At 63.5% G+C, this 115343-nt stretch carries 103 protein-coding genes and 3 pseudogenes (2 of these 106 running past the window's edge); 55 read left to right on the top strand and 51 right to left on the bottom strand.

Annotation, left to right across the window (positions count from 1 at the left end):
* The 11 genes from lpxD to rpsB form a co-directional block, all read right to left on the bottom strand.
* A protein-coding gene (gene lpxD / locus PVA39_RS05945) for a UDP-3-O-(3-hydroxymyristoyl)glucosamine N-acyltransferase (RefSeq protein ID WP_274123211.1) crosses the window boundary here: on the bottom strand, positions 1-1028 show its 5' portion. The gene continues 34 nt to the left of window position 1, outside the view; 1028 of the gene's 1062 nt are visible here — the first part of the coding sequence; it begins with the start codon at positions 1026-1028; its stop codon lies beyond the left edge, outside the window.
* On the bottom strand, positions 1028-1492 hold the full coding sequence (locus PVA39_RS05940; RefSeq protein ID WP_225609398.1) for an OmpH family outer membrane protein: 465 nt from the start codon (positions 1490-1492) through the stop codon (positions 1028-1030). The genes lpxD and PVA39_RS05940 overlap by 1 nt, the downstream gene beginning before the upstream one ends.
* An 83-nt stretch (positions 1493-1575) precedes the next feature.
* On the bottom strand, positions 1576-3933 hold the full coding sequence (gene bamA, locus PVA39_RS05935) for an outer membrane protein assembly factor BamA (protein ID WP_093503870.1): 2358 nt from the start codon (positions 3931-3933) through the stop codon (positions 1576-1578).
* 73 nt (positions 3934-4006) lie between these two features.
* Complete coding sequence (gene rseP / locus PVA39_RS05930) at positions 4007-5359, bottom strand: RIP metalloprotease RseP (protein WP_274123209.1); 1353 nt, start codon at positions 5357-5359, stop codon at positions 4007-4009.
* Positions 5356-6549 carry a 1-deoxy-D-xylulose-5-phosphate reductoisomerase gene (gene ispC / locus PVA39_RS05925; protein ID WP_274123208.1) on the bottom strand — a complete coding sequence of 398 codons (1194 nt, stop codon included), beginning with the start codon at positions 6547-6549 and terminating at the stop codon, positions 5356-5358. Before ispC ends, rseP begins: the two co-directional genes overlap by 4 nt.
* A complete protein-coding gene (locus tag PVA39_RS05920; RefSeq protein WP_274123207.1) occupies positions 6546-7361 on the bottom strand; it encodes a phosphatidate cytidylyltransferase in 816 nt (271 codons plus the stop codon). The genes ispC and PVA39_RS05920 overlap by 4 nt, the downstream gene beginning before the upstream one ends.
* Positions 7361-8125, bottom strand: a complete 765-nt coding sequence (uppS, locus tag PVA39_RS05915) for a polyprenyl diphosphate synthase (RefSeq protein ID WP_093503878.1) — start codon at positions 8123-8125, stop codon at positions 7361-7363. Before uppS ends, PVA39_RS05920 begins: the two co-directional genes overlap by 1 nt.
* A gap of 16 nt (positions 8126-8141) precedes the next feature.
* Positions 8142-8699 carry a ribosome recycling factor gene (gene frr, locus PVA39_RS05910; protein ID WP_274123206.1) on the bottom strand — a complete coding sequence of 186 codons (558 nt, stop codon included), beginning with the start codon at positions 8697-8699 and terminating at the stop codon, positions 8142-8144.
* Positions 8696-9439 (bottom strand): UMP kinase, encoded by a 744-nt coding sequence (pyrH, locus tag PVA39_RS05905; protein WP_013792516.1) that lies wholly within the window; start codon positions 9437-9439, stop codon positions 8696-8698. The genes frr and pyrH overlap by 4 nt, the downstream gene beginning before the upstream one ends.
* Positions 9440-9624: 185 nt before the next feature.
* Positions 9625-10488 (bottom strand): translation elongation factor Ts, encoded by an 864-nt coding sequence (gene tsf, locus PVA39_RS05900; RefSeq protein WP_027903504.1) that lies wholly within the window; start codon positions 10486-10488, stop codon positions 9625-9627.
* A 128-nt stretch (positions 10489-10616) separates the two neighbouring features.
* Positions 10617-11360, bottom strand: a complete 744-nt coding sequence (gene rpsB, locus PVA39_RS05895; RefSeq protein ID WP_274123204.1) for a 30S ribosomal protein S2 — start codon at positions 11358-11360, stop codon at positions 10617-10619.
* Positions 11361-11654: 294 nt separating this feature from the next.
* On the opposite strand from rpsB, the gene map reads away from it, so the two are divergent.
* Both map and PVA39_RS05885 read left to right on the top strand, forming a co-directional pair.
* Positions 11655-12461, top strand: coding sequence for a type I methionyl aminopeptidase (gene map, locus PVA39_RS05890; RefSeq protein ID WP_256662697.1), 807 nt, complete (start codon positions 11655-11657; stop codon positions 12459-12461).
* A gap of 35 nt (positions 12462-12496) precedes the next feature.
* On the top strand, positions 12497-15190 hold the full coding sequence (locus PVA39_RS05885) for a [protein-PII] uridylyltransferase (RefSeq protein ID WP_274123203.1): 2694 nt from the start codon (positions 12497-12499) through the stop codon (positions 15188-15190).
* A 39-nt stretch (positions 15191-15229) separates the two neighbouring features.
* On the opposite strand, the gene PVA39_RS23375 is transcribed toward PVA39_RS05885, so the two are convergent.
* Both PVA39_RS23375 and PVA39_RS23370 read right to left on the bottom strand, forming a co-directional pair.
* Complete coding sequence (locus PVA39_RS23375) at positions 15230-15994, bottom strand: methyl-accepting chemotaxis protein (protein ID WP_372239524.1); 765 nt, start codon at positions 15992-15994, stop codon at positions 15230-15232.
* A gap of 90 nt (positions 15995-16084) precedes the next feature.
* Positions 16085-17092, bottom strand: a pseudogene (locus PVA39_RS23370) (HAMP domain-containing protein); the annotation flags it as partial.
* A gap of 342 nt (positions 17093-17434) precedes the next feature.
* Between PVA39_RS23370 and dapC the strand changes: the two are divergent.
* A complete protein-coding gene (gene dapC / locus PVA39_RS05875) occupies positions 17435-18631 on the top strand; it encodes a succinyldiaminopimelate transaminase (RefSeq protein WP_274123202.1) in 1197 nt (398 codons plus the stop codon).
* Between the two features lie 43 nt (positions 18632-18674).
* Here dapC and PVA39_RS05870 read toward each other — a convergent pair whose 3' ends face one another.
* The 3 genes from PVA39_RS05870 to PVA39_RS05860 all read right to left on the bottom strand — a co-directional run bounded on the left by PVA39_RS05870 (position 18675) and on the right by PVA39_RS05860 (position 22145).
* Entirely contained in the window at positions 18675-19631 is a 957-nt protein-coding gene (locus tag PVA39_RS05870; RefSeq protein WP_274123201.1) for a class I SAM-dependent methyltransferase, read from the bottom strand.
* Between the two features lie 17 nt (positions 19632-19648).
* The gene (locus PVA39_RS05865) at positions 19649-21025 is read right to left on the bottom strand and encodes an iron-containing redox enzyme family protein (protein WP_274123200.1); all 1377 of its coding nucleotides are present in this window, start codon (positions 21023-21025) and stop codon (positions 19649-19651) included.
* A 238-nt stretch (positions 21026-21263) separates the two neighbouring features.
* The gene (locus PVA39_RS05860; RefSeq protein ID WP_013792525.1) at positions 21264-22145 is read right to left on the bottom strand and encodes a manganese catalase family protein; all 882 of its coding nucleotides are present in this window, start codon (positions 22143-22145) and stop codon (positions 21264-21266) included.
* 299 nt (positions 22146-22444) lie between these two features.
* On the opposite strand from PVA39_RS05860, the gene PVA39_RS05855 reads away from it, so the two are divergent.
* Complete coding sequence (locus tag PVA39_RS05855) at positions 22445-22921, top strand: ferritin-like domain-containing protein (RefSeq protein WP_274123433.1); 477 nt, start codon at positions 22445-22447, stop codon at positions 22919-22921.
* Between the two features lie 77 nt (positions 22922-22998).
* Here PVA39_RS05855 and PVA39_RS05850 read toward each other — a convergent pair whose 3' ends face one another.
* Positions 22999-23232, bottom strand: coding sequence for a hypothetical protein (locus PVA39_RS05850; protein ID WP_274123199.1), 234 nt, complete (start codon positions 23230-23232; stop codon positions 22999-23001).
* Positions 23233-23684: 452 nt separating this feature from the next.
* On the opposite strand from PVA39_RS05850, the gene PVA39_RS05845 reads away from it, so the two are divergent.
* Positions 23685-24194, top strand: a complete 510-nt coding sequence (locus PVA39_RS05845; RefSeq protein ID WP_274123198.1) for a DUF4142 domain-containing protein — start codon at positions 23685-23687, stop codon at positions 24192-24194.
* A gap of 52 nt (positions 24195-24246) precedes the next feature.
* Positions 24247-24999: an OBAP family protein gene (locus PVA39_RS05840; protein ID WP_274123197.1), complete on the top strand. Its 753-nt coding sequence runs from the start codon at positions 24247-24249 to the stop codon at positions 24997-24999.
* Positions 25000-25200: 201 nt separating this feature from the next.
* On the opposite strand, the gene PVA39_RS05835 is transcribed toward PVA39_RS05840, so the two are convergent.
* Entirely contained in the window at positions 25201-27606 is a 2406-nt protein-coding gene (locus PVA39_RS05835; RefSeq protein ID WP_274123196.1) for a hybrid sensor histidine kinase/response regulator, read from the bottom strand.
* A gap of 281 nt (positions 27607-27887) precedes the next feature.
* A complete protein-coding gene (locus tag PVA39_RS05830; RefSeq protein WP_274123195.1) occupies positions 27888-28742 on the bottom strand; it encodes an ABC transporter substrate-binding protein in 855 nt (284 codons plus the stop codon).
* Positions 28743-28978: 236 nt separating this feature from the next.
* Here PVA39_RS05830 and PVA39_RS05825 point away from each other — a divergent pair, with 236 nt between their 5' ends.
* The 4 genes from PVA39_RS05825 (at position 28979) to PVA39_RS05810 (ending at position 32552) form a co-directional block, all read left to right on the top strand.
* On the top strand, positions 28979-29812 hold the full coding sequence (locus PVA39_RS05825) for a bifunctional hydroxymethylpyrimidine kinase/phosphomethylpyrimidine kinase (RefSeq protein ID WP_274123194.1): 834 nt from the start codon (positions 28979-28981) through the stop codon (positions 29810-29812).
* The gene (gene thiE, locus PVA39_RS05820; RefSeq protein WP_274123193.1) at positions 29812-30453 is read left to right on the top strand and encodes a thiamine phosphate synthase; all 642 of its coding nucleotides are present in this window, start codon (positions 29812-29814) and stop codon (positions 30451-30453) included. The genes PVA39_RS05825 and thiE overlap by 1 nt, the downstream gene beginning before the upstream one ends.
* A gap of 24 nt (positions 30454-30477) precedes the next feature.
* Positions 30478-31767 (top strand): glutamate-1-semialdehyde 2,1-aminomutase, encoded by a 1290-nt coding sequence (gene hemL / locus PVA39_RS05815; protein ID WP_274123192.1) that lies wholly within the window; start codon positions 30478-30480, stop codon positions 31765-31767.
* A gap of 236 nt (positions 31768-32003) precedes the next feature.
* Entirely contained in the window at positions 32004-32552 is a 549-nt protein-coding gene (locus tag PVA39_RS05810) for a tetratricopeptide repeat protein (RefSeq protein WP_093503907.1), read from the top strand.
* A gap of 19 nt (positions 32553-32571) precedes the next feature.
* Here the strand turns inward: PVA39_RS05810 and PVA39_RS05805 are convergent, their stop codons facing one another.
* Entirely contained in the window at positions 32572-32901 is a 330-nt protein-coding gene (locus PVA39_RS05805; RefSeq protein ID WP_274123191.1) for a DUF1820 family protein, read from the bottom strand.
* Positions 32902-33050: 149 nt separating this feature from the next.
* On the opposite strand from PVA39_RS05805, the gene miaB reads away from it, so the two are divergent.
* The 5 genes from miaB to lnt all read left to right on the top strand — a co-directional run bounded on the left by miaB (position 33051) and on the right by lnt (position 38418).
* Positions 33051-34385: a tRNA (N6-isopentenyl adenosine(37)-C2)-methylthiotransferase MiaB gene (miaB, locus tag PVA39_RS05800; protein WP_274123190.1), complete on the top strand. Its 1335-nt coding sequence runs from the start codon at positions 33051-33053 to the stop codon at positions 34383-34385.
* 131 nt (positions 34386-34516) lie between these two features.
* On the top strand, positions 34517-35536 hold the full coding sequence (locus PVA39_RS05795) for a PhoH family protein (RefSeq protein WP_274123189.1): 1020 nt from the start codon (positions 34517-34519) through the stop codon (positions 35534-35536).
* Positions 35533-35991: an rRNA maturation RNase YbeY gene (gene ybeY, locus PVA39_RS05790; RefSeq protein ID WP_274123188.1), complete on the top strand. Its 459-nt coding sequence runs from the start codon at positions 35533-35535 to the stop codon at positions 35989-35991. Before PVA39_RS05795 ends, ybeY begins: the two co-directional genes overlap by 4 nt.
* A 24-nt stretch (positions 35992-36015) precedes the next feature.
* Positions 36016-36852 carry an HlyC/CorC family transporter gene (locus tag PVA39_RS05785; protein ID WP_013792541.1) on the top strand — a complete coding sequence of 279 codons (837 nt, stop codon included), beginning with the start codon at positions 36016-36018 and terminating at the stop codon, positions 36850-36852.
* Positions 36853-36900: 48 nt separating this feature from the next.
* On the top strand, positions 36901-38418 hold the full coding sequence (gene lnt, locus PVA39_RS05780; protein WP_274123187.1) for an apolipoprotein N-acyltransferase: 1518 nt from the start codon (positions 36901-36903) through the stop codon (positions 38416-38418).
* Positions 38419-38634: 216 nt separating this feature from the next.
* Here the strand turns inward: lnt and PVA39_RS05775 are convergent, their stop codons facing one another.
* Together PVA39_RS05775 and PVA39_RS05770 are read right to left on the bottom strand one after the other, a co-directional pair.
* Positions 38635-39399 (bottom strand): YdcF family protein, encoded by a 765-nt coding sequence (locus PVA39_RS05775; protein ID WP_274123186.1) that lies wholly within the window; start codon positions 39397-39399, stop codon positions 38635-38637.
* A gap of 79 nt (positions 39400-39478) precedes the next feature.
* On the bottom strand, positions 39479-39787 hold the full coding sequence (locus tag PVA39_RS05770; protein WP_274123185.1) for a hypothetical protein: 309 nt from the start codon (positions 39785-39787) through the stop codon (positions 39479-39481).
* 178 nt (positions 39788-39965) lie between these two features.
* Between PVA39_RS05770 and leuS the strand changes: the two genes are divergently transcribed.
* From leuS to PVA39_RS05740, 6 genes are all read left to right on the top strand, one after another.
* Positions 39966-42572 (top strand): leucine--tRNA ligase, encoded by a 2607-nt coding sequence (leuS, locus tag PVA39_RS05765; protein WP_274123184.1) that lies wholly within the window; start codon positions 39966-39968, stop codon positions 42570-42572.
* 97 nt (positions 42573-42669) lie between these two features.
* Positions 42670-43275 (top strand): LPS-assembly lipoprotein LptE, encoded by a 606-nt coding sequence (locus PVA39_RS05760; protein ID WP_274123183.1) that lies wholly within the window; start codon positions 42670-42672, stop codon positions 43273-43275.
* Positions 43276-43471: 196 nt separating this feature from the next.
* Positions 43472-44506: a DNA polymerase III subunit delta gene (holA, locus tag PVA39_RS05755; protein WP_093503931.1), complete on the top strand. Its 1035-nt coding sequence runs from the start codon at positions 43472-43474 to the stop codon at positions 44504-44506.
* A gap of 87 nt (positions 44507-44593) precedes the next feature.
* On the top strand, positions 44594-44746 hold the full coding sequence (gene arfA, locus PVA39_RS05750) for an alternative ribosome rescue factor ArfA (RefSeq protein ID WP_075929904.1): 153 nt from the start codon (positions 44594-44596) through the stop codon (positions 44744-44746).
* 71 nt (positions 44747-44817) lie between these two features.
* A complete protein-coding gene (locus tag PVA39_RS05745) occupies positions 44818-46101 on the top strand; it encodes a lytic murein transglycosylase (protein WP_274123431.1) in 1284 nt (427 codons plus the stop codon).
* 159 nt (positions 46102-46260) lie between these two features.
* A complete protein-coding gene (locus PVA39_RS05740) occupies positions 46261-47412 on the top strand; it encodes an acyl-CoA dehydrogenase family protein (RefSeq protein ID WP_274123182.1) in 1152 nt (383 codons plus the stop codon).
* A gap of 227 nt (positions 47413-47639) precedes the next feature.
* On the opposite strand, the gene PVA39_RS05735 is transcribed toward PVA39_RS05740, so the two are convergent.
* The gene (locus tag PVA39_RS05735) at positions 47640-49280 is read right to left on the bottom strand and encodes a Na+/H+ antiporter (RefSeq protein ID WP_274123181.1); all 1641 of its coding nucleotides are present in this window, start codon (positions 49278-49280) and stop codon (positions 47640-47642) included.
* A gap of 173 nt (positions 49281-49453) precedes the next feature.
* On the opposite strand from PVA39_RS05735, the gene PVA39_RS05730 reads away from it, so the two are divergent.
* The 4 genes and pseudogenes from PVA39_RS05730 to PVA39_RS05715 all read left to right on the top strand — a co-directional run bounded on the left by PVA39_RS05730 (position 49454) and on the right by PVA39_RS05715 (position 52568).
* Positions 49454-49801, top strand: a complete 348-nt coding sequence (locus PVA39_RS05730; RefSeq protein WP_274123180.1) for an ArsC family reductase — start codon at positions 49454-49456, stop codon at positions 49799-49801.
* 39 nt (positions 49802-49840) lie between these two features.
* Complete coding sequence (gene dapD, locus PVA39_RS05725) at positions 49841-50875, top strand: 2,3,4,5-tetrahydropyridine-2,6-dicarboxylate N-succinyltransferase (protein WP_274123178.1); 1035 nt, start codon at positions 49841-49843, stop codon at positions 50873-50875.
* Between the two features lie 91 nt (positions 50876-50966).
* Positions 50967-52167 (top strand): annotated as a pseudogene (locus PVA39_RS05720) (aminotransferase class V-fold PLP-dependent enzyme).
* Complete coding sequence (locus PVA39_RS05715) at positions 52164-52568, top strand: SufE family protein (protein ID WP_274123177.1); 405 nt, start codon at positions 52164-52166, stop codon at positions 52566-52568. The pseudogene PVA39_RS05720 and the gene PVA39_RS05715 overlap by 4 nt, the downstream one beginning before the upstream one ends.
* On the opposite strand, the gene tcdA is transcribed toward PVA39_RS05715, so the two are convergent.
* Entirely contained in the window at positions 52565-53377 is an 813-nt protein-coding gene (gene tcdA / locus PVA39_RS05710) for a tRNA cyclic N6-threonylcarbamoyladenosine(37) synthase TcdA (RefSeq protein ID WP_274123176.1), read from the bottom strand. The genes PVA39_RS05715 and tcdA overlap by 4 nt on opposite strands.
* Before the next feature lie 217 nt (positions 53378-53594).
* On the opposite strand from tcdA, the gene PVA39_RS05705 reads away from it, so the two are divergent.
* The 11 genes from PVA39_RS05705 to PVA39_RS05655 all read left to right on the top strand — a co-directional run bounded on the left by PVA39_RS05705 (position 53595) and on the right by PVA39_RS05655 (position 65616).
* Positions 53595-56204, top strand: a complete 2610-nt coding sequence (locus PVA39_RS05705; protein ID WP_093503946.1) for a glycosyltransferase — start codon at positions 53595-53597, stop codon at positions 56202-56204.
* A 160-nt stretch (positions 56205-56364) separates the two neighbouring features.
* Positions 56365-57507 (top strand): succinyl-diaminopimelate desuccinylase, encoded by a 1143-nt coding sequence (gene dapE / locus PVA39_RS05700; protein WP_274123175.1) that lies wholly within the window; start codon positions 56365-56367, stop codon positions 57505-57507.
* Positions 57507-58316, top strand: coding sequence for a putative RNA methyltransferase (locus PVA39_RS05695; RefSeq protein WP_274123174.1), 810 nt, complete (start codon positions 57507-57509; stop codon positions 58314-58316). Before dapE ends, PVA39_RS05695 begins: the two co-directional genes overlap by 1 nt.
* 24 nt (positions 58317-58340) lie before the next feature.
* Positions 58341-58712: a hypothetical protein gene (locus PVA39_RS05690; protein WP_093503952.1), complete on the top strand. Its 372-nt coding sequence runs from the start codon at positions 58341-58343 to the stop codon at positions 58710-58712.
* Positions 58713-59250: 538 nt separating this feature from the next.
* The gene (locus PVA39_RS05685; RefSeq protein WP_274123173.1) at positions 59251-60369 is read left to right on the top strand and encodes a Re/Si-specific NAD(P)(+) transhydrogenase subunit alpha; all 1119 of its coding nucleotides are present in this window, start codon (positions 59251-59253) and stop codon (positions 60367-60369) included.
* Between the two features lie 52 nt (positions 60370-60421).
* The gene (locus tag PVA39_RS05680) at positions 60422-60733 is read left to right on the top strand and encodes an NAD(P) transhydrogenase subunit alpha (RefSeq protein ID WP_074881214.1); all 312 of its coding nucleotides are present in this window, start codon (positions 60422-60424) and stop codon (positions 60731-60733) included.
* Positions 60734-60736: 3 nt separating this feature from the next.
* Positions 60737-62173: an NAD(P)(+) transhydrogenase (Re/Si-specific) subunit beta gene (locus tag PVA39_RS05675; protein WP_274123171.1), complete on the top strand. Its 1437-nt coding sequence runs from the start codon at positions 60737-60739 to the stop codon at positions 62171-62173.
* Between the two features lie 388 nt (positions 62174-62561).
* Positions 62562-62774: a DUF1127 domain-containing protein gene (locus PVA39_RS05670; protein WP_093503958.1), complete on the top strand. Its 213-nt coding sequence runs from the start codon at positions 62562-62564 to the stop codon at positions 62772-62774.
* Between the two features lie 182 nt (positions 62775-62956).
* Positions 62957-63274, top strand: a complete 318-nt coding sequence (locus PVA39_RS05665) for a DUF2388 domain-containing protein (protein ID WP_274123169.1) — start codon at positions 62957-62959, stop codon at positions 63272-63274.
* 75 nt (positions 63275-63349) lie between these two features.
* Positions 63350-63670: a DUF2388 domain-containing protein gene (locus PVA39_RS05660; RefSeq protein WP_093503961.1), complete on the top strand. Its 321-nt coding sequence runs from the start codon at positions 63350-63352 to the stop codon at positions 63668-63670.
* On the top strand, positions 63667-65616 hold the full coding sequence (locus PVA39_RS05655; RefSeq protein WP_443200936.1) for a DUF7844 domain-containing protein: 1950 nt from the start codon (positions 63667-63669) through the stop codon (positions 65614-65616). The genes PVA39_RS05660 and PVA39_RS05655 overlap by 4 nt, the downstream gene beginning before the upstream one ends.
* 24 nt (positions 65617-65640) lie before the next feature.
* Here PVA39_RS05655 and PVA39_RS05650 read toward each other — a convergent pair whose 3' ends face one another.
* Complete coding sequence (locus PVA39_RS05650; protein WP_274123166.1) at positions 65641-67002, bottom strand: sensor histidine kinase; 1362 nt, start codon at positions 67000-67002, stop codon at positions 65641-65643.
* Positions 66999-67664, bottom strand: a complete 666-nt coding sequence (locus PVA39_RS05645) for a response regulator (protein WP_147175036.1) — start codon at positions 67662-67664, stop codon at positions 66999-67001. The genes PVA39_RS05650 and PVA39_RS05645 overlap by 4 nt, the downstream gene beginning before the upstream one ends.
* A 150-nt stretch (positions 67665-67814) precedes the next feature.
* Here PVA39_RS05645 and PVA39_RS05640 point away from each other — a divergent pair, with 150 nt between their 5' ends.
* From PVA39_RS05640 to PVA39_RS05630, 3 genes are read left to right on the top strand one after another with little or no spacing between them, the layout of a single operon-like run.
* A complete protein-coding gene (locus tag PVA39_RS05640; RefSeq protein ID WP_274123165.1) occupies positions 67815-68081 on the top strand; it encodes a PepSY domain-containing protein in 267 nt (88 codons plus the stop codon).
* Positions 68081-68620: a cytochrome b/b6 domain-containing protein gene (locus PVA39_RS05635; protein WP_093503970.1), complete on the top strand. Its 540-nt coding sequence runs from the start codon at positions 68081-68083 to the stop codon at positions 68618-68620. The genes PVA39_RS05640 and PVA39_RS05635 overlap by 1 nt, the downstream gene beginning before the upstream one ends.
* A gap of 10 nt (positions 68621-68630) precedes the next feature.
* A complete protein-coding gene (locus PVA39_RS05630) occupies positions 68631-70295 on the top strand; it encodes a phosphoethanolamine transferase (protein ID WP_274123164.1) in 1665 nt (554 codons plus the stop codon).
* Between the two features lie 231 nt (positions 70296-70526).
* Here PVA39_RS05630 and PVA39_RS05625 read toward each other — a convergent pair whose 3' ends face one another.
* The 8 genes and pseudogenes from PVA39_RS05625 to PVA39_RS05595 form a co-directional block, all read right to left on the bottom strand.
* Positions 70527-71639 (bottom strand): metallophosphoesterase, encoded by a 1113-nt coding sequence (locus tag PVA39_RS05625; RefSeq protein ID WP_274123163.1) that lies wholly within the window; start codon positions 71637-71639, stop codon positions 70527-70529.
* A gap of 261 nt (positions 71640-71900) precedes the next feature.
* A complete protein-coding gene (locus tag PVA39_RS05620; RefSeq protein WP_274123162.1) occupies positions 71901-72452 on the bottom strand; it encodes a nucleotidyltransferase family protein in 552 nt (183 codons plus the stop codon).
* A gap of 2 nt (positions 72453-72454) precedes the next feature.
* Positions 72455-73423: an XdhC family protein gene (locus PVA39_RS05615; RefSeq protein ID WP_274123161.1), complete on the bottom strand. Its 969-nt coding sequence runs from the start codon at positions 73421-73423 to the stop codon at positions 72455-72457.
* Positions 73424-73554: 131 nt separating this feature from the next.
* Positions 73555-73908 (bottom strand): hypothetical protein, encoded by a 354-nt coding sequence (locus tag PVA39_RS05610; RefSeq protein WP_274123160.1) that lies wholly within the window; start codon positions 73906-73908, stop codon positions 73555-73557.
* A gap of 93 nt (positions 73909-74001) precedes the next feature.
* A complete protein-coding gene (locus tag PVA39_RS05605; protein WP_093503982.1) occupies positions 74002-74391 on the bottom strand; it encodes a response regulator in 390 nt (129 codons plus the stop codon).
* A 141-nt stretch (positions 74392-74532) separates the two neighbouring features.
* Positions 74533-75399 carry a methyl-accepting chemotaxis protein gene (locus tag PVA39_RS23365; protein ID WP_443200943.1) on the bottom strand — a complete coding sequence of 289 codons (867 nt, stop codon included), beginning with the start codon at positions 75397-75399 and terminating at the stop codon, positions 74533-74535.
* Positions 75394-76374: pseudogene (locus PVA39_RS23360) on the bottom strand (nitrate- and nitrite sensing domain-containing protein); the annotation flags it as partial. The gene PVA39_RS23365 and the pseudogene PVA39_RS23360, both read right to left, overlap by 6 nt.
* 356 nt (positions 76375-76730) lie before the next feature.
* Positions 76731-77135 carry a GFA family protein gene (locus PVA39_RS05595; protein WP_274123158.1) on the bottom strand — a complete coding sequence of 135 codons (405 nt, stop codon included), beginning with the start codon at positions 77133-77135 and terminating at the stop codon, positions 76731-76733.
* 89 nt (positions 77136-77224) lie between these two features.
* Here PVA39_RS05595 and PVA39_RS05590 point away from each other — a divergent pair, with 89 nt between their 5' ends.
* The 3 genes from PVA39_RS05590 (at position 77225) to PVA39_RS05580 (ending at position 80602) form a co-directional block, all read left to right on the top strand.
* The gene (locus PVA39_RS05590; RefSeq protein WP_274123157.1) at positions 77225-78139 is read left to right on the top strand and encodes an AEC family transporter; all 915 of its coding nucleotides are present in this window, start codon (positions 77225-77227) and stop codon (positions 78137-78139) included.
* 294 nt (positions 78140-78433) lie between these two features.
* Entirely contained in the window at positions 78434-79738 is a 1305-nt protein-coding gene (locus PVA39_RS05585) for a CitMHS family transporter (RefSeq protein WP_274123155.1), read from the top strand.
* Between the two features lie 90 nt (positions 79739-79828).
* Entirely contained in the window at positions 79829-80602 is a 774-nt protein-coding gene (locus tag PVA39_RS05580) for a TerC family protein (RefSeq protein WP_093503990.1), read from the top strand.
* A 187-nt stretch (positions 80603-80789) separates the two neighbouring features.
* Here PVA39_RS05580 and PVA39_RS05575 read toward each other — a convergent pair whose 3' ends face one another.
* From PVA39_RS05575 to PVA39_RS05550, 6 genes are all read right to left on the bottom strand, one after another.
* A complete protein-coding gene (locus PVA39_RS05575; protein WP_274123154.1) occupies positions 80790-81899 on the bottom strand; it encodes a class II histone deacetylase in 1110 nt (369 codons plus the stop codon).
* On the bottom strand, positions 81896-83083 hold the full coding sequence (locus PVA39_RS05570; protein ID WP_274123153.1) for an MFS transporter: 1188 nt from the start codon (positions 83081-83083) through the stop codon (positions 81896-81898). The genes PVA39_RS05575 and PVA39_RS05570 overlap by 4 nt, the downstream gene beginning before the upstream one ends.
* 10 nt (positions 83084-83093) lie before the next feature.
* On the bottom strand, positions 83094-83966 hold the full coding sequence (locus PVA39_RS05565; RefSeq protein ID WP_274123152.1) for a transporter: 873 nt from the start codon (positions 83964-83966) through the stop codon (positions 83094-83096).
* Positions 83967-84051: 85 nt separating this feature from the next.
* Positions 84052-85032 carry a helix-turn-helix transcriptional regulator gene (locus PVA39_RS05560; RefSeq protein ID WP_274123151.1) on the bottom strand — a complete coding sequence of 327 codons (981 nt, stop codon included), beginning with the start codon at positions 85030-85032 and terminating at the stop codon, positions 84052-84054.
* Positions 85033-85263: 231 nt separating this feature from the next.
* Entirely contained in the window at positions 85264-85890 is a 627-nt protein-coding gene (gene prfH, locus PVA39_RS05555; protein ID WP_274123149.1) for a peptide chain release factor H, read from the bottom strand.
* Positions 85890-87026, bottom strand: a complete 1137-nt coding sequence (locus tag PVA39_RS05550; protein WP_274123148.1) for an RNA ligase RtcB family protein — start codon at positions 87024-87026, stop codon at positions 85890-85892. The genes prfH and PVA39_RS05550 overlap by 1 nt, the downstream gene beginning before the upstream one ends.
* Before the next feature lie 397 nt (positions 87027-87423).
* On the opposite strand from PVA39_RS05550, the gene PVA39_RS05545 reads away from it, so the two are divergent.
* From PVA39_RS05545 to PVA39_RS05530, 5 genes are all read left to right on the top strand, one after another.
* On the top strand, positions 87424-89067 hold the full coding sequence (locus PVA39_RS05545; protein WP_093503996.1) for a Na/Pi cotransporter family protein: 1644 nt from the start codon (positions 87424-87426) through the stop codon (positions 89065-89067).
* Between the two features lie 8 nt (positions 89068-89075).
* The gene (locus PVA39_RS05540) at positions 89076-90458 is read left to right on the top strand and encodes a M16 family metallopeptidase (RefSeq protein WP_274123147.1); all 1383 of its coding nucleotides are present in this window, start codon (positions 89076-89078) and stop codon (positions 90456-90458) included.
* 275 nt (positions 90459-90733) lie between these two features.
* A complete protein-coding gene (locus PVA39_RS05535; RefSeq protein WP_274123146.1) occupies positions 90734-91084 on the top strand; it encodes an ArsR/SmtB family transcription factor in 351 nt (116 codons plus the stop codon).
* Between the two features lie 38 nt (positions 91085-91122).
* On the top strand, positions 91123-91260 hold the full coding sequence (locus tag PVA39_RS23295) for an FAD-dependent oxidoreductase (protein WP_337993274.1): 138 nt from the start codon (positions 91123-91125) through the stop codon (positions 91258-91260).
* An 18-nt stretch (positions 91261-91278) separates the two neighbouring features.
* On the top strand, positions 91279-92211 hold the full coding sequence (locus tag PVA39_RS05530) for a flavin-containing monooxygenase (RefSeq protein ID WP_337993275.1): 933 nt from the start codon (positions 91279-91281) through the stop codon (positions 92209-92211).
* Between the two features lie 330 nt (positions 92212-92541).
* Here PVA39_RS05530 and PVA39_RS05525 read toward each other — a convergent pair whose 3' ends face one another.
* Positions 92542-93717: an L-rhamnonate dehydratase gene (locus PVA39_RS05525; RefSeq protein ID WP_274123144.1), complete on the bottom strand. Its 1176-nt coding sequence runs from the start codon at positions 93715-93717 to the stop codon at positions 92542-92544.
* 554 nt (positions 93718-94271) lie between these two features.
* Here PVA39_RS05525 and PVA39_RS05520 point away from each other — a divergent pair.
* Positions 94272-95174, top strand: a complete 903-nt coding sequence (locus tag PVA39_RS05520) for a hypothetical protein (RefSeq protein WP_274123143.1) — start codon at positions 94272-94274, stop codon at positions 95172-95174.
* Positions 95175-95270: 96 nt separating this feature from the next.
* Here the strand turns inward: PVA39_RS05520 and PVA39_RS05515 are convergent, their stop codons facing one another.
* From PVA39_RS05515 to PVA39_RS05475, 9 genes are all read right to left on the bottom strand, one after another.
* Entirely contained in the window at positions 95271-96230 is a 960-nt protein-coding gene (locus tag PVA39_RS05515; protein WP_274123142.1) for an amidohydrolase family protein, read from the bottom strand.
* Between the two features lies 1 nt (position 96231).
* On the bottom strand, positions 96232-97242 hold the full coding sequence (locus PVA39_RS05510; RefSeq protein ID WP_274123141.1) for a TRAP transporter substrate-binding protein: 1011 nt from the start codon (positions 97240-97242) through the stop codon (positions 96232-96234).
* Positions 97243-97269: 27 nt separating this feature from the next.
* On the bottom strand, positions 97270-98196 hold the full coding sequence (locus PVA39_RS05505; RefSeq protein ID WP_274123140.1) for a YncE family protein: 927 nt from the start codon (positions 98194-98196) through the stop codon (positions 97270-97272).
* Between the two features lie 49 nt (positions 98197-98245).
* Complete coding sequence (locus PVA39_RS05500; protein WP_274123138.1) at positions 98246-99232, bottom strand: TRAP transporter substrate-binding protein; 987 nt, start codon at positions 99230-99232, stop codon at positions 98246-98248.
* 33 nt (positions 99233-99265) lie between these two features.
* Complete coding sequence (locus PVA39_RS05495) at positions 99266-100546, bottom strand: TRAP transporter large permease subunit (RefSeq protein WP_274123137.1); 1281 nt, start codon at positions 100544-100546, stop codon at positions 99266-99268.
* Positions 100543-101070: a TRAP transporter small permease gene (locus tag PVA39_RS05490; protein WP_274123136.1), complete on the bottom strand. Its 528-nt coding sequence runs from the start codon at positions 101068-101070 to the stop codon at positions 100543-100545. Before PVA39_RS05490 ends, PVA39_RS05495 begins: the two co-directional genes overlap by 4 nt.
* 103 nt (positions 101071-101173) lie before the next feature.
* A complete protein-coding gene (locus tag PVA39_RS05485; RefSeq protein ID WP_274123135.1) occupies positions 101174-102190 on the bottom strand; it encodes a 4-hydroxythreonine-4-phosphate dehydrogenase PdxA in 1017 nt (338 codons plus the stop codon).
* Positions 102187-103146 (bottom strand): amidohydrolase family protein, encoded by a 960-nt coding sequence (locus PVA39_RS05480; RefSeq protein WP_274123134.1) that lies wholly within the window; start codon positions 103144-103146, stop codon positions 102187-102189. Before PVA39_RS05480 ends, PVA39_RS05485 begins: the two co-directional genes overlap by 4 nt.
* Entirely contained in the window at positions 103139-104464 is a 1326-nt protein-coding gene (locus PVA39_RS05475) for an MFS transporter (protein ID WP_274123133.1), read from the bottom strand. The genes PVA39_RS05480 and PVA39_RS05475 overlap by 8 nt, the downstream gene beginning before the upstream one ends.
* Before the next feature lie 256 nt (positions 104465-104720).
* Between PVA39_RS05475 and PVA39_RS05470 the strand changes: the two genes are divergently transcribed.
* The 7 genes from PVA39_RS05470 to PVA39_RS05440 all read left to right on the top strand — a co-directional run bounded on the left by PVA39_RS05470 (position 104721) and on the right by PVA39_RS05440 (position 113484).
* A complete protein-coding gene (locus tag PVA39_RS05470; RefSeq protein WP_274123132.1) occupies positions 104721-105725 on the top strand; it encodes a tripartite tricarboxylate transporter substrate binding protein in 1005 nt (334 codons plus the stop codon).
* 65 nt (positions 105726-105790) lie between these two features.
* Positions 105791-106321: a tripartite tricarboxylate transporter TctB family protein gene (locus tag PVA39_RS05465; RefSeq protein ID WP_093504022.1), complete on the top strand. Its 531-nt coding sequence runs from the start codon at positions 105791-105793 to the stop codon at positions 106319-106321.
* Positions 106318-107838 carry a tripartite tricarboxylate transporter permease gene (locus PVA39_RS05460; protein WP_075931395.1) on the top strand — a complete coding sequence of 507 codons (1521 nt, stop codon included), beginning with the start codon at positions 106318-106320 and terminating at the stop codon, positions 107836-107838. Before PVA39_RS05465 ends, PVA39_RS05460 begins: the two co-directional genes overlap by 4 nt.
* Before the next feature lie 112 nt (positions 107839-107950).
* Entirely contained in the window at positions 107951-108889 is a 939-nt protein-coding gene (locus tag PVA39_RS05455) for a LysR family transcriptional regulator (protein ID WP_274123429.1), read from the top strand.
* A gap of 121 nt (positions 108890-109010) precedes the next feature.
* Positions 109011-111494, top strand: coding sequence for a glycerol-3-phosphate 1-O-acyltransferase PlsB (gene plsB, locus PVA39_RS05450; protein WP_093504026.1), 2484 nt, complete (start codon positions 109011-109013; stop codon positions 111492-111494).
* A gap of 159 nt (positions 111495-111653) precedes the next feature.
* Complete coding sequence (locus PVA39_RS05445) at positions 111654-112679, top strand: peptidoglycan-binding domain-containing protein (RefSeq protein WP_274123131.1); 1026 nt, start codon at positions 111654-111656, stop codon at positions 112677-112679.
* 127 nt (positions 112680-112806) lie between these two features.
* Complete coding sequence (locus PVA39_RS05440) at positions 112807-113484, top strand: DUF4197 domain-containing protein (protein WP_274123130.1); 678 nt, start codon at positions 112807-112809, stop codon at positions 113482-113484.
* A 280-nt stretch (positions 113485-113764) separates the two neighbouring features.
* Here PVA39_RS05440 and PVA39_RS05435 read toward each other — a convergent pair whose 3' ends face one another.
* A protein-coding gene (locus PVA39_RS05435; protein WP_274123129.1) for an efflux RND transporter permease subunit crosses the window boundary here: on the bottom strand, positions 113765-115343 show its 3' portion. Its footprint extends 1511 nt past the window's final position; only the last 1579 of its 3090 coding nucleotides appear in the window; its start codon lies off the right edge, out of view; the stop codon is at positions 113765-113767.

Raw genomic sequence — 115343 nt, 5'->3', positions numbered from 1 at the left:
ACGGCGGCCAGCTGTTTTTCCAACTGCTTCACACGCCGCGCCATGTCGTCCAGCTGGCGGATGCGCGCCACGCTTTTCTTCCACTCGGCTGCAGGTTGCATGGCGGTGCCCGAGGAATAGGCGCCGGGCTCGGTGATCGAGCGGGTGACCATGGTCATGCCGGTCACGAATACGCCGTCACACACGTCGATATGGCCGACCATGCCTACGCCGCCGGCGATCATACAGTTCTTGCCGATCGAGGTACTGCCGGAAATACCGACGCAGGCGGCCATCGCCGTGTTGTCGCCGACCTGCACGTTGTGCGCGATCATGATCTGGTTATCCAGCTTCACGCCGTTGCCGATACGCGTATCGGACAGCGCACCACGGTCGAGCGTGGTGTTGGCGCCGATTTCCACATCGTCGCCGATGCTGACGCCGCCGATCTGCGCAATCTTGCGCCACACGCCCTTCTCGTTGGCGAAGCCGAAGCCCTCGCCACCGATAACCGCACCGGACTGGATGACCACCCGCTTGCCGATATGCACGTCGTGATACAGGGTAACCCGCGGCGCCAACCAGCCACCCTCGCCAATCTGCGAACGCGCGCCGATCACGCAGTGGGCGCCAATGGTCACGCCGGCGGCGATCTTCGCGCCCGTTTCGATCACTGCGTAAGGACCGATCGCAGCAGTAGTATCGATCTGAGCGTCATCAGCCACCACGGCGGTGGGATGAACGCCAGGCTGCGCCTTGGGCTTGCGATCGAACAGATGGGAAAGCGAGGCGTAGGCCAAATAGGGATTGGCAACCACCAGCGCATTACCGCTGAAGCCTTCGGCATCCGCCGCGGTGAGTAACACAGCAGCGGCCTGGCAGCTGGCCAGATGCTTGCGGTACTGCGCATTCGACAGGAACGTCAGCTGAGACGGGCCGGCATCCTGCAAGGTTGCCAGCCCGTCGACTGTCTGATCAGCCACGCCACGCAAGGTGGCGCCCAGCTGCTCGGCCAACTGGCCGAGCGTGAATACCGGTGTGGACATCATCAACGCATCTGGTTCATGCGCTCGATCACCTGGCGGGTGATGTCGAATTGCGGTTTCACATCGATGACGGCGCCACGCTCGAGCACGAGGTCGAAGTTGCCATTCTTGATGACCTCTTCAACGGCCTTGTCCAGGTTAGGCTTGAGCTTCTTGAGCATGTCGCGATCAGCGACGGCCTTGGCTTCGTTCAGCTCCTTGGACTGGAACTGGAAGTCACGGGCCTTTTGCTTGAAGTCCAGCTCGAGTCGCTCGCGTTCGGCAGTCTGCATCTTCTCACCGTCTTTGACGATGCGGTCCTGAATGCGCTTGGCGTCGCTTTCCAGGGTCTTGAGCTTGTTCAGCTGCGGACCGAATTTCTTCTCGGCATCGACGGCGTAACGCTTGGCAGCGTCCGACTCGAGCAGAGCCATCTGGTAGTTGAGCACCGCGATCTTCATTTCCGCGAAGGCCGGGGTAGCCAGCATGGTGACGCTTAACAGAGCCAGTTTAATCAACTTACGCACGGTGCAACTCCTGCAGAAAACTGTCTTGATTCATGAGCAGACGCTTAGAACGTCTGACCGAGGGAGAACTGGAACACCTGGGTATCGGCATCATCCGGTTTCTTGATCGGCATGCCCAGGCTGAAGCTCAGCGGACCGAGTGCCGTGATCCAGGTGACGCCAACACCCACAGAGCTGGCCAGGTTGCCGAAATCGATGTCGCAGCTGTCGCCACGGCGCTTCTGACCAGCGCTGCAGTCTGTATCGAAGACGTTACCCACATCCCAGAACAGCGCAGTACGCAGCGAGCGCTGGTCCTTGACGAATGGCATCGGGAACAGCAATTCGGCACCACCCTGGATCAGTACGTTACCACCGAACGGCAACGGATCCTGATCCGGGTCACGCGCCGTGCCATTTTGACCAGTACTCGGTGTACTGCGCGGGCCCAGGCTGCTGTCCTTGAAGCCTCGCACAGAGTTGAAACCACCGGCGTAGTAGTTCTCGTAGAACGGCAGCTTGCTGGTGGAACCGAAGGCGCCGCCGTAACCCAGCTGCGTATGGAAGCGCATGGTGTAGGTATCGGTCAGCGGCTTGAAGATCTGGCCGCGGTAATCGATTTTGTAGAACGAAAGGTCGCTACCCGGCACCGTGGTTTCGAATACCAGGCTCTGCGAGTGGCCACGGTTGGCCAGCACGCCACGGTTGAGGGTCGACTCCGACCAGCCGGCAGACGCCTTGAAGTTGAGGTACTTGTCGCCTTCCTGGCGGGTGAAGTCGAAGATCTCGTCGACGGTATAGCGGCCGGTGTTGATCTCGTCCTGCTGTACGGTCAGCCCATATGTCAGGCGCGAGGTCTCGCTGATCGGGTAACCGATATTGATGCCGGCACCAAGGCTGTCGACCGAGTAGCTGGACACGTCCACATCGAGCTTGTCGTAGTCGGTGGTGCGGTAGAAGGCGTTGTAGCCCAGGCTCACGCCATCTTCGGTCCAGTACGGATCGGTATAGGAGAAGTTGTAGCGACTCTGGTATTCGCTGCGGGTCAGGCCAATGCTGACGCGGTTACCGCTACCCAGGAAGTTGTTCTGGGTAATCGAGCCGCCGAGGATTAGACCGGCGTTCTGGGCAAAGCCCACGCTGGCGGTGATCGAGCCCGATGCCTGCTCCTCGACGCTGTAGTTGACGTCGACCTGGTCATCGGTGCCCGGCACCTGAGGGGTCTCGACGTTGACTTCCTTAAAGAAGCCCAGACGCTCCAAACGCGTCTTCGACTGGTCGATCAGATAGGTCGAAGCCCAGCCGCCTTCCATCTGGCGCATTTCGCGACGCAGTACTTCGTCTTCGGTCTTGGTGTTACCGCGGAAGTTGATGCGATTGACGTAGGCACGCTTGCCCGGATCCACGACGAAAGTGATGGATACGGTGTTGTCATCGTTGTGCGGCTCTGGCACACCGTTGACGTTGGCGAAGGTGTAGCCCTCGTTGCCCAGGCGACGCGTGATCAGTTCGCTGGTGGAAGTCATCACCTTGCGGGAGAACACCTGACCTTCCTTGACCAGCAGCAACGCGCGTACTTCTTCTTCCGGCACCTTGAGGTCGCCGGACAGCTTCACGTCGCGAACGGTGTACTTTTCACCCTCGTCGACGTTGACGGTGATGTAGACGTGCTTCTTGTCCGGAGTGATGGATACCTGGGTAGAGGTGATATCCATGTTGATGTAGCCGCGGTCCAGATAATAGGAACGCAAACGCTCCAGGTCACCGGAGAGCTTCTCGCGGGCGTACTTGTCATCGTTCTTGAAGAAGGACAGCCAGTTGGTAGTTTTCAGCTCGAACAGATCCTGCAACTCTTCATCAGAGAAGACCTTGTTGCCGACCACGTTGATGTGCTGAATGGCCGCGACGCTGCCTTCGTTGATGTTGATCTTCAGCGCCACGCGATTGCGCGGCTGCGGAATCACTTCGGCGTCGATTTCGGCGGAATAACGGCCCTGGGCCACGTACTGACGTTGCAATTCGTTACGCACGCCTTCCAGAGTCGCGCGTTGGAAGATTTCACCTTCGTCGAGGCCGGACTGTTTCAAGCCCTTCATCAGGTCATCGGTGCTGATGGCCTTGTTGCCTTCGATCTCGATGCTGGAGATCGACGGACGCTCGACAACGGTAATGACCAGCACGTTGCCGTCGCGGCCGAGCTGGATGTCTTGGAAGAAACCGGTTTTGAATAGTTCGCGCGTCGCTTCGGTAAGCGTACGGTCGTCGGCCGACTCGCCAACGTTCAGAGGCAGTGCGCCAAACAGGCTGCCCGCGGAAACGCGCTGCAGGCCGTTAACGCGAATATCGGAGATGGTGAAGGACTCGGCGTGAACTTCGGCGATCATCAATGCGGAAAGAACCGCAGGTAGCAGCAGACGTTTCATGAAGTCCTTTCTTATTCCAACTAACGATAAGAAATCAGTCGTTCGAGACGAAAGATATATAATTCAGCTGAGCTCACAGGCGACCAAGGTCGTTGACCAGAGCCAACAGCATCACCCCGATCACCAGGCTGATACCAATCTGCATCCCCCAACCCTGCACCCGTTCCGAAAGCGGGCGGCCTCGCACCCACTCGACCAAGTAATAAAGCAGATGTCCGCCATCCAGAACCGGGATGGGCAGCAAATTGAGAACGCCCAGGCTGATGCTCAGGTACGCGAGGAAATTCAAAAAGTCCCCAAGGCCCGACTCGGCCGAAGCGCCCGCCACTTTAGCAATGGTTATCGGCCCACTCAAGTTTTTTACCGAGAGCTCACCGAAGAGCATTTTCTTCAGTGAATCGAGAGTCAGGAGGCTCATCGTCCAGGTGCGTGCACCCGCTTCACCGACCGCCTGCAGCGGGCCGTAGCTGACTTCACGGAGCATTTCAGGCGGCCACTGAGCCGCTGCCACGCCGGCGCCGAGGTAGCCAGTCGCCGCCTCGCCCTCGCCTTTCGCGGCCAAGGTGACGGGCACCTCCAAACGCTGCCCATCGCGCTCCAGCGCAATGGATACCGACTTGCCCGGCAGCCCGCGCACACGATCGACCAGATCCTGCCAGTCGCTCAGCGGCTGATCGTCGAGCGCCAGCAGGCGATCTCCAATGCGCAAGCCGGCGGCCTGGGCCGGCCCTTCAGGGTCGAACTCGGCGAGAACTGGCTCGAGGCTTGGCCGCCACGGGCGGATACCCAGCGAGGCAATCGGATCCGGCTCATTGGCGCCGCGCAGCCAGTTGTCCAGCTCGACGCGGTGCGGAGTATCGGCTCCACCATCAGGATGGCGGGTGGTGATCAGCAGCTCGCCGCTTTCGCCGAGGCGGCGTACCAACTGCAGGTTGACCGCCGACCAGCCGGTGACCGCCTTACCGTTGACCGAAACGATTTCCTCACCGGCCTGCAGGCCAGCGACCTGAGCCAGGCTGCCCGACTCCACGGCGCCAATGACCGGGCGCACCTGTTGGCTGCCAAGCATGGCCACCAGCCAGAAGAACACCAGGGCCAGGGCGAAGTTGGCAGCGGGCCCAGCGGCGACGATGGCGAAGCGCTGCTTGACGGTCTTGCGATTGAACGACTGCTCGGCCAACTTCGGCGGCACATCGCCTTCGCGCTCATCGAGCATCTTCACATAGCCACCCAGCGGGATGGCGGCGATCACGAATTCGGTGCCCTGACGGTCGTGCCAGCGCACCAGCGGCGTGCCGAAACCTACGGAGAAGCGCAGCACCTTGACGCCACAGCGGCGAGCAACCCAGAAATGACCGTATTCATGAAAGGTCACCAGCACCCCGAGGGCGATCAGGGTACCGACGATCATATAGAGTGCGCTCATGCCACCTCTCCACGACTCAACCATTGCCCGGCCAGCTCCCGCGCGCGGCGGTCAGCTTCAAGCACGGCATCGAGACAGTCCACCGCAACGCTAGGTTCTGCCTCGAGAACGCTGCCAATGATACGCGCGATATCGGTAAAGCGAATCCGCCGCTCGAGAAATGCCGCTACCGCCACTTCGTTCGCGGCATTGAGCATGGCCGGAGCGCTGCCGCCTGCTTCGGCGGCCTCGCGGGCCAGGCGCAGACAGGGGAAGCGAACATCATCCGGCGCCTGGAAGTCCAGACGCGCCACAGCGAGCAGATCCAGCGGCGCCACACCCGAGTCGATGCGTTGCGGCCAGGCCAGCGCATGGGCGATGGGCGTGCGCATGTCGGGATTACCCAGTTGAGCGAGCACCGAACCATCGACGTAATCAACCAACGAATGGATGACGCTCTGCGGGTGAATCAACACCTCGACCTGCTCCGGGCGCGCATCGAACAGCCAGCAGGCTTCGATCAGCTCCAGGCCCTTGTTCATCATGCTCGCCGAGTCGACGGAAATCTTGCGGCCCATCGACCAGTTTGGGTGAGCACAGGCCTGCTCGGGCGTTACCGCGTGCAGCGACTCGGGCGAGGCCTGACGAAACGGGCCACCAGAGGCGGTGAGCAGGATACGCCGCACGCCGACCGGCTGCAGACCACGGGCGTAATCCTGAGGCAGGCACTGGAAGATCGCGTTGTGCTCGCTGTCGATCGGCAGCAGCACGGCGCCACTCTGACGCACCGCGCGCATGAACAGCGCGCCAGACATCACCAGGGCTTCCTTGTTAGCGAGCAGTACCTTCTTGCCGGCTTCGACCGCAGCCAGTGTCGGCTTGAGCCCGGCCGCACCGACGATGGCAGCCATCACGGCATCCACCTCGGCATGGGCGGCAACCTCGCACAATCCGGCCTCGCCAGACAATACGCGAGTATCCAGCCCAGCCTGCTGCAGGCGAGCTTGCAGATCGGCTGCCGCTACGGCATCGGCTACAACGGCGAAACGCGGCCGGTGAATGACGCAAAGCGCCTCCAGCTCGGCCAGCCGCGTGAAAGCGGTCAGGGCAAAAGCCTGGTAACGCGACGGGTGGCGAGCGATAACATCGAGGGTGCTGAGACCGATTGAGCCGGTTGCACCAAGAACGGTGATCTGCTGAACCTGGCTCACAATGTGCCCCAGCCAGCCAGCCACAGCAGCAGGGCGAACACCGGCACCGCGGCGGTCAGGCTGTCGATGCGGTCGAGCACCCCACCATGCCCCGGCAGCAGATTGCTGCTGTCCTTGATGCCGGACTGACGCTTGAACATGCTCTCGGTCAGGTCACCAACCACGGAGATCAGCACCACCAAAGCAGCGGCCGGTAGCGCCTGCAGAAACTGAGTAAACGACCAATCACGAACAACGCCGACCACGATGGTCAGCAGCAGGCTGAGCAGCAGACCACCGATCAGGCCTTCCCAGCTCTTGCCGGGACTGACCTGCGGGGCCAGCTTGCGCTTGCCGAAGCGCTTGCCGGAGAAATAGGCGCCGATATCCGCCACCCAGACCAGCGCCATCACCGCCAAGATTAGCCAGTTGGCCAGCTGCCACTGCTTGATCACCACCAGCCCTTGCCATGCCGGCAGCAGAATCAGCAGGCCTATCGCCAGGCGCCCCGGCAGACCGCCCCAGTAGCGACTGCTATCCGGGTAGTTGAGCACCAGAAAGGTCGCGAACGCCCACCACAGCACACCGACGGCCAACAGCCAAGGCGCCAGCGCGGGGGCGGCGTAAACCAGATAAAGCAGCACCGCCACCAGGGCGGCATAGGCAACACGCAGCGGCTGGGCCTCGAAGCCCGCCAGACGGGCCCATTCCCAGGCACCAAGCACGACCACTACGGCGATGAACAGCGCGAATGCGCCACCTTCGAGCAGGAAGAAACCTGCCAGGGCGATCGGCAGCAGGATCAGCGCCGTAATGATTCGTTGCTTGAGCATCAGGCGCGGGCCTCGGCTTCGACTTGTTCACTGGTTTTGCCAAAACGCCGCTGGCGCTTGGCGAAATCCGCCAGCGCTGCGCGCATGGCGTCGTGCTTGAAGTCCGGCCACAGCAGGTCGGAGAAGTACAATTCACTGTAGGCCATCTGCCAGAGCAGGAAATTGCTGACCCGGTGTTCACCGCCCGTGCGAATGCACAGATCCGGCAGCGGCTGCTCACCAGTGGCCAGACAACCCTGCAACAGACGCGGGGTGATGTCCTCGGGTTGCAGATGACCGCCCTGCACTTCACGCGCCAGGCGTTGCGCGGCCTGGGCGATATCCCACTGACCGCCGTAGTTGGCGGCGATCTGCAGAATGAAGCGCTGCTCGCCCGGCGCACCGGCGGTCGCCGCTTCGGCTTCCCGCATGGCGGCCTGCAGCTCGGGATGGAAGCGCGAACGGTCGCCAATGATGCGCAGGCTGATGCGGTTCTCGTCGAGCTTGCGCGCCTCGCGACGCAGGGCACTGAGGAACAGCTCCATCAGCGCACCGACCTCATCGGCCGGGCGCTGCCAGTTCTCACTGGAGAAAGCGAACAGGGTCAGCACTTCCACGCCGGAATCGGCGCACACTTCGATGACCGCTCGCACCGCATCGACGCCGGCCTTATGCCCGGCGACGCCAGGCAACAGGCGTTTGCGCGCCCAGCGGTTATTACCATCCATAATGATCGCCACGTGCCGTGGAACGGCCATCACGGCACCGACTTTGGAATTGTCCATGGCGACTTCCTGGCCGTCAGACGGCCATCAGGTCCGCTTCTTTCTGCTTCACGGCGACGTCGATTTCGCCCACGAACTTGTCGGTCAGCTTCTGTACGTCGTCAGCAGCGCGACGCTCTTCGTCTTCGCTGATTTCCTTTTCCTTCACCAGATCCTTGAGCTGGCTCATGGCGTCACGACGGATGTTGCGCACGGCAACACGGGCGTCTTCGGCAGCATCACGGGCCTGCTTGGTGAAGCCGCGGCGGGTTTCTTCGGTCAACGCCGGCATGGTGACCAGCAGCAGCTCGCCCAGGTTGGTCGGGTTGAAGCCCAGACCGGAGCTCTGGATGGCCTTGTCGACTGCGCTCAGCATGCTGCGCTCGAAGGCCACGACCTGCAGGGTACGCGAGTCCTTGACGGTAACGCTGGCAACCTGGTTGAGCGGGGTGTCGGCGCCGTAGTACGGAACCATCACGCCACTGAGGATGCTGGGGTGAGCCTGACCGGTACGAATGCGGCTGAATGCATGAGCCAGCGATTCCAGGCTCTTCTGCATGCGCGCCTGGGCGTCCTTCTTGATTTCGTTGATCATTCTTTACCTTCCTCGACCAGAGTGCCTTCGGCGCCGCCCACCACGACATTGAGCAGGGCACCGGGCTTGTTCATGTTGAAAACGCGCAGCGGCATGTTGTGATCACGGCACAGGCAAATGGCCGTCAGATCCATCACACCCAGCTTGCGATCGAGCACCTCGTCATAGGTGAGGCGATCGAACTTCTCCGCATGCGGATCCTTGAATGGATCGGCAGTGTACACACCATCGACCTTGGTTGCCTTCAGCACCACATCGGCGTCGATCTCGATACCGCGCAAGCAGGCGGCCGAGTCGGTGGTGAAGAACGGGTTGCCAGTGCCAGCGGCGAAGATCACCACCTCACCGGTCTTCAGATGGCGCATGGCCTTGCGGCGATCATAATGATCGGTGACGCCAACCATGGAAATGGCCGACATGACCAGCGCAGGGATGTTCGAGCGCTCCAGGGCGTCACGCATGGCCAGGGCGTTCATCACCGTGGCCAGCATGCCCATGTGGTCACCGGTGACGCGGTCCATGCCGGCAGCGCTCAATGCAGCGCCACGGAACAGGTTGCCACCGCCGATCACTACACCCACTTGCACGCCGATGCCGACCAACTGACCGACTTCCAGCGCCATGCGATCGAGCACCTTGGGATCGATGCCGAAATCTTCGGAGCCCATCAGGGCCTCGCCGCTGAGTTTGAGCAGAATGCGCTTGTAGCGCGGTTGACGACCACTCACCTGCTGAGCCATTACCAATCTCTCCTGCGGCGTAAGAAAAACCTGCGAACCGAGTAGCTCGCATATCGAGCGCTTCGACAGCACTCACGACCGTGAGTGCCACAGGCACCAACCGTCGTTTCGAAAAAAATCCCCTTTGAAAAAGAGGCCGCGCGCGTGAGCGGGCAGCCTCTTCTGGGGCGCTACCTAAGCAGTTATCACTGCTTGCTGGCAGCAACCTGAGCAGCAACTTCGGCAGCGAAGTCGGTCTCGGCCTTCTCGATGCCCTCGCCCACTTCGTAACGAACGAAGGAAACGACTTCGGCACCGGCTTTCTTCACCAGGTCACCGACCTTGACTTCCGGATCCATGATGAAGGCTTGCTCGACCAGGCTGGCTTCAGCCAGGAACTTGGCGATACGACCCTTGACCATGTTCTCGACGATGTTTTCCGGCTTGCCGGCGATCTTCTCGGCGTTCAGCTGCAGGAAGATTTCCTTTTCCTTGGCAACCAGTTCCTCGGAAACCTGATCCGGGGAAACAACGGCCGGATTGGAAGCGGCGACGTGCATGGCAACGTGCTTGGCCAGCTCGTCGTTGCCGCCTTTCAGGACAACCAGAACGCCGATACGGTGGCCGTGCAGGTAGGCACCAACGGTGTCACCGGAAACAGCGGTCAGACGACGGATGTTGACGTTCTCGCCGCACTTGGCAACCAGGGCTTCACGAGCGGATTCGCGCGAGGCGATCAGCGGAGCGGCTTCGGTCAGGTTCTTCTCGAAGGCTTCGTCCAGGCTTTCCTTGACGAAAGCTTTGAAGTCGTCCTGCAGGGCCAGGAAGTCGGTCTGCGAGTTGACTTCGATGATCAGACCACGGTTGCCTTCGACGCGAACGGCGATGGAACCTTCAGCGGCGATGTTGCCAGCCTTCTTGGCCGCCTTGATGGCGCCCGAAGCGCGCATGTCATCAATGGCCTTCTCAATGTCGCCACCAGCGGCAACCAGGGCCTTTTTGCATTCCATCATGCCTTGGCCGGTACGCTCGCGCAGTTCCTTGACCAGTGCTGCAGTAATCTCTGCCATCTTGAAAATCCTCTTGGTAGGTCTTCAACCATCACCCGCATGGCGGGCGATCAAATCTGTGAGTGGCAAAAAGGGGGCCTAGCCCCCTTTTTGCGCAGCGCATAACACGAGATGCTCTGCGTTACCGCTTAGCCTTCGGCAGCTTCTGCAGCCGGCGCTTCTTCGACGAACTCTTCGGTAGCGCCGCCGGTGTTGCTGCGACCGCGGATCACGGCGTCGGCCATGGCACCCATGTACAGCTGGATGGCGCGAATGGCGTCGTCGTTACCCGGAATGATGTAGTCAACGCCTTCCGGGCTGCTGTTGGTATCGACAACGCCGATGACCGGGATGCCCAGCTTGTTGGCTTCGGTGATCGCGATGCGCTCGTGATCAACGTCGATGACGAACAGCGCGTCCGGCAGACCGCCCATGTCCTTGATACCGCCCAGGCTGCGATCCAGTTTTTCCAGATCACGGGTGCGCATCAGGGCTTCTTCCTTGGTCAGCTTGCTGAAGGTACCGTCCTGGGACTGCACTTCCAGATCGCGCAGACGCTTGATCGAGGCACGGATGGTTTTGTAGTTGGTGAGCATGCCGCCCAACCAGCGGTGATCGACGAACGGCGAGTTGCAACGAGCCGCTTCTTCGCGAACGATCTTGCCAGCGGAACGCTTGGTGCCGACGAACAGAATCTTGTTCTTGCCAGCAGCCAGCTTTTCAACGAACGACAGGGCGTCGTTGAACATCGGCAGGGTCTTTTCCAGGTTGATGATGTGAATCTTGTTGCGCGCGCCGAAAATGTACTTGCCCATTTTCGGATTCCAGTAACGGGTCTGGTGGCCGAAGTGCACACCGGCCTTCAGCATATCGCGCATATTGACTTGGGACATGATAGTTCCTTGATAAGTCGGGTTAGGCCTCCACGCATCCCAATTTCCAACCCTTGCGGGCACCCAGGAAATCGTGTCGATACGTGTGTGGGGTTTAGGCTTTCGGGGTCTACCCCGTAAAGCGGCGCGTTTTATACCACAACAAGCAGCCATAAGCTACAAGAGCCAGACACAAGCGCTAAGGCCGTGTGCCCGGACCGCTGAGTCTAGCTCAGCATCGGCGCCCCGCGTCCACTTGTGGCTTGCAGCTTGTGGCCTGCAGCTTAGAATGTCGTCCTTTATCGAGCTTACGAGATCACCATGACCGTCACCCTGAAGACGCCCGACGAAATCGAGAAAATGCGCATCGCCGGTCGCCTGGCCGCCGACGTACTGGAGATGATCGCCGAATACGTCAAACCCGGCGTTACCACGGACGAACTCAACACCATCTGCCACAACTATATCGTCGACGTGCAGAAGGCCATTCCCGCCCCGCTCAACTACGGCGCAGCGCCGGGTCGCCCGGGCTTTCCGAAATCCATCTGCACCTCGCTCAACCATGTGGTGTGTCACGGCATCCCCAACGACAAGCCGCTCAAGGAAGGTGACGTGATGAATATCGACGTCACCGTGATCAAGGATGGCTACTTCGGCGACACCAGCCGCATGTTCCATATCGGCAAAGTGCCGGAGTGGGCCGAGCGCCTGTCGCGCGTCACTCAGGAATGCCTCTATAAAGGCATCGAAGTGGTGCGTCCAGGTGCACGCCTGGGCGACATCGGCGAAGTGATTCAGAAGCACGCCGAGAAACATGGCTTTTCGGTGGTGCGCGAGTTCTGCGGCCACGGCATCGGTTCGGTGTTCCACGAAGACCCGCAGATCCTGCACTACGGCCGTGCCGGCACCGGCATGGAGCTCAAGGAAGGCATGACCTTCACCATCGAGCCGATGATCAATCAGGGCCGAGCGGAAACCCGCGTACTGGGCGATGGCTGGACCGCCATCACCAAGGACCGCAAGCTGTCCGCCCAGTGGGAGCACACCCTGTTGGTCACCGCTGATGGCTACGAGATTTTCACCCTGCGCAGCGACGACACCATCGCCCGCACCTCGGCCTGAGATTCGCTCGCCCCATAGATAAGGAAGGCCGCCGCATGTCGCTGACAGACGCCGAATTGTTCGATCGTGGCCAGTTCCAGGCGGAACTGGCTCTCAAGTCCAGCCCCATCGGCGCCTTCAAGAAAGCCATCAGCCGCGCCCACGAGGTGCTGGATGCGCGTTTTCGCGATAACCGCGACGTGCGCCGCCTGGTCGAGGACCGCGCCCGTTTCACCGACCAGATCCTGCTCGAAGCCTGGAACCGCTTCACCTGGAGCAGCGAGGCGGAAATCGCCCTGCTGGCGGTGGGCGGCTACGGCCGCGGCGAGCTGCACCCTTATTCCGATATCGACCTGCTGATCCTGCTTGGCGGGGACGATCAGGAAACCTTCCGCGAACCCATCGAAGGCTTTCTCACCCTACTCTGGGACATCGGCCTGGAAGTTGGCCAGAGCGTGCGCTCGGTGGCCGAGTGTGGCGAAGAGGCGCGCGCCGACCTGACCGTCATCACCAACCTGATGGAAAGCCGCACTATTGCCGGCCCCGAGCACCTGCGCGAGCGCATGCAGACGGTGACCTCCACCGCCCAGATGTGGCCGAGCAAGGCCTTCTACCGAGCCAAGCGCGACGAACAGAAGGCCCGCCACGCCAAGTACAACGACACCGAGTACAACCTGGAACCCAACGTGAAGGGCTCGCCGGGCGGTCTGCGCGATATCCAGACCATTCTGTGGGTAGCGCGCCGGCACTTCGGCACGCTGAATTTGCATGCCATGGTCGGCCAGGGCTTTCTGCTGGAAAGCGAATACGCCCTGCTCGCCTCCAGCCAGGAGTTTCTTTGGAAGGTGCGCTACGCCCTGCACATGCTGGCCGGACGCGCCGAAGACCGGCTGCTGTTCGATCACCAGAGCAAGGTTGCCGAGCTGCTCGGCTACAACGAGGGCGACACCAAGCGTACCATCGAGCGCTTCATGCAGAAGTACTACCGCGTGGTGATGGCCATCGCCGAGCTGAGCGACCTGATCAACCAGCACTTCGAGGAAGAGATCCTGCGCGCCGGTGAAAACCTGCCGGTGCAGCCGCTCAACAGCCGCTTCCAGGTGCGTGACGGCTACATCGAAGTCACCCACGCCAACGTCTTCAAGCGCACGCCGTTCGCCATCATCGAGATCTTCGTGCTGATGGCCCAGCACCCCGAGCTCAACGGCGTGTGCGCCGACACCATCCGCCTGCTGCGCGATCACCGCTACCTGATCGACGACGAATTTCGCCGCGATATCCGCAACACCAGCCTGTTCATCGAGCTGTTCAAGTGCGAGCAGGGCATTCACCGCAACCTGCGGCGCATGAATCGCTACGGCATCCTCGGCCGCTACCTGCCGGAGTTCGGCCATATCGTCGGGCAGATGCAGCACGACCTGTTCCACATCTATACGGTCGACGCCCACACGCTCAACCTGATCAAGCACCTACGCAAATTCAAATGGCCGGAGCTGGCGGAAAAATTCCCCCTGGCTAGCCAACTGATCGACAAGCTGCCCAAGCCAGAGCTGATCTACCTGGCCGGCCTGTACCACGACATAGGCAAGGGCCGCGGTGGTGATCACTCGGAAATCGGCGCCCTGGATGCCGAAGCCTTTGGGCAGCGTCATCACCTGCCGGCCTGGGACACCGCGCTGATCGTCTGGCTGGTGCAGAACCACCTGGCGATGTCGACCACCGCCCAGCGCAAGGACCTGTCCGACCCGCAGGTGATCAACGACTTCGCCGCTTTCGTCGGCGACCAGACGCACCTGGACTACCTCTACGTGCTCACCGTGGCCGACATCAACGCCACCAACCCGACGCTGTGGAATTCCTGGCGTGCCAGCCTGATGCGTCAGCTGTACACCGAGACCAGCAGCGCTCTGCGCCGCGGCCTGGAAAATCCGGTAGAGCGCGAAGAGCAGATTCGCCTGACCCAGGCGGCGGCGCTGGAGATCCTCAGCGCTGCCGGCACCGATACTGATGACGTCGAGCAACTCTGGTCGCAGCTGGGCGACGACTACTTTCTCCGCCACACGGCCAGCGACGTGGCCTGGCACAGCGACGCCATCCTCCGTCATCCCGATGACGGTGGCCCGCTGGTGCTGATCAAGGAAACCACCCAGCGTGAATTCGAGGGCGGCACGCAGATCTTCATCTACGCGCCGGACCAGCACGACTTCTTCGCGGTGACGGTAGCGGCCATGGCGCAGCTGAACCTGAACATTCACGATGCGCGGATTCTCACCTCCACCAGCCAATTCACCCTCGACACCTACATCGTGCTCGAGGCCGAAGGCGGCTCGATCGGCGACAACCCCAAGCGCATCCAGCAGATCCGCCAAAGCCTGATCGACACCCTGATGCACCCGGACGAGTACCCGAGCATCATCCAGCGCCGCGTGCCGCGCCAGCTCAAGCACTTCGCCTTCGCGCCCCAGGTGACCATTCACAACGATGCACAGCGGCCGGTCACCGTGGTCGAGCTGACCGCGCCGGATCGCCCGGGCCTGCTGGCCAAGATCGGGCGCATCTTCCTGGACTTCGACCTGTCAGTGCAAAACGCCAAGATCGCCACGCTTGGCGAACGGGTAGAGGACGTGTTCTTCGTCACCGATGCCGACAACCAGCCGCTGTCCGACCCCGAGCTGTGCGCACGCCTGCAGCAGACCATCGTCACCCAGCTGTCGGCGAGCAGCCCCAGCCCGGCGCAAATCAGCATCTGAATGCAGCGCGGGCCCCATTTGGGACCCGCGCAGTGGGTGTCAGATGCGGAAGCTGTCGACCAGCTGCTTGAGCCGCCCGACCTGCTGATCCAGTTCGGTACAGGCGCTGAGGCTGGCCTGCAGGTTGCGCACGCCGTCCTGGTTCAGTGTGTTGATCTCGGTGATATCCATGTTCAGGCTCTCGATCACCGAGGTCTGCTCCTCGGTGGCGGTAGCCACGGACTGGTTCATGCCGTCGATCTCGCCGATGCGGCGGGTCACGCCGCGCAGGTTCTCGCCGGCCTGACCACCGATACGCACGCTGTCGTCGCTGAAGCGGCGGCTCTCGCCCATGGTCGCCACGGCGTCACGGGCGCCTGACTGCAACTGCTCGATCATCTGCTGGATTTCCTGGGCCGAGCTCTGCGTACGCTGAGCCAGGTTGCGCACCTCGTCGGCCACTACGGCAAAGCCGCGACCGGCCTCGCCGGCACGCGCCGCTTCGATGGCGGCGTTGAGCGCCAGCAGGTTGGTCTGCTCGGAAATGCCCTTGATCACGTCGAGAATCTGGCCGATGTCGTTGCTCTTCTCGCTGAGCAACTCGATGTGGCTGCCAGAGGCCTGGATCTTGTCCGAGAGGTCACCCATCGAACCCAGTGTACGCTCGACCATGCCCTGGCCTTCTTCGGCATCACGGCGCGCCTCGCTGGCCTGCACCGAGGCATCGGCAGCGTTGCGGGCGATTTCCTGGGCCGCAGCGCCAAGCTCGTTGATCGCCGCGGCGACGCTGTCGGTGCGCGCCGCCTGTTCGCTGGAATTACCCATGGACGCATTGGAGGCCTGTACCACGGTACTGACCCGGGCATGCACCTCGCGGGTGGCCGAAGCCACTTCACGGATCGACTCGTGGATACGCTCGACGAAGCGGTTGAAGGCGCCGGCCAGCTCACCGAACTCGTCGCCGGACTCGACCTTCAGGCGCTGAGTCAGGTCGCCCTCACCCTCAGCGATACCGCTCATGGCGTGGCTCATCACGTGCAGCGGACGCAACAGAATGCGGATCAGCGCACCGAGCAGCAGCAGGATGGCGATCACCCCGATGACCGTGGAGGTCAGTGCCGAGATGCGGAATTCGTGCAGTGCCGCGAACGCCTTGCTTTCATCGACCGACAGACCGACGTACCAGCGCACGCCCGCCAGCCCCTGCACCGGCAAAAAACTGACGATACGCGCGCTGCCATCGGCCGCCACCACGTTCTGCAGGCCCGCTTCCAGACGCGGCGCGGCGCCCGGGAACAGGTCGCTGAGTTTCTTCAGTACCAGGCTCTTGTCCGGGTGCACGAACACCGTGCCCTTGTCGTCGACCAGGAAGGCGTAGCCCATGCCGCCCAGGTCGAAGGAGTTGAGGATGTCGTCGATGGTCTGCAGCTTGAGGTCGCCGCCGACCACGCCCTGCAGGGTGCCGCCGACGCTGACCGGACGGGTGATGGTGATCAGCAGGCCGTCACGCGGGTCGGCCGCCAGGTACGGCTCGGTCAGGCCCGGGCCGCTGCTGTTCGCTGCGCTCTTGTACCAGGGGCGCTGACGCGGATCGTAGCCGGCTGGCAGCTCGCTGGGCGGGAACTGAGTGTAGGTACCATCGTTCTGGCCGTAATAGGCATACAGGAACGCCGAGGCAACGCTGCGGTGCTGCAGGTTCCTGGCCAGCGGCGCCTGGGCGCTGTCGTCCTGCACCGACTCGGCCAGGTTGTCGAGCAGCTGCATGCGCCCGGAGAGCCAGTGCTGGATGTTGCCGGTCGACACCTGACCAACATCGTGCAGGTAGTTGTTCAGATTGTCGCGAATCGCCGTGCGCTGCAGATAATCGTTGTACAGCGCAAAGGATGCGAAGGCCGCAATGACCACCAGGGAAGCAGCCAACATGATCTTGTGGCTGAACTTGAGGGTGCGCATGGAAGAAGCTCTCGCTAAAGGAATGCCGGAGGGGATTACGCCCAGGCTATCGACCCAAAGCGATGCGTCTTTAGCACCTTTACGAAAAATCTGACCAAAGTGTCAGCCAAATAAATGGCGACGGAAAAGTGCATGCTTGAGCGGCTCAAGTGCGTTTGCCAATGTGCGGATTGATTGACTCGAAACTAGCCAGCAGGCCGCGTATTGGCGCCCTCACCACGGGGCAGCGCCGATAAGCAATTTTCCTGAGACCGCTGTCGTGCTAGTGTCACCGGCTTTGTCGCCGCCTTACAAAGGACCCGTCGGATCATCATGAACCACGCCCTCGCCCAGCTGCAGCCCTACCCCTTCGAAAAACTGCGCGCCCTGCTCGCCGGCGTGTCCCCCGCTGCGGATCGCTCGCCCATCGCCCTGTCCATCGGTGAACCCAAGCACCGCTCGCCGGCTTTCGTCGCCAAGGCGCTGACCGACAACCTCGACCAGATGGCGGTCTACCCGACCACCCTGGGCATCCCGGCGCTGCGCGAAGCCATTGCCACCTGGTGCGAGCGACGCTTCAAGGTGCCGGCCGGCTGGCTGGACGCCGCCCGCCACGTGCTGCCGGTCAACGGCACCCGCGAGGCGCTGTTCGCCTTTACCCAGACCGTGGCGCAGCGCGATGTCGATGGCCTGGTGGTAAGCCCCAATCCGTTCTACCAGATCTACGAAGGCGCGGCGCTGCTGGCCGGCACCCAGCCGCACTACCTACCGTGCTTAGAAGAACATGGCTTCAATCCGGATTTCGGCGCTGTCACGCCTGACGTCTGGCAGCGCTGCCAGATCCTCTTCCTATGCTCGCCGGGCAACCCGACCGGCGCACTGATTCCGCTCGATACCCTGAAAAAGCTGATCGCCCTGGCCGACCAGTACGACTTCGTGATCGCTGCCGACGAGTGCTACAGCGAGCTGTATTTCGACGAAGCGAACCCGCCGGCCGGTCTGCTGACTGCCTGCGCCGAGCTGGGCCGCAGCGATTTCAAGCGCTGCGTGGTGTTCCACAGCCTCTCCAAGCGCTCCAACCTGCCGGGTCTGCGCTCGGGCTTCGTGGCCGGCGATGCGGAGATTCTCAAAGCCTTCCTGCTGTACCGCACCTACCACGGCTGCGCCATGCCGGTACAAACCCAGCTGGCCAGCATCGCCGCCTGGCAGGACGAAGAGCATGTACGCGCCAACCGCGACCTGTACCGCGAGAAATTCGACGCCGTGCTGGCGATTCTCAACGGCGTGATGGACGTGCAGCGCCCGGACGGCGGCTTCTACCTGTGGGCCAAAACGCCGGGCGACGATGCCGAGTTCACCCGCGCGCTGTTCGCCGGGGAACACGTCACCGTGGTGCCGGGCTCTTACCTGTCTCGCGACGTGGATGGCTTCAACCCGGGTGCCGGTCGGGTACGCATGGCACTGGTCGCGCCATTGGCCGAATGCGTGGAGGCGGCGCAGCGCATTCGCCGCTTTATCGAAAACGCCTGATGCCTGGGCGCCGAGGGCCCGGAACGGCCCTCGGCCCACGCCGTCAACTTGCCGTACGGGTAACGGTCAGTACCACAGCGGCAATGCGTTCGACTTGCTCGTAGCCCGGCTTGAGCAATTCCTCGCCAAACACGTCCGGGTCCACTTCCTCGTAGCGCCAGGCCAGCGAGGCACCGCCTAACGTGCGTTTGGCATAGGCCAGAAACGGATCACCCGCAGCCGTCATCGCCACACCGGTGTACAGCAACAAACTGCCGCCCGGCGCCAGGCGAGCGATGGCTGCCTCGACGATGGCCTGGGACAGGCCGATACCCAACTCACCACCACCATCGCGATAGGCGCGACTATCGGCGTCGAGCATGTAGGGCGGGTTGGCGACGATCAGGTCAAACTCGCCACTCACATCGTTCAGCAGATCGCTGTGCTGTGCCTCGACATTGCTTACCCCGGCCAGCGCCGCATTGATGCGAGTGAACTCCAGCGCCCGCGGGTTGATATCCACCGCCAGCACCTGAGCTGACGGCCGTACCTGGGCGATACAAAGGGCGCCCGGCCCGGCACCACAGCAGATGTCCACCGCCCGCGACACCACGACAGTTGAAGGCATGCCGAGAAAGGCATCGATGGCGCGCACGAAACGATAGGTATCGGGGCCAAAGAACACCGCGTCGCTCTGCACCGTCGGGTAGCGTGAATGCACGAACAGGTTGTCGCCTAGGCTTGACCAACGCACCGCGCTGGCGAACTGGGCGCCCTCCTCGACCAGCATGCCGCCGGTTCTCAGCAACCCCAGCAACTGGTCGCCCAGCACCGGCGCCTCGAACGGCCGGCTCCAGCCAAACACGCCGGCCAAATCGTAGGCCTGCCGATTTTCGCTGCGCGCGTTGACCCGCTCGTGGGTCAGCGGCGTGCCGGTGGTGAATCGATAACCCTCGTTCTTGAGATGCTGGCCAAGGCTCAATAACGCCTGCTGCTTTTCTGTGTTTTGCTCGCTGTGCATCGATGCCCCGGACATGGTTATTGGAGGTAGGCGTTGAACAGGCGGGTAGCCAGTAACCCCGCCGGCGTGAAGTGGCTGGCCGGCGACATCAGCTCGATCAGTTTGCTGGTCTGCTGGCCAGCCGGCAGTTCACGCAAGGCGGCCTGCAGCGCTTGGGCTTCATCATCCAACCCAACCGCCTGCTCGGCGCCAGTTACGGCCGGGCGGCTGCGCGGGCGGGCGCGTCTGCGGGCAGGTGCCCAGCTGCCGGCGATCCAATCGTGCAGTAGTTGCTGCTCGTAGGCGCTGAACACGCCGAACATGGCGGCGCGCTCGCCCTGCACCAGCTGCCAAAACCTGCTGTTCTGCGGGTCTTCGTCGCGGCGAATCCAGCCGCGTTTCTGCAGCGCGTCGAGAAAGGCGCGCACCTGGCCGGGCTCGCTGAGCCATTCGTTGACCGTGCGCCCTTCGATGCGGCAGTAGTCAGAATGCACCTGGGTGGCCACTTCGCGCTTGCGCTCGAGCATCGCACAGAGTTCATCCTCAAGGTCGAAGGCGGCGATCACCGCAGTGGAGCCAATGCCCAGATCGTTGAGCTGATAGCCGCGCATCACGCGGCGATAGAATTCATCGCGATCACCCACCAGCGGCAGGTTTTCCAGTACCGCCTGCACAGCTTTCTGAGCATGGCCGCTGCTGGCGTTGTCGATGGTCACGTGCAGCTGAAAGTAATAGGGGTCGATATCCAACTCGGTCAGCTCATAGCTGGTGATCAGCAGGTGCAGCGGCAACTGCTCGTAGCCCAGGTTGTAGCCGATCACTTCAGGCAGATAATCATCGGCCAGATGACCGAGCGCCAGTTGCTGGGCGCCCTGCAGAAAATGCTCGTCTTCGAGTTCGGCCAGCTCGTCGCAGCCATGCTGGGCCAGCAACTGCTTGTAGAGCACCACATGATTCATCGCCGGCACACCATCGCCCAGCTCTTCCAGATAGGTGCGCAGCAAGGGACGCAGGCGCAGCTCCTGCCAGTGCCTGAGCAACCCGTACAACCAGGCGCCGTCCACCAATTTGGTGGGCGCAACATGACGCAGAAAATACAGGGCATGGGCGCGATTGTGAAAGTAACGCCGCGGCGCGCCCTGGCGTCGCTCCTGCAGGTAATGGCCGTACGACTCGGTGGTGCGTAGGGCCGCACTGCGCATCCAGTCCAGCAGCGCTTCGGGCTGATCGGGAACATCGCAGGGCAGCTCACTGGCCTTGGTCAGTTGAGCTTCAAGAAAGCTGCGCGCTTCGCTAAGCGCGGCGTCATCCAGCTGTGGCTGCAGCAGGCGCTCATACAGGGTGCGGGCGGGGCCGGCCTGGAGGAAATGGCAGCTCTGGCTGGACGTGGTGAAAATCGGCATCAAAGTCGTCATGGTCGAGCCTTGCGTGGCAGTCGAAAGCGCCGGGGGCAACGAGGCGGCGCTCACAGGTTTCTTGGAATGGCCGGCGCCCATGACGCTCATGGCCTTATGAGGTTGGGAGAATGCCGCCCGAGAAAAGATTCAACCTCGGGGATCAGTGGTAACCAGTCCGGCGTAGTTCGTGGCAACAGGCATAAAAAAGCCAGGTCGAGCAGTGCTCGCCTGGCTGTGTAGATGCAACAAGCCATGCTTACTCGGGCTTACGCGCAGCCCCGGAGCCAAGGTCGGCGCCGGTGATCGAGTCCAGGGTCGGATCCGACGCGGTGCGCTTGGCCATCTGCAGCAGGGTTTCCGCCTGCTTGGCTGGCAGCATCACCTCGGCGGTGCCATCGCCCCCGTCCACCGCGGGTTGCGGATCGGCGACGAATTCCCACTGATCCCCTTCGTTCCACGGCCCACGACGATCCTCGTCACCCTGGGACATGTTGAAGTAGACGCTGGTGAACTCCGGCACGCCCGGCAGCTTGCCTTGCGGGAAGTTCGGCTGGATGGCGTGCAGCGCCTTCTCGAAGGATTTCTGGTGCGCCAGCTCACGGGTCATCAGAAAGGCCAGCGCATCCTTGATGCCCGGATCGTCGGTGACGTTGATCAGCCGCTCGTAGATGATCTTGGCCCGGGCCTCGGCGGCGATGTTGGAGCGAAAATCCGCCGTCGGCTCACCGATGGTGTCGATGTAGGCCGCCGTCCAGGGCACACCGGCAGAGTTGGTCAGCGCAGGGCCACCGCCATACAGCAGCGAGGTGATGTGCGAGTCGTTGCCGCCCTCGGTCAGTGAGCGGTACAGCGCCGCCTCCTCTTCCACCGCCTCGGCCAGATCACCCTTGGCGCCCTTGTTGAGCATGCCGACGATCGAGCCGATGATTTCCAGGTGGCTGAGCTCTTCGGTGGCGATGTCCAGCAGCAGATCCTTGCGCCCTGCATCGTCTTCAGCCAGGCCTTGGGTGAAATAACGCATGGCCGCTGCCAATTCGCCCTGGGGGCCACCGAATTGTTCGAGCAGCAGATTGGCCAGCCCCGGATTGGGCCCGGCCACTCTTACCGTGTATTGCAATCGCTTGTTATGTACGAACATGGAACGTTCTCCTCACCGGCAATAATTCCCTTGATGGTTTCGCTCCCTGCCCTGATGGGACTTGTAATAACCGAATGCAAAAGTGCGCAACGAGTTCAAGTAAAAACAAACCTTACAGTTAACCGAAACGGCAACTTCCTAGGCAAACTCCGCTTTGCCGTTTCGCTTAATAGCGCTTCGTTTAATACCACTGACGAAAAGTAATGAACCTCCAACTGAGCGCCCCTCTCGCAACAATGGCTATTTCTAAACTGCGGGAGTCGATCATGACCACGAAACATGAAAACCTGGTGAGTTAGCTGCGCGACGCGCACGCCATGGAACAGCAAGCCGAACAGATGCTGACGGCGCAAAAAGAGCGCCTGCACAATTACCCGAAGTTGCGCACACGCATTGAAAAACATATCGAAGAAACCGTAGGCCAACGCGAAACACTGGAACGGGCCCTGACCCGCCTCGGCAGCGAACCGTCAACACTGAAAGACATGAGCGGCAAGTTGATGGCCTTCGGTCAGGCCATGGGCGGCATGATGATGAGCGACGAAGTGGTCAAGGGCGCCATGTCCGGCTATGTCTTCGAGACCCTGGAAATCGCCTCTTACACGGTATTGATCGCCACCGCCAAAGCGGTGGGCGATACACAGACCCAGCAGGACTGCGAAGCGATCCTGCAGCAGGAAATCGCCATGGCCGACTGGCTGCGCCTGCACTTGCCGGAGCTGAGCCAGGCCTTTCTGGATCGCTCCGATACACCGGGCCTGGAAGCCAAGCGCTAGACGAGTAAGGCCTTCTAATCCGGGGCTGCCACACCTTGTATAAAGCCGGCGCATGCGCCGGTTTTATAGGTAATGGCTCAGGGCTGCTGGTAATGCCCTGGCGTGGTGCCCGCCTCGTGAGTGCGGGTGATCTTGCTCACCTGCACATCGGTGATCCGCCCTCTGGCTCCCTCGTTTTGCACATGCTGCTGCGCCTGCTCGATGGTCATCATCTCAGCGTCAGACGACACCTCAAGATGCATCGACTGGTTATCGCAATGCATCGACTGGTTATCGCAGGTGTAGTTGATCAGAAATATCTGCCCTTTCATGGCAAGGCCTCGCTACTGAACGGCCAGCACTCGGCGTGCTGGCACATAGTTCTTATCACGTTTATGCCGCGTATAAACGCAGCACAGCCAAAGCACTGACCGCCAATAAAAAACCAATGTTCAAAAAACTATGACTTAGGAACTTGAAGCACAGTGACAGCAAGCGAAGCACTAATCTTGGACACAAATTAATTACACCAGCCAGACTCTTATACAGTAACTGTACAAGCTGGCAGCACAACACCATCACTTTTACCGCTCATCGTTCCCTGCAACTTTTAACTCGAACATTGTGCAAGGCCCTCCTCTCGAAATTTTACCTGTCGCTGATGGCAGGCTAAAACCGGTTTCGTTAATCCAGTTACCAGCACGTATTCCAATACAACGCAAAAACTTACCACCGCCGCCATCCGGGCATCGGTGCTCTGCATAGATCTCTCCAAGGAGTCACCATGAAACGCACAGCTGTATTGATCGGCGCAACCGCCGCCCTGCTCTTCGCTTTCGCCGGCCTGACTCAGGCAGCCGACAAGGTCAGCGCCAACGACTTTGCCGAAGAAGCCTCGGCCAAGGGCATCGCCGAGATCGAGACCAGCAAGCTGGCACTCGAAAAAGGCAGCAACGCCAAGGTCAAGAAATTCGCCCAGACGATGATCGACGACCACACCCGCGCCAACGAAGAGCTCAAGGCCCTCGCCAAGAAGAACAACCTCGAGCTCTCCGACGACGCCGACCTGATGAACAAGGCCAAGGCCATGATTCTGCAGGTACGTGATGGCGAGAACTTCGACGAGGCCTATGCCAACAACCAGGTCGTTGCCCACGAGCAGGCCATCGAGCTGTACCAGAAGGCGGCCGCGCCCGACGACGGTGAAATCAGCGCCTGGGCCAAGAAGACCCTGCCCAAGCTGGAACATCACCTGAAAATGGCCAAGGACCTGCAGGGCAAGACACGTCAGTAATCTCAGCCCAGAGCCCGGCAAATGCCGGGCTCTGGCACGTTTGGAGACCACCATGTCCGCGCGAATCGGCGCAGCGCTGCTGCCCCTTCTGGCCATCCTGCCGCTGGCCGGCTGCATGACCACCGCCAGCCACTCCAACGTCGGCACCGAGGGCGCGCCCGCTCAGGCCGATACCCGCTTGCTGGAAGCCGGCGCGGCAACCTTGCAAACCCAGCCGCCAGTCGCCGCCCTGAACGCCTACCTCGATGGCTTTCATTTCTACAACGGCCGGCAGCAGGCGCAGATGGAAGCCCATCATTACTGCGCCATCCTCAGCGAAGAGCTGATCCAGTGCGTGATCTATGACGGCAATGTCAAAGACGCCAAGCTGATGGGCGTCGAGTACATCATCAGCGAGCAGCTGTTCAAAACGCTGCCGGAAGACGAAAAGATGCTGTGGCACAGCCACGTACACGAAGTGAAATCAGGCCAACTGGTGGCGCCCGGCATTCCGCAAACCGCCGAGCATGCGCTGATGCAAAAGCTGGTGCGCACCTACGGCAAGACCTGGCACACCTGGCATACCGACCAGAAGAAAAGTCTGCCCTTGGGCGTGCCACAGTTGATGATGGGCTTTACCGCCGATGGCCAACTGGACCAACGCATGGTCGATGAGCGCGACCAGCGCTTCGCCATCGACAGTAACGAGAAGCGCCAGAGCCGCGCTGACATCCAGCGCCCTCCCATACAGCCCGGCGCCGATGCCTGGCAGAAGGGCAAGGTATTCCAGATCGAAGACCCTACCGGCGCCCACGTGCACCACTGAGCCTAAGAGCCTGTTCAAAGTCTCGCGAGCTAGAGCAATGCAAGGCCTAGGCGGCCCGCAAAAACAAGCGAGGACCGGTCGGAGTCGCGCTCGACTTTACGAGCTGTAAATGAGCAGTCCGACTGAGCTGGCAATCCAGCCTGTTTTCAACGCCGCAGTGCCGACGCGCAGCAGACTTTGAACAGGTTCTAAGTGCCGCCCTCAGGCCGGGCGGCACAGCACCCAGTCGTGTAGCAGCACGCGCAACTCGTCGAACTTCACCGGCTTGGCCAGGTAGTCGCTCATGCCTGCCGCCAGGCAGCGCTCACGGTCGCCCGACTGGCTATGGGCGGTGATCGCCAGCACAGGCAGCTCGGCGCAAGCCGGCAGCTGACGCAGGGCACGGCAAGTGGCGAAGCCGTCCATCACCGGCATCTGGCAATCCAGCAGAACGGCGTCGATGGGCTCGCGCTGCAGCTGCTCCAGCGCATCGCTGCCGTTGTCGACGGTACGCACCCGGTAGCCGAGCTTGAGCAGCATGCCGCGGATCACCAGTTGATTGATGGCGTTGTCCTCGACAATCAGTACGGTGCACTGCTCGGGGGCTCGCAATGCCGCGCCACTGCTGCGCCGTATCGCGGTCTGCTCGGCAGGCTTTTGCACCGGCAGTGCCAGGGTCAGTTCAAGTCGGAAGATGCTGCCACCGCTGCCGGCACGATTGGGCTCGTAGGCCAGCTTGCCACCGAGCAGATCGACCAGCTGCCGGCAGATGCTCAGGCCGATGCCCAGACCGCCATATTCGCGGGTCATCGAGGTGTCGAGCTGATGGAAGCGGCGGTACAGATCGGTTTCCCGCACATTCTCCAGACCAATGCCGGCGTCGATCACCTCGAAGCTCAGCGGCAGGCTTTCCAGCGCGGCCTGGGCAGTGCCCCGCACGCGCAGGCGTACCTTGCCCGCCGGGGTGAACTTGATGGCGTTGTCGAGCAGGTAACCCAATGCCTGGGCCAGCTTCTGCCCGTCGCCTTCGACGGTATCGGGCAGGCGCTCGTCCAGATCCAGGCTGAAATCCAGCCCCTTGTCACGGGCGCGCCCCTCGAAATTCGCGCACAGGCCGTCGAGCAGTCCGCGCAGGCTGAAGGTCTCACGCCGCGGATAGAGCCGGCCGGCCTGCAGCTCGGTCAACGCGAGGATATCGTTGACCATCTGCATCATGTCCCGCGCCGAGCGCGTCGCGGTCTTCTGGTACTGTTCCACCTCAGGATCCAGGCGCAGGGTCTGCATCAGTTCCAGGGAGCCGATCACACCATTCATCGGCGTACGCAGTTCGTGAGTCACGGTGGCCAGGAAGTCGTCCTTGAGGCGGTTGCTGTCGGCCAGCTCGTGGTTGAGCACCTCCAGCTTGGCACTGGCGTTCTGCAGGATGCGCGCGCGCTCCTCCTTCATGGCGTTGATGCGATCGGCCAGGGCCAGGGACAGCAACGCCACCTCGATGGCACTGCCGATCTGGCTGGCGTACATGGTCACGAACATATTGGGCAGGTAGCCAAGCACCATCAGGGTGTTGACCACCCCGCCGAGCAGGAACGCCGCCCAGGCGATCAGGAAGTAACGGGCCACGCGCATGCCGCGCCACAGCGCCAGGGCGCCGGCCACCGGCACCACCACGGTGAACACCAGCGCCAGCACAGTGGCCAGGCGCAGCGACAAGGCGTAGGTGGTGCACAGCGCCAGTACCATCACCAGAGCGCCCCAGGCCATCATCAGCAGCAGGCTGCGGTCCACCCAACGGCTGTGCTCGCGGGTGTGCAGGAAGCTACGCGCGAACTGACAGCCGAACAGCGCCGTGGCGCCGATCAAAAACGGCGTGGCGGCGTTGGCCCACCAGGGGTTGTCTGGCCAGAAGAACTCGATGCCGGCGCCGTTGACCGACACCTGATACATGCCGAACGAAGCGATATAGAAGATGTAGTAGAGGTAGCTGGTGTCGCGCACGGCGATAAAGATGAACAGGTTGTAGACCGCCATCACCAGCAATACGCCGTAGATGATGCCCAGCACGTAGATGCGTGCCGGCTGCTCTTCCAGATAGGCGGCCGGCGACCACAGGCTCAGCGGTGCCTGGATGGAGCCCTGGCTTTCCAGGCGCAGGTATACGCGGCGCACCTGATCGGGCTGGAAGTCGAGGGTGAACAGGTAGTTGTTCTGGCGGATCTCGCGGCTTGAGAATGGCAAGGCATCGCCGGTTTGGCGAGTCAGATGAAAGCGGCCATCGGCGCTCTGCTCGTAGAGTTCGAGGTGATCTAGCGGCGGGTAGGCCAGCTCCAGTAGCCAGGTCTGCGGCCCACTGCCGGCTGCACTTTTGGGCTGGTACTGCAGATCGATGCGCAGCCAATACGCCGAGCGCGAATAACCAGCGTTAAGCACCGCCTTGTCGTGTTGGCGGAAGCTGCCCTGCAGGGCGCTGGAGGTGACATCGTCGATGGTCTTGTCGCCACGCACGTCCTCGAACACCGCCATATGCTCGCCGAGCGGCAGCGAGCGAATCCGCTCGTCGAAAACCACCGGCCCGGCCGCACTGGCCAGCAGCGAAAAGAGCGCCAGAAAAACAGTCAGGAAAAAACGCATGCAGCCCCGCAGATGGCCCTGTTGTGCCGCATCGCGAGGCCCCACGCCTTCAGAGTGATGCAGCCGTTCAAGACTCGACATATGAATGTCGGCAACTCTAGGGGCCTCGCCGGCCCATCGCAAGCGCTAAGAACCGGTTCATGTGGGAGCGGGCCATGCCCGCGAAAAATCACGGGCATAGCCCGTTCCCACAGGATAGGGGAAAGGCTGATCCCGCCACTTAGCTGCCAAAGTCGACGAACCTGGGCTGAAAGATCATGAGCAGGCTCTTAGATATCCGCTCAGGGCGCCGGCAGGCTGAGCAGCGCCTGGGTGATGGCCTCGGCCAGGTACTGGATGGAAAACACCCCGCCATGGGCCCAGGTGTCAGGCATCGCCGCCAGGCGGTCGGCACGCGCGAAGGGCATCGCGCGCCATTCGGGGCTGGCGAACAGCTGTTCCTGCCCGGCGAAAGGCTCGACGTACAACACCACGCCCTCCTCGATACCTGCCAGGGCTTCAATCGGCACCACCGCGTCATGGGGTTGCGGGTAGGCAGGCTGCAGGTGCAACTGCTGCAGGGCAGAGTCGATCATCGAGTCGCCGCCGTCGACGCGCACCATGCCCGGCGACACGAAACGGATCACCAGCACCTTGGGCAGGCGCCCGCGAAAGTGCTCGACCAGGCGCTGATGCAGCCCGTCGATCTGCACCTGCATGGCGGCCAGTTCGCGCAACGCGTGATCCTCGCGGCCGAAGCGCTGGGCCAGCGCCAGGTAATCGTCGCGGGCGACTAGGTAACTGTCATGTTCCCGGGACAGGCTGCCGTATGTGGTGACCGGCGCGAGGCGGGTCAGCTGCGCACGCATGGCTTCCTGGCGCTCGCCGATAACGATCAGCTCCGGCTTGAGGGCGGCCAGCTTGTCGAGATCCGGCGCGCGTCGCGATCCCACGCTGGGCACCTTGGCCGGCAATGGCGGGCGCGCCACCTGGGCGCGGTACTGCTCGGCATCGGCCACGGCAACCGGGGTGATGTCGAGCTTGAGCAGGTGTTCGGCGGCCTCCCAGCTCAGCGCCACCACCCTCGGCTCAGCAGCCTGGGCCAGACCAGCCAGCAGGCACAGCAGCAGCGGGACACAACGCAACAGATTGTTCATGCCAGGCGCCTTCTGCCCTGCTGGATGAAAGGAATGTCGCCCGATCCTGGGCGCAGGCCATCGTACAAAGCTCGCAGGTCCGGCTCAAGGCGACCGTCGATCCGTCGGCCTCATCGCCGCCCATAAAATGTTAAGCTCGCGCCCCGTCCCAATGCCGCCTGCCCTGTGCCGGTGCGAGCTCGACCCACCCGGTACCGCGCCAGCGCCGTACCCGTAAACCGGAACCCGCGATACAGATGATCGATTTCGGCCTTCCCGATTACCCGCGCAGCACCGCCCGCCTCGCCCCGTCGCGCCCCGTGGTGCTGTGTCTGTCCGGTCATGACCCGAGCGGCGGCGCCGGCCTGCAGGCCGACATCGAAGCGCTGCTCGCCCAGAGCTGCCACGCAGCGCCTGCGGTCACCGCGCTAACGGTGCAGGACACCGTCGATGTCAGCGACTTCCGGGTGCTCGACCGTGACTGGGTGCTGGCCCAGGCCCATGCGGTGATCGCTGACATGCCGGTGGCCGCGGTCAAGCTGGGCATGCTCGGCTCGGTGGAAATGGTCGACACCGTGCTGATGATCATGGACAAGCTGCCAGGCGTCCCGCTGATCTGCGACCCGGTACTGCGCGCCGGTGGCGGCGGCGCCCTGGGCAAGGAGGACGTCGGCTTCGCCATGCGCGAGCGGCTGTTCGCCGTTTCCACCATCGCCACGCCGAACCTCCCCGAAGCACGCATCCTCGCCGAACTGCCCGATGGCACGGCCGACCAGTGTGCCGAGAAGCTGCTGCCCTACATCGAGCACCTGCTGATCACCGGCGGCCACGGCGACGAAAGCGAAGTGCACAACCGTCTGTATCTGCGCGACGGCAGTCGCCACGATTTCACCTGCGCGCGCCTGCCCGGCAGTTACCACGGCTCGGGCTGCACCCTGGCCAGCACCCTGGCCGGCCGCCTGGCCCTGGGCCAGGACCTGATCGGCGCGGTGAAAACCGCACTGGATTACACCTGGCGTACCCTGCGCGATGCCGAACAACCCGGCCGCGGCCAGTTCGTGCCGCGCCGCCTGCCGCTGGACCTCAGCTGATGGCAGCACCTGGCAAACTGCGCGGCCTGTACGCCATCACCGACAGCGAACTGCTGGCCGGCGGCAAGCTGCTGCCCTACGTCGAAGCGGCCCTGGCCGGCGGCGCACGCCTGTTGCAGTACCGCGACAAATCCACCGATGAAGCCCGCCGTCTGCGCGAGGCCGAAGCCCTGCGTACGCTGTGCGAGCACTACGGCGCCACGCTGATCATCAATGATGACGCCGAGCTGGCGGCGCGCCTGAGTGTCGGCCTGCACCTCGGCCAGGAAGACGGCTCGCTGGCTGCTGCACGCGCCCTGCTCGGCCGCCAGGCGATCATCGGCGGTACCTGCCACGCCCAGCTGGCCCTGGCCGAGCAGGCTGCGCGCGAAGGCGCCAGCTACGTGGCCTTCGGGCGCTTCTTCAATTCACGGACCAAACCCGGCGCTCCGGCCGCCACCCTGGATCTGCTCGAGACGGCCAAAGCCCGCATAGCGCTGCCGATCGTCGCTATCGGCGGTGTCGATCTGCATAACGCCGCCCCGCTGATTGAGCGCGGCGCCAGCATGATCGCCGTGATCCACGCCCTGTTCGCCGCCGAGTCCGCTGCCGAAGTGGAGCGCCGCGCGCGCGCCTTCAGCGCGCTGTTCGAATCGAACTGACCTACCTTTTTTCAGGAGAACCTTATGTCCCGCTCCGAAACACTGTTCGCCAACGCCCAGAAACACATTCCCGGTGGCGTCAATTCCCCGGTCCGCGCGTTCAGGAGCGTGGGCGGCACGCCACTGTTCTTCAAGCACGCCGAAGGCGCCTACGTCACCGATGAAGACGACAAGCGCTACGTCGACTACGTCGGTTCCTGGGGCCCGATGATTCTCGGCCACAGCCACCCTGAAGTACTCGACGCGGTGCGCAAACAGCTCGACCACGGCCTGTCCTACGGCGCGCCGACCGCCATGGAAACCGAGATGGCCGATCTGGTCTGCTCGATCGTGCCGTCCATGGAGATGGTGCGCATGGTCAGTTCGGGCACCGAGGCGACCATGAGCGCCATCCGTCTGGCCCGTGGTTACACCGGCCGCGATGCGATCATCAAGTTCGAAGGCTGCTACCACGGCCATTCCGACAGCCTGCTGGTCAAGGCCGGCTCCGGCCTGCTGACTCAAGGCGTACCCAGCTCGGCCGGTGTGCCGGCGGATTTCGCCAAACACACCCTGACCCTGCCATTCAACGATATCGACGCCGTCGCCAAGACCCTCGCCGATGTCGGCCAGAGCGTGGCCTGCATCATCGTCGAGCCGGTGGCCGGCAACATGAACTGCGTGCCGCCAGCGCCAGGCTTCCTCGAAGGCCTGCGTGAACAATGCGACAAACACGGCGTGGTGCTGATCTTCGACGAAGTGATGACCGGCTTCCGCGTCGCCCTCGGCGGCGCCCAGGCGCACTACGGCGTCACCCCGGACCTGTCGACCTTCGGCAAGATCGTCGGCGGCGGCATGCCGGTAGGCTGCTTCGGCGGCAAGCGCGCGATCATGGAACGTATCGCCCCGCTCGGCCCGGTCTACCAGGCCGGCACACTGTCGGGTAACCCGCTGGCCATGGCCGCCGGCCTGACCACCCTGAAGCTGATATGCCGTCCGGGCTTCCACGCCGAGCTCGCCGACTACACCAGCCGCCTGTTGCAGGGCCTGCAGGACCGCGCCGATGCCGCCGGCATTCCGTTCGTCACCACCCAGGCGGGTGGCATGTTCGGTCTGTACTTCAGTGGCGCCGACGATATCGTCACCTTCGACGACGTGATGGCCAGCGACGCCGAACGCTTCAAGCGCTTCTTCCACCTGATGCTCGACGGCGGCGTTTACTTGGCGCCGAGCGCCTTCGAGGCCGGCTTCACCTCCATCGCCCATGGCGAGACCGAGCTGAAACTGACCCTCGACGCCGCCGAGCGCGCCTTCGCCGCCCTCAAGCAGGCCTGATCGAAGTGGCGCCGTTCGGCGCCTGAAGTGAACGGCGGGCAGCCTGAACAGTTCTCTGTCAGACACCCGCCGCGCACAAACCGACGCTCTGGCGACACTTTTGCGCCAGGTTGGGGCAGAAAAGCCGGCAAAGACTTTGTAAGAACGGTGTTGCTTATTTCATAATGTGATGCCGAGCCCAATTGGCCTCGTCATCCATCATCCACCTGTCAGCCTGTCGAGGTATCCGGATCTTCATGAAGCGCACCGGCCGCACCCTGTCCCTGGGCTGCCTGTTGCTCCTGCTGCCAACGCTCGGCGTGGCGGATGGAAACTCATTGCTGATCCCGGCGACCGGGAGCTGCTCGCTCAACGTCGCCACCGAAGACCTGCCTGCTGCGTTGCAAGCCTGCCAACAGAGCGCTGAAGGCGGCGATGCCCAGGCCCAATACGAACTCGGCGAGTTCTATTACGAAGGCCGTTCCGGCGAGCGCGACCTGCCTCAGGCGCTCAACTGGTTCGAACACGCCTCACTCCAGGGCCACGCCCAGGCGCAGTACCGCCTGGGCATGATGTTCTTCCATGGCGAAGGGGTGGCCGCCAACAACGTGCAGGCCTACATCGTGCTGAAGATGGCCGCGGTCAACGGCTCGGACGAAGCGATGGACGGCGCCGACGAAGTGGCCATGCAGATGCCGCGCGCCGAACAGGAAGTCGCCACCCAGGTGCTGGGGCAGATCTTCCGCAACTACCTGCAGGAACTGCAGGCCGCCGACAGCCTGTCGCCCTTCGCCCCGCTCAAGTAATCAGCCCGTCAGCGGCGTTTCAGGACTTCTCGGGCATCGGCGGCATGGGAAATGGCATGACGTTGCCGCCGCCCTTGGCCTCGCTGATCTTCGGTGTACCCAAACGCTCCACCTCATCGATACGCACGATCGAATGCATCGGCACGAAGCTACGTACCACGCCGTCGAACTGCGCCTTGAGCTTCTCCTCGCTGGGATCGACCACCAGTTGCGAGCGCTCGCCGAACACGAATTCCTCGATTTCCAGAAAGCCCCACAGATCGCTCTGGAAGATCTGCTTGGCGTACATCTCGTACACCTGGCCCTGATTGAGAAAGATCACCTTGTAGATGGGGTCGCGCTTGGTCATGGATAACAGATGGCTGGCTGTGCAATGAAAGGGCGCGAATCTTAGCACGCCACCACATCGCGTCGTGCCCCTCCCGTCCTGCGCCTGTGGCCTCGGGCAGCCAACCCTCCTATAATCCGCGGTCATTTTTTCACCGCCGACGAATCGCCATGACCAAGAAGCTCTATATCGAAACCCACGGTTGCCAGATGAACGAGTACGACAGCTCGCGCATGGTCGACCTGCTGGGCGAGCATCAGGCCCTGGAAGTCACCGATCGGCCGGAGGATGCCGACGTCATCCTGCTCAACACCTGCTCGATCCGCGAGAAGGCCCAGGACAAGGTGTTCTCCCAGCTTGGCCGCTGGCGCGAGCTGAAGCTGGAGAACCCGGATCTGGTGATCGGCGTCGGCGGCTGTGTGGCCAGCCAGGAAGGTGCGGCGATCCGTGACCGCGCGCCCTACGTCGACGTGGTATTCGGCCCGCAGACCCTGCATCGCCTGCCGGAGATGATCGACGCCGCGCGCGTGACCAAAACCGCCCAGGTGGACATTTCCTTCCCCGAGATCGAGAAGTTCGATCGCCTGCCCGAGCCGCGCGTGGATGGCCCCAGCGCCTTCGTTTCGGTGATGGAAGGCTGCAGCAAGTACTGCACCTTCTGCGTGGTGCCCTACACCCGTGGCGAGGAAGTCAGCCGCCCACTGGACGACGTACTCGGCGAGATCATTCACCTGGCCGAGAACGGCGTGCGTGAAGTGACCCTGCTGGGCCAGAACGTCAACGGCTACCGCGGCGAAACCCGCAACGGCGGTATCGCCGACTTCGCCGAGCTGCTGTACCTGGTGGCGGCCATCGACGGCATCGACCGCATCCGCTACACCACCAGCCACCCGCTGGAATTCTCCGACGCGCTGATCAAGGCCCACGCGGAAATCCCCGAGCTGGTGAAGTTCGTGCACCTGCCGGTGCAGTCGGGCTCGGACCGCATCCTGGCCGCCATGAAGCGCAACCACACCGCGCTGGAATACAAGTCGCGCATCCGCAAGCTCAAGGCCGCGGTGCCGGACATCGTGATCAGTTCGGACTTCATCATCGGCTTCCCCGGCGAGACCGAGAAGGACTTCGAGCAGACCATGAAGCTGGTGCAGGACGTCGGTTTCGACTTCTCCTATTCCTTCGTCTACAGCTCGCGCCCGGGCACGCCGGCGGCCGATCTGGCCGACGACACCCCGGAAGAGGTCAAGAAGCAGCGCCTGCAGATTCTGCAGAGCCGCCTCAACCAGCAGGGCTTCGAGACCAGCCGGCGCATGGTCGGCAGCGTGCAGCGCATCCTGGTCACCGACTTCTCCAAGAAGGACCCGGGCAAGCTGCAGGGCAAGACCGAGAACAACCGCTTCGTCAACTTCCAGTGCGACAACCCGCGCCTGATCGGCCAGTTCGTCGACGTGCATATCGACGAAGCGCTGCCGCATTCGCTGCGCGGGACACTCATCGAGCGCCATTGAAGAAATAGCTAGCTGCACGCATATCGTGATGACGCGCCAAGCACAGCGCGGCTGTCGGCCGCGCTTTCACTCGACTCAGGCTAGCGCTATTCTCTCCCTTCCATTCAGCCGACGGCGGCCATAAAACGACCTTGAATACCACCTCGACACCTCATCGCTTCACACTCGAACCTTTCGAAGCCAAGCGCTTCGCCAACCTCAGCGGGCAATTCGACGAGCACCTGCGCCTGATCGAATCGCGCCTGGGAATCGAGATCCGCAACCGCGGCAACCAGTTCGAGTTGCTGGGCGAGCCAGGGCAGACCACCTCTGCCGAGAACCTGCTGCGCCGCCTGTACCGTGAAACCGACGCCACCGAGCTGTCGCCGGACATGGTGCACCTGTTCCTGCAGGAGTCGGGTATCGAGGAGCTGAACAACCCCAGCGCCAGCCTTAACATCGCACTGCGCACGCGCAAGGGCATGATCCGTCCGCGCGGGGCCAACCAGCAGTTGTACGTGAAGGCGATTCTCGACCACGACATCAACTTCGGCATCGGCCCGGCGGGTACCGGCAAGACCTATCTGGCCGTAGCAGCTGCCGTGGACGCCCTGGAACGCGAGCAGATCCGCCGCATCCTGCTGGTGCGCCCGGCGGTCGAGGCCGGCGAGAAGCTCGGTTTCCTGCCCGGTGACCTGTCGCAGAAGATCGACCCGTACCTGCGCCCGCTCTACGACGCCCTGTACGAGATGCTCGGTTTCGAGCAGGTGGCCAAGCTGATCGAGAAACAGGTGATCGAAGTCGCGCCGCTGGCCTACATGCGCGGCCGCACGCTGAACAACAGCTTCATCATTCTCGATGAGAGCCAGAACACCACCATGGAACAGATGAAGATGTTCCTGACCCGTATCGGTTTCGGCTCCACCGCGGTGATCACCGGCGACGTCACCCAGGTCGACCTGCCGCGCGGCACCAAGAGTGGCCTCAAGCACGTGATCGAAGTGCTCAAGGGCGTACCAGGCATCAGCTTCACCCACTTCCTGCCCAAGGACGTGGTGCGCCACCCGCTGGTGCAGCGCATTGTCGAGGCCTATGAGCGTTTCGATGCCGAGCATCAGCCGTTCGACCGCCGCCCGGCGGACAACGACCCGGGAGCGCGCTCCGAGCCATGATCGAACTGGATCTGCAGGTCGCGAGCACAGCTGGCCACCTGCCCGCCGAGGCCGACTTTCGGGCTTGGTGTGCGATTGCCTTGCGCCAACGCAGCGCCGACTCGGAACTGACCATCCGCCTGGTGGACGAAGAGGAAGGCCACGAGCTCAATCGCACCTGGCGCGGCAAGGACTACGCCACCAACGTGCTGTCCTTCCCGGCCGATGTACCCGACGAATTACTCGATATACCGCTGCTCGGCGACCTGGTGATCTGCGTGCCAGTGGTCGAGCGCGAAGCCGTCGAGCAAGGCAAGTCTCCGGAGGCGCATTGGGCGCATCTGGTGATACACGGCTGTTTGCATCTTTTGGGCTACGACCACATCGAGGATGAGGAAGCCGAGGAGATGGAAGGCCTGGAACGAATATTGCTCGCCGAGCTGGGTCATCCCGACCCGTATGCCGGCGACGAATGACATAGGGATCCCGAGTAAAACGCCATGAGCGAAGACCGATCGAGCAACGAGCAGAAGTCCTGGTTGAACAAACTGACCCAGGCTTTTGCTCATGAGCCGAAAAACCGCCAGGAACTGCTGGAAGTCCTGCGCGATGCCCACCAGAACAAGCTGCTCGATAGCGAGGCCCTGGCCATCGTTGAAGGCGCCATCCAGGTCGCCGACCTGCAGGTTCGCGACATCATGGTGCCGCGCTCCCAGGTGGTAACCATCAAGGCCAGCCAGTCTCCCAAGGAATTCCTCCCGGTGATCATCGACGCGGCGCACTCGCGCTATCCGGTGATCGGCGAAACCCTCGACGACGTGCTCGGCATCCTGCTGGCCAAGGATCTGCTGCCCCTGCTGCTGACCGACCAGCCGGACTTCAACATCCGCGACATGCTGCGCCCGGCCACCTTCGTGCCCGAGTCCAAGCGCCTCAACGTGCTGCTGCGCGAATTTCGCGCCAACCACAACCACATGGCGGTGGTGATTGACGAGTACGGTGGCGTTGCCGGCCTGGTGACCATCGAAGACGTGCTCGAGCAGATCGTTGGCGACATCGAGGACGAGCACGACGTCGAGGAAGACAGCTACGTCAAACCGCTGCCCAGCGGCGACTTCCTGGTCAAGGCGCTGACGCCTATCGATCACTTCAACGAAACCTTCACCACCGCGTTTTCCGACGACGAATTCGACACCGTCGGCGGCTTGGTGATGAGCGCCTTCGGCCACCTGCCCAAGCGCAACGAAGTGACGGTGATCGGCGAATTCCGCTTTCGCGTGCTCAACGCCGACAGCCGCCGTGTGCACCTGCTACGCCTGACCCCACTGGCCCGCTGACCCGACACCCCATCATTCGATGGGGTGTTTTCTATCGTGAGTCTCTCGATGAACCGACTGTTCCAACCCGGCTGGGCCGGCAACCTGATCGCTCTGCTGGCCGGTGCGCTGACCACCCTGGCGCTGGCGCCCTATGGCATCTGGCCGCTGGCGCTGCTGTCCATCGCCCTGCTCTACCGCAGCCTGCGGGCGTTGACGCCGCGCCAGGCGGCCTGGCGCGGCTGGTGGTACGGCTTCGGGCTGTTCGCCTCTGGCACCAGTTGGGTTTACGTAAGCATTCACGACTACGGCGCCGCTTCGCCGCCGCTGGCCGCCTTCCTGACCCTGGGCTTCGTTGCCGGCCTGGGCCTGTTTTTCGCCCTCGCCACCTGGCTGTGGGCGCTGTGCCTGCGCCGTGACCGCGCGCCATTGGGCGATGCTCTGGCGTTCGCTGCGCTGTGGGTGGCCCAGGAAGCGTTTCGCGGTTGGTTCCTCACCGGCTTTCCGTGGCTCTACGCCGGCTACAGCCAGCTCGACGGCCCCATGGCCGGCCTGGCGCCGATTGGCGGCGTATGGCTGCTGTCGTTCGCTCTGGCATTGAACGCGGCGCTGCTGGTCAACCTGCCGCGCCTGCTCGGCAACAAGCCACAACTGGCCGAGGCGCTGGTGCTGCTGATCGCGCCCTGGCTGCTTGGCACGGCGTTCAAGGATCACGCCTGGACCGCCCCGGCCGGCGAGCCGGTCAGCGTCGCGGCGATCCAAGGCAATGTGGCCCAGAACCTCAAGTGGGACCCGGCCCAACTCAATGCGCAGCTGGCGCTGTACCGCGACATGAGTTTCGCCAGCAAGCCGGTGGACATTCTGGTGTGGCCGGAAACCGCGGTGCCGGTGCTCAAGGATCAGGCCATCGGCTATCTGAGCATGATGGATCGCTTCGCCAGCGACCGGAAAAGCGCGCTGATCACCGGCGTGCCGATTCGCCAGCCCAATGCCGACGGTGAGATGCGTTACTACAACGCGGTCAGCGTGGTCGGCCAGGGCGCCGGCGACTACCTCAAGCAGCGCCTGGTGCCATTCGGCGAATACGTGCCGCTGCAGGACATGCTGCGCGGGCTGATCGCCTTCTTCGACCTGCCGATGTCCGACTTCGCCCGCGGCGAGCACGACCAGCCGCTGCTGGAAGCCAAGGGGCACCGCATCGCCACCTTTATCTGCTACGAAGTGGTCTACCCGGAATTCGCCGCCGAGATGGCAGCCCAGAGCGACCTGCTACTGACGGTCAGCAACGACACCTGGTTCGGCAAGTCGATCGGCCCACTTCAGCACCTGCAGATGGCGCAGATGCGCGCCCTCGAGGCTGGCCGCTGGATGATCCGCGCCACCAACAACGGCGTGACCGTGCTGATCGACCCGTTCGGGCGCATCACCGAACGCCTACCGCAGTTCGAACAAGCCACGCTCTACGGCCAGGTGCAACCGATGCAGCACCTGACACCCTACCTGCAATGGCGCTCGTGGCCGCTGATCATCCTCTGCAGCCTGCTGGCCGGCTGGGCGCTGGTGCGCCGGCGTCAGGATGCGAAGTAACTGAGTTGAGCTGACTATTGGGACCAGGCTGGCGCTTATCCCATTCGCGGGATCGGCGCCTTAACCTATGGAAGCGCGCAGCGACCGCAGGTTCATGCGCGCGACGTGACGGGCATGGCCCGTTCCCACAGGGTATAAGCGGCGACGACCAACTCACCGGCCAATCCGCAGCCTGCACTCCGATGAGTAGGGCGGGCTTTAGCCCACCACTTAACGCTACCTCCCGTAAACCAGCGGATAAGCCAGCGCGCCGATCACCTCATTGAGCAGCAAGGTGCTCTGCCAGAACGCCTTGCCTTCAGGCAGCCAGCCGCCCATCGGTCGGCCGTTGGGCACACCGAGAAAGCCCACCGGCGCTGTCGCCACTTCAAAACCTGCCTGTTCGAAACACCAGCGCGAACGCGGCATATGCCAGGCCTGGGTCACCAGCAACACCCGGCGAATACCTTCAGGTTTCAGCAGCGCAGCGGTCTCGGTCGCATTCTCCCAGGTGGTGCGGCTGCGCGCTTCCTGCCAGCGCACCTCGACACCGAGATCCTCGTGCATCACCTCGGCCATCATCGCCGCCTCACTGGGCGGCCGGCCGAAGTGCAGGCCGCCGGTGGTCAGCACCGGCAAGCCCGACGCCTTGGCCAGCCGCGCCGCATAGCGGGTGCGCTCCAGCGCCATGGCGCTGGGCTGCTCGCCGCCCCAGGCGGGGTCGTCCGAATCGCGCCCCCCACCGAGCACGACGATGACATCCGCCTGCTGCGCCAGGGTGCTCCACTGCTGCTGGGCGATGGCCGGCTCGCGCTCGATGGCCCTGGCCATCCACTCCACCGTCACCGGCAGGCTCATCAACCACAGGCCACCCAGCCCGAGCGTGAAACAGCACAGCGCCAGGCGCGGGAAACGCCGACGCAGGAACCAGCCCAGGGCGATGAGCAGCAACAGGATGCCGGGCGGCATGAAGAACTGCTTGAGCAGATAGCGCAGCGGCATCGAGCACCTCCAAAAAGGCTCGAAGCCTAGGGTGTGTTGACGTTTCAGCGCAAGCGAACGCAACAACCTGCAGCCAGGGTCAGGACTTGTGGCACTCGGGCTCGCGACCGGCCAAGGCCGGCTGGCGCTCGAATGGCGGCTGCGCAACCGCCGACTGATAGTGACGCGCCACGGTGGCGTGCCAGCCATTGAGCCAGGCGCGATCTTTGGCAAGGTAGGCGGTGATCAGCGCCAGTTCGTCGGGCGACAGGCCGCGCACTTCCATGTCCGGGGGCGGCTGGTTGGACAGCTGCGCCAGGTTGTCGGCTTCGTCCAGGGCCACGGTCAGGCGTTCCAGCAACCGTCCATAGGGGTCGCTCTCGTTATAGGTATCTACAGGGACTTGCATCGCACACCTCCAGGCAGGGCGCCCTCCACTGAGCGTAGTCGCCACCCCGCAGCCGGCTTGCCGCAACGACAAATGGCGCCATCGACGGCGCGCCGCGCAATCAGCGTTTCCCTCTGCCGAGGGGGGTCATGTATGCTACGGCGTTTCCCGAAAGCCCCTTTCCCTAGCGCAAGTAGCCATGCACGAACAGTATCAGCCACGTGAAATCGAAGCCGCCGCGCAATCCCACTGGGACGCGCAGAATTCCTTTGCTGTCAGCGAACAGCCCGGCAAGGACACCTTCTACTGCCTGTCGATGTTCCCCTATCCGAGCGGCAAGCTACACATGGGGCACGTGCGCAACTACACCATCGGTGACGTGATCGCCCGCTACCAGCGCATGCAGGGCAAGAACGTGCTGCAGCCCATGGGCTGGGACGCTTTCGGCATGCCGGCGGAAAACGCCGCCATGAAGAACAACGTGGCGCCGGCCAAGTGGACCTACGAGAACATCGCCTACATGAAGTCCCAGCTGAAAAGCCTGGGCCTGGCCATCGACTGGTCTCGTGAAGTCACCACCTGCAAGCCGGACTACTACCGCTGGGAACAATGGCTGTTCACTCGTCTGTTCGAAAAGGGCGTGATCTACCGCAAGAACGGTACCGTCAACTGGGACCCGGTCGATCAGACCGTGCTGGCCAACGAGCAGGTCATCGACGGCCGCGGCTGGCGTTCCGGCGCGGTGATCGAAAAGCGCGAGATCCCCATGTACTACTTCAAGATCACCGCCTACGCGGATGAGCTGCTGAGTAGCCTGGACGAGCTCGATGGCTGGCCGGAACAGGTCAAGACCATGCAGCGCAACTGGATCGGCAAATCCCGCGGCATGGAAGTGCAGTTTCCCTACAACGTCGACTCCATTGGCGAAGCCGGTGCACTGAAAGTCTTCACCACCCGCCCGGATACCCTGATGGGCGCGACCTACGTCGCCGTGGCGGCCGAGCACCCGCTGGCCACCCTGGCCGCCAAGGAGAACCCCGAGCTGCAGGCGTTCATCGCCGAATGCAAGGCTGGCAGCGTCGCCGAAGCCGACATGGCCACCCAGGAAAAGAAAGGCCTGCCGACCTCGCTGTTCGTCGAGCACCCGCTGACCGGCGAGAAGCTGCCGGTGTGGGTCGCCAACTACGTGCTGATGCATTACGGCGATGGCGCGGTGATGGCGGTTCCGGCCCACGATGAGCGCGACTTCGCCTTCGCCCGCAAGTACCATCTGCCGGTCAAGGCCGTGGTGCGTACCAGCGCCGGCGATGAAGTCGGTAGCGAATGGCAGGACGCCTATGGCGAGCACGGCCAGCTGATCAACTCCGGCGAGTTCGACGGCCTGGACTTCGAAGGCGCGTTCGACGCCATCGAAGCGGCGCTGCTGCGCAAGAACCTCGGCAAATCCCGCACCCAGTTCCGCCTGCGCGACTGGGGCATCAGCCGCCAGCGCTACTGGGGCTGCCCGATCCCGATAATCCACTGCGACAGCTGTGGCGACGTACCGGTGCCGGAAGACCAGCTGCCGGTGGTGCTGCCCGAAGACGTGGTGCCCGATGGCGCCGGCTCGCCGCTGGCACGCATGCCGGAATTCTACGCGTGCAGCTGCCCGAAATGCGGCGCACCGGCCAAGCGCGAAACCGACACCATGGACACCTTCGTGGAGTCGTCCTGGTACTTCGCCCGCTACGCCTCGCCGCACTACACCGGCGGCATGGTCGACCCGGCGGCGGCCAACCACTGGCTGCCGGTTGACCAGTACATCGGGGGCATCGAACACGCCATCCTGCACCTGCTCTACGCGCGCTTCTTCCACAAGCTGATGCGCGACGAAGGCCTGCTGACTTCCAACGAACCGTTCAAGAACCTGCTGACCCAGGGCATGGTGGTCGCCGAGACCTACTACCGCGTGCTCGATAACGGCGGCAAGGACTGGTTCAACCCGACCGACGTGACCGTCGAGCGGGACGCCAAGGGCAAGGTCATCGCCGCCAAGCTGAAAAGCGACGGCCTGCCGGTGGAAATCGGCGGCACCGAGAAGATGTCCAAGTCCAAGAACAACGGTGTCGACCCGCAAGCGATGATCGATGCCTACGGCGCCGACACTTGTCGCCTGTTCATGATGTTCGCTTCGCCGCCCGACATGAGCTGCGAATGGTCGGATGCTGGTGTCGAAGGCGCCAACCGCTTCCTGCGCCGCGTCTGGCGTCTGGCCCAGGGCCACGTCGCCCAGGGCCTGCCGGGTATGCTGGATGTCGCCAAGCTGGATGACACCGGCAAGGAAATCCGCCGCGCCATCAACCTGGCCATCAAGCAGGCCTCCCAGGACGTAGGCCAGCACCACAAGTTCAACACCGCCATCGCCCAGGTGATGACCCTGATGAACGTGCTGGAAAAAGCCCCCCAGGACAATGACCAGCAGCGCGCGCTGATCCAGGAAGGCCTGGAAACCGTCGCCCTGCTGCTCGCCCCGATCACCCCGCACATCTGCCACGAACTGTGGCAGGAGCTGGGCCACGAAGAAGCGATCATCGACGCCAGCTGGCCGGTGGTGGACGAGTCGGCCCTGGTGCAGGACAGCCTGACCCTGGTGATCCAGGTCAACGGCAAGCTGCGCGGGCAGATCGAAGTGCCGGCCGATGCCAGCCGCGAGGCGGTCGAGGCCGCAGCGCGCAGCAACGAGAACGTACAACGCTTCACCGAAGGGCTGACGATCCGCAAGGTCATCGTGGTGCCTGGCAAGCTGGTCAATATCGTCGCCGGTTGAGGCGACAGGGAACGGCTGGTCGCCTCTGGCGACCGGCATCCGGTCTAGAGTTTCGGCCATGCCGGCCAGCGGAGCCGGCAGGACAAGGGGATACGAGATGATCAAGCGCAATCTGTTGGTAATCGGCCTGGCAGGCCTGCTCGGCGCGTGCGGCTTCCAGCTGCGTGGCACCGGCGACGTGCAGTTCGCCCTCAAGGAACTCGACGTCAGCGCACGCGACACCTACGGCGACACCGTGCGTGAGGTGAAGGACGTGCTCGAGAACAACGGCGTAAAAGTGTTCCCGGGGGCCGCCTACAAGCTGTACCTGGCCAGTGAGAAGGAAAACCAGCGCTCGGCCAGCTATACCAGCTCAGCGCGCAGCGTCGAGTACGAGCGCACCATGACCCTGGATTACGAAATCCGCGGCGCCAAGAACCTGCTGCTGATGAACAACCAGCTCGAAGTGCAGAGCTACTATGTGCAGGACTCCAACAACCTGATCGGCAACGATCAGCAGGCCAATCAGCTGCGCACCGAAATGCGCCGCGACCTGGTTCAGCAACTGGCCCAGCGCCTGCAGCAAATCACCCCGGCACAACTGGACGAGCTGCAGCAGACCGCCGAAGCCAAGGCGAAAGCCGAAGCCGACGCCTTGGAAGCGGCCCGTCAGCGTGAAGCCGCGCAGCCGCAGCAGTCGCCCATCGAACTACCTGTCCAGTAAGAACCTGTTTACGATCTGCTGCGCGTCGGCCCTGCGGCGTTAAAAACAGGCGCGGAATGCTCATGTACAAAAGTACAGTCGCCAGCGACTCCGACCGTTCCTCGCCTGTTTTTGTGAGGCCTTTTAGGCCTTGCAGGGCTCTAGCTCGCAAGATCTAAAGACGTTCCAATACGGACGAGGCCTCTCAGGCTTACCCATGAAACTCGCTCCCGCCCAACTCGGCAAACACCTGCAAGGCACCCTCGCCCCGGTTTACGTGGTATGTGGCGATGAGGCCCTGCTCTGCCAGGAAGCCACTGACGCCATCCGCAGCGCCAGCCGCGCCCAGGGCTTCACCGAGCGCGAGGTGTTTCACGCCGAAGCCAATTTCGACTGGGGCATGCTCTATGAAGCCGGCGCCAGCCTGTCGCTGTTTGCCGAGAAGCGTGTCATCGAACTGCGCATCCCCAATGGTAAGCCGGGGGACAAGGGCGCGGCGGCGATCCTCGAATACCTCAACCGTCCGCCAGAAGACACCCTACTGCTGATCACCCTGCCCAAACTCGATGGCAGCACGCAGAAGACCAAATGGGCCAAGGCACTGATCGACGGGCCGAACTGCCAGTTCGTGCAGATCTGGCCGGTGGATGCCAATCAGTTGCCGCAGTGGATCCGCCAGCGCCTGGCCCAGGCCGGCATGAACGCCAGTGCCGATGCGGTCGACCTGATCGCCGCGCGGGTCGAAGGCAACCTGCTGGCCGCCGCCCAGGAAATCGAGAAGCTCAAGTTGCTCGCCGATGGCCAGCAGATCGATGCCGGAACCGTGCAGGCCGCTGTCGCCGACAGCGCCCGTTACGACGTCTTCGGCCTGATCGACGCCATCCTCAATGGCGAAGCCGCCCACGCCTTGCGCATGCTCGACGGCCTGCGCGGTGAGGGTCAGGAATCGCTGTTCATCGTGGTCATGCTGGCTCGCGAACTGCGCCAGCTGGCCAACATCGCCTACCAGCATGGCCAGGGCATCCCGCTGGACAAGGCCTTCGCCTCCGCCCGCCCGCCGGTGTGGGACAAGCGCCGCCCCCTGGTCAGCAAGGCCCTGCAGCGACACACGCCAGCACGCTGGAACGCCCTACTGATGGATGCCCAGCAGATCGATGCTCAGGTCAAGGGCCAGGCGCCGGGCGACCCGTGGGCCAGCCTGTCGCGCCTGGTGTTGATGATGGCCGGGCAACGTCTGAAGCTTGGCGCTTAAGCCTACCTTGCGTATGGACATTGGCTCTGCAGCGGCGCATCATTCGCGCCGCTCGCTATCCGGGCGGGCATCGATCGAGGATCTGCCATGAGCAAGAAGAAGCGCCCCAACAAGGCCAAATCCATCATCGCCCAGCCGCTGTTCCGCTCACGCCAGGAGCGCCCCGGCAAAGGAAAAGGTAGCTACAACCGCCAAGCCTCCCAGCAAAACTGGGAGGCTTGTTCGTTTGTGGCGGCTTGAAAAACTCGCCCGGCCCGAATTTCCCCTCATCCGTGCTAAGGTGGTCGCCTGCAAAACGTGTTGAGATGACCATGCCCAACCTGTTCATTCGCGGCCTGCCTGCCACCGCTGCGGCCAGCTTCCTGCTTTTGCTCACGGCTTGCGCCGATGCCCCTGCTCAGCCCCTGGCGTCCACGAGTGCCGCGCCGAGTGCAACCGATGCTAACAGCCAGCCCGTCGACCAGCAGTTGACCTTCGAACAGTGGCGCGACCTGCTGCGCAGCGACGCCATCGCCGCTGGTATCAGCCCGACCCTGTTCGACCGCGCGTTCGCCGGCGTGACGCCCAACCCGGATGTGGTCAAGGCCGACAGCAGCCAGCCCGAATTCAGCCGCCCCGTGTGGGAATACCTCAAGGGCGCGGTGTCGCCGAGCCGGGTCGCTCGCGGGCGCATTCTGCTGGCCCAGAACCGTGCCACCCTCAACCAGATCGACCAGCGTTACGGCGTTGACGCCGAAACCCTGGTCGCCATCTGGGGCCTGGAGAGCAACTTCGGCAGCAACATAGGCAGCCACAACGTGGTGCGCTCGCTGGCGACCCTCGCCTACGAAGGCCGCCGTCAGGCCTTCTGGCGGGGGCAGTTGCTGGCCGTGCTGCAGATTCTCCAGCATGGCGACATCGCTCCGGAAAGCCTCGTCGGTTCCTGGGCCGGCGCCATGGGCCAGACCCAGTTCATGCCCACCACTTACAACGAGCATGCCGTGGATTTCGACGGCGACGGCAAGCGCGACGTGTGGACCTCCACCGCCGATGCCCTGGCCTCCGCCGCTCACTACCTGCAAAGCGGCAACTGGCAGCTGCGCCAGCCCTGGGGCTTCGAAGTCCATCTGCCGAAGGGCTTCGACTACGCCCAGGCCGACCCGGAAGTGCGCCGCAACCTGGCGCAGTGGCGCGAGCTGGGCGTGCGACCGATGGGCCAGCCACTGAGCCCGCCGCGCGACGACGCCACCGCCACCCTGCTGCTGCCCGCTGGGCACCGTGGGCCGGCGTTCCTGCTGTTCAACAACTTCCGCAGCATCCTGCGCTACAACAACTCGACCTCCTACGCCCTGGCTATCGGCCTGCTGTCCGACGCGCTGCGTGGCGGCAACGCTGTACAGGCCAGCTGGCCAGAGGGCGACCGCCAGCTGGGCCGCAGCGAGCGCATCGAACTGCAGGAACGCCTCAACGCGCGCGGCTTCGACTCCGGCCATGCCGACGGCATCATCGGCGCCAACACCCGCAAGGCCATCCGCGCTTTCCAGCTGCACCTGGGCTGGCCAGCCGACGGCTACCCAGATGCCGAGCTGCTCGAACAGCTGCGCCAGCCGCACTGACCCCGCCGCGTGGTGACGCCCGTCACCACGCGTTTTTCTGCGTTTGCGATTCGCCCGTTCCTAGGCGACTCTGTAGCAGGCATCTGCTGTGATCCAGCAGCTGCCTGACTGCCCGAAAGCCGTGATCCGGCGCGGGTCAATGACAACAGAGAGGTCGCTATGCACGACATCGAGCTGAACGAAGAACAACGCATGATCCGCGACTGCACCCGGCAGTTCGCCCGGCGCGCCATCGCGCCCCACGCCCAGAACTGGGAAAAGGCAGGCTGGATAGACGACGCCGCGGTCTCCCAGATGGGCGAGATGGGCCTCTTGGGCATGATCGTGCCGGACACCTGGGGCGGCAGCTATCTGGATTATGTGGCCTACGCCCTGGCCGTGGAAGAAGTCTCCGCCGCCGACGGCGCCACCGGCACCCTGATGAGCGTACATAACTCGGTGGGCTGCGGCCCGCTGCTCAATTACGGCAGCGACGAGCAGAAAGGCGAATGGCTGGCGCGCCTGGCCAGCGGCGAAGTTATCGGCTGCTTCTGCCTGACCGAACCCCAGGCCGGCTCCGAAGCCCACAACCTGCGCACCCGCGCCGAGCTGCGCGACGGCCGCTGGGTACTCAATGGCGCCAAGCAGTTCGTCAGCAATGGCCGCCGCGCCGGCCTGGCCATCGTCTTCGCGGTCAGCGACGCCGAGCTGGGTAAAAAGGGCATCTCGGCCTTTCTGGTGCCCACCAATACCCCGGGCTTTCGCATCGAGCGCAGCGAACACAAGATGGGCATCCGCGCCTCGGATACCTGCGCCATCACCCTGGACGACTGCAGCATTCCTGCCGCCAACCTGCTCGGCGAACGCGGCAAGGGCCTGAGCATCGCCCTGTCCAATCTCGAAGGCGGGCGCATCGGCATCGCCGCCCAGGCGGTCGGTATCGCCCGTGCTGCCTTCGAAGCCGCCCTGCTCTACTCCCGCGAACGGGTACAGTTCGACAAGCCGATTGGCGAACACCAGAGCATCGCCAATTTGCTGGCCGACATGCACACCCAGATCAACGCCGCCCGCCTGCTGACCCTGCATGCCGCACGCCTGCGCAGCGCCGGCCAGCCATGCCTGTCGGAAGCCTCCCAGGCCAAGCTGTTCGCCTCGGAAATGGCCGAACGGGTATGCTCCAAGGCGCTGCAGGTGCACGGCGGCTACGGCTATCTAGAAGACTTCCCGGTGCAGCGTTATTACCGCGATGCGCGCATCACCCAGATCTACGAAGGCGCCAGCGAAATCCAGCGCCTACTGATCGCCCGGGAACTCAAGCACTACGTGCTCTAGCAGTCTGTTCACAATTGTTGCGTGCATGGCGCGGCAGCTACAAGGCAGAAGCAGACGGTGAGCATGTAGGAGGGACTTTGGCCCCGCGCTTTTTATCAAGGCAAACAAAGAGCTCGCGGCTAAAGCCTCTCCTACAAAAGTGTTCTGCTCACCGACCGCTACCGCCACTTAGCTACCAAAGTCGGCGAACCTGGGCTGAGATCATGAACAGCATCTAAGCACCTTCACTACCCCTTGAGCAGCCGCGCCTCCGCGTTATCCAGATCGCGGAGGATCTCGGCCAGCATGTCGTCGTCCAGTTGATGATCCTTGCGCATCCGGTACAGCTCCAGCCGCTGGGTGCGCAGGGCATTGAGGCGCATGCGGTATTCGAGCTGGTCGCACTGGCGCTGGTGCTCGCGCGACTCCTCGGCACGCCGGGTGCGTGCGCGTTCGAGCAGGTCGCGATATTCGCTCATCAGCTTGGCGCGGATCTCGGCCGTAGCGATGGCGCTGTCGGTATCGGCGGCTTTTTCCTCATCAGCCTCCAGACAGCGGATCGCCGCCTCTAGCACCTGGGCGCGGTGCTGATTGAGCTCGGCCTCGTGCCGCGCCACGTTGTCCTGGGGCAGCCGCGGCAGCAGTTGGGGCAGCAGCACACTGGCGACCAGCAACGACACCAGGATCACCCCGGCAGCGATGAGGATCAGCAGGTTCCGCTCGGGAAAGGCCTCGCCATTGTTGAGCAGCAGCGGCAGCGACATCACGCCCGCCAGGGTCACCGCACCGCGCACGCCGCCGATGGTCAGCACCGCAGTCAGCGCGATGCGCGATTGACCGGCGAAGCGCGTCGACTTGCCCCGCCAGCGCCGCAGCATGCCGGAGGTGCGCCAGTAGCAGTACACCCAGACGAAGCGCAGCACCATCAACACTCCGTAGATCGCCAGCACATAGCCCAGCGCCGGCCACAGCAGGTGCCAGACGTCGGCATGATCACCGATCACCGCCTTGATGATGTCCGGCAACTGCAGGCCCAGCAGCAGGAATATCAGGCCGTTGAAGGTGAACTCGAGCATCGCCCATACGCCACGGTTGAGCAGCCGCGTGGTGGTCTGCCGTGGCAACAGGTCGAGGCGGCTCTGCATCATGCCGGCCGCCACCGCCGAGAGAATTCCAGACAGCCCCAGGTGCTCGGCCGCCACATAGGCCGCAAAAGGCAGCAGCAGCATGAGCAGCACATGGGGCGCCGGCTCCTCCCAGCCTCGGGCGATCATCCAGGCGCGCAGGCGACCGAGCAGGTAACTCAGCGCCATGCCGATCAGCAGGCCGCCGGCGGCTACCAGCACGAACTGCAGGCTGGCATCGGTGAACGAGAACACCCCGGTGAGGGTGGCCGCCACGGCGAACTTGAATGCCACCAGACCGGAGGCATCGTTCATCAAGGCTTCGCCTTGCAGCAGATTGTTCAGCGTATTGGGCAGGCGCCCGTGGGTAATCGCCGATACCGCCACCGCATCGGTCGGCGATAGCACCGCTGCCAGAGCGAAACAGGCGGCCAGGGGAACCTGGGGCAGCAACCAGTGAATGAAATATCCGGCGCCCAGAATAGTCACGAACACCAGCACGAACGCCAGGAACAGGATCGGCGCGCGCAGTTTGCGAAACTGCCCCTTGGGCATGCGCCAACCATCGACGAACAGCAGCGGCGGGATGAACAGCAGCAGGAACAACTCCGGGTCCAGGCGTACGTGCAGGCCCAGCGCTGGCACCGCCAGCAAGGCGCCGATGAGGATCTGCAGGATGGGCAGCGGCAAGGGAATGAATTGCGCGCTGATACGGGTGCCACTGACCACCAGCAACATGATCAGAATGGTGTAGAGAAGCTGCATGTGAGGAGAGATCCTTTGCGATAGCGGCCGCCTGGCGAGGGCCGGTGCATTCTAACGCCAGCAGCGTGCAGGCGGATGCGCCGCAAGCCGAATCGACGTGGCATAATCGGCGGCCTCGGTATTCACAAGCAGCAACGGGGACTCGACGAGTGGAGTCCTCCAGAGGTAGACCAATGAGTTACGTGCTTTATGGCATCAAGGCCTGCGACACCATGAAGAAGGCCCGCACCTGGCTCGACGAGCGCGGTGCCACTTACCAGTTCCACGATTACAAGACCGCCGGCATCGACCGCGGCAACCTGCAGAAATGGTGCGACGAACACGGCTGGGAAACCATCCTCAATCGTGCCGGCACCACCTTCCGCAAGCTCGACGACGCGCAGAAAAGCGATCTCGACCAGGCCAAGGCCATCGACCTGATGCTGGCCCAACCGTCGATGATCAAGCGCCCGGTGCTGGACCTTGGCCCCCGCACCCTGATCGGTTTCAAACCCGAGCGTTACGCCGCCGAACTGGCCTGATATCGCCACCTCAATCGAATTCGCTGCAAGGAAAAGCTCATGTCCAATACTCTGTTCAGCCTGGCCTTCGGGGTCGGCACGCAAAACCGTCAAAGCACCTGGCTGGAAGTGTTCTACGCCCAGCCGCTGCTCAACCCGAGCGCCGAACTGGTCGCCAAGGTCACCGAGAAACTCGGTTATACCGGCGGCAACCAGGCCATCGCCATCACCAATCAGCAAGCCGGTGAACTGGCCAGCGCCCTGAAGCACGTCGACTCGGTACAAGCCGCGCTGCTCACCCGCCTGGCCGAAAGCGCCAAGCCGCTGGTCGCCACCCTGCTGGCCGAAGACGCCGCCCTGACCAGCACGCCCGAGGCCTACCTCAAGCTGCACCTGCTGTCCCACCGCCTGGTCAAGCCACATGACCTGAACCTGACCGGCATCTTCCCGCTGCTGCCCAACGTCGCCTGGACCAGCCAGGGTGCGGTCGACCTGGCCGAGCTGCCGGAGCGCCAACTGGAAGCGCGCCTGAAGGGCGACCTGCTGGAAGTGTTCTCGGTGGACAAGTTCCCGAAAATGACCGACTACATGGTGCCGAGCGGCGTACGTATCGCTGACAGCGCACGGGTTCGTCTGGGCGCCTACATCGGCGAAGGCACCACCGTGATGCACGAAGGCTTCGTCAACTTCAACGCCGGTACCGCCGGCCCGGGCATGATCGAAGGTCGCGTGTCCGCCGGTGTGTTCGTCGGCAAGGGTTCGGATCTGGGCGGCGGCTGCTCGACCATGGGCACCCTGTCCGGTGGCGGCAACATCGTCATCTCCGTGGGCGAAGGCTGCCTGATCGGCGCCAACGCCGGTATCGGCATCCCGCTGGGTGACCGCAACATCGTCGAAGCCGGCCTGTACGTCACCGCCGGCACCAAGATCTCCCTGCTCGACGACCAGAACAACCTGGTCAAGGTGGTCAAGGGTCGTGATCTGGCTGGCCAGGCCGACCTGCTGTTCCGTCGTAACTCGCAGAGCGGCGCGGTCGAGTGCAAGACCAACAAGTCGGCCATTGAGCTGAACGAAGCCCTGCACGCTCACAACTGAGCCCAGGCTTCGCCCGAACGGGCTGTGCGCGCGATAGACTGACGTCTTCGTGGGCACAGCCCGTTTTCACATCCAGCGTGACGAGATCCGGATGACCCTGATTTCCCCCTGGCGCGCCGACTTCCCCGGCCTCGGGGCCTTCGACGCCGACGGCCAGACCTACCTCGACAGCGCCGCGACCGCGCAAAAGCCGCAGGCCGTACTCGATGCCCTGCTGGCCTACTACGCTGGCGGCGCTGCCAACGTGCACCGTGCCCAGCACCTGCCGGGCGAACGCGCCACCCGCGCCTTCGAGGCGACCCGTGACAAGGCGGCCCGCTGGCTGAATGCGGCCAGCCGCGACGAGATCGTCTTCACCCGCGGCGCCACCGAATCGCTCAACCTGCTCGCCTATGGGCTGGAGTCGGTGTTCATGGCCGGCGACGAGATCGTCGTCAGCGCTGCCGAGCACCACGCCAACCTGTTGCCCTGGCAGCAACTGGCCGCGCGCAAATCCCTGAAGCTGGTGGTCCTGCCGCTCACTCCCGCTGGCGATATCGACCCGCAGCAGGCCACCGCGCTGATCGGCCCGCGTACCCGGCTGCTCGCCCTCAGCCAGCTATCCAACGTGCTGGGCCGCTGGCAAGACATGCAGCCGCTGATTCGCCAGGCGCAGAAGCACGACGCCCTGACCGTGGTGGACGGCGCCCAGGCGGTGGTGCATGGCCGCCAGGACGTGCAGGCGCTGGGCTGCGACTTCTACGTCTGCTCAAGCCACAAGCTGTATGGGCCCGATGGCGTCGGCCTGCTCTACGGCCGGCGCGACGCGCTGCAGCGCCTGAACCACTGGCAGTTCGGCGGTGAGATGGTCCAGCAGGCGGATTATCACGCCGCGACCTTCCGCCCCGCTCGGCCTGGAAGCCGGTACGCCGGCGGTATCCGGGGTGATCGCCCTCGGCGCAGCACTGGACTACCTCGAGCACCTCGACGCCGACGCGGTCAGCCGCCACGAAGCAGCGCTGCACCGGGTGTTGCTGGAAGGCCTGCAACGCCATGAAGGTGTGCGCCTGCTTGGCGAGCCGAAAACTGCACTGGCCTGCTTCACCGTCGACGGTATCCACAGCGGCGACCTCGCCCACCTGCTCACCGAGCAGGGCATCGCCGTGCGGGTCGGTCATCACTGTGCCATGCCGCTGCTGCAGCGCCTGGGCGTGAACGGCGCGATTCGCGTATCCCTCGGCCTGTACAACGACGAGGCCGACCTGCAGCGCTTCTTCGCCGCCGCGGACAAAGCCCTGGAGTTGTTGCGATGACCCTGCCGACCGCTGCGCAGGAAGCGCTCGACGCCTTTATCGCCTGCCCCGGCTGGGAACAGCGCGCGCGCCTGCTGATGCAATGGGGCGAACGCCTGGAGCCGCTCGCCGAACGGCATGAAGCGGATCGCGTACACGGCTGTGAAAGCCAGGTGTGGCTGAGCGGTGAAATACAGGACGGCCTCTGGCACTTTCGCGCCAGCAGCGATGCCCGCCTGATACGTGGCCTGCTGGCCGTGCTGCTGGCCCGGGTCAACGGCCTTGACGCAGGCGAGCTGGCCGCCCTGGATATCGCCGACTGGTTCGCCCAGCTCGGTTTGTCCCGTCAGCTGTCGCCGTCACGAGCCAGCGGCATGAACGCCGTGGTGCAGCAGATGCGCCGGCTGATCGAAGCGGGTTAAACGGGCGGCGCGACGCGCTCGCTTGGGCGCCTGGCCCCAGCCACGATTTTGTCCACGATGCGCGCCGCAGCGACCATGCCGAAAGTGGCGGTGACCATCATCACCGCGCCGAAACCGCCGGCGCAGTCGAGCTTCACGCCCTCACCGACGAACGCCTTGCTCTGGCACACACCGCCGTCCGCGCCAGGGTAGCGCAGCTGCTCGGTGGAGAACACGCAGGGCACGCTGTAGGTGCGCCCCGGCGTGCGCGAGAAGCCGTAGTCGCGGCGCAGGGTCGAGCGCACCTTGGCGGCCAGGGGGTCGTTGAAGGTCTTGTTCAGATCCGCCACCTGCACCTGGGCCGGGTCGATCTGCCCGCCGGCGCCGCCGGTGGTCACCAGGGCGATCTTACGGCGCTTGCACCAGGCGATCAGCGCCGCCTTGGCGGCCACGCTGTCGATGCAGTCGACCACCGCATCCAGCTCGACCGTGATGTACTCGGCCATGGTCTCGCGGGTCACGAAATCGGCCACCTCGTGGACCACCAGAGCCGGGTTGATGGCCCGCAAGCGCTCGCCCATCACCTCGACCTTGGCGCGCCCGACCTGCCCCTGCAGGGCGTGGGCCTGGCGGTTGGTATTGCTGACGCAGACATCGTCCAGGTCGAACAGAGAGATTTCGCCCACCCCGGAACGCACCAGCGCCTCGGCCGCCCAGGAGCCGACACCGCCAATGCCGACCACAGCCACGTGGGCCGCGGCCAGTCGTTCTGCGCCTTCACGGCCATACAACCGGGCAATACCGGCGAAACGCTGTTCATCGAACGACATGGGGGCTCCTCCTTCCGGGCGGGCATTATAAGAAGGCCGGCAGCGCTTCCCAAGCACCATCGGGCCGGTGATTGCAGTGCGGCGATACAAGCCGGCGCAGATAGCCGGGCAGGTCCCCGGAGCTGTGCTATACAGTCAATCATCGACGGAGTAGCATGCGCGCCAGCCGGCGCTCGCCGGTCTTCTCCCCGTTCCACCCTTCGGAACCCTACACAGCATGCTTTCGCGCAAGTTCGGTCTCAATCTCGTTGTTTTCCTGGCGATTGCCGCCTTGTTCACCGGTATCTGGGCGCTCTACAACCGCCCCGTCACCGCCCCCGATTGGCCGGAACAGATCTCCGGCTATTCCTTCTCGCCATTCCGGCAGGGGCAGAGCCCGCAAACCGGCGTCTACCCGAGCGATCAGGAGATGCGTGAGGATCTGGAGCTGTTGTCCAAGCAGACCGACAGCATCCGCACCTACTCGGTGGATGGCGACCTCGACAAGATTCCTGCGCTGGCCGAGGAATTTGGCCTGCGCGTGACCCTGGGTGTGTGGATCAGCCCGGACGAGGAGCGCAACGAGCGCGAAATCACCAAGGCCATCGACATAGCCAACCACTCGCGCAGCGTGGTTCGCGTGGTGGTCGGTAACGAGGCGCTGTTCCGCCGCGAGGTTACTGTCAAGCAGCTGACGGCCTACATGGACCGCGTGCGTTCGGCGGTCAAGGTGCCGGTCACCACGTCCGAGCAGTGGCACATCTGGGAGGAATACCCGGAGCTGGCCGACCACGCCGACCTGATCGCTGCTCACGTGCTGCCTTACTGGGAATTCATTCCCATGAAGGACTCCACCCAATTCACCCTGGACCGCGCCCGCGACCTGAAGAAACTGTTCCCGAAAAAGCCGCTGCTGCTGTCCGAGGTCGGCTGGCCGAGCAACGGCCGGGTGCGCGGCGGCGCCGAGGCGACCCAGGCGGATCAGGCCATCTACCTGCGTACCCTGGTCACCACACTCAACGCCCAGGGCTACAACTACTTCGTGATCGAGGCCTTCGACCAGCCGTGGAAAGCCGGCGACGAAGGGTCGGTGGGTGCCTACTGGGGCGTCTACAACCTCGACCGCCAGCCGAAATTCAACTTCGAAGGCCCGGTAGTCGCCATTCCGAAATGGCGCATGCTGGCCGTCGCCTCGGTGGTCATGGCGCTGCTGTCGCTGGCGCTGATGCTGATCGACGGCAGTGCCCTGCGCCAGCGCGGCCGCACCTTCCTGACCTTCGTCGCCTTCGCTGGCGGCTCGGCGCTGGTGTGGATCGGCTACGACTACAGCCAGCAGTACAGCACCTGGTTCAGCACTCTGGTTGGTGTGCTGCTCGGCGTCGGCGCCATCGGCGTGTTCATCGTACTGCTCACCGAGGCCCACGAGCTGGCCGAGACGGTGTGGACGCAACGCCGCCGGCCATTCACCCCGGTGGTCGGCGACAGCCATTACCGCCCCAAGGTGTCAATCCACGTGCCGTGCTACAACGAGCCGCCGGAGATGGTCAAACAGACCCTCGACGCCCTGGCCAACCTCGATTACCCGGACTTCGAAGTCCTGATCATCGACAACAACACCAAGGACCCGGCGGTGTGGGAGCCGGTGCGCGACTATTGCGAGGAACTCGGCCCGCGCTTCCGCTTCTTCCACGTCGCACCGCTGCACGGCTTCAAGGGCGGTGCACTGAACTACATCCTGCCGCACACCGCGCCGGACGTCGAAGTGGTGGCGGTGATCGACTCCGACTACTGCGTCGACCGCAACTGGCTCAAGCATATGGTGCCGCACTTCGCCGACCCGGCAATTGCCGTGGTGCAGTCGCCGCAGGACTATCGCGACGGTGAGGAAAGCACCTTCAAGAAGCTCTGCTACGCCGAGTACAAGGGCTTCTTCCACATCGGCATGGTGACCCGCAACGACCGCAACGCGATCATCCAGCACGGCACCATGACCATGATCCGCCGTACCGTGATGGACGAGCTGAAGTGGGCCGACTGGACCATCTGCGAGGATGCCGAACTGGGCCTGCGCGTGTTCGAGAAAGGCTATTCGGCCGCCTACGCCCACGACAGCTTCGGCAAGGGCCTGATGCCCGATACCTTCATCGACTACAAGAAGCAGCGCTTCCGCTGGGCCTACGGCGCCATCCAGATCATGAAGGGCCACGCCCGTCAGCTGCTGGCTGGCAAGGACAGCGAGCTCAAGCGCGGCCAGCGTTATCACTTCATCGCCGGCTGGCTGCCGTGGGTCGCCGATGGCCTGAACATCTTCTTCACCGCCGGTGCGCTGCTGTGGTCGGCGGCGATGATCATCGTGCCGCAACGGGTCGACCCACCGCTGCTGATCTTCGCGATTCCGCCGCTTGCGCTGTTCCTGTTCAAAGTCGGCAAGATCATCTTCCTCTACCAGCGGGCGGTGGGCGTTAACCTCAAGGATGCCTTCTGCGCGGCGGTGGCTGGCCTGGCGCTGTCGCACACCATCGCCAAGGCGGTGCTGTACGGCATGTTCACCAAGACCATCCCGTTCTTCCGCACCCCGAAGATGCGCTCCAGCCACGGCCTGATGGTCGCCCTGGCCGAGGCTCGCGAAGAAGTGTTCGTCATGCTGCTGCTGTGGGGCGCCGCCCTGGGTATCGGCATCGTCCAGGGCCTGCCAAGTTATGACGTGAAGTTCTGGGTGATCATGCTGCTGGTGCAGTCGCTCCCGTATCTGGCCGCCCTGATCATGGCGTTGCTCTCCTCGCAGCCCAAACCGCTGGAAATCCCAGTGGTGCAGGACGACGCCGAGAACGAAGCGCAGAAAGTCTGATCGGCGTTAGCCTGATCTGAAAACGGCGGCCAATGGCCGCCGTTTTTTTATGGTTTGAAGTTTTCATCAAGGCCCCGGCCGTCCTTACGCCTACGAGCCCCGGGCGTTTTGCTTTAAGCTATGCGCCCTTCCCGCCCTGCACAGTTTTACCGGAGCTCCCATGACGGCCCTGTCCCCCACCCTCGAACTCGCCTGCGACCTGATCCGCCGCCCTTCGGTCACCCCGCTGGACGAGGGCTGCCAGGAGCTGATGATGCGCCGACTGGCCGCCCTGGGTTTTGCCGTCGAGCCGATGCGTATCGAGGATGTGGACAACTTCTGGGCCAGCCACGGCAATGAAGACGGCCCAGTGCTGTGCTTCGCCGGCCATACCGACGTAGTGCCCACCGGCCCGGTTCAGGCCTGGCAGCACGGCCCGTTCGATGCCCTGATCGACGAGCAGGGCATGCTCTGCGGCCGCGGTGCGGCGGACATGAAAGGCAGCCTGGCGTCGATGATCATCGCCGTCGAGCGCTTTGTTGCCGAATACCCGAATCACAAGGGCCGCATCGCCTTTCTGATCACCAGTGACGAGGAAGGCCCGGCGCACCACGGCACCAAGGCAGTGGTCGAACGCCTGGCCGCGCGCAACGAGCGGCTGGACTGGTGCATTGTCGGCGAGCCGTCGAGCACCACCCTGGTCGGTGATGTGGTGAAGAACGGTCGCCGCGGCTCCCTGGGCGCCACTCTGACCGTGCGCGGCATCCAGGGCCACGTGGCCTACCCGCACCTGGCGAAGAATCCGATCCACCTGGCCGCGCCGGCGTTGGCCGAACTGGCGGCCGAGCATTGGGACGACGGCAACGCATTCTTCCCGCCGACCAGCTTCCAGGTTTCCAATCTCAATTCGGGTACCGGCGCCACCAACGTGATTCCCGGCGAGCTGAAGGCAGTGTTCAACTTCCGCTTCTCCACCGAATCCACCGTTGAAGTCCTGCAACAGCGGGTCAATGCCATCTTTGACAAGCATGGCCTGGACTACCACATCGACTGGGCGCTGTCGGGCCTGCCGTTCCTCACCGAGCCGGGCGCGCTGCTCGATGCGGTCAGCACCAGCATCCGCAGCGTGACCGGCCGTGAAACCACGCCGAGCACCAGCGGTGGCACCTCCGACGGCCGCTTCATCGCCACCCTGGGCACCCAGGTGGTCGAGCTGGGCCCGGTCAACGCGACCATCCACCAGGTCAATGAGCGGGTGCTGGCCAGCGATCTCGATGTACTCACCGAGATCTACTACCAGACCCTGGTCAAGCTGCTCGCCTGATGCTCGCCTGCCCGATCTGCCAGGCGCCACTGACCGCCGTCGACAATGGCGTGGCCTGCCCGGCCAACCACCGTTTCGACCGCGCACGCCAGGGCTACCTGAACCTGCTGCCGGTGCAGCACAAGAACAGCCGCGACCCGGGCGACAATGCCGCCATGGTCGAGGCCCGTCGCCGCTTCCTGAGCGCCGGCCACTATGCGCCGCTGGCCGAGCGCCTGGCAGCCCTGGCCGCTGGCTATCAGCCACAGCGCTGGCTGGATATCGGTTGCGGCGAGGGCTACTACACCGCGCAGATCGCCGAAGCCCTGCCGGGTGCCGACGGCTATGCGCTGGATATTTCCCGCGAAGCGGTCAAGCGTGCCTGCAAGCGCGCCCCGCAGTTGAGCTGGTTGATCGCCAGCATGGCCCGCGTGCCCTTGGCAGATGCCAGCTGCGGGCTGTTGGCAAGCGTGTTCAGCCCGCTGGACTGGCAGGAGGCCAAGCGCCTGCTCGCGCCCGGCGGTGGCCTGCTGCGAATGGGCCCGACTCGCGAGCACCTGATGGAACTGCGCCAGAAGCTCTACGACGAAGTGCGCGATTACGATGATCAGAAACACCTTGAGCTGATCCCGCCGGGCATGCACCTGGCGCACAGCGAAACGCTGAGCTTTCGCCTGCCGCTCGAGACCGAGCAAGCCCGCGCCGACCTGCTGGCGATGACGCCCCACGGCTGGCGCGCCAGTGCCGAGCGCCGCGCAGCGGTGATCGCCGAACGCTTCGAAGTGACCGTCGCCATCCGCTACGATTGGATCGAGCGAGACGCGTCCTAACGCCCCGACCAGATGAGAACCCACATGCGCCAACCGGATATCGAAATCTACCTGAAGGACGCCGACCACCAGGCCGTGGCCGCCTGGCTGACCCAGGCACTGGGCCCCTGCTCGGACTGGCAGCAGAAGGGCCAGACGTTCCAATGCCGCGCCGGCGACATTCCGGTGACCTGGCTGCCCAAGGCCGTAGGCAAATGGCACAGCCTGTACCTGGAAAGCGATGCCACTCCATGGGAAGACGACCTCGCCTGCGCCCAGGCGGCCTATGCGGCTCTGGACGTGGAAGTACGTTGCGCTCCCGGCAGCTGGGACGAGAACGAGAGCGACGAGCAGGCCGACCAATGGCTGCGCATCAGCGCCGATGGCGTGCAGGAAATCACCTGGCGTACCGGCTGATCAGCGACTCCAGCTCAGCACTCATCGCCGCGGTGCCGCCTGGCCGGCACCGGGCGCTTGCACTCTCCCAGCGACTCTCTCGCCTCCTTTAAGTCCCGTACTTTCTCGCCAATGACCCACGACATGGACCTTCCTGATCAATCAGGGAGGCCCTTGAGGACATCTGCTGAACAAGGGTAGCGACTCTATAAAACTACTACATAAATCTCAAAAACGTCGTTTTCCTGCCTGTAAATGATTTTGAACGGTGCGACATCGCGCCGCACCCAAAAAACGTTTAGCGATCATCTTTACAGACATTTCTTCAAGATAACTGCCAATAACCCGATTTTAACCGCTAAAAGCCTAGTTTTTATCGAGATAGTTCAGCATGAAAAATAACAATATCTCCGATAACTTGTAGTCATGAAAAATAATTACTCCATGAATATTGCTTACCGCCTTGCTCTGTTTGCAGAATGCCGCGGTACGACTTTAGTCGACACCGTACCTCTGCCGCCCTCTGGGTGAATCTGCAACGATCGCAGGAGATGCAAGCGTGCACATTGGTGTTCCCCTCGAAACCCAGGCAGGCGAAACGCGGGTGGCCGCGACGCCGGAAACCATCAAGAAACTGATCGGCCAAGGCCATCAGGTCACCGTTCAGAGCGGTGCCGGCATTGCCGCCAGCATTACCGATGCGGCCTATACCGCCGCAGGTGCCAGCGTCGGCGATGCCGCCGCGGCATTCAGCGCCGAGCTGATTCTCAAGGTGGTCGCCCCCAGCGACGCCGAGCTGGCCCTGATGAAAAGCGGCGCCGTATTGGTCGGCATGCTCAACCCGTTCAGCAACGAGACCATCGCCCGGCTCAACGCTGCCGGCGTCACCGCCTTCGCCCTGGAAGCGGCCCCGCGTACTTCTCGCGCCCAGAGCCTGGACGTACTCAGCTCCCAGGCCAACATCGCCGGCTACAAGGCGGTGATGCTGGCGGCCAACCATTACCCGCGCTTCATGCCCATGCTGATGACCGCCGCGGGCACGGTGAAAGCCGCTCGCGTGCTGATCCTCGGCGCTGGCGTTGCCGGCCTGCAGGCCATCGCCACGGCCAAACGCCTGGGCGCGGTGATCGAGGCTTCCGACGTGCGCCCAGCCGTGAAGGAGCAGATCGAGTCCCTCGGCGCCAAGTTCGTCGACGTGCCGTTCGAAACCGACGAGGAGCGCGAGTGCGCCGAGGGCGTCGGCGGTTACGCCCGGCCGATGCCGGCCTCGTGGATGGAGCGCCAGGCCAGGGCGGTGCACGAGCGCGCCAAGCAGGCCGACATCGTCATCACCACCGCCCTGATTCCCGGCCGCAAGGCGCCGACGCTGCTGCACGAAGCCACGGTTGCCGAGATGAAGCCCGGCTCCGTGGTCATCGACCTGGCCGCCATCCAGGGCGGCAACTGTCCGCTGACCGAACTGGACAAGGTGGTGGTCAAGCACGGCGTGACCCTGGTCGGCCACGGCAACCTGCCCGCCCTGGTCGCCGCCGACGCTTCGGCCCTGTACGCGCGCAACCTGCTCGATTTCCTCAAGCTGGTGACCAAGGACGGCGTCTTCCACCTCGACCTGGAAGACGACATCGTCGCGGCCTGCCTGATGTGCACGGGCGGCGAGATCAAACGCCTCAACAAATGATGCCTTCCTCTCCTTATGGAGAGGCCAACGACTACAAGAAAGGATCACAGCGATGGATCTGATTTCCGACGGAATCTACAACCTGATCATCTTCGTGCTGGCCATCTACGTCGGCTACCACGTGGTCTGGAACGTCACCCCTGCCCTGCACACGCCGCTGATGGCGGTCACCAATGCCATTTCGGCGATCGTCATCGTCGGCGCCATGCTCGCTGCCGCGCTCACCGTCACCCCGCTAGGCAAGACCATGGGCACCCTGGCCGTGGCCCTGGCAGCGGTCAACGTGTTCGGTGGTTTCCTGGTCACCCGGCGCATGCTGGAAATGTTCAAGAAGAAGGCCGCCAAAGCGGCGGTGGAGAAGTAAGCGATGAGCATGAACCTGATCACCCTGCTCTACCTCGTCGCCTCGGTGTGCTTCATCCAGGCGCTCAAGGGCCTGTCGCACCCGACCACCTCACGGCGCGGCAACGCCTTCGGCATGATCGGCATGACCATCGCCGTGCTCACCACCCTCGGCCTCATCCATAAACTCGGCAGCGAGCTGGCGGTAAAGGGCATCGGCTACGTGATCGTCGGCCTGCTGGTCGGCGGAACCGCCGGTTCGATCATGGCCAAGCGCGTCGAAATGACCAAGATGCCCGAGCTGGTCGCCTTCATGCACAGCATGATCGGCCTGGCGGCGGTGTTCATCGCCATCGCGGCCGTCGTCGAGCCGCAATCGCTGGGCATTGTCGCCAGCATTGCCGACCCGATTCCTGCCGGTAACCGTCTGGAGCTGTTCCTCGGTGCGGCCATCGGCGCCATCACCTTCTCCGGCTCGGTGATCGCCTTCGGCAAGCTATCCGGAAAGTACAAATTCCGCCTGTTCCAGGGAGCGCCGGTACAGTTCGCCGGCCAGCACCTGATCAACCTGGTGATAGGCCTGGCCATCGCCGGCCTCGGGCTGTTCTTCACCTTCACCGGCAATCTCACGGCCTTCGCCGTACTGGTAGCCCTGGCGTTCGTGATCGGTGTGCTGATCATCATCCCCATTGGCGGCGCGGACATGCCCGTGGTGGTGTCGATGCTCAACAGCTACTCGGGCTGGGCGGCGGCCGGTATCGGTTTCTCGCTGAACAATTCGATGCTGATCATCGCCGGCTCCCTGGTCGGCTCCAGCGGCGCGATTCTCTCGTACATCATGTGCAAGGCGATGAACCGCTCGTTCTTCAACGTCATTCTCGGCGGCTTCGGCGGCGCGACCGATGCCGGCCCGACGGCAGGCGGCGGCGAGCAACGCCCGGTCAAATCCGGCTCCGCCGACGATGCCGCGTTTCTGCTCGGCAATGCCGACAGCGTGATCATCGTGCCCGGCTACGGCCTGGCCGTGGCCCGCGCCCAGCATGCACTGAAGGAATTGACCGAGAAGCTGGCGCACAAGGGCGTGACCGTGAAGTACGCGATCCACCCAGTGGCGGGCCGCATGCCCGGCCACATGAACGTGCTGCTGGCCGAGGCCGAGGTGCCTTACGACCAGGTGTTCGAGATGGAAGACATCAACGCCGAATTCGGTCAGGCCGATGTGGTGCTGGTGCTCGGCGCCAACGACGTGGTCAACCCGGCGGCGAAGAACGATCCCAAGTCGCCGATTGCCGGCATGCCGATCCTGGAAGCCTTCAAGGCCAAGACCATCATCGTCAACAAGCGCTCGATGGCCAGCGGCTATGCCGGCCTGGACAACGAACTGTTCTATCTGGACAAGACCATGATGGTATTTGGCGACGCCAAGAAGGTCATCGAGGATATGCTCAAGGCCGTAGAATGACCCGCAAAGGGGCGCAGTAGAGCGGACGCGCCCCTTTCAGGTGCAATTCGAGGTCAAGAGAAAAAGCACAGCAGTGCTGATGGATAGCGAAAAACCCTGCTCGGAAAAATAAATAGCTAAGCAACTACAGCGAACAATCGCAACTGTACTGCAACAAATATTCTAAAAATCAGACTATTTACAGGGTAAAAAACTGCCAAACAGTTCAAGTCACGGCAAATTCACAAACACCGGTACAGTTACCATCTAATTAATGAGAACAGTTACAAAGCAACCTATCTAGTACTTAGCTAATTTACTTCAGCTGTGGCTACTGCTAACTCCGCGCGAGGACGAAAATAGGCGCCAGAACTTAACCAATCCCGCCAAAAGCGGAAGGATGCACGCCATGGAACGTACCCTCAGTTCCGATCTGCTTGTCGATAACTCGTCCAAATCTGCCACCAGCCTGCCGCTGAACATCCTGGCCACCCTGCTCCTGTGGCAGCGCCGGATCGTCAGCCGCCGCCAGCTGGCACGCCTCGACACTCGCCTGCTGGCCGACGCCGGTATCAGCGAAAGCGAGCGTTACGCCGAGCTGAGCAAGCCGTTCTGGCGTTAATCGCACGCACTGAGCTTCTCCCGCAAAACCCCACCGGCATGCAGCGCCTGTGGGGTTTTGTCGTTTCAGGGGCACAGTCATCGGACTGCCTCCAGCGCTACACAAACTGTGCAGGTCTTTCTCAACGGCGCGCTGCAGAGCGGTTAGAATGCGGCTTTCCGTGAGCCGTAGAGACCAAGCCCATGCCCACCGTCCGCACCCTCGCCTTCGTCAGTCTGTTCGGCCTCGCTACCGGCGCCAGTGCCAGCAGCTTCGTGGTCACCACTGACACCCTGGTCGACGCACTTGCCGCCACCATCGACACCACCTCCAACGCGACCTCTTCGGTGGTAGACAACAAGGTCGTGCTCGCCGCCAAAGACGACGCTGCCAGCTTCGTCGCCAGCGCCGGCGCCGTGCGTGGCGCTCACCTGGAAAACGCTCTACAGCACATCCGCGAGCGCATGCCGAGCCTGCAGGCCGACGATGCGCAACTGGCGCAGGCTATCCTCGCTCACTAACCCTTCGTCATTACTGGAACTGCGGCAGGCGTTCCTCGTCCAAGCAGCCAATCAAACCCCATTCGGAGACCGTTCATGAAGCGTCCGTTGTTAGCCGCCACCGCCTCGCTGGCCCTGTTCGCTGGCGCCGTACAGGCCCAGACCCTGGTGGCCACCAGCAACATCATCGTCCGCGCGCTGGATCGCACCATCAACTTCACCTCGGACACCACCACCTCGATCCGCGACATGAAAGTGGTGATCGAAGCCCGTGACGACGCGGCCAGCTTCGTCGCCAGCCAGGGTGACATCCGTGGTGCCCAGCTCGAAGCCGCCTTCGGCGCGCTGCGCAGTCAAGTCCCCGAGGCCCAGAACGCCTCCGACCAGGTACTCGCAGAAGCCATTCTCGCGCTGTGATGACCGCCCGTGGCTGGCTCCTGCTGCTGACCCTGCTGGTCAGCACGGCCAGCCACGCCCAGTTGCAATTCGCCCTCGAAGGCTCCGGCCTCACGCCCGAGCAACGCCACGCCAGCCAGACATTACTCGACGAAGCTCACGCCGCCCTGCCGCCCCACCTGCGCGAAGCGCTGGATCGTGACGTAGCCGTGCAGTGGGTCGATATGCCCAAAGACAATTACGGCCGAGCCGGGCGCCTCAGCGGCGTCGAGCTCAATGCCAAGCTGCTGCCGAGTCTCACCGACGGCAGCGCCGCGAGCACGCCAAACGGGCGCCCCCACGGCACCGTGCGCCAGGAACTGCTGGCTACTGTGCTGCATGAAATCACTCACCTTTATGATCGCGGCACCTACTGGAGCGCCGAGCAGCGCACCCTGCTGCGCCGCTGCCAGCGCCAGAAGGCCGACCTGGGCCCAGTCGGCCTGCGCCCCGAGTGCCGCGGCCAGACTGAACGGCGCTTCACCCTCAGCGACGATCCGCGCCTGCTCGACCTGGCCGGCTGGCCGCAACGCGTCGGCAAACGCGGTGAGCGTGACATTCATAACGGCCAGGTCGCCCGCAGCCCGGACAGCTACGAGCTGAGCAACCCGCGCGAGTTCGTCGCGGTGAACATGGAGTACTTTCTCCTCGACCCCGAATACGCCTGCCGCCGCCCGTCTCTGGCGCGCTTCTTCAGCGAGCACTTCGGCTGGGCGCCAGCCAGGCAAACGCCCTGCGGCAATGGTTACGCCTACCTGAACGCCGGGCGCGATTTCGACAAGCAGGCGCTGGCCAACCTCGACCCCGAGCGCGTTTACGAAGTGGATTACCTGCTCGCCGAGGCCAACCAGAACATGGCCAGCCGCTGGGGCCACAGCATGCTGCGCCTGGTGATCTGCGCGCCGGGCCGCCCCCGTGGGCCGGATTGCCGGCTGGACCTGGACCAGCACCTGGTGCTGTCATACCGCGCGTTCGTCAACGACGTGCAGCTGTCGAGCTGGGACGGCCTGACTGGAGCCTACCCGTCGCGGCTGTTCGTGCTGCCCCTGGCCCAAGTGATCGAGGAATACACCAAGGTCGAGCTACGCAGCCTCGCTTCGGTCCCCCTGAAGCTGTCGCGCGAACGCCTGGAGCAGCTGGTCGCCCGTGCCGTCGAGCAGCACTGGAGCTACGACGGAGACTACTTCTTCGTTTCCAACAACTGCGCGGTGGAAACTCTCAAGCTGCTGCGTAGCGGCACCGCCGACCCGCGCCTGCAAACGCTGGACAGCATCACCCCCATCGGCCTGCTGGAAGTACTCGAGGCCCGCGACCTGGCCGACGGCAGCGTGCTGAACGATTCCCGCGAAGCACTGCGCCTGGGCTACCGTTTCGACTCGTTCCGCGACCGCTATCAGGCCATGTTCAAGGTGCTGCAACAGCGCCTGCCGATTCGCCAACAGCGCGTCGAGGACTGGCTCGAACAGCCATCCGAGCAGCGCCGCCAATGGTTCGAGCAGGCCGACCTGCGCGCCAGCGCCGCCATGCTGCTGCTCGAACAGGCAGCGATGCGTCGCCAGTTGCTGCTCTCCCAGGACGAACTCAAGCAGCGCTACCTGACCGGCCGCGCCGCCAAGGACCCCAGCCTGAACAAGGCCGGTGACGCGCTGGAGCAGATCCTCGCCAACACCGGCTTTCTGAGCCGCCCGGCCGAACTGCTCGAAGGCGGTTACGGCCTGCCGCAGCAGCAAGAATGGCAACGCCTGGAAAGCGAAACCCGCACGCGCCAGCAGCAGCTGAGCCTGCTCAGCGCCGACCTCGACGGCGAGGTGCGCAGCCTGCTCGAACCCCAGCGCCTGGCCGAGCTGGAAGCCAACGAGGCCAACCTCAAGCTGCTCGGCGAACACTTGCGCAAACTGCACAAGGAAAGCGGCGGGCTGCAGCTCTGAATGGCGCAGCCCGGGTAGTCCTGATCAAAGCGCCGTATCGGGAAACCTGACCACCGCGCTGAAGCCTTGCGGGCTGGCATTGCTGAAGCCGATGGAGCCGCCCAGGTGACGGGCGATCATGCCGACGATGGCCAGCCCCAGCCCCGCCCCCTGGGGATTGCCGGCGCTATGGAAGCGCTCGCCAAGGCGTGGCAGGCGAGCTTCCTCGACGCCCGGCCCTTGGTCGACGACCTGCAGGTGCACGTCTTCGCCTTCGCGGCTCACGCGCACGCTGACTTCGCTGCCCGGTGACGAGAAGGTCAGCGCGTTGCTGACCAGGTTCTGCAGCAGGATCACGATCAATCCGCGGTCGCCCTGAATCACAGCTTTTTCCTCGGCCTCCAGGGCCAGGTCGATCCGCCGGTTGAGCGCCAGCGGCGCCAGGTCGGCCAGTTCCTCGCGCACCACGGCGGTCAGGTCCAGCGGTTGTAGATTCTGCGACGGCGCTTCCAGGCGCGCCATGGTCAGCAGCTGGCTGGCAATACGGGTAGCGCGCTGCACGCCGTGCTTGAGGAATGCCAATGCCTCCTCGCGCTCCTGCACGCTTTCGGCCAGCGCCGCGTTACGCACGTGAATCTCGAGAATCGCCAGCGGTGTGCGCAGCTCATGGGCGGCATCGGCGATGAAGCGGCGTTCGCGTTCAAGCAGCGCACGCAGCTGGCTCAACACATCATCCAGAGCCAGGCGCATCGGCTCCAGCTCCGGCGGCAGAGGTCCTGTCGGCAGCGGCTCGAGGCTATGCTCAGGGCGCTCGCGCAACTGCTGGGCCAAACGCTGCAGCGGGCGCAGGCCCCAACCGAGCAGCAGCCAGATGAAGGCAGCCAGCAGCGGTAGGCAGATCAGCGTCGGCATCAGAGTGTGCTGAAGAATCTGATGGATCAGGTCCTGGCGCAGATCCTCACGCTCGCCAACCCAGATACGCAGGCCGGCGGCGCTGTCGTCGAGCAGCACGCCGCACCATTCCTGATCGTTGAAGAAGAATTCGTGAATGCCCGGCGGCGGCAGTTTCGTCAGGTGCGGCGCCTGCTCGGAACGCACCAGCAAGTTGCCGTCGCGGTCCCACACCTGAAACGCCAGGTTGATTTCATAAGGGTGCGAGAACACGCCCTCGGTCGAACGATTCAGGGCGCCATCCAGCGCCTGACGGACGAACTGCCAATCCACCGGGCGGCCGTCCGGCTGCTGCAGCATGCCCTGCAGCACGCGCGCGGCCTGTACCAATTGGGCATCATAGACCGCCTCGGTCTGCCGGTGGCTGTCGCGCAGGGCGAGCAGCACCAGCGCCAGGCTGCCGGCCAGCACCAGGGCGATGGTTGGCGCCAGAATCCGCGTGCGGATGGAAATCATGGTTTCTGCTCCACCAGGTAACCGACTCCGCGTACCGTACGGATCAGCTCGCTGCACAGCTTACGGCGCAGATTATGGATGAGCACTTCCAGGGTGTTACCCGGGCCGCTTTCCTGCCAGCCGTAGAGTGCATTGGCCAGGCGCTCGCGGGTGACCACTACACCGGGACGAATCAGCAACTGGTGCAGCAACTGATATTCCATGGGCGTCATCGCCACACTGTGGCCCTGGTAGCGCACCTCTTGGGTGGACGGATCCAGGGTCACGCCAGCGAATTCCAGCACCGGCTGGACGCGGCCCTGGCTGCGCCGCAGCAGGGCGCGGATGCGTGCCTTGAGCTCTTCGGGGTCGAAGGGCTTGACCAGGTAATCGTCGGCGCCGGCGTCCAGGCCCTGAATGCGGTCATCCATGGCGTCGCGGGCAGTGAGCACCAGCACCGGCACGGCGTTCTCGCTACGCGTGCGCAGCTGGCGCAACAGGGTCATGCCATCGAGCCGCGGCAGGCCGAGATCGAGCAGCACCAGGTCGAACTGCTCGCTGCGCAGCGCGTGGGCAGCTTCGAGACCATCCTCCAGCCAGTCCAGCGTATAGCCTTCGCCACGCAGGGCCACGCGGATTCCGCGCGCCAGGGCACGATCATCTTCAACCAGCAGGACTCGCACGGCACGTACCTCGTCAGCCATAAACGGCGCCATGATGCGCTTCGCGCGGCGCATTGGGCAGGGGGAGATGTTACCGAGCTTTGCCCATTAAGACTTTCCTAAGCTTCGCGCCGCAAGGTGCTCCTGACTACCCCAAGAAGGAGATTCACCATGCGTTACGTCGCACTCTTCGCCCTGCTGCTGGGCAGCCCGCTGGCCATGGCCAGTACAGAATGTACCACCGCCGATCGCTCGACCTGGCAGAACCCGGAACAGTTTCAGGAGAAGCTGAAAGAGCAGGGTTACCAGATCAGCAAGTTCAAGGTCACCGAGGGTAACTGCTACGAGATCTACGGTTTCGACAAGGACAAGCGCAAGGTCGAGATCTACCACGATCCGGTTAGCGGCAAGGCCATCAAGACCGAGATCGAAGACTGATGAACGCGGCGACGATTCGACTCTGGGACCCCCTGATCCGTCTGTTCCATATATCGGTGGCCGGGGTCTTCGTCGCCAACTATTTCTTTACCGAGGAAGGTGACGACTGGCACACCTGGCTCGGCTACTACGCCTGCGCCTGGCTCGCCGTACGTCTGATCTGGGGCTTCGTCGGCCCGCGCAGTGCACGCTGGACGGACTTCTGGCCGACCCGCGCGCGGCTGCGCGAACACCTGAGCCTCGTGCTCAAGGGCGAACCCCACCGCCGCCTCGGCCACTCGCCGATCGGCGCCCTGGTGATGCTGCTGATGATGACGGCCATCGCCACCCTCGGCATCAGCGGCTTTCTGATGAAGGAGGTCGATGCCCTGTGGGGCGCCGACTGGCCGCTCACCCTGCACGCCTGGGCCGCCAACAGCCTGGCGACGCTGGTGGCCATTCATGTGGCCGCGGCAGTAATCGAAAGCCTGCACCTGCGCGAGAATCTGCCGCTGTCGATGATCACCGGCAAACGCCGCGCTCCGTCCGAACATCGCTGAGACTCGACCCATGCTGACCCTGCTTGCGCCTCGCCGTGCCAGCGCCCCGCGCGCCTGGCTGTCGCTGCTTGCCCTGGCCACCCTGAGCTGCGCCCTGCTGCTTGCCGATGATTTTCTGCAGCAGCTGTTCACCCCGAACAACCACGCCGAGCTGGAAGCGGGCTACGTGGTCGTGCTGTGGCTGTTCAGCCTGGGATTGTGGCTGTGCAACCTGCGCCCGCTGAGCATGATCATCCTGACGCTGTTCGCGGTAATGCAACTGATGCAGCTGGCCAACATCAGCTTCTTTGGCGAACCGCTGACTGCCATCGATATCCAGTCGTTGGTCAATGAACCTGGCGAGGTGCACGAGACCGCTGCGCACAGCCTGGCCGCGCACTGGCCGGTGTTGCTCTGCGTGGGAATTCCTTATGGCCTGCTGCTGGCTCTGCACTGGCGCTTGCCCGGCCGTGTGAACCTGCCACAGAGCCGCTGGGCGTTGCTGCTGATCACCGTGGTGCTGCTCTCCAAACCCTATCGCGCCACCTACCGCAACCTCGACTCGTTCGCTGCCAGCCCCAGCCGCAGCGCGCTGCACAACAACCTCAACGTATTCTCCGCCTGGGCGGTGCACCTGGCGTTCAAGCCGGAAGTCGAGCTGCCGCCTGCGCCCTTCGCGCCCTATACACTGAGCCCCAACATCAGCGAAGCCAAACACGTCTGGCTGGTGGTCGCCGACTCGTTGCGCAGTGATCGTCTTGGCGTGTTCGGCTATGGCCGCGACACCACGCCTAAACTGGCCGCCTACCTGCGTGAGCATCCCAGCGCCTTCGTGCGCCCCGGCATTGCTGCCGGCGTGGCCACCGACGTCAGCCTGCCCTACCTGATCAACCCGATTCGCGAGCCCGGCAAGGATGCACTGCTGCGCACCGGCGACATCAACCTGTTCCGCTTCGCCAAACAGGCGGGCTTTCGCACCCACTGGATTTCCTCCCAGGAATCCAAGCTGCTGGCCAACCTGGGCAGCCGTTACCTGGACGTATCGATCACTCGCGAAGACCACCCGGTGCGCTTCCTCAAACAACAGGATCGCGCCCTGCTCGACGTGCTCGACGCGCAGCGCTGGGCCGAGCGTAACTTCATGGTGCTCAACCTGCGCACCGCGCACCTGCCCTACGCGCAGAACTACCGCCATGAAAAGACCCCGGCGCCCTGGGCTGACCAGGGGCCCGATGGCCAGAGCAACGCCTACGACAACTCGGTGCATTACCTGGACGGCCTGCTGGCCGAGGTGATCGCCGACTTCGACCGCCTGGAGGGCGAGCGCTACCTGATCATCACTGGTGACCATGGCCAGCGCCTCGGTGAGGGCGGTCACTGGGGCCATAACGACCTGGTGCCGCAAGTCAGCGACGTGCCGGTTATCGTCATCGGCCGCGAGGCCAAGGCCGAGACCATGGCGAGCCTGTCGGCCGAACGCTGGATCAGCCATTACGAAGCCGGAAAATGGCTGGCCGCGCGCCTCGGCACGCGCATCCACAACCCCAACTTGCGCCCCAACGAGTACTTCGTGCACGGCAAATTGCTGTTCACCGACAACTTCGTGCAGCGCGTCTGCGAAACGCCCAACGGTCTGGTGCACCAGCCGCCGCAGTTGCTGAGCCTGCTGCTGCGCGAAACTGAGGCCCGATGCTAAGAGCCTGTTCAGCATCTCGCGAGCTAGAGCAATGCAAGGCCTAGGCGGCCTCGCAAAAACAGGCGAGGACCGGTCGGAGTCGCGCTCGACTTCACGAGCTGTAAATGAGCAGTACTCGCTTCGCTCGCCCTGCGGGCCGCGCTAAAGCGTGTTAGCCGCAAGCGGCTTGCAGAGCCTGTTTTTAACGCCGCAGTGCCGACGCGCAGCAGACTTTGAACAGGTTCTAGGGCCTCAGCCCTTGGCTGCGCGCAGGGTGATGCGGGTGATTTCCGAGGGTTTGCCCAGGCGGATGGGAAAGCCGTTCCACAGGCCGGTGCCGTTGCTGACGTAAAGGCGCATGCTGCCCACTGCGTACTCACCCGACACATAGCCCTGGTTGAACGCCTGGGTAACCCAGTGCATGCCCAGCACCTGGCCGCCATGGGTATGCCCGGACAGCTGCAAGTCGACGCCAGCCAGAGCGTTGTCCGCGGCGGCCAGGGGCCGGTGGCTGAGCAGAATCACCGCGGCGTCTTTCGGCACCCCGGCCAAGGCGGCGTCGATATCCGGCAGCGGCTGGCCGAAACGCGCGGCGGCCGGATCGGTAACGCCAGCCAGCACCAGGCTGGCGCCACGATCCTCGATGGTCACATGGCTGTTGAGCAGCATCGGCAGGCCCATCTGCGCGAAGTGATCCAGCCACTGCTGGTACTCGGCGTAGTATTCATGGTTACCGGGAATCGCATACACACCCAGGCGCGCGTGCAACTCGCGCAGCGGCTCGACATCGCGGGTTCGCGCCGCCACGGTGCCGTCTACCAGGTCACCGGTGATCACCAGCAGATCCGGCTCCAGCGCATTGGTCTTGGCGACCACCGCTTCCAGCCATGGCCGCTGCAGCAGGCGGCTGGCGTGCAGGTCGGTGAGCTGCACCAGCTGCAGCCCGTCCAGTTCAGCGGGTAGCTGGGCCAGGGTGATTTCCACCTCACGCACATCCGGCACCCGCACTGCCTGCCAGACGCCCAGCGCCGAGAGTGCGATGGCTGCAACCCCAACCGTGGCGCGTAGCCGAGGCTTGGTCAACGCTTTACGAAAGCGCGGCAGCAGCGCGGCGATATCCAGCACCAGCAACGCCATGGCACTGATGATCAGCGCCCCGAAGGCGCAGCCCAGCGTCATCAGAAGTGGGCCGGGAATCTCCGGCGAAGCCATGCTGCCGAAGAAGTGGCGGGTCACCAGATGGTGCTCGGCCGCCGCCAGAATCAACACGCCCAGCAACACCTTGAGCACCTGCGGCCAACGCTGCAGCCACACCATTCGCCAGAATACATACAGGGCCAGAACGCCCGTGATCAGATGGAACACCGTTATCTCGCCTGTCAGGATGGATCGCAAGCCCCCACTGTGACAGCGCATCGGCCCGGCGGTGCACTGCACTTTCGTGACATTTTCCCCAGGCAAAAAAAACCGCCTCATCAGGGAGGCGGTAACCAAAGGATGATGAACCGGAGAGACCACCGGCTTCGCTCGAAGCCCATGGCGTTGTGTTCATCGAGATACAGGGTATCGGTAAAGCCGCGCAGCACCGCATCATTTGCGTCGATAGTGATAATCGAAGGCTGCCGGCTAGCGCGATGCGTCCAGCAGATCACGGACACGCTGCAGATCGTCCAAGGTATCGACATCGGTGAGGATGCCCGGATCATCGAGCGGTAACAGCAGAGCGCGACCCTGCTCGCGATAGCACTGCACCACCGAGGCAGCGCCCGCCTCGCCGCGCAGGACGGCCAGTGCCTCGAAGCATTCCCGGGTAAAACCGACAGGGTGGCCGCGGTTGCCCTCGAAGGTCGGCACCACCACTGGTTGGTCGGCCAAGGCCCTGGCCACGCGATGCAGGCTCATTTCGCCGATCAGCGGCAGATCGCCGGGCAGGATCAGCCAGCCCGATGCGCTTGCCGCGGCCCGCACACCGGCGGCGATCGAGTCGGCCATACCGTCGCCGTCAGCACTTCGCACCACATGATGCTTCAGGCCCGAGCGCTCGACCGTCGCCAGCACGTGGTCGAGCACCGGCTTGCCGTGCAGGTCGGCCTGCAGCTTGCTGCCCTCGCCGCCGGAAGCACGAAAGCGCCTGCTTCGCCCGGCGGCGAGCACGATGACCACAGGGCCGTCGCTCATGCCTAGAGCGCGCCCCGGTCGATGCCGTTGGCGACCCGCAGCACGTCGGCCAGGGTCGCCAGAGCGATTTCGGCCGGGGCTTTACTGCCCAGTTGCAGGCCGATGGGCGCGTGGATGCGCGCCATGTCTTCGGGTTGCAAACCGCCGAGGCGCGCCAGCCGATCCAGGCGTTTGGCGCTGGTGCGCTGAGAACCCATGGCGCCGATGTAGAAGGCTTCGGTGCGGACCGCTTCGATCAGGGTCGGGTCGTCCAGGCGCGGGTCATGGGTCAGGGCCAGAATCGCGGTGGCGCTGTGGGCGCCCTGCTCGGCAATAAAGCGCGCGGGCAGGATTTCGAGCGCCTGCACGCCCGCCACCTTCACCTCGGCGATGGCTTCGGCACGCGGGTCGCAGACGATCACCTCGTAGCCCAGCGCCACGGCAAAGCCGGCGCAGAACTCGGCCACTGGCGACCAGCCGGCCAACACCACACGCAGCACGGCGCCAACACGAATCGACACCTGCTCGGCACTGCGTTGGATCTTCGCCTCGCTCATGCTGCCGGGCCGGCAGCGGCTGGCGCCCTCCCCAAGCGGCACGTCGCGTACCAGCAGCTCGCCGCCGCCAAGTGCCTGTTCGACCTGGCCGAGCATGCGCTGCACGGCTTCGCCTGGTTGCAGGTACTCGATCAGCACATCCAGCACGCCACCGCAGGGCAGCGCACGGTTGGGCGTCAGGCCGCCTTCGCCATAACGGACGATCTGGTTGCAGGTGTCGAAACCAGCGTTCTGCACACGCTCGAGAAAGTCTTCTTCAACGCAGCCGCCGGACAGCGACCCGCAGGATTCGCCGGACGGCAGCGCCACCAACATCGCCCCGGGCGCACGTGGCGCCGAACCAAAGGTGGACAGCACCGTGCACAGCCACACGGCATGGCCTTGCTCGAGCCAGTTGCGAGCCTGCTGAACCACCTGCAGGTCTAGTTGCTTCATCGACACCACCTCAACACCATCGCGCTACGCCAACGCATCAAAATCGACACGCTGGCAGGCATGCAAGTTGGTGGCCAGGCCGGCGCTTCGGTTCAGTGTTTTTGGGGCGAATGCATCGGCAGCCGAACGGCTTACACGTAGCGCTGGCGCGCGGCACCGCGGGGTAGGCGATTACGCCCCGGCAGTTGCTCGAGCTTCTGCTGCCAGGCGGCCTTGACGCTCAGGGCCGGCTTTTCGGCTGGCTTGGCAGGGGCCAGGGCTGAAGTCGGAGCTGGAGTTTCGACCGCGGCTTTGGCGGCACGGGCGGCGGCGCGCAGCTCGGCCAGGGTCGGCGTGCGATTGGTCGCGACCGGAGCAGCCGCCTTGTCCAACGTACGCAGGCAAAGTTTGCAGGAAACCTGCGCCTGATCCTCGGTGGTGCTCAGGCTGGCGCCGCTGCGACCACAGGCGATGGTGTTCGAGGAAGGCGAGAAGTGAATAGCCAAGGGGGACATCTCCAGCAGTAAAACGGGGCGGCGATTTTACATATCCACCGCGTTTTCCGCGCCCTCATCTGCCACGCTGAACACTGCGGGCGATCAGCCCCGTGGAGCGCCGGGCTGTTGCGCCTTGCCGGGTGTCATCGAGGCGCACATGGCGAGCAGTTGGCTGACGCTCCAGGGCTTGGGAATCACCGCAACGTTGAGACCGTCGAAATCCGTGGAGGCACCGAGAAAACCCGAGGAGATGATGATCGGCAGATCCGGGAAACGGTCACGAATCAGGTGGGCGAGAAAGATGCCGTCGATGTCGCCAGGCATGCTGAAATCGGTGAGCACCATGTCCACCTGACCATCGCAGCTGGACAGGTATTCCCAGGCGTCGTCAGCACAAGGGAAGGCTTTGACCTCGTGGCCTTCGTCTTCGAAGATTTCCACAAGCATCTCTCTGATCGAGCGTTCGTCTTCGGCTATGACTATCAGTGGCATTGCGCGGATCCGGCAGTAAGGGTCAGGCTCTGACCTGCCCGGCCGGGCAAGATTTCATTAATTTTTCGTGGCGCCGACTGGCGGCCTGCAAGTGCCGAATCGTCGCCCGCCATTGCGACGGGCGACAGCTCGCCAGGGCGATCAGGCCAGGCGGAAGCGGCTTACCAGCTTCTGCTGGTGATCGGCCAGGCGCGCCAGCTCCTGGCTGGTCACGGCGGTCTGCTCGGCACCGGAACTGACCTGGATGGCCACGTCGTTGATGTCTACCACGTTGCGGTTGATGTCTTCGGCCACCGCGCTCTGCTCCTCGGCCGCCGCGGCGATCTGCATGTTGCGGTCGCTGATGCTGGAGACGCCCGAGGCAATATCGGCCAGCAGGTCGCCAGCGCGCTCGATGTTGCTGGCACCAGCGCGGGCCTTGCCGAGGGTTTCCTGCATGGACTGCGTGGCCAGGTCGGAGCCGCGCTGCAGATTGGCGATCATCTCCTGGATGTTGCCGGTGGACTCCTGGGTTTTCTGCGCCAGGGTGCGCACCTCGGAGGCCACCACCGCGAAGCCTCGACCGTGATCGCCGGCGCGCGCCGCCTCTATGGCCGCGTTGAGGGCCAGCAGGTTGGTCTGGTCGGCAATGCCGCGAATCACGTCGAGCACCGAGGAGATCGAATCGCTCTCGTGCTTGAGGTCACCGATGATGCGCGCAGTGTCATCGGCCTGAGTCGACAGCCCACGAATCACCTCAACGGTGCGCTCGATTTCCTGGCGGCCCTGGGTGGTGCTGAGGTTGACCTGGCGTGACATCTCCGCGGCGTCGTTGGTGCTCTGCGCCACCTCGCGAACCGTGGCGCTCATCTCGTTGATCGCGGTGACCACCAGCTCGGTGCCCTGGCGCTGGCGCTCCAGGCTGTCGCTGGTTTGCAGGGTGACCGCCGAGCACTCCTCGGCGGCGGTGGCCACCTGCGCGGTGGCCGAACCGATTTCCTGGACGATCTGCGTCAACTCCTCGGCCATGGTGTTGAGGTTCCGGGTGATCTCGCCGAACTCGTCGTTGCCGACGTAACCCGAACGGGCCGTCAGGTTACGCTGCGACAGCGCCAACAGCGCACGGTTGGCCTCGCCCACCGCCAGGTTGATATTGCGGATGATCAGGTAGGAAAGCGCAGCCACCACGGCGATGGCCACAAGCACGCTGATGACCGTCATCCACAACATGGCAGAGGCCTTGCTGCGTTCTTGAGCGGCCAACTCGTACACACTGCCCCCCAGCTCATTCTCCACTTCACCCATCAGGTCGATGCGATTGGTAGAGGTCTGGAACCAGTCGGTGGCCTTGACGCCCAGCGGCTGGCCGAGCGGCGTTTCGAAGGCCAGTTTCTGCAGGCGCGCCACTTCCAGGCCGCTGGGTTGCTGCATCTTCTCGTCGAGTTTGCTTACGAACTCAGGCGAGGCGTTGCGGCGGAAGCCTTCCGAATAGGCGGTGAACTCGCCCAGGTTGCGGCTGAAGGTCGACAGCAGGTCAGCATCGAAGCGGTCTTGGTTGAACACTACACCGAGCATGGCGCGTTCGCGGCCGGCGCGCTCCTTCATCTCGATGAACTGGTTGAGCGAGGACAGCGCCCGCGACAATATCGGATCCTTGACCGAACGCTCGACGGCGTGGGTGTAGCCGATCAGCTTGCGAATGATGTCGGTGAAGCGCGCGCCGGATTCACGATTGTTGATCGCCAGCTTGTCGATCTGTCCACGCATGGCATCCAGGCCGCTCAACGCAGCCAACGCCTCACTCAGCCCGGCATCGATATTGCCCAGCGCGCGTGCATCGGCCAGGGCGGTGTCGGTCTGGCCGCGCATGCGCAGCAGGACGTCTTGCATGTTCTTGCCCTGGCTGCCCAGGAATACGCCACTGGCGCCGCGCTCACGCTGCAATACAGTGATCAGCTGGCTGACCTTTTGCGCGACGACGCTGGCCTCCTGCGTCTGTTCCATCTCCTGCAAGGTCTGGTAGCTACTGTTGACCTGCAGAGCGGCCAGCCAGAGAAAGCCCAGCAACGGGCAGGCGAGAATCAGCAGGAGCTTGAGGCTCAAGGGGATGTTTCTGAGCACGACGTTTCACCTATTCAATTTACTTCGGCAGTTCTGATTACGAAGCGAAGGGTTGCCTGTTGTCGCACCGTCTGCGCGGCGCGTTGAACAGGGGGACGCATTTGGCATGCGGCACGTTAGGCAATAGACGAGGTACAGAAGGGTAATCGGCGCGCGACATCCAATCTTTAATAAAGTTCGACCCAGCTATCGAAACAGGGCAACGAGAGGTTGCAGGCCGCTAAATCGGTTACGCGCCGCTAGTCGATCCGCTCTTGTTGCTCCTGGGGCAACAGCGGGTCGACCTCCAGCCACGGCAAACGGCTCTGGGTCCAGATATGCCGGTCGGCAGCGGCGTGTTCGGGGTGATCGAGCGTGGCGATGGTCACGTCCAGGCTGTTCGGGCTAAGGGTGGTGAACAGCGCCAGGTGAGCGCCGCAGCTCGGACAGAAATAACGCTCGCAGGTAGGCGAAGACGCGAAGCGTGCAGGCTCGCCGCAAGCCCACGTGAAGCTGGCCCGCGGCACGGTGATCCAGGTCACCAGGATGCCGCCAGTGCTGCGCCGGCATACCGAACAGTGACAGTGGGCGATATCGCGCAGCGGCGCACGGAACTGGTAACGCACGGCGCCGCATTGGCAGCCGCCTTGATGCAGATCGCTCATTTCATGCTCCTGAATACGCGCGCGAATCCCTGCTTGCCTGATCGACCGGCACTGGCGAAGATGCAGCCTCACCACCACCGGGGGCTCCCGTGACCGAACTGCTCTTGGCCCTCTGGCCACTGTTTGCGCTGATCGTCGGCGGCTACGTGCTCAGCCGTCGGGGCTTCCCCAACGAAGCCTTCTGGCCAGGCGCCGAACGCCTCAACTACTTCATCCTGTTCCCCGCTCTGCTGTTCAACAGCCTGGCCACCGCGCCGCTGGACAACCCGCAACTGCCGCGCATGGCCCTGGCCGTGTTGCTCGGCCTGGGCATCGCCTGGCTGGCGCTGCTGGTGGTGCGGCGCCTGCGCGGCTGGCCGGCGGCGCGCTTCGGCGCCTTCAGCCAGGGCATTCTGCGTTTCAACACGTACCTGGGCCTGGCTGCCGTGGGTAGCCTGTTCGGCCAGCCCGGCCTGACCCTGGCAGCCCTGATGCTGGCGCTGATGGTGCCAACCGTCAACGTGCTCTCGGTGTGGTCGCTGACCGCCGAGCGCGGCGTCAGTGCGCGCAGTCTGCTGCTGCCGATCATCCGCAACCCGCTGATTCTCGCCTGCCTGGCCGGTGCACTGGTCAATCTGAGCGGCCTGGGCTTGCCCGGCGGCAGCGGTCGACTGCTCAGCCTGCTCGCCGCTGCCAGCCTGCCCCTGGGCCTATTGTGCGTGGGCGCGGCGCTGAAACCCGAGCAGTTGGGCGGCGAGGTACCGGCCCTGGTCTGGAACAGCCTGCTGCGCCTGCTGCTGATGCCGCTACTGGCCCTGGCGGTGGCCGTCGGGCTGCAGTTGCCGGCCATGGAAAGCACCGTACTGGTGCTGTTCTTCGCCCTGCCCACCGCACCGACCGCCTATGTGCTGACCCGTCAGTTGGGCGGTGATGCCAACCTGATGGCCGGCATCATCACCTTGCAGCATCTGCTGGCTGCCGCTTCGCTTGTCGGCGTATTGCTGATGCTGGACATCATTCTCTAGGCCACGGCTCGCGTGGCCTACAGGGGCCTCGCGAGCGAGCCACTGCTGTCCCGTTTACCTGTCTTCGACGAAAGCTGGCTGAAAGCTTCGTGCTCTAGCATCTGCTCACTGACCAACACAGATTGGTCGATGAGCTGCCGCCAGTGAGGCCCGCAGCTGCCGTCAACAAGAACAAAACAGGTAACCAACCATGCTTCGCCCCAGCTCCTCACGCCTGCTTCTTCTCCGCTCGCTTCCACGCTAGCCCCTTCGCGCATTACCCGCACCTAGCCGAATAACGTCCGGAGAAACACCATGCTCACATTCCTTGGCTTCGCCATGGTTTCCACCTTCATGTACCTGATCATGAGCAAACGCCTGTCGGCGTTGATCGCCCTGATCATCATCCCGATCATCTTCGCCCTGATCGGCGGCTTCGCCGCACAGATCGGCCCGATGATGCTCGAAGGCATCAGCAAGCTCGCGCCCACCGGCGTAATGCTGATGTTCGCCATCCTCTACTTCGCCATCATGATCGACTCGGGCCTGTTCGACCCGCCCGTGCGCCTGATCCTCAAGCTGGTCAAGGGTGACCCGCTGAAAGTCGCGGTCGGCACCGTGGCCCTGGCGCTGATCGTCTCCCTGGATGGCGACGGCTCGACCACCTACATGATCTGCGTCGGCGCCATGCTGCCGCTGTACAGCCGCCTGAAAATGAGCCCGACCATCATGGCCGGCCTGATCATCATGGCCGGCGGCATCATGAACATGACCCCCTGGGGCGGCCCGACCGCCCGCGCGGCCAGTGCCCTGCACGTGGACCCGTCTGACGTTTTCGTACCGATGATTCCCGGCATGATCGTCGGCGCTATCGTGCTGTTCGGCGTGGCGTACCTCTACGGTCTGCGTGAGCGCAAGCGTCTGGGCGTGCTGCAACTGCCGGAAGGCAAGGTCACCCAGAACGAGATCAGCGTTTCCCAGTTCCCGGAAGCCCGTCGCCCGAAACTGATCCTGATCAACGCCGTGCTGACCATCGTGCTGATGGCTACCCTGATCGCCGGCCTGCTGCCAATGCCGGTGCTGTTCATGATCGCCTTCAGCATCGCCATGATCATCAATTACCCCTGCCTGCAGCAGCAGAAGGACCGTATATCCGCCCATGCCGGCAACGTGCTGGCGGTGGTCGGGCTGATTTTCGCAGCAGGCATCTTCACCGGCATCCTCAGCGGCACCGGCATGGTCGACGCCATGTCCAAGAGCCTGCTGGCGGTCATCCCGGACGCCCTCGGCCCGCATCTGGCGGTGATCACCGCGCTGGTGAGCATGCCGTTCACCTTCTTCATGTCCAACGATGCGTTCTACTACGGCATTCTGCCGGTGCTGAACCAGGCGGCCTCCGGCTACGGCATCAGCGCTGTGGAAATGGCACGCGCCTCCATCGTCGGCCAACCGGTGCACCTGCTCAGTCCGCTGGTGCCGTCCACCTACCTGCTGATCGGTCTGGCCAAGATCGAATTCGGTGACCTGCAGCGCTTCACCCTGAAATGGGCGATCCTGATCTGCATGGCGATCCTGACCGCTGCTCTGGTGCTGGGGGTATTTCCGCTGTTCGGCAGCTGATTTGACGAAAATTTCACATCTCTGGCGCTAGACTTCGGCATTCGTGCCGATGGCCCTGCTCCAGTTTTCTATCATCACAAGGAACCTCTAATGGAATGGCTCACCAACCCGGAAATCTGGGTTGCTTTCCTGACTCTGACGGCCCTGGAAATCGTCCTGGGTATCGACAACATCATCATGATCGCCATTCTGGTGTCGCGCATGCCGCCGCACATGCAGGCGCGCACCCGTTTCTTCGGCCTGGCCCTGGCCATGGTCACGCGCATCATGCTGCTGCTGTCCATCACCTGGATCATGCGCCTGACCACCGACCTGTTCCATGTGTTCGGCCAGGGCATTTCCGGCCGTGACCTGATCCTGTTCTTCGGCGGCCTGTTCCTGTTGTGGAAGAGCAGCACCGAGATCTACCACGGCATGGAAGGCGAGGAAGAAAGCACCGAGCAGCCCTCGGGCGCCGGCAAGCAGTTCCTCGGTACCATCATCCAGATCGCCATCATCGACATCGTCTTCTCGCTGGACTCGGTCATCACCGCGGTCGGCATGGTCTCCCATGTACCGGTTATGGTCGCGGCCATCGTCGTCGCCGTCATCGTGATGATGATCTGCGCCGGCACCATCAGCGACTTCATCGAGAAGCACCCGAGCCTGAAGATCCTGGCCCTGTCGTTCCTCATCGTGGTCGGCACCGTGCTGATCGCCGAGAGCTTCGACGTGCACGTGCCCAAAGGCTACGTCTACTTCGCCATGGCCTTCTCCCTGGCCGTGGAAGCGCTGAACATCCGCATGCGCACCGCCCGCCGCCGCGCCGAAGGCAAGGCCGACCCGGAGCCGGTGAAACTGCGCAAGGACGTTCCGGGGCAGTGATAGAGCCAGCTGCATAACGCGGCCGGGGCAGCTGCACTAACCGTAGAAACTGCCGCGACTGTTCAACGACAAAGCCCGTATCCATGAATACGGGCTTTGTCGTTTTTGACGCGCTATTCAACGCCCTCGTCTGCCTTGCATGATCCCCCAGGCATTGCCTCAGCCGATATGGAACCACACCAGCCGGTTAAGCCAGTTGCTGCGCCAGGCTCTCGACGTATCCATGCAAGAATTGACTGAAGGTCTCGCCTGGTTGCTGCAGCTGCAGGAGAGGCAACATGGGGTCCTCGACAGCGGTGCGGATGCCGGCCATTTCCTCCAAGACCGCCAGTCCGCAGAATGGCACATAGGCTTCGGCATAGCCGCCTTCGTGCACCATGACCAATCGTCCGCCACAGTGACGTTCGGCCGCCGCCTTAACCAAGGCGGTCATCGCACGAAACGAGTCGCTATGCAGGAGCATGCGGGCCAGCGGATCGACGCCATTGGCATCATACCCGCAGGCAATCACGATCAACTCGGGTGCAAAACGATCCAACGCAGGAATCACGATGCGCTGCATGGCCCGCAGATAGGTGTCGTGACCACTGCCGGACGGCAACGGTACGTTGATATTGAACCCCTGGCCTGCGCCCCGGCCACGATCTTCGATACCGCTGTAACCGGGCGGAAAGCAATTCTCCTGATGCAGAGACATGGTCAGTACGTCATTACGCTGCTCGTAGATCGACTGCGTACCATTACCGTGGTGAACGTCCCAATCGATTACGGCCACTCGCCCCAGATCATGTTTTGCCTTGGCCGCCTCGATGGCAACCGGGATATTGGCCAGAAAGCAGAACCCCATGGCCTGATCGGCCAGGCAGTGATGGCCTGGTGGCCGCGAAAGCGAATACGCGTTACTGATCTCGCCACGCATCACGCCGTCCACCGCGGCAATCGCCAGCCCTGCCGACAGCTTGGCGATTTCGTAACTGCCTGGGCCGATTGGCGCATTGACACCCAGTTCGCCACCGCCGGCATCGCTTAGCGCCTTGAAACGCTGCAGATAGGCCTCGGGATGCACGCGTAGCAGATCGGCCTCGCTAGCCGGTGCCGCGGAGCGTAGTGCCAGCTGGGCGCTAAGGCCGGAAACATCCATCAGGCATTTGAGCCGACGTTTGGACTCCGGCGACTCGGCAAAGCCTGCGGCTGCCGGTGGCTGTACCCAGCCACCAACGGGCAGCACCAGCGCATGCATGCCGGCGCTGTGCCAGAAGCACAGTTCGTCGAAGAAGAAACCGGTTGTACCTTTCATGACCGCACTCCAGTGGACTCTAATGAATAAACAGAAGGCTTGTGAAACAGGTTGCTGAGCACCAGTGCCAGGCAGGACAACAGCAGGCAGCAGGCGCTGCCCAGCAAAACGAGTTGCATACCGTCAGGACGCTCCAGAACCGGACCAGCCAGCATCGGACCGAGCGCCAGGCCGCCACCGATCACCAGGTTGACGGTGCTCATCAATCGGCCGTGCTGATCGAAACTGGCGAGAGTGGCAAGAATGAAGGGCAGCACGAAGGTCCAGGCGTACTTGAACAGCAACGCGGCCACGGCAAAACGGCCTATGTCAGGGCTACCCATCAGTAGCAGAACCGCCACAGCCATCATTGCGTAGCCGCCCAGTAACGGGATGCGGCGCGACCATCGTGAGCCGAGAAGCGTCGCGCAGAGCGCGCCGAGAATGCCGAGCACGGTGGCAATAGACAGAATCTGCCCGCTACTCAACGCGTCGATATTGGCAGCAGTGGCGATGCTGCCGATGAAGGTCCAGACGGCGCTGAGGCCGCAATAGAACAACAGCACCGCCAGTACGCCGAATACACAAGGCAACGCACTGCCTGCCGCCGATACGGGCGACTCATTTCGCGACACACGAGACACCGCTCCGACAGGAAAGCAGCCAGCCAGCGGGATGCAGAGCGTGATCAGCAGAGCAAGGCTCAGGTACAGCGCCTTGAGCCCGGCCACAGCGAACAGTGACGGCAGGATCCATAATCCCAGCGAGCCAAGAACGAGCTGACCACTTACCCACAGCCCGTAGACTCGGTCTTGCTGGGTACTGGCCGAAGCGCTGGCGATGCAGATCACCATCAGCGTACCGCCGGCCAGCGCGCTCAGCGCCCGCAGCCATAACAGCGCGTGAAACTCGAGGCTGTAAGCGGACAACAGATTCGCCAGAACAAACACACCGCTCGCCGCAAAGGCGACGCGTCGCCAGCTCCAGCGCGACAGCCAATAGTAGGACGGCAAAGTGGCCAGGCTCATCGCTGCCAGCTCGACGGAAAATAGCTGGCCGATCCGCGCGGGGCCGATGCCAAGCTCCGCTGCATATTGTGGAGCCACCACCGGGGCGGTCATCAGCACACAGGGCGCAATTGCGGCGAATAGAACCACAGCCACAAGATGCAGGGCTGAAAGCCCAATCAGATTGTAGGTACGCATGGCGGCCACCTCAGAATACGTGGGCGAAGCGCAGCAGCACGCTGTTCTGCGCGAAGGTATTGGAGGTCGCCACATCACGCGTGACCCCGACCATCACCTGGTTTTGCTTGTCCAGCCAATGGCCGATCTCGAAGCCCACCTGCGTGTATCGCTGATGGGTGTCATCGAGGGTGCGACCATTGAGCTCCAGCTCGCCGCCGTCGGCATGGATCAGCCGCAAGGCGCCGTAGGTGCTGGGTGTGAAGTCGTAAGAGGCGAATGCCTGCAGGCGATAAAGCGGTTTCTGGTCGAGCTCGGAGCCGAGGTAGTCGTCGTTCTTGCCATACAGGTAAGCTTCGACGTTCGCCTCCAACAACCATTTTTCACCCACGCCCTGGGTGTAGTTGTAATTGAGGTTGAGGGTCCAGCGATTCGAACCCGCAGATACGCCTGGGTTATGGCTGTCGTATTCACCAATCGGCACGCTGAGCATCGTCAGCAGGCCACTGTAGGTACGGGACTCTGGATCGTTGATGAAAAACAGCGTGCCGCCAATCTGCGGGTCACCAATACCATGGTCGCGGGTGCGCTTGGCTGCACCGGGCAATCGTGCCTCGGTATCGACGTAAGAGACCACGAATTGCGGCGTACACAGCGTGCCGCAGATATCGCTGAACCACAGCTGGCGATAGACGAACACGTTGGCTGAAAGGTCTGCTTTACCGGTGCTGTCGGCAGGCCCATGAAAGTCGTTGGAGCGGATCATCGGGAGGTAAGCAACACCGACGCTGGTGCCAACTGGCGCGGAAACGAAATCCCGCGCATTCAGATCTGCGGCCTCGACACCGCAACAGAGCACTGCAGCCGAGGAGAGAGTTGCCAAGCACGCATAGCGAGTAAACATGGGCGTTTTCCTGTTGTGTTGTTTTCGGCGGACAAAACTTCCCCGTGACCGCTGTTTTGCGCAGCAGCCGGTTGTCACTTTTGGGTTAATTGGGAGGCTGGTTCAGCAACTGGGCGATACCGGCCTTACCGCTCACGCCCAGCTTCTCGTAGATGCTGCGTATGTGATGGCGCACGGTATTGGGTGCGAGCCCCAGCTCGCGGGCGATTTCCTTGTAGGTTCTACCGCCGCCAAAGCGCTCTGCGACATCGGTTTCCCGAGCGCTCAATACATTGAGTGCCGAGCAGGGCCTCACGATCAGTACATGGAAGTCACCCACCAGCGTGGACTGCATCGTCAGTCTCTGCCCTTGGTAACCATCGAGCGTCAGCTCAGGCGGCAGGCAGGAGCCTTGCCAGTTTGGCCACTCCACCAGTAGCTGATCGACGAAACCATGCTCCGCGTAGTGCAGTACGCCTTGCTGATCACAGACCGCCAGCGCCAGGGTGCCCGGGCCATTCAGGGTTTCACGCAACGCCACAAGCGCGCGAATGTGATTGGCGCCCTCGGCGGCCACCAGATGGGGCATGAGATGGTCGAGCAGCAACTGATCGTCAGCCTCGAAACGCGGCGCGTCCATGCGCCTGTAAAGCGTCAGATGGACAACGAGCTGCGTGGGTGGATCGACATGGATGACACAGAGCAACTCTCCGAAACCATGCTTGCGGCCCAGCCAGCGCAATCCGTCTGGCGTCTGTTCGTGCTGGCTATCAATGATCACCGAGCGGCCAGGACTCATCTGCGCCAGCGGCACCGTGATGTCGTGCTCGCGAATGGAGCGCCAATCCTCAACGTAATCGGCCGGCAGCATGAACACCGCGCTGTTGTGCTCTTCAGGAAGTCCATCGACCAAGGCCGAACGCCCCCACCAGGCCTTATCGAAGCCGATCACGCCCTGCAACTGCGTCAGTGCCTGCTGTCGAAACAGCGTCAAAGGGGTGTTCTGGGCCAGACGCAGCAACTCGAGCGTCAGCGTATTGAAAGCGGCAAAACGGTCGGCGCAAAGAAAGCGTTGCTTGGTGCTCATGGTGGGTACCTTGCTGCGACTTTTTTGTTCTTGTCTGAACCATTGCACGGTTCTTAGTCATCAGTGAGCGGCCGGTGTCTTGAGACAGGGCAGGGCCTGAAAGCGAGTATCTCTGCCCACCGGTATGCTGACCATCCTACAGATGCAGGATACGGGATACCGTCAACTGGCGGGCCTTGGCCGGATACGTGCAAAGAATCGGGGCCTTGGGTGGCCCCGTTCTTTTCATTTTTAAGCGCTATCGGAAGCGGGCTCGAAGCGCTCGCCACGAAACACCCGCCGCGGGTTGCCCCGCTCGACCTGCAGATGCGCATCACGACGTTGCGCCCGTGCCGCATCGGCTTGCGCCTGGGCATGCAGGGCGAGGCGCTGGGCGATCAGCAGCAGCGCCAGGCGCTTGTTGGCGTGCTGGCTGCGCTCGCTCTGCACCTTGACGCTGATGCCGCTGGCCACATGGGTGGCACGCACCGCCGAGTCGGTGGTGTTGACGTGCTGGCCACCCGGGCCCGACGAGCGCAGGGTTTCGAAACGGATTTCGCCGGCCAGTTCCGGCGATGGCGCAGTGAATTGCGCACCACCGAAGAACCACTTCTTGCGAGCATGGCCGGGCCTGTAGGGGCTGGGGCAGATCCACTGCAGCGAACCCGTCCAGTCACCGGCCAGCCGCTCGGCCTGCTCGCCATCCAGCGCCAGCAATACCGAACGCAAGGTGCCACGCCGCGGCCCCGGTTCATCTTCGAGTACCCGCACCGTCACACCAATACCGTCCGCCTCGGCCTTTAGCCTGGGCAATGCCCTGGCCACTGCCAGTGCACATTCGTCCGGCCCCTGAGCCGCCGATAGTTGCAGAAGGATCATCAGCAGCACCCTCCGCGCGTCTTGTAGGTCAGCACCGGTTTCAGTCGCGCCAGCACGCGAACCAGGCCGGCTTCGCGCAAGGCACCGACCACCGAGTCGATGGCCTTGTAGGCATCGGGCGCCTCCTCGTAGATCAGCGCGCGATCGGCGCAGGTCACCCGGCTACCGAGTGCGGTGCGGCTCAGTTGCTCGACGCTGTAACGCGCAGCGAGGCGATCCTTGCACTCGCTGCGCATCCATTTGCGCCCGGCGCCATGGGCCAGGGACAGCAGGCTGCGCTCATCGGCGATCGGCTGCACCAGGTAGCTGTAGTCGCCGCGCGAACCAGGGATCACCACCGCGCCCTGATCCGACGGCGTGGCGCCCTTGCGGTGCAGCCAGCCATCGAGGTGGTCGACACGCGCCGGCGACACCAGGTTGTGGTTGATATCGAGCACCCTCTCGCCATCAGCACGCAAGCGCTCGAGCATGCGCCGGGCGATCAACTGGCGGTTGGCTTCGGCGAAACGCAGCGCGCCGTCGTGTCGGCTCAGGTAATGGCTGCTGGCATCGCTGCCCGCCTCCAGGCCCTGATGGCCGAACAGGTCGACCTGCTCACGCAGGATCGCTTCACCGAGGCCGCGCGAGCCGCTGTGCACCAGCAACAGCAGGTGTTTGCGCTGGATGCCCAAAGCATCCAGCGCGGCATCGTCATAGCTTTCATCGAACTGCTGCAGCTCGGCGAAATGGTTGCCACCGCCGATGGTGCCAAGGGAGCGCTCGTGCCCGGTGGTCGGCAGCCCGAGGGCGGCGACTGCCTCTTGCCAGCTATAGTCGAGTGGCAGGTCGAGGTTACCGAGGCGCTTCTCCAGCTTGTCCAGATGCAGCTTGGCGGTCGGTATGTCCGTGCGCCACAGCGCCATGCCGCAGCCGATGTCGTTACCGACCAGCGCCGGATAAAAACGCCCTACGGAAAAGAATGCCGCACCAACCGGGTAGCCACGCCCCGGATGCAGATCCGGCATGCCGGCCACCCGATGCATGCCCGCTAAGCGAGCGGTGGTTTCAAGTTGCTGGATCGCTTTTCCTTCGATCCAGGTGTCGTCCGCGGCGACCAATACGGCGCCGTCGGACAGATTGCGAATGCAAGTGCCCATAGTCCAATCCTGATGGGTTGAAACAGAAAGATGTTCGGATTGGCAGGCCAGAGGCCGGGCGTTGCGGCGCCGCTAACGAGGAGCGGCGAATGCGATCAAGCCAGGCGCGACCTGCAAAGGGTGATCAGCTGCTGCATGATGTGCCTCCTTTGCTGTCGGTTGAGAGAAGGCGCGCATGCTAGGCGCATTGGCGCTCGCTTGCAACAGAGCACGGTGATTGACTGACGCACCGCGCAACCTGCCGGCCAGGCGGCGGTCCACTCCTTGCTTGGCAACCTGCGCTTCTCCAACTACAGCTTGTAATAGGCAGCGGTGTTGGTGACCACACCTGCGCGAACGCCGTCATCGGCAGTATCCCAAGTACCGGGATCGAATCTGCATATCAGGGAGATGCGTGATGTTGACGCTGCTCAATCTGTTGTCCGCCATTGCCCTGCTCATCTGGGGCACCCATATCGTGCGCACCGGCATCCTGCGGGTGTACGGCTCGCAGTTGCGCCGCGTGCTCAGCCACAACGTCGGCAAGCGGCCGATGGCCTTCGTCGCCGGCATCGCCGTGACCGCGCTGGTGCAGAGCAGCAACGCCACGGCGCTGCTGGTCACCTCGTTCGTGGGCCAGGGCCTGATGGCGCTGACCCCGGCGCTGGCGATCATGCTTGGCGCCGATGTCGGCACCGCGCTGATGGCCCGGGTGCTGACCTTCGACCTCAGCTGGCTGTCGCCGCTGCTGATCTTTCTCGGCGTGGTGTTCTTCCTGTCGCGCAAGCAGACCCGCGCCGGCCAGCTCGGCCGCGTGGGCATCGGCCTGGGCCTGATGATCCTCGCCCTGCAGTTGATCGTAACCGCCGCCACGCCAATCACCGAGGCCAAGGGTATACACGTGCTGTTCGCCTCGCTGACCGGCGATGTGCTGCTCGATGCGGTGGTTGGCGCGCTGTTCGCGCTGATTTCCTACTCCAGCCTGGCTGCGGTTCTGCTCACCGCCACGTTGACCGGCTCCGGGGTGATCGGCCTGCCGGTGGCCATCGGCCTGGTGATCGGCGCCAACATCGGAAGCGGCGTGCTGGCCTTTCTCAACGCCAGTATGCAGAGCCAAGCCGGCCGCCGCGTGGCCCTGGGCAGCCTGCTCTACAAGCTGATCGGCCTGATTCTGGTGATCCCGGTGCTCGACCCGCTGGCGCACTGGCTGGACAGCCTGAACTGGCACCCGGCCGAGCTGGTGATCGGTTTCCACGTGCTCTACAACACCCTGCGCTGCCTGCTGATGCTGCCGACCCTGAATCTGATGGCGCGCTTCTGCAACTGGCTGCTGCCCGACCGCCCGGACGTCAACGCTGTCGCCAAGCCCCGTCACCTCGACACCACCGCGCTCTCCACACCCACCCTGGCGCTGGCCAATGCGGTGCGTGAAACCCTGCGCATCGGCGATCTGGTCGACACCATGCTCGGCCATCTGCAGGACGCCCTGCGAGGCAGCCAGCCGATCCTCGCCAAGGACCTGCGCCGTATCGACGACGACATCGATGCACTGTACAACGCGGTGAAGCTCTACCTCGCTCAGGTGTCCCAGGAAGACTTGAGCGAAACCGACCGCCATCGCTGGGCCGAGATCATCGAGTTCTCCTCGAACCTGGAGCGCTCGGGCGATCTGATCGAGCGCATGCTCGGCAAGATCCAGGACGAGAAAACCGCCCAGCGCCATGCCTTCTCCGACAGTGGCCTGGAGGAACTCATCGCCCTGCACGAGCGCCTGCTCGGCAACCTGCGCCTGGGCCTGTCGGTGTTCTTCTCGGCTGACGCCGATGCCGCACGGCAACTGCTGCGCGAGAAGCGCCGCTTCCGCATCCAGGAGCGCCGGCTCACCCATTTACATGTCGAACGTCTGCATAAGCAGGTGGTCAAGAGTCTGGAAACCAGCTCTCTGCACCTGGAACTGATCGACGACATGAAACGCCTCAATTCGCTGTTTTGCGCAAGTGCCTACGCCGTACTCGGTAACCAGGACACCGGCGCCCTGCTCGCCGAAGAGGGTGGCGAATAGTGCGGGCCATGGCCCGCTCACTGGCGCTGCTGCTGGGCCTGATGCTGTGTGGCCCGCTGTGGGCAGCGGACTACCTGAAGGTCGAAGGCTACCCGCTGGACAATGGCCTGCAGCTGATCCTCAAGCCCACCAGCGACCGCGGCCACGTGTCGATTCGCCTGGTGGTCGGCATCGGCTTCGACCAGTTCGACTGCGACCACAAGGAGCTGCCGCACCTGCTCGAACACCTGTTGTTCAGCGGCATCGACGCCAGCGGCGAATCCGGCCTGGAAGAACGCATGCAGGCCCTGGGTGGCGACTGGAATGCCTTCACCCGCGACAGCGACACCACTTTCGTCCTCGAGGTGCCCGCCGCCAATCAGCGTGCAGCGCTGGACCTGCTGCTTGCCGCACTGTTCAACACCGAACTCACACCTGAACGCATCGATGCGGCCAAACGGGTGATCGTCCACGAGAATGGCGAACACCCGGCCGCCTGGCAGCGCCTGCTAGGCGCATCGAGCAAGCGTAACGACGCCACCGAACAGCTGGCCGCCGAACTCGGCCAGGCCTGCGCCGAACAGGACTCGCTGGGCCGTCTGGACGCCGCTGCCCTGGAGCGCCTGCGCGAGCAGTGGTACGTGGCCAACAACATGACCTTGATCATGGTCGGCGACCTGGATCGCCGCCTGCCCGCCTACCTCGAACGGCGCTTCGGTGAACTGCCGCCCGGCCCGATGCCGGAGCTGCGCGAACTGCCGGAAAGCAACGGCCACGCCGAGCCCGAACGCACGCTGACCACCGGCCTGTTCGGCGACACCGCCCAGGTGAACCTGATCTTCACCGAGCCCTGGGTCGGCGAACTCGACCAGGGCACCTGGCAACTGCTGCGCGACTACCTGCAGTGGGCTGTATACAAAGACCTGCGCATCGAGCACGGCCTGGCCTACAGCCCCGAGGTGGAGCGCAGCGCCTACGGCAGCAGCAGCTTCTTCAGCATCAGCGCCGAGGTGGACCGCGAGGACGTGGCGCAGACCGAGCAGCGCCTGCATGATTTGCTGCAACGCCTCGCCAAAGACGGCATGGACGACGCCACCGTCGAACGCCTGCGCAGCGTCGCCCTCGCCCGCCAGAACTGGACCGCACAAGGCAACAGCGCCCTGGCCGACACCTACTGGAGTTCACTCGGTAGCTACGAAGAAGGCCGCTTCGCCGACCCGGCACCGGAGCTACGCAAGATCCACACCGCCCAGCTCGATGCGGCGCTGAACCTGCTGCTCAAGCAGCCGAGCTACCAGCGCGTCGAGCAGCCGTTGCTGAGTACCACCGGCCTGTATGTGGTGGGTGCGGTGGCGGCGTTGATTCTGCTACTGGCCCTGGCCGGCCTGGTCAGCTTGTTGCGGCGGCGCTAATGGATTAATGGTCAGATTCACTGATTTAGCTACATGCCCGGATCAATGACGCTGAGCCCATCGATTTGAAGGATTACTTGGAAACACTGAAGAAGTGATTCGCGAGGTGCATGGATTGCTGTTTGAAGCATTGTCCATGTAGTCCTGGCCGCCTCTGGGCGGCCCTTCTTCGACAGCGAACAACGATCCGAGATATCGCGGGAGTTTCCCGCTGCCCTTGCGCAAGCGAGACAACGGCTTTACATGTGCGCGACCATGCACACATACTGCTCTGCATGAACAGCTCCCTTACACATCGAACCCACGCCATTGAAGCCGCCATCGCATCGCTCGACAGCGCGTTCTTCAAGGCCCTCTGCGAGTCTCCGCGAGTAGCTGTATTGAAGCGCGTGATGCAGCTGGGGCGCGCTGACGTAACCGAGATCGCAGCGGAGCTACCGCAAGAGCGCTCCGTGGTTTCCCGTCACTTGCAGGTGCTGCTTGAGGTCGGCATCGTCCGCTCGGCCAAGTCCGGCCGCCAGGTGTTCTACGAGGTCGATGGGCCGGCCATCATCAAGAAGTTGGAAGACATCCTGCAGCACACCAAAGCCATTGCTCCCTTCTGTTGCCCATATAGCCAACCCTGAGTTTTCATTTCCCTAAATACGTGTATAGGTGCGCACTAATGAACGCAAATAGCCGAACTTTCGATGCCATCGTCATTGGCGCCGGCCAAGCCGGCTTGGCGGCAGGCTGGCATCTGCGCCAACAGGGTTTGGATTTCCTTATCTTGGATGAACAACAACGGCCTGGCGGTAACTGACACAACTACTACGACAGCCTGAAGCTGTTCTCGCCGGCGGCGTACTCTTCGCTACCTGGCATTGCGTTCCCAGGAGAAGCGAAGCACTACCCGTTGCGACACGAAGTGGTACGTTATCTCGAAGACTATGCCGAGCGCTTCCAGTTGCCGATCCGCCCTAACAAGCGGGTGGCTGCGGTGTGTCGCGATGAAACTGGGTTTCGTGTCGACTCGGCGGATGGTCAGCAATTTCTGACCAAGGCTCTGATAGTGGCCTCGGGTGGCTTTAGCCGACCCTATACCCCAGAAATTCCGGGGCTCCACAGCTTTGGCGGCACTCGCCTGCATAGCGCGCAATATCGCAATTCTGTGGGACTCGAAGGACAGCGCATTGTGGTTGTCGGCGCAGCCAACTCGGCGGTGCAGATTGCGCACGAGCTGGCCCAGGCCGCCCAAGTCACCTTGGCCACACGCCAGGTCATCCGCTTCATGCCCCAGCGCGTACTCGGTGCCGACTTCCATGATTGGCTGAAATGGACCGGCTTGGGAAATAGCCGTTGGCTCAGCGACCAGAGCACGCCGGTACTTGACGATGGGACTTACCGACGGGCATTGAAGGCCGGCCGCTACAGCCAGCGCACTATGTTCCAGCAGGTCACGCCCAATGGTGTGGTTTGGGCCGATGGGCAAGAAGAGCGAATTGATAGCCTGATATTCGCCACTGGCTTCCATCCCAATTTGCCCTTCCTCGAAGGCCTACCGGTGATGAATGAGCGTGGCAACGTACTACAACGTCATGGAGTCGCCACTCGCGTTCCCGGCCTGTATTTCGTTGGTCTGCCGAAACAGCGCAACTTCGCCTCGGCCACGCTGCGCGGGGTTGGCCCCGACATCGAACACAACCTGAAGCATTTGCTTAGCTACTTGCAGGCTGCGCCTGCCGGCGTGGGCGGTACTGCGTTGCAGTCATAACAACAAGAGCCCTTTCCGTGCCCCACCCCGAAAGCCACCCGCCAACGATCAATCGAGTCAAACTCGTCTGGGCCATGGGTATCGCCCAGATCCTGGCCTGGAGCACGACGTACTACCTGCCGGCCGTACTGGAATCGTTAGGGTCAGAGTCATTGATTTTGATCGTTGGGGTCAATTGATTGCGCAGCACCAACGAGCTGTACGTCGTGGGTGCAGTGGTATCGTTGATTCTGCTCTTGGCCCTCGTCGGCCTGGTCAGCCTGTTGCGCAGCCGCTAACGAAAAAGCCCCGGTTAAACCAGGGCTTTCTTTGCTGCAAACTCGCTGCGGATTACTCGATGATATTGAACTCGCTCAGGTACTCCTCGGAGATTTCAAGACCCAGGCCGGGCTTGTTGTCATCGAGTTGGATGTAACCGTCCACCGGCGCCGGCTCGCCTTTGAACACGTAGTAGAACAGCTCGTTGCCGACCTCGACATCGAACACCGGGAAAAACTCTGCCATCGGCGATGCGGTGGTCGACATGGTCAGGTGGTAGTTGTGCATCTGCCCGGCATGGGGGATCACCGGCACCGACCAGGCTTCGGCCATGGCGTTGATCTTGCGCGCTGCAGTGATGCCGCCCACGCGGTTGGTGTCGTACTGGATCACGTCCGCGGCACGGCGTTCGAGCATCTCCTTGAAGCCGTAAGAAGTGAACTCGTGCTCGCCACCGGAGATCGGCATGATGCCCATCTTCTTCAGCTCGATGTAACCCTCCAGGTCGTCAGCGATCACCGGTTCTTCCAGCCAGCGCGGCTCGAACTCGGCGAGTTTGGGCAGCATGCGACGGGCGTATTCCAGGGTCCAGCCCATATAGCACTCGAGCATGATGTCCACGTCCGGGCCGGCCAGTTCGCGCAGCGCACGCACCTGCTCGATATTGCGGCGCATGCCCGCCGGGCCGTCCTTCGGGCCGTAGCCGAAGCGCATCTTCAGCGCGTTGAAGCCCTGGTTCAGGTAGCCCTGGGCCTCTTCGAGGAACAGGTCGAGGTTGTCGTTGGCGTAGAGCTTGGAGGCGTAGGTCCAGATCTTTTCCTTGGTGCGCCCGCCGAGCAGCTTGAACACCGGCTTGTTCACCGCTTTGCCCATGATGTCCCAGATGGCGATATCGATCGCTGAGATCGCTGCCATGCCGATGCCCTTGCGGCCCCAGGCGTGGCTCTGACGGTACATCTTCTGCCAGATATACTCGTTGTCGAACGGGTCCTCGCCGATGGCGATAGGCGCCAGGTACGTGTCGATGATCTCCTTGGCCACACGCGGTGCCAGGGCGCAGTTACCGACGCCGACGATGCCGTTGTCGGTCTCCACCTCCACCACCAGCCAGCCGTGGAAACGGAACGAGCCCATGGCATCGCCCTTCTCGAACAGGATGTCGCTGGCGTTGGTGCAGAAGTGCGCCTGGGGCGGCACGACCTTGCCCTTCCACTCGAAAACGCGGGTACGGATGGATTTTATTTTCATGGTACGGCTCCTTTCACGATAGACGGGCGACCGGCAGAGACTGGCTCTCGGCGATACGACGGGATTGGTTGAGCGGGAAACTGAAAAGAGGTGGCGAGCACAGCAAGGCCAGCGCTCTGGCCGATGCCATCGGTGTCATGGTCGATTCCTTGTTGCCGTTTTTGCCCTGGCGATCAGGGCCGGCTTCTTGTTGGTCTACGGCGGCAGCCGAGCTGCCTGTTGCCGACGACTCTAGCCACGGCGCACGGTGGCGGATAATCACTTATGCGCATTCGGTGATAACCACAGGAAATGCCTAGAACGGCAAAAGACGCGCGGGTGTTATCGCCCGACGGTTCGGGTGCGGCACTGATCGTCAAAAGAGGGGCGAAGCAGTATCAGGCTGAGATGCGCCACACATACCAACTATCCATGCCCATGACCGCTAGTGTCAGCCAGAAGCGACAGCCCTCAAGACTCTCCGCAAGCGGCCGATGTGATAGTGAAGGAAAAATCGCATCGCGTACCTGGGCTCATTTGCGCGCCCGGGCCAGCAAAATCCAAGGGACATGGATATGACCAACTTTAGCGTGGACAGCCTGCTGGCAAGCCGCTCGGTCACGGCGGGCGCTTCGATCAAGGTCGTTCAGACCGATGTCGAAAAAAGCACGTCAGCGTCCGGTAGACAGCCCGTCTACAGCTCCTCAGGCGTCACGGTAACCCTCTCGCCCGCTGCCACGAAGATATCGCTTTTACTCAAGAGCGAGTCCACCGGGAGTACCAGCGCTGCCGCCGATTTCGATGCGTTTCTGGACGGTAACCATCAGCAGATCAGGGAACAGGGCAAGAACGCCGATTTTCTCCAGGCGTTGCCAGACGACCTCAGCCATGAGCGGCAGGCGCTGGCCAAGCAGGCAGCCAACTACCTCCTCGACCACCATTACCAGGAGGAGAAACTCTATGACTCCCAAACGGCAGAAAATCCCTTCGCGTCACTAGATCGCGTGACACTTTCAAAGATTTCCTTCAACGACTCAGGACTTTTTACCCCAGCAGAGCGCCAGGTAGCCTTTCTGGAAATGACCAATCGCGACATGCTGTATCGCAATGAAACCTATGATTTGAGTGAAAGATTAAGAAGAGCCGAAGACTTGGCGGGATCTTATGTAATCAGTTTTCTGCGCGATGCAAAGCTGGAAGGCACCATGAGCGAGGCAGAGAAGGCATGGAAAAAATGGCCCACAGCCGTGCAACTCGAGGCTATTGCAGTCGCAGCAGTGCGCAATGATCCTGCGAAGCTGCCAACACTACCCGAGTATCAGAATCTGGATAGCCAGGGCAAACCCTTACTGGCCTTTATGGTTGGCAAAGATGGTTCGGGTACTTGGAAAAACGTTTCCGTTGAGGAACTGGCCTCTGAAACCATGCCCATCAGGCTTATCCATTCGCTGATCGAAAAGACCGAAGCCACAAACTGAACAACCTTGGCTGTCGCTCTACCTAAGCATCGATAGCATGGGACGGTGACGAAGCCGGGATGCCTTCGACCGTCCCCGTTGCATACGCCTGGCAAACTACTTAGCCACCTCGATCCGATAGAAATCCCGCGAATTGCGCCAGAAGAAGCCATCGCGCTGCGCCTCGTCGTAGTCGGCAAGAATGGCCTGCAGCGCCGTGACCAACTCGCCGTAGCCGATGCGCAAACCTGCCACCGGATAATTGCTGGCGAACAGGCAGCGCTCAATGCCGAACAGTGCCAAGGTTTCTTCGATCACCCCGCGGTTGCCTTCCAGCGTCCAGGGTTGATCCCGCAGGCCCAGTTCGGAGACCTTCACGCTGACGTTCGGCTGCGCCGCCAGCGCGGACATGCCGGCGCGCCAGCCATCGAGCCCGGCGGGGCTGCGATCCCAGGGAAAGCCCATGTGATTGAGCACGATGGGCACCTCGGGGAAGGCAGCGGCCACCTCGGCAGCTTCCTGCAAATGCCAGTACGGCACGCGCAAGTCCCACGACAAGCCGTGCCTGGCCAGCAGTTCGAAGCCGCGCAGCCAGGCCTCGTCCTGCATGCTGCCGCTCTGCCCGCGCACGCTGGCGGCCAGCTCGGGGCGGGGCGCCGTCACCGGTTTGCTGCGAATGCCGCGCAGCAGCGGATATTCCAGATGCCTGCCAAGCACCTCCTCGCATTCCGGACGGTGGAACCAGACGTGGGCCACCACCGCATTGGGAAAACCGTAGCGCGCATGTTGCTCGTGTATCCAGCGGGTTTCCGCTACCTGATCGGCGCGATCATGTTCGGCTTCGCAGTGCACCGTGGCCAGCACCCGCTGGCCGGCGCTGTCGGCCAGGTAGTCCTCGGGCAGGTAGTTACGGCGCAGGGCGCTGTAGTCGCCGAGAAAGAAGCCGGGGTCGACCTCGTCCTGCAGCCAGGGGTAGCGATGGCTATCGAGGTTCCACAGATGGTGATGGGCATCGATCAGCCGCTGCCCGCCTGCCGCATACGGCAGGCCGAGACGCAGGTGCAGGCAGGCGGTCATTTCAATGGCTCTCCCGCACACGGGCCAGTTCGGCCTGCCAGGCCTGGACGAAGTCGGCGCCGATATTGCCGCGTACCTGCTCGGTGACCACCTTGGCCTGTTCGACGAAGCGCTGGCGTTGCTCGTCGCTCAGGGCATTGATCTGCATGCCAGCGTCCTTGAGTTCAGCCAGCTTGTCCTGATTGGCCTTGCGGGCGATGGCGCGCTGCTCGCCTCTGGCCTGCTCGGCGGCCTGGCGCACCTGAGCACGCTGGGCATCGTCGAGCGAGTCCCAGGTCTTCTTGCTCATCAGCAGTACGTAGGACGTGTAGATGTGCTCGCTCAGGGTCAGGTACTTCTGCACCTCGTTGAAACGCTGGGTGGCGATCAGCGAGATGGGGTTTTCCTGGCCGTCGATGGCGTGCATTTCCAGGGCGCCGAACACTTCGTTGATCGGCATCGGCTGGGCGTTGGCGCCCAGGTGCTCGAAGAAGGTACGGAAGATCGGGCTCTGCACGGTGCGGATTTTCAGGCCCTTGAGGTCTTCCCACTTCTCGATGGGGCGCTTGCTGTTGGTCAGGTCACGGAAGCCGATTTCCCAGAAGCCCAGGCCGACCAGGCCCTTTTCTTCCAGCTTGGCCAGCAGTTGTTGGCCCATGGGGCCGTCGAGCATGGCGTCTACTTCAGCCGGGGAGTTGAACTGATACGGCAGGTCGAGCACGCCGAATTCCTTGACCAGACCGACCAGCGTCGGTGCGCCGACCAGGGCGAACTCCACGGTGCCGGCCGGCAGCGCGCCAAGCATCTGCACGTCGTTGCCGATCATCGCCGAGGGGAACACCTTGACGTTGAGGGCTCCGCCGCTGGAGGCCTTGAGGTGCTCGCTGAACAGTTTGGCGCCCTGCGGGCCAGGTGCGTCGATGGGGTCGCCGGCGCTGAGTTTGAAGCTGCGTTCCTCGGCGTGGGCGGCAAGGCCCGGCAGCAGGAGAGCCAGGCCGAGGGCGGCCAGGGTGCGGGTGAATGGCTTGTTCATCTTGTTGTTCTCCGAAAGTACGGGACTTCAGCGCACGATGACCTGGGATACATCAGGCTCGAGCAGAGTGTGGAAGTAACGCAGGAAGCTGTAGGTATTGAGATCCAGCATGCCGACGCGCTGATCCTTGAGCGTGACGAAGGCCAGGTCGCGGGTCGGGTGCAGGCTCATGGCGATGGCATGGGTGTCCAGCTCGATGCGGTGGATTTCCTCCAGCTCGGCGTTGAACACGGAAATCGAATGCTCGGCGTAGTTGGTCACGTACAGGCGATTCTGACGGTCGCGGTAGATGCGCGTCGGGTCGGCGCCGGTACGGCCACGACGGGTCACTTGCAGCGTCTCGACATCAACGGCGACGATGCTGTTGTCACCACGGGTGGCGACGTACAGGATGCGCTCGTCGGCGCTGTAGCAGTTGCCCTCGGGCATGCTGCCTGGCTGCACCGGCACCGGCGCAACGGTTGGATCCTGCGGCTTGAGGCGGGTGATGGTGTTGCTCAACAGATTGAGGGCGAAGGCGGTCTCGCCGCTGCGGGTCAATGCCACCAGGTGGCTCTTGTAGCCGCCGGAGGGAATGGCGCGATCCGGGGTGTCCTTGAGGTGCGGCTGGTCGAAGATCAGCAGGGTCGAGTTGCCTTCGCTGAGCACGTAGAGGCGATCCTGATCGTCCATCGCCAGGCCGTGCGGGCGGCGGAACGGCCAGATGCTCAGGGTGCGCACGTGCTCGCCCTTTTCCAGGTCGATGACGAACACCGAGCAGCCGCCCTCGCCTTCGTGGCTGGAGGTTTCGATGCCGTAGTGGCCGACGTAGGCGAAGCGGTTCTGCGAGTCCACCACGAACTCGTGGGGGAAGTCCGGCAGGCGGATGTGCTTGATCGCCTCACCGCTCTCGACGTCGTAGAAGCTGAAGGTGTGGGCGCATTTCTGCACCAGCAGCAGAATTTCCTGACTCATGATCTCGATTCCTTGAAGCGGCGCTCGGCGCGCCGCCGGATTGATGGGCTCAGCGCAGGGCGTCGATGGCGTCGAGCAGTTCGCTGCCATGCTGTTTGACGAAGGCCTCGCGCACCGGCGCGGACACCGCCTTGCGGAAGGCTTCGCGGTCGACATTGGGCTCGATCTCCATGCCCTTCTCGGCCAGCTCGGCGAGGTACTTGCCGTCGTTCTCGGCATTCATCCGGCGCTGCGCCTGGCCGGCGGCGCGGGCCGCGTCCACCAGCACCTTCTGCTGCTCGGCCGGCAGGGCGTCGAACTTCTGCTTGTTCATCACCAGCACCAGCGCGGTATAGGCGTGGTGGGTCTGCGACAGATACTTCTGCACTTCGTAGAAACCCGACGACCAGGTGATGCTCAGCGGGTGCTCCTGAGCATCGACGGCCTTCATTTCCAAGGCGTTGTATAGCTCGGCCAGCGGCAGCGGCTGCGGGTTGGCGCCAAGCAGGCGGAACGCCTCGATCTGCGCCGGGTTGCTGGAAGTGCGGATCTTCAGACCCTTGACGTCATCCGGCACGCGCACAGGTTTGCGTGAGTTGGTGATATCACGAAAGCCCACTTCCCAGTAAGCCAGGCCCTTGAGGTTGTGCTCGGCCAGGCCATCGAGCAGTTGTTGGCCGATCTCGCCATCGAGCACCCGGTAGGCATGGGCGCTGTCGGCGAACACGAACGGTAGGTCGAGTACCGACATGCGCGGGGTCAGGCCACTGAAGTTGGGCGTGCCGGACATTTCCATGTCGATGGTGCCACCGCGCACGCCGGCGATCATCGCCTGGTCGTTGCCCAGCATGCTGTTGCCGTAGGCGCGCACCACCAGCTCACCGTTGCTGCCGTCCTTGACCAGCTGGGCGAACTCCTTGGCGGCCAGACTCTGGGTGTCGCTGTCCGAACCGGCAAAACCGAAACGCAGGGTGGTGGCCGCCTGGGCCTGCAGAACGGAGCAGCCCAGCAGCAACAGGCAGCCCAGGGTACGCAGCGCTTTCTTGTTGTTTTTCATCGTTACTTCCTTGCTGTGAGTGAACGGGAACATTCAGGGCAGGAACCAGCGCATGGGCGTCATCACCAACTGCGGGAAGATGATCAGCAGCGCCAGTACCGAAAGGTGCGCGAACAGGAACGGCAGCACGCCACGCATCACGCCATCGAGCGGCACCTTGCCGACGCCGCTCATCACGCTGAGCACGTTGCCCACCGGTGGAGTGATCAGGCCGATGGAGGTGTTGAGGATGAACAGGATGCCGAAGTACACGGGATCGATACCGGCGAGCTTGATCACCGGCATGAACACCGGTGTGAGGATCAGCACGATGGGCATCAGGTCCATGGTGGTGCCAACCACCAGCACGATCGCCATGATCACCACCAGCAGCAGTTGCGGCCGGTCGATCAGGGGTTCAAGCAGGTCGCTGACCAGCATCGGCAGCTCAGCGATGGTCATCAGCCAGGACGACACCAGCGCCGCCGCCACCAGGAACATCACCACCGCCGTGGTGCGCCCGGCATCCAGGAACACCTGATAAAGGTCACGCAGCTTCAGCTCGCGGTAGACCACCAGCGACACGAACAGCGCATAGATCGCCGCCACGGCTGCAGCCTCAGTGGGCGTGAAGATGCCCAACTTCAGGCCACCGATGATCAGCACCGGCAGCATCAGCGCCCAGATGCCGTCACGCAGCGCCCGCAACACTTCGCCGCGCGAGGCCTTCTGGCCTACCGGCAGGTCGGTGCGCCGCGCCAGCCACCACCAGGTGCCCCACAGCGCCAGGCCCATCATCAGCCCCGGTACGATGCCGGCCATGAACAGCTTGGTGATCGACACGCCACCGGCGACGCCGAACACCACCAGCGGAATCGACGGCGGAATGATCGGCGCGATGATGCCGCCCGCGGCGATCAATCCGGCCGAGCGGTTGGGGTCGTAGCCGGCCTTGCGCATCATCGGCATCAGCATCGCCGCCACCGCAGCAGTGTCGGCTACGGCCGAGCCGGACAGCGAGGCCATGACGATGGCCGCGATGATCGCCACGAAACCCAGGCCGCCGCGCATGTGGCCGACCATCGCCATGGGCAACGCGACGATGCGCCGCGACAGACCACCGGCATTCATCAGCTCGCCGGCCAGCATGAAGAACGGAATGGCCAGCAGCGGGAAGCTGTCGGCGCCGCTGATCAGGTTCTGCGCCAGGATCTGCGCATCGAAGGTGTCGAGCTGAATCATCAGCGCAACGCCGGCCAGCATCAGCGCGAAGGCCACCGGAATACGCATGGCCATGGCGCCCAGCAGGGAGCCGAGAAAAACGAAAATGGTCATTTCGAGCCCTCGGAAACCACCGCGCCGTCACCCTCGCCCGCCACGCTGCGCAGCGGGTCGGCATGGCGGAACAGGAGCTGGAACAGGCGGCTGACGATGATCGCGCCCATGGCCAAGCTGCACACCACACCCGCGGCGTACATCCAGCCCAGCGGCAGGCCGGCCACCGGCGACAGGTTGTCCATGTTGATCAGCGTCTGCTTGACGCTGCCGACCAGAAACAGGCCGCAGCAGAACAGCATCAGCAACTCGGCCAGCACCGCGCAGACGCGCTGGCCAAAGGCCGGCAGGCGACGGAAGAACAGGTCGATACCCAGGTGGGTGTTGTCGCGCAGGGCGATCACCGCACCGATGAAGGTCAGCCACACGAACAGGTAGCGCGCCCCTTCATCCGACAGGGCGATGCCGGAATTGAAGCCGTAACGCAGCACCACGTTGACGAACACCAGGATCACCATGGTGGCCATGCAGAACACCACGATGCCCTCGAACAGGCGGGAAAACACCAGGGTCAGCAGGCGCATGGGCACACACCTCCCCAGACACCGGGCAGCCAGGGCTGCCTGCGGTTGTGATCGATAGCCATGACTGGCTCCTTGTTATTGTTTTTCTCGGAGAAGCGCCGGATCAGCCTCGCTGCCGACTGCCCATCCGACAGGCGATCTCGAAGGCCTGGCGGGTCGCGCCGACGTTGGCCTTGCCCTGCCCGGCGATGTCGAAGGCGGTGCCGTGGGCCGGTGTGGTGATGGGAATCGGCAGGCCGCCCTGCACCGTCACACCGCGGGAGAAGCCCATCAGCTTGATCGCGATCTGGCCCTGGTCGTGGTACATGGTCACCACCGCGTCGAAGGCTTGGCTGTCGCCCTGCACCTTGAGAAAGATGGTGTCGCCTGGGTACGGGCCGATGGCCTCGATGCCCTGGGCGCGAGCCTGCTCGACCGCCGGGCCGATAATGTCCAGCTCCTCGCGGCCGAAACTGCCGTTGTCGCCGTTGTGCGGGTTGAGGCCGCACACACCGATGCGTGGCTTTTCCAGGCCATTGCGCTTGAGCGCGGTGTCGATCAGCTCGATGGCCTGCACCACCCGCTGCTGGCTGATCAGGCCGGGCACGTCGGCCAGCGCCACGTGGGAGGTCACCCGCGAAGTCCACAGATTATCGAGCACATTGAATTCGCAGAAGGGGCCATCGAAGCCCAGGTATTCGGCGAACCAGTGCAGTTCGTCGCTATGGCCCATGCCGGCCATGTGCAGCGAGGTCTTGTTCAATGGCCCGAACAGAATGGCATCGGTGACGCCGTCGGCGGTCAGGCGCAACGCCTTCTCCAGAGTATCGAGGCTGTACTGGCCACCGATCACGCTGGCTTCGCTACGCGGGAAGTCGCCCTGAGCGCGACCGCGAAACGGCAGCAGCAGCGGCGTGTCGTCGGCTAAGTCCAGGGCATCGCTCGAATCGATGATGCGGTAGGGGAAGGATTGCCCGGCGATGTCCATGCCACGGCGCATTTCCGCTTCATCGGCGATCAGCAGCACCTGAGCCTTGCGGCGCACTTCGGGCTCGGCAAGCAGGCGGGCGATCAGCTCGGGGCCGATACCGGCGGGGTCACCCAGTACCATGGCCAGACGGGGAAGGGTCGAGTTGCTCATGCGGTTGTCCTCAGGTCAGGAGATGCGTCCGGAATGCGAATGACATCCGGCACGGTGCGATACAGGCGCTGCGCGTTGTCGTGAAACAGCTGTTGCTGCTGCTGGCGCGGCAGGTCGGCGACGATGCGCTTGAAGCCGCCGTAGATGTCGTCGAACGAGCCGCACAGGCTGTCGACCGGAAAGTTGCTGGCGAACATCACCCGCTCGGCGCCGAACATGGCGATGGTTTCACCCACGATCCAGGCGTTGTCTTCAACGCTCCAGCGCCGGCCTGGCAGGCCGATGCCGGACACTTTCACCGCCACGTTCGGGCAGTCGGTCAGTTTCGCCATCGCCGCGTGCCAGGCTGCCAGGCCCTGTTCGCTGCGATCCGATGGCAAACCGGCGTGGTTGAGAATCAGCTGGGTGCCGGGAAAGTCGCGGGCCAGCGCGATGGCTTCGGGCAGGTTCCACCAGGGCGTCTGCAGGTCGAAGTGCAGGCCGTGGCGCGCGAGTTCCGAGTAGCCACGACGCCAGGCTTCATCGCTCATCAGGGTACGCTGGGTACCAACGTCTGCTGGCGAAGCCGGGCCGCCGGGCTTGTGACGTACGCTGCGCACCCGCTGGAACGCTGCCTGGGCGGCCAGCACCTGGGCCGCATCCGGCGCATCCAGCCAGGCCTGGGCGACCACCGCATTGGGTGCGCCATAGCGCAGGGCGACCTCGTGAATGAAGGCGGTTTCGCCAATCGGGTCACACGGGTTCCACTCGGTTTCCACATACACGGTGGCCACCACCTGGTGCTCACCGGCATCGGCCATGTAGTCGTCCGGGTAGTAGGGCCGCTTGATGGCGCTGTAGTCGCCGTAGCGAAACGGGATGTTCTCCTCGCCCGACAGCCAGGGATGATGGTTGCGCAGCGGGTCCCAGAAATGGTGATGGGCGTCGATGATCGGCCCGTCGTACAGATCAGCCATGGGCCACCTCGGTTTTGTCCAGGGAGATCAGCAGGGTGCCGACGATGAACAGCCCCGAGCACAGCGCAAAGAAACCCAGCACCGCAGCGTAGCCACCAGCGTGTTGCAGCAGCAGGCCGACCAGAATCGGCACGGCGATGCCGCCCAGGCTGCCGGCCATGTTCATCACCCCGCCGATCAGCCCGACCCGCGCCGGCGAAGCCAGCAGCGCCGGGAAGCTCCAGTACAGGCTGCCCCACATCAGGAAGAACGCGGTCAGCGATAACAGGCCGACGGCCAGGTACGGATCGTTCAGGCTCGGCAGCAGCAGGAAGGCGACCAGCGCCACCAGCCCGGAGAGGCTCAGCAAGCTCTTGGCCGCCAGGCCACGGCGCACACCCTTGGCGATCAGCCGGTCGCACAGGAAGCCGCCGGTCAGCGAGCCGGCGGCGCCGCAGATGAAGATCACGAAGGTGGCAGCGCCGATGCCCTTGATATCGAAGCCGCGGGCCTGGGCCAGGTAGCTCGGCCCCCAGGTCAGCAGGCCGAAGAACACCATGGCCCAGCTGGCGCGGCCGAGCAGGATGCCGGTCAGCGAGCGGCGGGCGATGCCCAGGCCGCGCACGGTCTGTTTGGCTGCTTCGGCCATGGTCACCGCGCGGCCTTCGTTGATGGCTGCCAGCTCGGCGTCGTTGACGTCCGGGTGATCGGCGGGGTTGTCGCGCAGGTAGTGCCAGGCCAGCCAGGCCATGGCGAGCGTGGCGATACCGGCGATGAAGAACGCGGTACGCCAGGAGCCCAGCACGGCGATCAGGTAGGCGATGATCAGCCCGCCGAGGGCCACGCCCAGCGGCCCGCCACAATCCATCAACACCGCGCCGCGGCTGCGCTCGCCGCTGCCCAGCCACAACGAATTGAGCTTGCCGCCGGCGGGAAACAGCGGCGCTTCGGCAGCGCCCAGGGCCACCCGGGCGAACATCAGCGACAAGCCACCGGTGGCGAACGCGGCAAGGGTCTGGAAAGCGCCCCACAGGCCGGTCGACCAGCCGATCACGCGGCGCGGGCCGTAGCGGTCGATCAGCCAGCCGCCGGGGATCTGCAACAGGGCGTAGGCCCAGAAGAAGCTGCTGAGGATCAGCCCCTGCATGCTCGGGCTCAGGCTGAATTCATTGGCTATGACCGGCATGGCGATGGACAGGGAAACCCGGTCGACCAGGTTGATCACCGTGAGCGCGAAGATGATGGCGAAGATGCGCCAGCGCACCCGGGAAGGTTTGCCAGCCTGAACACCGGCCGAGGGGGTGCGCACCTGCAGGGCGACAGGTTGAGCCTGAGCCATGGGGAGTACCTCTGTGTTGTTGTTTTTGTAGTAGCGGGCGACGAGTGGTCAGCCCGGTCGAGCGAACTATCTGCCCGGCCAACGATAACCGTCTAATCAAAGCTTCTCATACGGACATAGCCTGGAGTTATCGCTGAGCAGGGACACCAGGCATAACCTGAGGCTATCGGAGTATCAGTTCTTTTGAGTGGACGCTTATCGACACCCTTCGCACACTCCAGGCAACCCACAAGAACGACAACAATGAGGTAGCCCCATGTACAGCCCCCGTACGCGTCATGTTCCGGCCCTGCTCGCCGCCCTGCTCTGCACCGCGCCATTGGCCGCCGTGGCGGACTGGAAACCCGAAAAGAACGTGGAGATCGTGGTGGCCGGCGGCCCGGGTGGCGGAACCGATCAGCTCGGCCGGGTGATCCAGTCGGCGATCACTCAGCACAAGCTGCTCGACGTCAACACCGTGGTGCTCAACAAGGGCGGCGGCAACGGCGCTGAAGCCTTTCTGGAGATGAAGCTCGCCAAAGGCGATGCCAGCAAGCTGGTGATCGGCACCAACAACATCTATCTGCTGCCGCTGGTGGCCAAGCTGGGTTACCAGTGGACGGACCTGACGCCGGTCGCAGCGGTGGCCGAGGATGACTTCATTCTCTGGACCTACCAGGGTTCGCCCTGGAAGGATGCCGCCGCGTTCAAGGCCGACCTGGCCAAGAATGCCGCAAACATGCGCGTCGGCGGCAGCCAGTCCAAGGACGTCGACCAGACCCTGTCGCTGCTGCTCGGCCAGCAGGCGGGCGCCAAGATCACCTACATCCCCTTCAAGAGCGGCAGCGAGGCGTCCACGCAACTGGCCGGCAAGCACATCGCTGCCAACTTCAACAACCCGGCCGAAAGCGTCAGCCAGTGGCGCGGTGTCCAGGTGGTGCCGCTGTGCGTATTCAGCCAGGCGCGCATGGGCTACACCCAGAAAGTCACCGAGACCCAGTCCTGGGCCGATGTGCCGACCTGCAAGGAGCAGGGCCTGGGCATCGACCAGTACCGTTTCCCGCGCACCGTGTTCCTGCCTGGCGGCGTCACCGACGAGCAGCGCGCCTTCTACGTCGAGCTGTTGCGCAAGGTCAGCCAGACGCCGGAGTTCAAGACCTACGTGGAGCGCTCCGCCCTGGCGCCGACCTTCCTCTCCGGTGATGAGCTGGTGAGCTACATCGAGAAGGATCGCGAGCGGGTTATCCCTGTGTTCAAGCAGGCCGGCTGGCTGCGCGAGTAAATCGCGCGCTCTCCCCGACCGGCGCTCAGGCGTCGGATTGCCATGCACAACACGAGGAAACCCTCATGTCCAACACCACGGATACGCCCCTGGTTGCCACCCGCTGGGTGGAGATCGGCCTGGCGCTGTTCACCGCTGCCCTGGGCGGCATCGTCATGTTCGGCGCCATCGAGATCGGCATCGGCTGGGGCGACGCCGGCCCCGAGGCCGGTTACTTTCCCTTCTACATCGGTCTGCTGATGAGCGCTGCCAGCGTCGGCAACCTGATCCTGGCACTGTTGCGCACGCCGGCGATGAGCGCCGCATTCGTCGGGCGCCAGGCATTCGGCCAGGTGCTGGCGGTGTTCCTGCCGATCGTGCTGTACGTAGCCACCATGCCCTTTGCCGGCATCTACCTGGCATCCGCAGTATTCATCGCCTGGTTCATGTGGCGTGATCGTCAGCGCAGCAAGCCCTATGGCATTGCGCTGATCGCGACCATCTCCTGCGGCGCGGCACTGGCCAGTTACCTGATCTTCTCACTGTGGTTCAAGGTGCCGCTGGACAGCGGCGTGCTGGGTGACCTGGTGGCCGTTGTCGGAGGGGCATTGCGATGAGCGAAATCGACTCCCTGATGCAGGGCATGGCCCTGATCCTGACCCCGCACCACATCGGCCTGATGGTCATCGGCGTGCTGCTCGGTATTCTCGTCGGCGTGCTGCCCGGCCTTGGCGCACCCAACGGTGTAGCACTGTTGCTGCCGCTGACCTTCACCATGGAGCCAGTGTCGGCGATCATCCTGCTCTCGTGCATGTACTGGGGCGCACTGTTCGGCGGCTCGATCACCTCGATCCTGTTCAACATTCCCGGCGAACCCTCGTCGGTGGCGACCACCTTCGACGGCTACCCCATGGCCCGCAACGGCCAGGCCGGCGAAGCGCTGACGGCGGCCTTCACCTCGGCGCTGCTCGGTGCGCTGGTCGGCGTGCTGCTGCTGACCTTCCTGTCGACGCGCATCGCCGAGTTCGCCATGGAATTCAGCTCGCCGGAGTTCTTCGCCGTCTACCTGCTGGCGTTCTGCACCTTCATCGGCATGAGCAAGAACCCGCCGCTGAAGACCGTGGTAGCAATGATGATCGGCTTCGCCATGGCCGCCGTCGGCATGGACACCGTGTCCGGCGAACTGCGCCTGACCTACGACCAGCCCTGGCTGCTCTCGGGCCTGAGCTTCGAGGTGGCGGTGATCGGCCTGTTCGGTATCGGCGAGATTCTCTGCACCGTCGAGGAAGGCCTGGTGTTTCGTGGCGAACGTGCACGCATCACACCGATGACCATCCTGCGCACCTGGGCCAAGCTGCCGCGCTACTGGCTGACCTGGCTGCGCAGCGCCCTGGTCGGCTGCTGGATGGGTGTGACGCCCGGCGGGCCGACTGCCGCCTCGTTCATGAGCTACAGCCTGGCGCGGCGCTTCTCGAAGAACCGCGACAACTTCGGCAAGGGCGAAGTGGAAGGCGTGATCGCCCCGGAAACCGCCGATCACAGCGCCGGCACCAGCGCCCTGCTGCCAATGCTGACCCTCGGCATTCCCGGCTCGGCGACCGCCGCGGTGATGCTCGGCGGCCTGATGATCTGGGGCCTGCACCCGGGGCCGACGCTGTTCGTCGAGCAGCACGACTTCGTCTGGGGCCTGATCGCCAGCATGTACCTGGGCAACGTGGTGAGCCTGATCGTGGTGCTGGCCACCGTGCCGCTGTTCGCCTCGATCCTGCGCATTCCGTTCTCGATCATCGCGCCGATCATCATCATGGTCTGCTCGATCGGCGCCTACTCGGTGCACAACTCGATGTTCGACGTTGGCCTGATGCTGATCTTCGGTGCACTGGGTTACCTGTTCAAGAAGCTCGGCTACCCCATCGCCCCGCTGATCCTCGCTGCGGTGCTGGGCGACAAGGCCGAGGACGCGTTCCGCCAGTCGATGCTGTTCTCCGACGGACAACTGTCGATCTTCTGGTCCAACCCGCTGGTCGGCAGCCTGACTACCGCCGCGCTGCTGATGCTGTTCTGGCCGCTGCTGGCCCGCGGCCTCAAGGCGCTGTTCGGCGCACGCCAGGGGCAGGCCCGTCATGTCTCGTAATCGCCAGCAGGCCGGGCTGTTCCTGGCCACGGCCACGGGGCGCTCGCTGATGACTGGCGAGCGTCGCGATTTCTTGTCACCCTTGGCCGATTCCCCTGCCACGAGCCGCGCCATGTCCCGCATTCCTGACGCCAGCATCATCCACAGCCGCCTGCGTTTGCGGCAGTTGCGCCTGATGCTGGCCCTGCAGGAGTTCGGCTCGCTGCGCCGGGCCGCCGAGGAGATCGGCATGACCCAACCGGCGGCGACCAAGATGCTCCACGAGGCGGAAAGCCTGCTTGGCGTCGAGCTGTTCGAGCGCCTGCCGCGCGGCATGCGCGCCACGGCGTTCGGTGAAACGGCGATCTACTACGCGAAGATGATCTTCGCCGAGCTGTCGGGCATGCGTGAGGAGTTCGCCGCGCTGGAATCGGGCAACCTCGGTCGGGTCACCATCGGCGCCATTCCGGCCCTGGCCTCGGGGTTGCTGACGCGCACCATCGCCACCCTGAAGAAGAGCCACCCGCGGCTGTCGATGAGCATCCAGGTCGACACCAGCGACGTGCTGGTGCAGGCCCTGCAACAGGACCAACTGGACGTGGTGTTGGGGCGGATTCCCGACGGCGCGCGCACCGATGACCTGCTGTTCGACAGCCTTGGCGAGGAAACCCTGTGCGTGGTGGCCGGCGCCCAGCACCCCATGGCTGTCGCCAGCAAGCTGACCTGGCAGGAGTTGCAGGACCTGACCTGGGTGCTGCAGCAACACCCCAGCCCGATGCGCACCATCATCAACCAGGCGTTTCACAACGCGCGGGTCGACATTCCCAGCAGCATCGTCGAAACCACTTCGATCATGACCCTGCTGTCGTTGTTGCAGCAGACCGACATGATCGGCGTGACCCCGGTATCGGTGATCAACGATTACCCGGCCCGCCACTTGCTCAAGATCCTGCCGATCACCTTCGAGCCGCGCCTGCCGCCCTACGGCCTGATCACCCGCAGGCACCGCATTCAGTCGTCGGCCATGCAGGCCTTCATCAATGCGGTAAAGGACGAACACGCCAACGAGTGACCGCCCCGCAACCGAGCTTTTCGCAACGAAACGGTAACTTTTACAAGATTTTGCCGACAGGGCGGCGATCCGGCACACTAGCGGCCCCGAGCTCCGGCTCGTCGCCGCAGCCAGATTTCGTATGACCCGCTCCCCGCTTCGCCGCCTTGCCTTCGGCACCCTGCGCCGCCTGCTGTACCTGTGGGTGCGCTCGGAAACCATCAACCAGTCGGCCTTCACCCTCAAGCTCGACCGCAGCAAGCCGGTGTTCTACGTGCTGCAGCAGCCGTCGGTGAGCGACCTGGCGGTGCTCGATCACGAATGCACCAAGGCCAACCTGCCGCGTCCGGTGTTGCCCGTGGCAGTGGGCAAGCTGATCGAGCCGGCGGCGTTCTTCTACCTGACGCCGGAGCCCGACTGGCTTGGCCGCCAGGACAAGCGCGGTATCTCGCCAACCCTGCAGCGCATGGTCGAAGCCCTCGGTGAAGATGCTGCCGAGCAGGCGCAGATCATTCCGGTCAGCGTGTTCTGGGGGCAGTCACCGAACCGCGAAACCAGTGCCTGGAAGCTGTTGTTCGCCGACAGCTGGGCAGTCACCGGTCGCCTGCGCCGGCTGGTGAGCATCCTGATTCTGGGCCGCACCACCCGCGTGCAGTTTTCCACGCCCATCCAGCTGCGCGACCTGGTCGAGCAGAACAAGGGCCAGGAACGCACCCTGCGCATGGTGCATCGCATCCTGCGTGTACACTTTCGCAACCAGAAGGCGGCGGTCATCGGCCCGGACGTGTCGCACCGCCGTAACCTGGTCAAGGGCCTGGTGCACGGCCCGCAGGTACGCCAGGCGATTGCCGACGAAGCCAGCCGCGAGAACATTTCCGTCGACAAGGCCGAGGCCCTGGCGCTGCGCTACGGCAACGAGATCGCCTCGGATTACACCTACACGGCGATCCGCTTTCTCGAACTGATCCTCTCGTGGTTCTGGAACAAGATCTACGACGGTATCAAGGTCAACCACATCGAAGGCGTGCAGGACATTGCCCAGGGTCACGAGGTGATCTACGTACCCTGCCACCGCAGCCACATCGACTACCTGCTGCTCTCCTACCTGCTGTTTCGCAACGGTCTGACGCCGCCGCACATCGCCGCCGGCATCAACCTCAACATGCCGGTCATCGGCGGTCTGCTGCGCCGGGGCGGCGCCTTCTTCATGCGCCGCACCTTCAAGGGCAACCCGCTATACACCGCCGTGTTCAACGAATACCTGCACACCCTGATCCGCAAGGGCCATCCGGTGGAGTACTTCGTCGAGGGTGGCCGTTCGCGCACCGGGCGTATGCTGCGGCCCAAGACGGGCATGCTCGCCATCACCCTGCGCAGCTACCTGCAGAGCCACCGCCTGCCGGTGGTATTCGTACCGGTGTACATCGGCTACGAGCGTGTGCTGGAAGGCCGCACCTACCTGGGCGAACTGCGCGGGGCGAGCAAGAAGAAGGAGTCGATCTTCGATATCTTCAAGGTCATCGGCGCGCTCAAGCAGCGCTTTGGCCATGTGTGGGTCAACTTCGGCGAACCGATCAAGCTCGACGCCTTTCTCGATGCCCAGCAGGCCGACTGGCGCGAGCAGAACCTGGGGCCGGATTACCGCCCGGCCTGGCTCAACGAGACCACCAACCGCCTCGGCGAACGCGTGGCCCAGCGCCTCAACGAGGCGGCGGCGATCAACCCGGTCAATCTGGTAGCCCTGGCGTTGCTGTCCACCAGCAAGCTGGCGCTGGACGAGCGCGGCCTGGTGCGCATTCTCGACCTGTACCAGAGCCTGCTGCGCCGCGTGCCCTACTCGCCGCACACCACGGTGCCGGAAGGCGACGGTCTGGCGCTGATCGAGCACGTGCGCGGCATGCAATTGCTCTCCGAACAGAAGGACGCGCTGGGCCGCATCCTCTATCTGGACGAGCAGAACGCGGTGCTGATGACCTACTACCGCAACAACGTGCTGCACATCTTCGCCCTGCCCGGGCTGATCGCCAGTTTCTTCCAGAGCAGCGGGCGGATGAGCCGCGAGCAGATCCTGCGTTTCGTCCACGCGCTGTACCCGTACCTGCAGTCCGAGCTGTACCTGCGCTGGACCGACGAGGAGCTGGACGAAGTGGTCGACCAGTGGCTCGAAGCTTTCGTCGAGCAGGGCCTGCTCAAGCAAGAGAGCGACCTCTACGTACGCCCGGCGCCCAGCTCGCGCAACTTCGTGCTGCTGACCCTGCTGTCGCGGGCCATCGCCCAGACGCTGCAGCGTTTCTACATGGCCAGCGCCCTGCTGCTCAATGCCGGGCAGAACGCGATCAGCGCCGAGGAGCTGGAGGAGCTGTGCACTGTCATGGCCCAGCGCCTGTCGATTCTGCATGGGCTCAATGCGCCGGAGTTCTTCGACAAGAGCCTGTTCCGCCATTTCATCCAGACGCTGCTCGACAAGGGCGTGCTGCGCCAGGACGAGGCCGGCAAGCTCAGCCACCCGCCGGCCTTCGCCGAACTGGCCGAAGGCGCCGCCAAGCGCGTGCTGCCGGCGGAGATTCGTCTGTCGATCCGGCAGGTGACCATGGATCGTAGTGAGGAGCTGCTCGACGGGCTCTGACAGCCCGGTTATCCAGCGGATGCATCGAGTGCGGCGGGCATTGTTGAGCTTTGCCGCCGCAGCACCTAAGATGCGTCGTTGGGGCCACTTAGGGCAGGGATTTTCGTGCGTTATCACACCATTCTAGGATCACTGGCGATCGTGGTTTCCGGTTGCGCCATGCAACCGTCCGCATCGACCTCTCAAGAAGAAAAGCCGGCACAACCGGCTCCCGTCGCAGAACAGACCGCCGCCGCACCCGCCAGCGCGCAACCCGCGCCGCAGCCGGTTGCCGCCGCCACGCCGAGCGAGGCGCCAGCCGCTGCGCCGGTCGCCCGCGAGCCGCAGGAATACGAGATCCAGCCTGGCCAGTGCTGGGTGCACGCCCAGGTGCGTCCGCGCCCGGTGCAGAGCACCCAGGAAGTGGTGGTCAAGGATTCGGTCAATAAGATCACCGTCACCCCCGCAGAGCTCGAGAAGGGCTTCAAGCAGGTGGTCACCCGTGAAGGCACCAAGACCTACCGCATCGAGCCGCCGACCTACCGCGTGGTCTCCGAGCAGGTTAAGGTGCGCCCGGAAGTGAAGCGCTACATCGTGGTGCCGGCTGTCTACGAGGACGTCAAGGAAACCGTGACCCTCGAAGAAGCCAAGACCGTGCTCGACCAGTGCCGCGCTGCCGGCACCCGTTATTCGAGCGGCACAGGCGCCATGTCCTTCTGCGCCCGCCAGGTGCCGGCCAAGCAGGAAGTGGTCAAGGTCAAGAAGCTGGTTTCGCCGGAGACCGTGCGGGTGGAAACCGACCCCGCGCAGTACAAGAGCGTGACCCGCTGGATCGTCGACAAGCCGGCCCAGGCCATCGAAGTCACCCTGGACCCGCAATACACCAAGGTCGCCTCCACCGAAGTGGTACGCCCGGTGGAAGCCAACCAGATCATCCTGCCGGAAGAGAAGCGCCAGCTTAAGGTCACCCGCTTCGAAGGCAACGCACGTATCGTTTCCCGGCAGACCATCTGCGATCCGGACATCAACGACGACCTGGTCACCCGCCTGCAGCAGAGCCTGGTCAAGCGCGGCTTCAACCCAGGCAGTGTCGACGGCAAGCTCGGCAAGCGCACTCTCGACGCACTGACCGAATTCCAGACCGCCAACGGCCTGGCCGTCGGCGCCCTGACCCTGGAAAGCCTCACCGCCCTGGAAGTCCAGTAACGCCGAACCGGCACGCCCGCAACGGGCGTGCCGCGCTCTCCCCGTCCTGCTTTACCTCAACCTTCGCCGCGCCCCTCGCCGGCCTGCTAAGCTCGCTGCTTATCTCCACCGTTCGAAGGTTACCGCCATGCTCCGCATCCCCGCTCTCGTCGCCGGCCTGCTGCTGTCCGCCAACGTGTTCGCCCTGTCGCTCTCCGACCTCAGCCAACAGGACGCCAGCGGCGGCCTCAAGGATGCCCTCACCCAGGGCGCCAAGGTGGCCGTGCAGCAACTCGGCAAGCCCGGCGGCTTCAGCAACAACCCCGAAGTGCGCATCGAACTGCCGGGCAAACTCGGCAAGGCCGCCAAGACCATGAAGATGATGGGCATGGGCGCCCAGGTCGAGCAGCTGGAAACCAGCATGAACAAGGCCGCCGAAGCCGCCGTACCTCAGGCCCAGGCGCTGCTGGTCGACGCGGTGAAGAAGATGACCGTGCAGGACGCCAAGAGCATCCTCGCAGGCCCCGAGGACTCGGCCACCCAGTACCTGAACAAGAGCAGCCGCGAGCAGATTCGCGCCAAGTTCCTGCCCATCGTCAAGCAGGCCACCGACCAGGTGGGCCTGGCCAAGCAGTACAACAGCTTCGCCGGCCAGGCGGCCACCTTCGGCGTACTCGACGCCAAGAGCGCCAATATCGAAAGCTACGTAACCGAACAGGCCCTCGACGGCTTGTTCGACATGATCGCCAAGCAGGAAGCCAGCATCCGCGAGAACCCGGCGGCGGCGGCCACCAGCCTGGCCAAGAAGGTGTTTGGCGCGCTGTAACTGGCAGGCTGCAAAAAAGGGGCTGGCGCGTTATGTGCCAGCCCCTTTTTTCTGCATGCGAGACGGATAGAGCGTCGTCGAGTCTACGACTGTAATGGCTGCAAGGTGGCGAAAGCGGCCGTTTACGTAAATTGTAGGAGGGGCTTTAGCCCCGAGCTCTTACACCCTCACAAAGCTCGGGGCTAAAGCCCCTCCTACAAAAGTAGAAGCGCCCGATGTCCGCTTTTGCCTTTCACCAACGTTCCCCAGCAACACGAGTTCTCAAAGCCCAATCAGGCCTTTAAATGTCACCCGCAGCCCGCGCCCTTTCGCCCGGCTTGACCCTGAACCACGCCGCATACAGCGCCGGCAGAAACAGCAGGGTCAGCGCCGTAGCCACCACCAGCCCGCCCATGATCGCCACCGCCATTGGCCCAAAGAACACGCTGCGCGACAGCGGGATCATCGCCAGCACCGCGGCCAGCGCGGTCAGCACGATGGGCCGGAAGCGCCGCACGGTGGCTTCGACGATGGCGTTCCAGCTGTCCAGCCCGGCCTCACGGTCCTGCTCGATCTGGTCGACCAGAATCACCGAATTACGCATGATCATCCCCGACAGCGCGATGGTGCCGAGCATCGCCACGAAGCCGAACGGCTGGCCGAACAGCAGCAGAAACAGGGTCACGCCGATCAGTCCCAGCGGCGCGGTGAGAAACACCATGACCATGCGCGAGAAGCTCTTGAGCTGCAGCATCAGCAGGGTCAGCACCACTACGATGAACAACGGCACACCAGCCACCACCGAGGCCTGGCCCTTGGCGGAGTCCTCCGCCGAGCCGCCCACTTCCAAGAGGTAACCATCGGGCAGGTTGGCGCGGATATCGGCCAGGGTCGGCAGGATCTGTTTGGTCAGCGTGGCCGGCTGCTGAGGCCCGTAGATATCGGCACGTACGGTGACGGTCGGCAGGCGGTTGCGGTGCCAGATCACACCCTCTTCGAAGCCGTACTCCAGGGCGGCGATCTGCGCCAGCGCCACGCTCTTGCCGCTGTCGGTGGGCACCGCCAGGCTCGGCAACCGCTCCAGCGCCTTGCGCTCGGTCGAGGTGCCGCGCAGGAGGATTTCGATCAGCTCGTTGTCCTCGCGGTAATCGCTGACCGACGAGCCGTTGAGCGAGCTGCGCAGGAAACTGGCCACATCGGCGGTGCTCACGCCCAGAGCCCGGGCGCGCTCCTGGTCGATGTTCAGGTACACCACCTTGCTCGGCTCCTGCCAATCGAGGTGCACGTTGACCACATCGGGGTTGGCGCGCACCTTGTCGGCGACCTGACGGGCCAGGGCGCGCACCTCTTCGATATGCTCGCCGGAGACGCGGAACTGCACCGGGTAGCCAACGGGCGGGCCATTCTCCAGGCGCGAGATGCGCGTGCGCAGGCTCGGGAATTCATCGCGCAACACGCCGATCAGCCAGGCGCGCACCGCTTCGCGCTCCTCGATGGATGTGGCCAGCACCACGATCTGCGCAAAGCTGGTGGCCGGCAACTGCTGGTCCAGCGGCAGGTAGAAGCGCGGCGAACCGGTGCCGACATAGGCCACGTAGTTGTCCACACCCGGGTGCCCAGTCAGGCGCTCTTCAAGGCGACGCACTTCGGCTTCGGTGGCGATCAGCGAAGCGCCTTCGGCCAGCTTGAAATCGACCATCAATTCCAGACGCCCCGAGGCCGGAAAGAACTGCTGCGGCACGAACCGGAACAGAAAGATCGAGCCGACGAACAGCGCCAGGGTCAGCACGATGACCGTCTTGCGCCAACGCACGCACCAGTCCACCAGGTTACGAACGCGATGATAGAACGGCGTGGCATAGGGATCGTGACCCTCGCTG

Source organism: Pseudomonas sp. CNPSo 3701, from assembly GCF_028674975.1.
Classification (GTDB): domain Bacteria; phylum Pseudomonadota; class Gammaproteobacteria; order Pseudomonadales; family Pseudomonadaceae; genus Aquipseudomonas; species Aquipseudomonas straminea.
Note: the sequence above shows the minus strand (reverse complement) of the source record. Positions and strands in the feature narration are given on the sequence as shown.

Bases quoted from the DNA above. Each gene is read 5' to 3' on its own strand.
- tsf (WP_027903504.1), bottom strand. From the start codon at position 10,488: ATGGCAGAGATTACTGCAGCACTGGTCAAGGAACTGCGCGAGCGTACC.
- PVA39_RS23295 (WP_337993274.1), top strand. From the start codon at position 91,123: ATGAACGCAAATAGCCGAACTTTCGATGCCATCGTCATTGGCGCCGGC.
- PVA39_RS05445 (WP_274123131.1), top strand. From the start codon at position 111,654: ATGCAACCGTCCGCATCGACCTCTCAAGAAGAAAAGCCGGCACAACCG.
- PVA39_RS05835 (WP_274123196.1), bottom strand. From the start codon at position 27,606: ATGCGTTTTTTCCTGACTGTTTTTCTGGCGCTCTTTTCGCTGCTGGCC.
- PVA39_RS05865 (WP_274123200.1), bottom strand. From the start codon at position 21,025: ATGACGACTTTGATGCCGATTTTCACCACGTCCAGCCAGAGCTGCCAT.
- holA (WP_093503931.1), top strand. From the start codon at position 43,472: ATGAAACTCGCTCCCGCCCAACTCGGCAAACACCTGCAAGGCACCCTC.
- lnt (WP_274123187.1), top strand. From the start codon at position 36,901: ATGAACCGACTGTTCCAACCCGGCTGGGCCGGCAACCTGATCGCTCTG.
- PVA39_RS05495 (WP_274123137.1), bottom strand. From the start codon at position 100,546: ATGACCATTTTCGTTTTTCTCGGCTCCCTGCTGGGCGCCATGGCCATG.
- PVA39_RS05560 (WP_274123151.1), bottom strand. From the start codon at position 85,032: ATGAGCACCAAGCAACGCTTTCTTTGCGCCGACCGTTTTGCCGCTTTC.
- PVA39_RS05635 (WP_093503970.1), top strand. From the start codon at position 68,081: ATGAACGCGGCGACGATTCGACTCTGGGACCCCCTGATCCGTCTGTTC.
- PVA39_RS05595 (WP_274123158.1), bottom strand. From the start codon at position 77,135: ATGAGCGATCTGCATCAAGGCGGCTGCCAATGCGGCGCCGTGCGTTAC.
- PVA39_RS05660 (WP_093503961.1), top strand. From the start codon at position 63,350: ATGAAGCGTCCGTTGTTAGCCGCCACCGCCTCGCTGGCCCTGTTCGCT.
- PVA39_RS05480 (WP_274123134.1), bottom strand. From the start codon at position 103,146: ATGGCTGATCTGTACGACGGGCCGATCATCGACGCCCATCACCATTTC.
- PVA39_RS05745 (WP_274123431.1), top strand. From the start codon at position 44,818: ATGCCCAACCTGTTCATTCGCGGCCTGCCTGCCACCGCTGCGGCCAGC.
- PVA39_RS05440 (WP_274123130.1), top strand. From the start codon at position 112,807: ATGCTCCGCATCCCCGCTCTCGTCGCCGGCCTGCTGCTGTCCGCCAAC.
- PVA39_RS05940 (WP_225609398.1), bottom strand. From the start codon at position 1,492: ATGCTGGCTACCCCGGCCTTCGCGGAAATGAAGATCGCGGTGCTCAAC.
- dapC (WP_274123202.1), top strand. From the start codon at position 17,435: ATGAACCACGCCCTCGCCCAGCTGCAGCCCTACCCCTTCGAAAAACTG.
- PVA39_RS05775 (WP_274123186.1), bottom strand. From the start codon at position 39,399: ATGCCGCTGCGCTATCTGCTCAAGCAGTTCTTCATGCCGCCCGGCATC.
- PVA39_RS05485 (WP_274123135.1), bottom strand. From the start codon at position 102,190: ATGAGCAACTCGACCCTTCCCCGTCTGGCCATGGTACTGGGTGACCCC.
- PVA39_RS05690 (WP_093503952.1), top strand. From the start codon at position 58,341: ATGCGCCAACCGGATATCGAAATCTACCTGAAGGACGCCGACCACCAG.
- PVA39_RS05460 (WP_075931395.1), top strand. From the start codon at position 106,318: ATGAGCGAAATCGACTCCCTGATGCAGGGCATGGCCCTGATCCTGACC.
- PVA39_RS05680 (WP_074881214.1), top strand. From the start codon at position 60,422: ATGGATCTGATTTCCGACGGAATCTACAACCTGATCATCTTCGTGCTG.
- PVA39_RS05515 (WP_274123142.1), bottom strand. From the start codon at position 96,230: ATGACCGCCTGCCTGCACCTGCGTCTCGGCCTGCCGTATGCGGCAGGC.
- PVA39_RS05920 (WP_274123207.1), bottom strand. From the start codon at position 7,361: ATGCTCAAGCAACGAATCATTACGGCGCTGATCCTGCTGCCGATCGCC.
- PVA39_RS05510 (WP_274123141.1), bottom strand. From the start codon at position 97,242: ATGAACAAGCCATTCACCCGCACCCTGGCCGCCCTCGGCCTGGCTCTC.
- PVA39_RS05580 (WP_093503990.1), top strand. From the start codon at position 79,829: ATGGAATGGCTCACCAACCCGGAAATCTGGGTTGCTTTCCTGACTCTG.
- PVA39_RS05620 (WP_274123162.1), bottom strand. From the start codon at position 72,452: ATGAGCGACGGCCCTGTGGTCATCGTGCTCGCCGCCGGGCGAAGCAGG.
- PVA39_RS05630 (WP_274123164.1), top strand. From the start codon at position 68,631: ATGCTGACCCTGCTTGCGCCTCGCCGTGCCAGCGCCCCGCGCGCCTGG.
- PVA39_RS23375 (WP_372239524.1), bottom strand. From the start codon at position 15,994: ATGGGTAATTCCAGCGAACAGGCGGCGCGCACCGACAGCGTCGCCGCG.
- bamA (WP_093503870.1), bottom strand. From the start codon at position 3,933: ATGAAACGTCTGCTGCTACCTGCGGTTCTTTCCGCATTGATGATCGCC.
- PVA39_RS05455 (WP_274123429.1), top strand. From the start codon at position 107,951: ATGTCCCGCATTCCTGACGCCAGCATCATCCACAGCCGCCTGCGTTTG.
- PVA39_RS23365 (WP_443200943.1), bottom strand. From the start codon at position 75,399: ATGGCCGAGGAGTTGACGCAGATCGTCCAGGAAATCGGTTCGGCCACC.
- PVA39_RS05670 (WP_093503958.1), top strand. From the start codon at position 62,562: ATGGAACGTACCCTCAGTTCCGATCTGCTTGTCGATAACTCGTCCAAA.
- PVA39_RS05585 (WP_274123155.1), top strand. From the start codon at position 78,434: ATGCTCACATTCCTTGGCTTCGCCATGGTTTCCACCTTCATGTACCTG.
- PVA39_RS05785 (WP_013792541.1), top strand. From the start codon at position 36,016: ATGAGCGAAGACCGATCGAGCAACGAGCAGAAGTCCTGGTTGAACAAA.
- rpsB (WP_274123204.1), bottom strand. From the start codon at position 11,360: ATGTCCCAAGTCAATATGCGCGATATGCTGAAGGCCGGTGTGCACTTC.
- plsB (WP_093504026.1), top strand. From the start codon at position 109,011: ATGACCCGCTCCCCGCTTCGCCGCCTTGCCTTCGGCACCCTGCGCCGC.
- PVA39_RS05470 (WP_274123132.1), top strand. From the start codon at position 104,721: ATGTACAGCCCCCGTACGCGTCATGTTCCGGCCCTGCTCGCCGCCCTG.
- PVA39_RS05870 (WP_274123201.1), bottom strand. From the start codon at position 19,631: ATGCACAGCGAGCAAAACACAGAAAAGCAGCAGGCGTTATTGAGCCTT.
- PVA39_RS05605 (WP_093503982.1), bottom strand. From the start codon at position 74,391: ATGCCACTGATAGTCATAGCCGAAGACGAACGCTCGATCAGAGAGATG.
- PVA39_RS05810 (WP_093503907.1), top strand. From the start codon at position 32,004: ATGAAGCGCACCGGCCGCACCCTGTCCCTGGGCTGCCTGTTGCTCCTG.
- thiE (WP_274123193.1), top strand. From the start codon at position 29,812: ATGGCAGCACCTGGCAAACTGCGCGGCCTGTACGCCATCACCGACAGC.
- PVA39_RS05735 (WP_274123181.1), bottom strand. From the start codon at position 49,280: ATGCAGCTTCTCTACACCATTCTGATCATGTTGCTGGTGGTCAGTGGC.
- leuS (WP_274123184.1), top strand. From the start codon at position 39,966: ATGCACGAACAGTATCAGCCACGTGAAATCGAAGCCGCCGCGCAATCC.
- pyrH (WP_013792516.1), bottom strand. From the start codon at position 9,439: ATGGCTCAGCAGGTGAGTGGTCGTCAACCGCGCTACAAGCGCATTCTG.
- PVA39_RS05845 (WP_274123198.1), top strand. From the start codon at position 23,685: ATGAAACGCACAGCTGTATTGATCGGCGCAACCGCCGCCCTGCTCTTC.
- PVA39_RS05550 (WP_274123148.1), bottom strand. From the start codon at position 87,026: ATGGGCACTTGCATTCGCAATCTGTCCGACGGCGCCGTATTGGTCGCC.
- arfA (WP_075929904.1), top strand. From the start codon at position 44,594: ATGAGCAAGAAGAAGCGCCCCAACAAGGCCAAATCCATCATCGCCCAG.
- dapD (WP_274123178.1), top strand. From the start codon at position 49,841: ATGTCCAATACTCTGTTCAGCCTGGCCTTCGGGGTCGGCACGCAAAAC.
- PVA39_RS05505 (WP_274123140.1), bottom strand. From the start codon at position 98,196: ATGAGTCAGGAAATTCTGCTGCTGGTGCAGAAATGCGCCCACACCTTC.
- PVA39_RS05770 (WP_274123185.1), bottom strand. From the start codon at position 39,787: ATGCAAGTCCCTGTAGATACCTATAACGAGAGCGACCCCTATGGACGG.
- PVA39_RS05640 (WP_274123165.1), top strand. From the start codon at position 67,815: ATGCGTTACGTCGCACTCTTCGCCCTGCTGCTGGGCAGCCCGCTGGCC.
- PVA39_RS05885 (WP_274123203.1), top strand. From the start codon at position 12,497: ATGTCGCTGACAGACGCCGAATTGTTCGATCGTGGCCAGTTCCAGGCG.
- PVA39_RS05650 (WP_274123166.1), bottom strand. From the start codon at position 67,002: ATGATTTCCATCCGCACGCGGATTCTGGCGCCAACCATCGCCCTGGTG.
- PVA39_RS05475 (WP_274123133.1), bottom strand. From the start codon at position 104,464: ATGGCTCAGGCTCAACCTGTCGCCCTGCAGGTGCGCACCCCCTCGGCC.
- PVA39_RS05615 (WP_274123161.1), bottom strand. From the start codon at position 73,423: ATGAAGCAACTAGACCTGCAGGTGGTTCAGCAGGCTCGCAACTGGCTC.
- dapE (WP_274123175.1), top strand. From the start codon at position 56,365: ATGACGGCCCTGTCCCCCACCCTCGAACTCGCCTGCGACCTGATCCGC.
- PVA39_RS05860 (WP_013792525.1), bottom strand. From the start codon at position 22,145: ATGTTCGTACATAACAAGCGATTGCAATACACGGTAAGAGTGGCCGGG.
- PVA39_RS05525 (WP_274123144.1), bottom strand. From the start codon at position 93,717: ATGAAAATAAAATCCATCCGTACCCGCGTTTTCGAGTGGAAGGGCAAG.
- ybeY (WP_274123188.1), top strand. From the start codon at position 35,533: ATGATCGAACTGGATCTGCAGGTCGCGAGCACAGCTGGCCACCTGCCC.
- PVA39_RS05490 (WP_274123136.1), bottom strand. From the start codon at position 101,070: ATGCGCCTGCTGACCCTGGTGTTTTCCCGCCTGTTCGAGGGCATCGTG.
- PVA39_RS05465 (WP_093504022.1), top strand. From the start codon at position 105,791: ATGTCCAACACCACGGATACGCCCCTGGTTGCCACCCGCTGGGTGGAG.
- tcdA (WP_274123176.1), bottom strand. From the start codon at position 53,377: ATGTCGTTCGATGAACAGCGTTTCGCCGGTATTGCCCGGTTGTATGGC.
- PVA39_RS05705 (WP_093503946.1), top strand. From the start codon at position 53,595: ATGCTTTCGCGCAAGTTCGGTCTCAATCTCGTTGTTTTCCTGGCGATT.
- frr (WP_274123206.1), bottom strand. From the start codon at position 8,699: ATGATCAACGAAATCAAGAAGGACGCCCAGGCGCGCATGCAGAAGAGC.
- PVA39_RS05840 (WP_274123197.1), top strand. From the start codon at position 24,247: ATGTCCGCGCGAATCGGCGCAGCGCTGCTGCCCCTTCTGGCCATCCTG.
- hemL (WP_274123192.1), top strand. From the start codon at position 30,478: ATGTCCCGCTCCGAAACACTGTTCGCCAACGCCCAGAAACACATTCCC.
- PVA39_RS05570 (WP_274123153.1), bottom strand. From the start codon at position 83,083: ATGCGTACCTACAATCTGATTGGGCTTTCAGCCCTGCATCTTGTGGCT.
- PVA39_RS05675 (WP_274123171.1), top strand. From the start codon at position 60,737: ATGAGCATGAACCTGATCACCCTGCTCTACCTCGTCGCCTCGGTGTGC.
- PVA39_RS05540 (WP_274123147.1), top strand. From the start codon at position 89,076: ATGGCCCGCTCACTGGCGCTGCTGCTGGGCCTGATGCTGTGTGGCCCG.
- PVA39_RS05535 (WP_274123146.1), top strand. From the start codon at position 90,734: ATGAACAGCTCCCTTACACATCGAACCCACGCCATTGAAGCCGCCATC.
- PVA39_RS05665 (WP_274123169.1), top strand. From the start codon at position 62,957: ATGCCCACCGTCCGCACCCTCGCCTTCGTCAGTCTGTTCGGCCTCGCT.
- miaB (WP_274123190.1), top strand. From the start codon at position 33,051: ATGACCAAGAAGCTCTATATCGAAACCCACGGTTGCCAGATGAACGAG.
- PVA39_RS05575 (WP_274123154.1), bottom strand. From the start codon at position 81,899: ATGAAAGGTACAACCGGTTTCTTCTTCGACGAACTGTGCTTCTGGCAC.
- PVA39_RS05545 (WP_093503996.1), top strand. From the start codon at position 87,424: ATGTTGACGCTGCTCAATCTGTTGTCCGCCATTGCCCTGCTCATCTGG.
- PVA39_RS05715 (WP_274123177.1), top strand. From the start codon at position 52,164: ATGACCCTGCCGACCGCTGCGCAGGAAGCGCTCGACGCCTTTATCGCC.
- PVA39_RS05830 (WP_274123195.1), bottom strand. From the start codon at position 28,742: ATGAACAATCTGTTGCGTTGTGTCCCGCTGCTGCTGTGCCTGCTGGCT.
- PVA39_RS05825 (WP_274123194.1), top strand. From the start codon at position 28,979: ATGATCGATTTCGGCCTTCCCGATTACCCGCGCAGCACCGCCCGCCTC.
- rseP (WP_274123209.1), bottom strand. From the start codon at position 5,359: ATGAGCGCACTCTATATGATCGTCGGTACCCTGATCGCCCTCGGGGTG.
- PVA39_RS05850 (WP_274123199.1), bottom strand. From the start codon at position 23,232: ATGAAAGGGCAGATATTTCTGATCAACTACACCTGCGATAACCAGTCG.
- PVA39_RS05805 (WP_274123191.1), bottom strand. From the start codon at position 32,901: ATGACCAAGCGCGACCCCATCTACAAGGTGATCTTTCTCAATCAGGGC.
- prfH (WP_274123149.1), bottom strand. From the start codon at position 85,890: ATGATCCTTCTGCAACTATCGGCGGCTCAGGGGCCGGACGAATGTGCA.
- PVA39_RS05760 (WP_274123183.1), top strand. From the start codon at position 42,670: ATGATCAAGCGCAATCTGTTGGTAATCGGCCTGGCAGGCCTGCTCGGC.
- PVA39_RS05520 (WP_274123143.1), top strand. From the start codon at position 94,272: ATGACCAACTTTAGCGTGGACAGCCTGCTGGCAAGCCGCTCGGTCACG.
- uppS (WP_093503878.1), bottom strand. From the start codon at position 8,125: ATGGACAATTCCAAAGTCGGTGCCGTGATGGCCGTTCCACGGCACGTG.
- PVA39_RS05740 (WP_274123182.1), top strand. From the start codon at position 46,261: ATGCACGACATCGAGCTGAACGAAGAACAACGCATGATCCGCGACTGC.
- PVA39_RS05695 (WP_274123174.1), top strand. From the start codon at position 57,507: ATGCTCGCCTGCCCGATCTGCCAGGCGCCACTGACCGCCGTCGACAAT.
- PVA39_RS05500 (WP_274123138.1), bottom strand. From the start codon at position 99,232: ATGAAAAACAACAAGAAAGCGCTGCGTACCCTGGGCTGCCTGTTGCTG.
- PVA39_RS05730 (WP_274123180.1), top strand. From the start codon at position 49,454: ATGAGTTACGTGCTTTATGGCATCAAGGCCTGCGACACCATGAAGAAG.
- PVA39_RS05565 (WP_274123152.1), bottom strand. From the start codon at position 83,966: ATGTTTACTCGCTATGCGTGCTTGGCAACTCTCTCCTCGGCTGCAGTG.